109 protein-coding genes and 1 tRNA gene (1 of these 110 only partly in view) are annotated in these 112,834 nt (G+C 66.6%); 53 read left to right on the forward strand and 57 right to left on the reverse strand.

The window, feature by feature from the left end; genetic code table 11:
• The first annotated feature begins 54 nt into the window (after positions 1–54).
• Together ACZY0X_RS06685 and ACZY0X_RS06690 are read left to right on the forward strand one after the other, a co-directional pair.
• Positions 55–921 carry a DKNYY domain-containing protein gene (locus tag ACZY0X_RS06685; RefSeq protein ID WP_463768871.1) on the forward strand — a complete coding sequence of 289 codons (867 nt, stop codon included), beginning with the start codon at positions 55–57 and terminating at the stop codon, positions 919–921.
• Between the two features lie 32 nt (positions 922–953).
• Positions 954–1,922 carry a DUF1254 domain-containing protein gene (locus ACZY0X_RS06690; RefSeq protein ID WP_463770531.1) on the forward strand — a complete coding sequence of 323 codons (969 nt, stop codon included), beginning with the start codon at positions 954–956 and terminating at the stop codon, positions 1,920–1,922.
• On the opposite strand, the gene ACZY0X_RS06695 is transcribed toward ACZY0X_RS06690, so the two are convergent.
• On the reverse strand, positions 1,878–2,927 hold the full coding sequence (locus tag ACZY0X_RS06695; RefSeq protein ID WP_463768872.1) for a cytochrome P450: 1,050 nt from the start codon (positions 2,925–2,927) through the stop codon (positions 1,878–1,880). The genes ACZY0X_RS06690 and ACZY0X_RS06695 overlap by 45 nt on opposite strands.
• 108 nt (positions 2,928–3,035) lie before the next feature.
• Between ACZY0X_RS06695 and ACZY0X_RS06700 the strand changes: the two genes are divergently transcribed.
• The gene (locus tag ACZY0X_RS06700; RefSeq protein WP_463768873.1) at positions 3,036–3,953 is read left to right on the forward strand and encodes an NAD(P)H-dependent flavin oxidoreductase; all 918 of its coding nucleotides are present in this window, start codon (positions 3,036–3,038) and stop codon (positions 3,951–3,953) included.
• Positions 3,954–3,956: 3 nt separating this feature from the next.
• Here ACZY0X_RS06700 and ACZY0X_RS06705 read toward each other — a convergent pair whose 3' ends face one another.
• The 3 genes from ACZY0X_RS06705 to ACZY0X_RS06715 form a co-directional block, all read right to left on the reverse strand.
• A complete protein-coding gene (locus ACZY0X_RS06705) occupies positions 3,957–4,421 on the reverse strand; it encodes a hypothetical protein (RefSeq protein ID WP_463768874.1) in 465 nt (154 codons plus the stop codon).
• 40 nt (positions 4,422–4,461) lie between these two features.
• A complete protein-coding gene (locus ACZY0X_RS06710) occupies positions 4,462–6,675 on the reverse strand; it encodes a DUF4185 domain-containing protein (RefSeq protein ID WP_463768875.1) in 2,214 nt (737 codons plus the stop codon).
• A 136-nt stretch (positions 6,676–6,811) separates the two neighbouring features.
• On the reverse strand, positions 6,812–7,174 hold the full coding sequence (locus ACZY0X_RS06715; RefSeq protein WP_463768876.1) for a hypothetical protein: 363 nt from the start codon (positions 7,172–7,174) through the stop codon (positions 6,812–6,814).
• Between the two features lie 348 nt (positions 7,175–7,522).
• On the opposite strand from ACZY0X_RS06715, the gene ACZY0X_RS06720 reads away from it, so the two are divergent.
• On the forward strand, positions 7,523–8,263 hold the full coding sequence (locus ACZY0X_RS06720; protein WP_463768877.1) for a GAF and ANTAR domain-containing protein: 741 nt from the start codon (positions 7,523–7,525) through the stop codon (positions 8,261–8,263).
• Here ACZY0X_RS06720 and ACZY0X_RS06725 read toward each other — a convergent pair.
• The 8 genes from ACZY0X_RS06725 to ACZY0X_RS06760 all read right to left on the reverse strand — a co-directional run bounded on the left by ACZY0X_RS06725 (position 8,236) and on the right by ACZY0X_RS06760 (position 17,624).
• Positions 8,236–9,480, reverse strand: coding sequence for a sulfotransferase family protein (locus ACZY0X_RS06725; RefSeq protein WP_463768878.1), 1,245 nt, complete (start codon positions 9,478–9,480; stop codon positions 8,236–8,238). The genes ACZY0X_RS06720 and ACZY0X_RS06725 overlap by 28 nt on opposite strands.
• Positions 9,477–10,562, reverse strand: a complete 1,086-nt coding sequence (locus ACZY0X_RS06730; protein ID WP_463768879.1) for a DUF1214 domain-containing protein — start codon at positions 10,560–10,562, stop codon at positions 9,477–9,479. The genes ACZY0X_RS06725 and ACZY0X_RS06730 overlap by 4 nt, the downstream gene beginning before the upstream one ends.
• Entirely contained in the window at positions 10,559–11,161 is a 603-nt protein-coding gene (locus tag ACZY0X_RS06735; RefSeq protein ID WP_463768880.1) for a TetR/AcrR family transcriptional regulator, read from the reverse strand. Before ACZY0X_RS06735 ends, ACZY0X_RS06730 begins: the two co-directional genes overlap by 4 nt.
• Positions 11,162–11,203: 42 nt before the next feature.
• Complete coding sequence (locus ACZY0X_RS06740) at positions 11,204–12,448, reverse strand: NAD(P)/FAD-dependent oxidoreductase (protein ID WP_463768881.1); 1,245 nt, start codon at positions 12,446–12,448, stop codon at positions 11,204–11,206.
• Positions 12,445–13,839: an FAD-dependent oxidoreductase gene (locus tag ACZY0X_RS06745; RefSeq protein WP_463768882.1), complete on the reverse strand. Its 1,395-nt coding sequence runs from the start codon at positions 13,837–13,839 to the stop codon at positions 12,445–12,447. Before ACZY0X_RS06745 ends, ACZY0X_RS06740 begins: the two co-directional genes overlap by 4 nt.
• Positions 13,836–15,284, reverse strand: coding sequence for an FGGY family carbohydrate kinase (locus ACZY0X_RS06750; protein WP_463768883.1), 1,449 nt, complete (start codon positions 15,282–15,284; stop codon positions 13,836–13,838). The genes ACZY0X_RS06745 and ACZY0X_RS06750 overlap by 4 nt, the downstream gene beginning before the upstream one ends.
• Positions 15,281–16,795 carry an amino acid permease gene (locus ACZY0X_RS06755; protein ID WP_463768884.1) on the reverse strand — a complete coding sequence of 505 codons (1,515 nt, stop codon included), beginning with the start codon at positions 16,793–16,795 and terminating at the stop codon, positions 15,281–15,283. The genes ACZY0X_RS06750 and ACZY0X_RS06755 overlap by 4 nt, the downstream gene beginning before the upstream one ends.
• Positions 16,796–16,856: 61 nt before the next feature.
• Positions 16,857–17,624 (reverse strand): DeoR/GlpR family DNA-binding transcription regulator, encoded by a 768-nt coding sequence (locus ACZY0X_RS06760; RefSeq protein WP_463768885.1) that lies wholly within the window; start codon positions 17,622–17,624, stop codon positions 16,857–16,859.
• 99 nt (positions 17,625–17,723) lie between these two features.
• Here ACZY0X_RS06760 and ACZY0X_RS06765 point away from each other — a divergent pair, with 99 nt between their 5' ends.
• Genes ACZY0X_RS06765 through ACZY0X_RS06775 form a run of 3 tightly spaced genes read left to right on the forward strand, consistent with a single transcriptional unit; the run spans position 17,724 to position 19,299 of the window.
• On the forward strand, positions 17,724–18,491 hold the full coding sequence (locus ACZY0X_RS06765; protein ID WP_463768886.1) for an acyl-[acyl-carrier-protein] thioesterase: 768 nt from the start codon (positions 17,724–17,726) through the stop codon (positions 18,489–18,491).
• Positions 18,492–18,505: 14 nt separating this feature from the next.
• A complete protein-coding gene (locus ACZY0X_RS06770) occupies positions 18,506–19,102 on the forward strand; it encodes a carboxymuconolactone decarboxylase family protein (protein ID WP_463768887.1) in 597 nt (198 codons plus the stop codon).
• 41 nt (positions 19,103–19,143) lie between these two features.
• Entirely contained in the window at positions 19,144–19,299 is a 156-nt protein-coding gene (locus ACZY0X_RS06775; RefSeq protein WP_463768888.1) for a hypothetical protein, read from the forward strand.
• Between the two features lie 12 nt (positions 19,300–19,311).
• On the opposite strand, the gene ACZY0X_RS06780 is transcribed toward ACZY0X_RS06775, so the two are convergent.
• The 5 genes from ACZY0X_RS06780 to gabT form a co-directional block, all read right to left on the reverse strand.
• A complete protein-coding gene (locus ACZY0X_RS06780; protein ID WP_463770533.1) occupies positions 19,312–20,859 on the reverse strand; it encodes a PucR family transcriptional regulator in 1,548 nt (515 codons plus the stop codon).
• Between the two features lie 95 nt (positions 20,860–20,954).
• Positions 20,955–22,070 carry a CaiB/BaiF CoA transferase family protein gene (locus tag ACZY0X_RS06785; protein ID WP_463768889.1) on the reverse strand — a complete coding sequence of 372 codons (1,116 nt, stop codon included), beginning with the start codon at positions 22,068–22,070 and terminating at the stop codon, positions 20,955–20,957.
• On the reverse strand, positions 22,067–23,539 hold the full coding sequence (locus tag ACZY0X_RS06790) for an aldehyde dehydrogenase family protein (protein WP_463768890.1): 1,473 nt from the start codon (positions 23,537–23,539) through the stop codon (positions 22,067–22,069). The genes ACZY0X_RS06785 and ACZY0X_RS06790 overlap by 4 nt, the downstream gene beginning before the upstream one ends.
• A 33-nt stretch (positions 23,540–23,572) precedes the next feature.
• The gene (locus ACZY0X_RS06795; protein ID WP_463768891.1) at positions 23,573–24,766 is read right to left on the reverse strand and encodes an acyl-CoA dehydrogenase family protein; all 1,194 of its coding nucleotides are present in this window, start codon (positions 24,764–24,766) and stop codon (positions 23,573–23,575) included.
• 47 nt (positions 24,767–24,813) lie between these two features.
• On the reverse strand, positions 24,814–26,166 hold the full coding sequence (gene gabT / locus ACZY0X_RS06800) for a 4-aminobutyrate--2-oxoglutarate transaminase (RefSeq protein ID WP_463770535.1): 1,353 nt from the start codon (positions 26,164–26,166) through the stop codon (positions 24,814–24,816).
• Between the two features lie 252 nt (positions 26,167–26,418).
• Here gabT and ACZY0X_RS06805 point away from each other — a divergent pair.
• A tRNA-Thr gene (locus ACZY0X_RS06805) sits at positions 26,419–26,493 on the forward strand.
• A gap of 22 nt (positions 26,494–26,515) precedes the next feature.
• Here the strand turns inward: ACZY0X_RS06805 and ACZY0X_RS06810 are convergent.
• Entirely contained in the window at positions 26,516–27,247 is a 732-nt protein-coding gene (locus ACZY0X_RS06810; protein WP_463768892.1) for a hypothetical protein, read from the reverse strand.
• A 129-nt stretch (positions 27,248–27,376) separates the two neighbouring features.
• Here ACZY0X_RS06810 and ACZY0X_RS06815 point away from each other — a divergent pair, with 129 nt between their 5' ends.
• Complete coding sequence (locus ACZY0X_RS06815) at positions 27,377–28,096, forward strand: response regulator transcription factor (protein ID WP_241403048.1); 720 nt, start codon at positions 27,377–27,379, stop codon at positions 28,094–28,096.
• Positions 28,097–28,114: 18 nt separating this feature from the next.
• Positions 28,115–29,548, forward strand: coding sequence for a sensor histidine kinase (locus ACZY0X_RS06820; protein WP_463768893.1), 1,434 nt, complete (start codon positions 28,115–28,117; stop codon positions 29,546–29,548).
• Between the two features lie 3 nt (positions 29,549–29,551).
• Here ACZY0X_RS06820 and ACZY0X_RS06825 read toward each other — a convergent pair whose 3' ends face one another.
• The gene (locus ACZY0X_RS06825; protein ID WP_463768894.1) at positions 29,552–29,956 is read right to left on the reverse strand and encodes an HIT family protein; all 405 of its coding nucleotides are present in this window, start codon (positions 29,954–29,956) and stop codon (positions 29,552–29,554) included.
• A 266-nt stretch (positions 29,957–30,222) separates the two neighbouring features.
• Here ACZY0X_RS06825 and ACZY0X_RS06830 point away from each other — a divergent pair, with 266 nt between their 5' ends.
• Complete coding sequence (locus ACZY0X_RS06830; RefSeq protein ID WP_463768895.1) at positions 30,223–31,110, forward strand: polyprenyl synthetase family protein; 888 nt, start codon at positions 30,223–30,225, stop codon at positions 31,108–31,110.
• Positions 31,107–32,123, forward strand: a complete 1,017-nt coding sequence (locus ACZY0X_RS06835; RefSeq protein WP_463768896.1) for a LacI family DNA-binding transcriptional regulator — start codon at positions 31,107–31,109, stop codon at positions 32,121–32,123. Before ACZY0X_RS06830 ends, ACZY0X_RS06835 begins: the two co-directional genes overlap by 4 nt.
• A gap of 14 nt (positions 32,124–32,137) precedes the next feature.
• Here the strand turns inward: ACZY0X_RS06835 and ACZY0X_RS06840 are convergent, their stop codons facing one another.
• Entirely contained in the window at positions 32,138–33,655 is a 1,518-nt protein-coding gene (locus ACZY0X_RS06840; RefSeq protein WP_463768897.1) for an APC family permease, read from the reverse strand.
• 167 nt (positions 33,656–33,822) lie between these two features.
• On the opposite strand from ACZY0X_RS06840, the gene ACZY0X_RS06845 reads away from it, so the two are divergent.
• Entirely contained in the window at positions 33,823–34,605 is a 783-nt protein-coding gene (locus tag ACZY0X_RS06845) for a carbon-nitrogen hydrolase family protein (RefSeq protein WP_463768898.1), read from the forward strand.
• Between the two features lie 98 nt (positions 34,606–34,703).
• On the opposite strand, the gene speB is transcribed toward ACZY0X_RS06845, so the two are convergent.
• On the reverse strand, positions 34,704–35,693 hold the full coding sequence (gene speB / locus ACZY0X_RS06850; protein ID WP_463768899.1) for an agmatinase: 990 nt from the start codon (positions 35,691–35,693) through the stop codon (positions 34,704–34,706).
• Between the two features lie 187 nt (positions 35,694–35,880).
• On the opposite strand from speB, the gene ACZY0X_RS06855 reads away from it, so the two are divergent.
• Both ACZY0X_RS06855 and ACZY0X_RS06860 read left to right on the forward strand, forming a co-directional pair.
• Positions 35,881–36,294, forward strand: a complete 414-nt coding sequence (locus ACZY0X_RS06855; RefSeq protein ID WP_463768900.1) for an ester cyclase — start codon at positions 35,881–35,883, stop codon at positions 36,292–36,294.
• A 56-nt stretch (positions 36,295–36,350) separates the two neighbouring features.
• Complete coding sequence (locus ACZY0X_RS06860) at positions 36,351–36,614, forward strand: thioredoxin domain-containing protein (protein WP_463770537.1); 264 nt, start codon at positions 36,351–36,353, stop codon at positions 36,612–36,614.
• Here the strand turns inward: ACZY0X_RS06860 and ACZY0X_RS06865 are convergent.
• From ACZY0X_RS06865 to ACZY0X_RS06905, 9 genes are all read right to left on the reverse strand, one after another.
• Entirely contained in the window at positions 36,601–37,449 is an 849-nt protein-coding gene (locus tag ACZY0X_RS06865) for an SDR family NAD(P)-dependent oxidoreductase (protein WP_463770539.1), read from the reverse strand. The genes ACZY0X_RS06860 and ACZY0X_RS06865 overlap by 14 nt on opposite strands.
• A complete protein-coding gene (locus tag ACZY0X_RS06870; protein WP_463768901.1) occupies positions 37,446–37,877 on the reverse strand; it encodes a nuclear transport factor 2 family protein in 432 nt (143 codons plus the stop codon). The genes ACZY0X_RS06865 and ACZY0X_RS06870 overlap by 4 nt, the downstream gene beginning before the upstream one ends.
• 8 nt (positions 37,878–37,885) lie before the next feature.
• Positions 37,886–39,013, reverse strand: coding sequence for an NDMA-dependent alcohol dehydrogenase (locus ACZY0X_RS06875; protein ID WP_354523661.1), 1,128 nt, complete (start codon positions 39,011–39,013; stop codon positions 37,886–37,888).
• 94 nt (positions 39,014–39,107) lie between these two features.
• Positions 39,108–39,656, reverse strand: a complete 549-nt coding sequence (locus ACZY0X_RS06880; protein WP_463768902.1) for a nuclear transport factor 2 family protein — start codon at positions 39,654–39,656, stop codon at positions 39,108–39,110.
• A gap of 2 nt (positions 39,657–39,658) precedes the next feature.
• On the reverse strand, positions 39,659–39,868 hold the full coding sequence (locus ACZY0X_RS06885; RefSeq protein WP_463768903.1) for a ferredoxin: 210 nt from the start codon (positions 39,866–39,868) through the stop codon (positions 39,659–39,661).
• 4 nt (positions 39,869–39,872) lie between these two features.
• A complete protein-coding gene (locus ACZY0X_RS06890; RefSeq protein ID WP_463768904.1) occupies positions 39,873–41,267 on the reverse strand; it encodes a cytochrome P450 in 1,395 nt (464 codons plus the stop codon).
• The gene (locus ACZY0X_RS06895) at positions 41,264–42,088 is read right to left on the reverse strand and encodes an SDR family oxidoreductase (protein WP_241403062.1); all 825 of its coding nucleotides are present in this window, start codon (positions 42,086–42,088) and stop codon (positions 41,264–41,266) included. The genes ACZY0X_RS06890 and ACZY0X_RS06895 overlap by 4 nt, the downstream gene beginning before the upstream one ends.
• Positions 42,089–43,294, reverse strand: coding sequence for a cytochrome P450 (locus ACZY0X_RS06900; RefSeq protein ID WP_463768905.1), 1,206 nt, complete (start codon positions 43,292–43,294; stop codon positions 42,089–42,091).
• Positions 43,295–43,903, reverse strand: a complete 609-nt coding sequence (locus tag ACZY0X_RS06905) for a TetR/AcrR family transcriptional regulator (RefSeq protein WP_463768906.1) — start codon at positions 43,901–43,903, stop codon at positions 43,295–43,297.
• A gap of 202 nt (positions 43,904–44,105) precedes the next feature.
• Here ACZY0X_RS06905 and ACZY0X_RS06910 point away from each other — a divergent pair, with 202 nt between their 5' ends.
• From ACZY0X_RS06910 to ACZY0X_RS06930, 5 genes are read left to right on the forward strand one after another with little or no spacing between them, the layout of a single operon-like run.
• The gene (locus tag ACZY0X_RS06910; protein WP_463768907.1) at positions 44,106–45,575 is read left to right on the forward strand and encodes an aldehyde dehydrogenase; all 1,470 of its coding nucleotides are present in this window, start codon (positions 44,106–44,108) and stop codon (positions 45,573–45,575) included.
• Between the two features lie 9 nt (positions 45,576–45,584).
• Complete coding sequence (locus ACZY0X_RS06915) at positions 45,585–46,349, forward strand: SDR family oxidoreductase (RefSeq protein WP_463768908.1); 765 nt, start codon at positions 45,585–45,587, stop codon at positions 46,347–46,349.
• 13 nt (positions 46,350–46,362) lie between these two features.
• A complete protein-coding gene (locus ACZY0X_RS06920) occupies positions 46,363–47,223 on the forward strand; it encodes an NAD(P)-dependent oxidoreductase (RefSeq protein WP_463768909.1) in 861 nt (286 codons plus the stop codon).
• Positions 47,224–47,228: 5 nt separating this feature from the next.
• Entirely contained in the window at positions 47,229–47,684 is a 456-nt protein-coding gene (locus ACZY0X_RS06925) for a carboxymuconolactone decarboxylase family protein (protein WP_463768910.1), read from the forward strand.
• Positions 47,674–48,900, forward strand: a complete 1,227-nt coding sequence (locus ACZY0X_RS06930; RefSeq protein ID WP_463768911.1) for a hypothetical protein — start codon at positions 47,674–47,676, stop codon at positions 48,898–48,900. Before ACZY0X_RS06925 ends, ACZY0X_RS06930 begins: the two co-directional genes overlap by 11 nt.
• On the opposite strand, the gene ACZY0X_RS06935 is transcribed toward ACZY0X_RS06930, so the two are convergent.
• Both ACZY0X_RS06935 and ACZY0X_RS06940 read right to left on the reverse strand, forming a co-directional pair.
• The gene (locus ACZY0X_RS06935) at positions 48,887–49,567 is read right to left on the reverse strand and encodes a TetR/AcrR family transcriptional regulator (RefSeq protein WP_463768912.1); all 681 of its coding nucleotides are present in this window, start codon (positions 49,565–49,567) and stop codon (positions 48,887–48,889) included. The genes ACZY0X_RS06930 and ACZY0X_RS06935 overlap by 14 nt on opposite strands.
• 24 nt (positions 49,568–49,591) lie before the next feature.
• Complete coding sequence (locus ACZY0X_RS06940; protein ID WP_463768913.1) at positions 49,592–50,830, reverse strand: cytochrome P450; 1,239 nt, start codon at positions 50,828–50,830, stop codon at positions 49,592–49,594.
• 99 nt (positions 50,831–50,929) lie between these two features.
• Here ACZY0X_RS06940 and purD point away from each other — a divergent pair, with 99 nt between their 5' ends.
• Positions 50,930–52,225, forward strand: coding sequence for a phosphoribosylamine--glycine ligase (gene purD / locus ACZY0X_RS06945; RefSeq protein ID WP_463768914.1), 1,296 nt, complete (start codon positions 50,930–50,932; stop codon positions 52,223–52,225).
• Here purD and ACZY0X_RS06950 read toward each other — a convergent pair.
• The gene (locus ACZY0X_RS06950; RefSeq protein ID WP_463768915.1) at positions 52,211–53,050 is read right to left on the reverse strand and encodes an alpha/beta hydrolase-fold protein; all 840 of its coding nucleotides are present in this window, start codon (positions 53,048–53,050) and stop codon (positions 52,211–52,213) included. The genes purD and ACZY0X_RS06950 overlap by 15 nt on opposite strands.
• Before the next feature lie 113 nt (positions 53,051–53,163).
• Here ACZY0X_RS06950 and ACZY0X_RS06955 point away from each other — a divergent pair, with 113 nt between their 5' ends.
• The 3 genes from ACZY0X_RS06955 to ACZY0X_RS06965 all read left to right on the forward strand — a co-directional run bounded on the left by ACZY0X_RS06955 (position 53,164) and on the right by ACZY0X_RS06965 (position 56,297).
• Positions 53,164–53,787 (forward strand): TetR/AcrR family transcriptional regulator, encoded by a 624-nt coding sequence (locus tag ACZY0X_RS06955; protein WP_463768916.1) that lies wholly within the window; start codon positions 53,164–53,166, stop codon positions 53,785–53,787.
• Between the two features lie 31 nt (positions 53,788–53,818).
• Positions 53,819–54,808: an SDR family NAD(P)-dependent oxidoreductase gene (locus ACZY0X_RS06960; protein ID WP_463768917.1), complete on the forward strand. Its 990-nt coding sequence runs from the start codon at positions 53,819–53,821 to the stop codon at positions 54,806–54,808.
• Positions 54,809–54,869: 61 nt separating this feature from the next.
• Positions 54,870–56,297, forward strand: a complete 1,428-nt coding sequence (locus tag ACZY0X_RS06965; RefSeq protein ID WP_463768918.1) for an APC family permease — start codon at positions 54,870–54,872, stop codon at positions 56,295–56,297.
• Here ACZY0X_RS06965 and relZ read toward each other — a convergent pair.
• The gene (gene relZ / locus ACZY0X_RS06970) at positions 56,260–58,017 is read right to left on the reverse strand and encodes a bifunctional ribonuclease/(p)ppGpp synthase (protein ID WP_463768919.1); all 1,758 of its coding nucleotides are present in this window, start codon (positions 58,015–58,017) and stop codon (positions 56,260–56,262) included. The two genes, ACZY0X_RS06965 and relZ, sit on opposite strands and share 38 nt — an antisense overlap.
• Positions 58,018–58,057: 40 nt before the next feature.
• Between relZ and purB the strand changes: the two genes are divergently transcribed.
• Together purB and ACZY0X_RS06980 are read left to right on the forward strand one after the other, a co-directional pair.
• Positions 58,058–59,476, forward strand: a complete 1,419-nt coding sequence (purB, locus tag ACZY0X_RS06975; protein WP_463768920.1) for an adenylosuccinate lyase — start codon at positions 58,058–58,060, stop codon at positions 59,474–59,476.
• Positions 59,477–59,478: 2 nt separating this feature from the next.
• On the forward strand, positions 59,479–60,705 hold the full coding sequence (locus ACZY0X_RS06980) for a cytochrome P450 (RefSeq protein ID WP_463768921.1): 1,227 nt from the start codon (positions 59,479–59,481) through the stop codon (positions 60,703–60,705).
• 40 nt (positions 60,706–60,745) lie between these two features.
• Here the strand turns inward: ACZY0X_RS06980 and ACZY0X_RS06985 are convergent, their stop codons facing one another.
• Positions 60,746–61,606, reverse strand: coding sequence for a type IV toxin-antitoxin system AbiEi family antitoxin domain-containing protein (locus tag ACZY0X_RS06985; RefSeq protein WP_463768922.1), 861 nt, complete (start codon positions 61,604–61,606; stop codon positions 60,746–60,748).
• A gap of 103 nt (positions 61,607–61,709) precedes the next feature.
• On the reverse strand, positions 61,710–62,330 hold the full coding sequence (locus ACZY0X_RS06990) for a hypothetical protein (protein ID WP_463768923.1): 621 nt from the start codon (positions 62,328–62,330) through the stop codon (positions 61,710–61,712).
• 39 nt (positions 62,331–62,369) lie between these two features.
• Between ACZY0X_RS06990 and ACZY0X_RS06995 the strand changes: the two genes are divergently transcribed.
• A complete protein-coding gene (locus ACZY0X_RS06995) occupies positions 62,370–63,260 on the forward strand; it encodes a phosphoribosylaminoimidazolesuccinocarboxamide synthase (protein ID WP_463768924.1) in 891 nt (296 codons plus the stop codon).
• Positions 63,257–65,413, forward strand: a complete 2,157-nt coding sequence (locus ACZY0X_RS07000) for a S9 family peptidase (RefSeq protein WP_463768925.1) — start codon at positions 63,257–63,259, stop codon at positions 65,411–65,413. Before ACZY0X_RS06995 ends, ACZY0X_RS07000 begins: the two co-directional genes overlap by 4 nt.
• Here the strand turns inward: ACZY0X_RS07000 and ACZY0X_RS07005 are convergent.
• Complete coding sequence (locus ACZY0X_RS07005; RefSeq protein ID WP_463768926.1) at positions 65,342–65,788, reverse strand: DoxX family protein; 447 nt, start codon at positions 65,786–65,788, stop codon at positions 65,342–65,344. The genes ACZY0X_RS07000 and ACZY0X_RS07005 overlap by 72 nt on opposite strands.
• Positions 65,789–65,872: 84 nt before the next feature.
• On the opposite strand from ACZY0X_RS07005, the gene ACZY0X_RS07010 reads away from it, so the two are divergent.
• A complete protein-coding gene (locus tag ACZY0X_RS07010; protein WP_463768927.1) occupies positions 65,873–66,427 on the forward strand; it encodes a TetR/AcrR family transcriptional regulator in 555 nt (184 codons plus the stop codon).
• On the opposite strand, the gene ACZY0X_RS07015 is transcribed toward ACZY0X_RS07010, so the two are convergent.
• From ACZY0X_RS07015 to ACZY0X_RS07040, 6 genes are read right to left on the reverse strand one after another with little or no spacing between them, the layout of a single operon-like run.
• Positions 66,424–67,890 (reverse strand): APC family permease, encoded by a 1,467-nt coding sequence (locus tag ACZY0X_RS07015; RefSeq protein ID WP_463768928.1) that lies wholly within the window; start codon positions 67,888–67,890, stop codon positions 66,424–66,426. The two genes, ACZY0X_RS07010 and ACZY0X_RS07015, sit on opposite strands and share 4 nt — an antisense overlap.
• 40 nt (positions 67,891–67,930) lie before the next feature.
• The gene (locus ACZY0X_RS07020; RefSeq protein ID WP_463768929.1) at positions 67,931–69,328 is read right to left on the reverse strand and encodes a glutamine synthetase family protein; all 1,398 of its coding nucleotides are present in this window, start codon (positions 69,326–69,328) and stop codon (positions 67,931–67,933) included.
• Complete coding sequence (locus tag ACZY0X_RS07025) at positions 69,325–70,983, reverse strand: flavin-containing monooxygenase (protein WP_463768930.1); 1,659 nt, start codon at positions 70,981–70,983, stop codon at positions 69,325–69,327. Before ACZY0X_RS07025 ends, ACZY0X_RS07020 begins: the two co-directional genes overlap by 4 nt.
• Before the next feature lie 7 nt (positions 70,984–70,990).
• Positions 70,991–72,187, reverse strand: coding sequence for an iron-containing alcohol dehydrogenase family protein (locus tag ACZY0X_RS07030; RefSeq protein WP_463768931.1), 1,197 nt, complete (start codon positions 72,185–72,187; stop codon positions 70,991–70,993).
• 13 nt (positions 72,188–72,200) lie between these two features.
• Positions 72,201–73,586: an aldehyde dehydrogenase family protein gene (locus ACZY0X_RS07035; protein WP_463768932.1), complete on the reverse strand. Its 1,386-nt coding sequence runs from the start codon at positions 73,584–73,586 to the stop codon at positions 72,201–72,203.
• Positions 73,583–74,329: a gamma-glutamyl-gamma-aminobutyrate hydrolase family protein gene (locus ACZY0X_RS07040; RefSeq protein WP_463768933.1), complete on the reverse strand. Its 747-nt coding sequence runs from the start codon at positions 74,327–74,329 to the stop codon at positions 73,583–73,585. Before ACZY0X_RS07040 ends, ACZY0X_RS07035 begins: the two co-directional genes overlap by 4 nt.
• A 59-nt stretch (positions 74,330–74,388) precedes the next feature.
• Between ACZY0X_RS07040 and ACZY0X_RS07045 the strand changes: the two genes are divergently transcribed.
• The 3 genes from ACZY0X_RS07045 to ACZY0X_RS07055 all read left to right on the forward strand — a co-directional run bounded on the left by ACZY0X_RS07045 (position 74,389) and on the right by ACZY0X_RS07055 (position 76,431).
• Positions 74,389–75,102 carry a FadR/GntR family transcriptional regulator gene (locus tag ACZY0X_RS07045; protein ID WP_463768934.1) on the forward strand — a complete coding sequence of 238 codons (714 nt, stop codon included), beginning with the start codon at positions 74,389–74,391 and terminating at the stop codon, positions 75,100–75,102.
• A 34-nt stretch (positions 75,103–75,136) separates the two neighbouring features.
• Positions 75,137–75,631: a glutathione peroxidase gene (locus ACZY0X_RS07050; protein WP_463768935.1), complete on the forward strand. Its 495-nt coding sequence runs from the start codon at positions 75,137–75,139 to the stop codon at positions 75,629–75,631.
• Between the two features lie 95 nt (positions 75,632–75,726).
• Positions 75,727–76,431, forward strand: a complete 705-nt coding sequence (locus ACZY0X_RS07055) for a DUF2334 domain-containing protein (RefSeq protein WP_463768936.1) — start codon at positions 75,727–75,729, stop codon at positions 76,429–76,431.
• A 13-nt stretch (positions 76,432–76,444) separates the two neighbouring features.
• Here the strand turns inward: ACZY0X_RS07055 and ACZY0X_RS07060 are convergent, their stop codons facing one another.
• From ACZY0X_RS07060 to ACZY0X_RS07070, 3 genes are read right to left on the reverse strand one after another with little or no spacing between them, the layout of a single operon-like run.
• Positions 76,445–77,659, reverse strand: a complete 1,215-nt coding sequence (locus ACZY0X_RS07060; RefSeq protein WP_463768937.1) for a four-carbon acid sugar kinase family protein — start codon at positions 77,657–77,659, stop codon at positions 76,445–76,447.
• Positions 77,656–78,657 (reverse strand): 4-hydroxythreonine-4-phosphate dehydrogenase PdxA, encoded by a 1,002-nt coding sequence (pdxA, locus tag ACZY0X_RS07065; RefSeq protein WP_463768938.1) that lies wholly within the window; start codon positions 78,655–78,657, stop codon positions 77,656–77,658. The genes ACZY0X_RS07060 and pdxA overlap by 4 nt, the downstream gene beginning before the upstream one ends.
• The gene (locus ACZY0X_RS07070) at positions 78,654–80,075 is read right to left on the reverse strand and encodes an FAD-binding oxidoreductase (RefSeq protein WP_463768939.1); all 1,422 of its coding nucleotides are present in this window, start codon (positions 80,073–80,075) and stop codon (positions 78,654–78,656) included. The genes pdxA and ACZY0X_RS07070 overlap by 4 nt, the downstream gene beginning before the upstream one ends.
• Positions 80,076–80,203: 128 nt before the next feature.
• Between ACZY0X_RS07070 and ACZY0X_RS07075 the strand changes: the two genes are divergently transcribed.
• The 3 genes from ACZY0X_RS07075 to ACZY0X_RS07085 are packed head-to-tail and all read left to right on the forward strand — an operon-like array spanning position 80,204 to position 84,236.
• Positions 80,204–81,562: an MFS transporter gene (locus ACZY0X_RS07075; RefSeq protein ID WP_463768940.1), complete on the forward strand. Its 1,359-nt coding sequence runs from the start codon at positions 80,204–80,206 to the stop codon at positions 81,560–81,562.
• 11 nt (positions 81,563–81,573) lie between these two features.
• Entirely contained in the window at positions 81,574–82,542 is a 969-nt protein-coding gene (locus ACZY0X_RS07080; protein WP_463768941.1) for a YhfZ family protein, read from the forward strand.
• Positions 82,543–82,565: 23 nt separating this feature from the next.
• Positions 82,566–84,236, forward strand: coding sequence for an FAD-binding dehydrogenase (locus ACZY0X_RS07085; RefSeq protein ID WP_463768942.1), 1,671 nt, complete (start codon positions 82,566–82,568; stop codon positions 84,234–84,236).
• A 5-nt stretch (positions 84,237–84,241) separates the two neighbouring features.
• Here ACZY0X_RS07085 and ACZY0X_RS07090 read toward each other — a convergent pair whose 3' ends face one another.
• The gene (locus ACZY0X_RS07090) at positions 84,242–84,895 is read right to left on the reverse strand and encodes an MBL fold metallo-hydrolase (RefSeq protein WP_463768943.1); all 654 of its coding nucleotides are present in this window, start codon (positions 84,893–84,895) and stop codon (positions 84,242–84,244) included.
• A gap of 60 nt (positions 84,896–84,955) precedes the next feature.
• On the opposite strand from ACZY0X_RS07090, the gene purS reads away from it, so the two are divergent.
• The gene (purS, locus tag ACZY0X_RS07095; protein ID WP_241403089.1) at positions 84,956–85,195 is read left to right on the forward strand and encodes a phosphoribosylformylglycinamidine synthase subunit PurS; all 240 of its coding nucleotides are present in this window, start codon (positions 84,956–84,958) and stop codon (positions 85,193–85,195) included.
• Entirely contained in the window at positions 85,192–85,866 is a 675-nt protein-coding gene (gene purQ, locus ACZY0X_RS07100; protein WP_463768944.1) for a phosphoribosylformylglycinamidine synthase subunit PurQ, read from the forward strand. Before purS ends, purQ begins: the two co-directional genes overlap by 4 nt.
• Before the next feature lie 16 nt (positions 85,867–85,882).
• On the opposite strand, the gene ACZY0X_RS07105 is transcribed toward purQ, so the two are convergent.
• On the reverse strand, positions 85,883–86,800 hold the full coding sequence (locus tag ACZY0X_RS07105; RefSeq protein ID WP_463768945.1) for a LysR family transcriptional regulator: 918 nt from the start codon (positions 86,798–86,800) through the stop codon (positions 85,883–85,885).
• A 98-nt stretch (positions 86,801–86,898) separates the two neighbouring features.
• Between ACZY0X_RS07105 and ACZY0X_RS07110 the strand changes: the two genes are divergently transcribed.
• Genes ACZY0X_RS07110 through ACZY0X_RS07140 form a run of 7 tightly spaced genes read left to right on the forward strand, consistent with a single transcriptional unit; the run spans position 86,899 to position 94,718 of the window.
• Positions 86,899–88,356 (forward strand): amino acid permease, encoded by a 1,458-nt coding sequence (locus tag ACZY0X_RS07110; RefSeq protein ID WP_463768946.1) that lies wholly within the window; start codon positions 86,899–86,901, stop codon positions 88,354–88,356.
• A 26-nt stretch (positions 88,357–88,382) separates the two neighbouring features.
• A complete protein-coding gene (locus ACZY0X_RS07115) occupies positions 88,383–89,837 on the forward strand; it encodes a 4-hydroxyphenylacetate 3-hydroxylase family protein (protein ID WP_463768947.1) in 1,455 nt (484 codons plus the stop codon).
• Positions 89,834–90,262, forward strand: coding sequence for a Rid family hydrolase (locus tag ACZY0X_RS07120; protein WP_463768948.1), 429 nt, complete (start codon positions 89,834–89,836; stop codon positions 90,260–90,262). Before ACZY0X_RS07115 ends, ACZY0X_RS07120 begins: the two co-directional genes overlap by 4 nt.
• Positions 90,259–90,936: a DUF1028 domain-containing protein gene (locus ACZY0X_RS07125; protein ID WP_463768949.1), complete on the forward strand. Its 678-nt coding sequence runs from the start codon at positions 90,259–90,261 to the stop codon at positions 90,934–90,936. The genes ACZY0X_RS07120 and ACZY0X_RS07125 overlap by 4 nt, the downstream gene beginning before the upstream one ends.
• Positions 90,929–92,116 (forward strand): M20 family metallopeptidase, encoded by a 1,188-nt coding sequence (locus tag ACZY0X_RS07130; RefSeq protein WP_463770541.1) that lies wholly within the window; start codon positions 90,929–90,931, stop codon positions 92,114–92,116. Before ACZY0X_RS07125 ends, ACZY0X_RS07130 begins: the two co-directional genes overlap by 8 nt.
• Positions 92,113–93,282 (forward strand): M20 family metallopeptidase, encoded by a 1,170-nt coding sequence (locus tag ACZY0X_RS07135; protein WP_463768950.1) that lies wholly within the window; start codon positions 92,113–92,115, stop codon positions 93,280–93,282. The genes ACZY0X_RS07130 and ACZY0X_RS07135 overlap by 4 nt, the downstream gene beginning before the upstream one ends.
• Complete coding sequence (locus ACZY0X_RS07140; RefSeq protein ID WP_463768951.1) at positions 93,279–94,718, forward strand: aspartate ammonia-lyase; 1,440 nt, start codon at positions 93,279–93,281, stop codon at positions 94,716–94,718. Before ACZY0X_RS07135 ends, ACZY0X_RS07140 begins: the two co-directional genes overlap by 4 nt.
• Here ACZY0X_RS07140 and ACZY0X_RS07145 read toward each other — a convergent pair.
• Both ACZY0X_RS07145 and ACZY0X_RS07150 read right to left on the reverse strand, forming a co-directional pair.
• A complete protein-coding gene (locus tag ACZY0X_RS07145) occupies positions 94,678–95,475 on the reverse strand; it encodes a family 1 encapsulin nanocompartment shell protein (RefSeq protein WP_463768952.1) in 798 nt (265 codons plus the stop codon). The two genes, ACZY0X_RS07140 and ACZY0X_RS07145, sit on opposite strands and share 41 nt — an antisense overlap.
• Complete coding sequence (locus ACZY0X_RS07150; protein ID WP_463768953.1) at positions 95,475–96,500, reverse strand: Dyp-type peroxidase; 1,026 nt, start codon at positions 96,498–96,500, stop codon at positions 95,475–95,477. Before ACZY0X_RS07150 ends, ACZY0X_RS07145 begins: the two co-directional genes overlap by 1 nt.
• A 50-nt stretch (positions 96,501–96,550) precedes the next feature.
• On the opposite strand from ACZY0X_RS07150, the gene ACZY0X_RS07155 reads away from it, so the two are divergent.
• From ACZY0X_RS07155 to ACZY0X_RS07180, 6 genes are read left to right on the forward strand one after another with little or no spacing between them, the layout of a single operon-like run.
• The gene (locus tag ACZY0X_RS07155) at positions 96,551–97,807 is read left to right on the forward strand and encodes a M18 family aminopeptidase (protein WP_463768954.1); all 1,257 of its coding nucleotides are present in this window, start codon (positions 96,551–96,553) and stop codon (positions 97,805–97,807) included.
• 15 nt (positions 97,808–97,822) lie between these two features.
• Positions 97,823–98,173 (forward strand): VOC family protein, encoded by a 351-nt coding sequence (locus tag ACZY0X_RS07160; RefSeq protein WP_463768955.1) that lies wholly within the window; start codon positions 97,823–97,825, stop codon positions 98,171–98,173.
• A 43-nt stretch (positions 98,174–98,216) separates the two neighbouring features.
• A complete protein-coding gene (locus tag ACZY0X_RS07165) occupies positions 98,217–99,422 on the forward strand; it encodes a cation:proton antiporter domain-containing protein (protein WP_463768956.1) in 1,206 nt (401 codons plus the stop codon).
• A 9-nt stretch (positions 99,423–99,431) separates the two neighbouring features.
• Positions 99,432–101,726: a phosphoribosylformylglycinamidine synthase subunit PurL gene (gene purL, locus ACZY0X_RS07170; RefSeq protein WP_463768957.1), complete on the forward strand. Its 2,295-nt coding sequence runs from the start codon at positions 99,432–99,434 to the stop codon at positions 101,724–101,726.
• Complete coding sequence (locus tag ACZY0X_RS07175; protein WP_463768958.1) at positions 101,723–103,447, forward strand: alpha/beta hydrolase; 1,725 nt, start codon at positions 101,723–101,725, stop codon at positions 103,445–103,447. Before purL ends, ACZY0X_RS07175 begins: the two co-directional genes overlap by 4 nt.
• Complete coding sequence (locus ACZY0X_RS07180; protein WP_463768959.1) at positions 103,447–104,055, forward strand: Rv0804 family intramembrane glutamic endopeptidase; 609 nt, start codon at positions 103,447–103,449, stop codon at positions 104,053–104,055. The genes ACZY0X_RS07175 and ACZY0X_RS07180 overlap by 1 nt, the downstream gene beginning before the upstream one ends.
• Positions 104,056–104,067: 12 nt before the next feature.
• On the opposite strand, the gene ACZY0X_RS07185 is transcribed toward ACZY0X_RS07180, so the two are convergent.
• Positions 104,068–104,502 carry a PPOX class F420-dependent oxidoreductase gene (locus ACZY0X_RS07185; RefSeq protein ID WP_463768960.1) on the reverse strand — a complete coding sequence of 145 codons (435 nt, stop codon included), beginning with the start codon at positions 104,500–104,502 and terminating at the stop codon, positions 104,068–104,070.
• Positions 104,503–104,536: 34 nt separating this feature from the next.
• Positions 104,537–105,742, reverse strand: a complete 1,206-nt coding sequence (locus ACZY0X_RS07190; RefSeq protein WP_463768961.1) for an MCE family protein — start codon at positions 105,740–105,742, stop codon at positions 104,537–104,539.
• 16 nt (positions 105,743–105,758) lie between these two features.
• Between ACZY0X_RS07190 and ACZY0X_RS07195 the strand changes: the two genes are divergently transcribed.
• A complete protein-coding gene (locus tag ACZY0X_RS07195; protein ID WP_463768962.1) occupies positions 105,759–106,151 on the forward strand; it encodes a sterol carrier family protein in 393 nt (130 codons plus the stop codon).
• 5 nt (positions 106,152–106,156) lie between these two features.
• Here ACZY0X_RS07195 and ACZY0X_RS07200 read toward each other — a convergent pair whose 3' ends face one another.
• Positions 106,157–107,413, reverse strand: coding sequence for a DoxX family protein (locus ACZY0X_RS07200; protein ID WP_463768963.1), 1,257 nt, complete (start codon positions 107,411–107,413; stop codon positions 106,157–106,159).
• A 154-nt stretch (positions 107,414–107,567) separates the two neighbouring features.
• Between ACZY0X_RS07200 and purF the strand changes: the two genes are divergently transcribed.
• Positions 107,568–109,109 (forward strand): amidophosphoribosyltransferase, encoded by a 1,542-nt coding sequence (gene purF, locus ACZY0X_RS07205; RefSeq protein ID WP_463768964.1) that lies wholly within the window; start codon positions 107,568–107,570, stop codon positions 109,107–109,109.
• Position 109,110: 1 nt separating this feature from the next.
• Here the strand turns inward: purF and ACZY0X_RS07210 are convergent, their stop codons facing one another.
• On the reverse strand, positions 109,111–110,088 hold the full coding sequence (locus ACZY0X_RS07210; RefSeq protein WP_463768965.1) for an NmrA family NAD(P)-binding protein: 978 nt from the start codon (positions 110,086–110,088) through the stop codon (positions 109,111–109,113).
• Positions 110,089–110,160: 72 nt separating this feature from the next.
• Positions 110,161–110,595, reverse strand: a complete 435-nt coding sequence (locus ACZY0X_RS07215; RefSeq protein ID WP_463768966.1) for a cupin domain-containing protein — start codon at positions 110,593–110,595, stop codon at positions 110,161–110,163.
• A gap of 136 nt (positions 110,596–110,731) precedes the next feature.
• Here ACZY0X_RS07215 and purM point away from each other — a divergent pair, with 136 nt between their 5' ends.
• Complete coding sequence (purM, locus tag ACZY0X_RS07220; protein ID WP_463768967.1) at positions 110,732–111,814, forward strand: phosphoribosylformylglycinamidine cyclo-ligase; 1,083 nt, start codon at positions 110,732–110,734, stop codon at positions 111,812–111,814.
• A 190-nt stretch (positions 111,815–112,004) separates the two neighbouring features.
• Here the strand turns inward: purM and ACZY0X_RS07225 are convergent, their stop codons facing one another.
• Positions 112,005–112,187, reverse strand: coding sequence for a DUF3073 domain-containing protein (locus tag ACZY0X_RS07225; RefSeq protein WP_463768968.1), 183 nt, complete (start codon positions 112,185–112,187; stop codon positions 112,005–112,007).
• A 144-nt stretch (positions 112,188–112,331) separates the two neighbouring features.
• Positions 112,332–112,834 carry the end of a CAF17-like 4Fe-4S cluster assembly/insertion protein YgfZ gene (gene ygfZ, locus ACZY0X_RS07230; protein ID WP_463768969.1) on the reverse strand. The gene runs 577 nt beyond the window's last position, so the window shows 503 of its 1,080 coding nt (coding positions 578–1,080); its start codon lies off the right edge, out of view — the gene reads right to left on this strand; it ends in the stop codon at positions 112,332–112,334.

Genomic DNA, 112,834 nt, shown 5'->3' on the forward strand with positions numbered 1-112,834 from the left:
CGTCAATATCGGCGCGCCAACAAACCGGCTGGGTTTCCCCAGTACGGTTGACGCATGCGCCGTGTGATCGCCGGGCTGTGCGTCGCCGCTCTGGCGTTAACGGCCGCCTGTAGCCGCGACGGGACCCCGAACTCGCTGTTCGACACGGCCGGCTACCACGTCGCGGGCGACACGGTGTACTACCTGAACGCGTTTCCGGGCAAGGCTTTTCAGATCGACGGTGCCGACGTGGCAACTTTTGAGGTGTTTGACCGCACCTACGCCCGCGACCAGTCGACCGTCTACGTCGACGGTGGCGTCCTGGCGGGCGCTGACGCGGCGACGTTCGAACTGATCGGCCCGCAGATGGCCAGCGACGCCGAGCACGTCTACGTTCGTGACCGCATTCTCAGCGATGATCCGGTGAACTTCGAACTCCTGCCAGACGGAATGTCGCGAGACGGCGGGTCGGTGTATTGGACCGATGGCAGCGTGCTGTCCGACGACCCGCAGAACTTCGAGGTCATCGCCGATGACGACGACTACCTTTTCAGCAGGGACACACGCAACGTGCACGTCAACGGCACCCCGATCGTGGGTGCTGATCCCGCCACCTTCCGGGTGCTGAGGGGCGCCCATTCAAGCGACGGTGAGCGGGTCTACTACTACACCGACGCCGTACCGGAGGCCGACGTCGGGACGTTCCGCGTCCTCGATGGGCCCTATGCGAGCGACGACCGATACGTCTACTGGATGGGTGAGCCCATCGACGGTGCCGCCCCGGCGAGCTTCCGGGTGCTCAACGTCGATTTCGAGTGTTCGGCCGACGCGACCCGGGCGTACTACCGGGGTGATCCCATCGCCGGCGCCGAGCCGGCGTCGTTCCCGGCCGGTCGCGAGGTCATTGGCTGCTCGGCGACGTCGATATCATTCGCGCCATGACCTCCTCGGCGCAGGGCAGCACGGCAGTGAATGTGAGTACCGACAATTTCATCCGTGCGGAGTCCGATCTCTACTTCGGCCACATCGTCGCCGATGGCAGCCTCGGACGGTTCACGCACAACCGGGAACTCACGCCCCTGGACAAACAGTTGGTGATTCGGCAGAACCGCGACACCCTCTACTCCGCGGCGGTTTTCGACCTCGACGCTGGACCCGTCGCCGTGACGATTCCCGATGGCGGGCGCAGGTTCATGTCCGCACAGGTCATCACCGAGGACCACTACGTGCCTGAGGTCACCTACGGGCGGGCGCGGCTCGTGCTGGACCGCGACACCATCGGCACCCGCTACGCGGCGGTCGCGGTACGCATCCTGGTGAACCCGAACGATCCCGCGGACGTGGATGCGGTCCACGCCCTGCAGGACCAGATCACCGTCGAACAGGAATCGGTCGGCAAGTTCGAGATTCCGGCTTGGGATCCGCAGAGCCAGAAGACGGTGCGTGACGCACTGGTCGCGCTGGCCGCGTTGCTGCCCGACACCAGGGGGATGTTCGGTACGAGGGAGTCTACGGATCCCGTGCGCCATCTGATCGGCTCGGCGAACGCGTGGGGCGGCAATCCCGAGTCCGATGCGCTGTACCTCAACGTCGTCCCCGAGCGCAACGATGGAACGACGGTGCACCGCCTCATGATTCGCGACGTACCCGTTGACGGCTTCTGGTCGGTGACCGTCTACGACGCAGACGGCTACTTCCAGTCCAACTCGCAGAACGCATACTCGCTCAACGATGTCACCGCCCTCGCCGCACCGGACGGTGCTGTCGTCGTGCAGTTCGGCGGATGCGATGGTCAGACACCGAACTGCCTGCCCATCACGCCCGGCTGGAACTACATGGTCCGGCTGTACCGCCCTCGCGCGGAGGTCCTCAACGGAGAGTGGACGTTTCCCGTCGCACTACCGGACGATGTCGAACTCGACGTGCAGCGCGGTGGGGCCTGAGATTCCGAAGAGCGGTTTCCACGGCGCAGTCGCGGTCCGCCGGATAGCGGGCATCCGCTGCGCCATCACTCGCAGTGCCTCGGCGAGTGCGGTACGGCCCGGGTCCGGTGTCGGCGGTGGGAGTGCGCGGGTGATGTCGAGCCGTTCGGGATCGGCATACGCATCGGGATCACGATGGGCAGCAGCGATATTCACCGTCACCACGGTATCGGCGGGGATGTGGGTACCGTCGACGTCGACGTCCTCGGTGGCCACCCGCAGCACACTGAACACGACCGGCGAGTGCCGCATCGTCTCCTCGACAGCCCGCGGAGCGAGGTCGGTGTTCTCGGCGAGCAGCGCCCACTGCTCCGGTTGGTCACACAGCGCCTCGACCGATGCGGCCAACTGACTGCGCATCCTGTTCGCCTCCGACGTCAACAGCGTTGCGACCAGACGGCGCAACTCATCGGTCGTCAGGCCGTCGTGGTCGATGTCGGCGACGATGAGGTCAGACAGCAGATCGTCACTGAGGTGGGCGCACCGTTGCGCGACCATCACATCGACGTAGTGGTGCAGCGCCTCCATATCGGTCACGTCATTGGCCCAGCGGGCGAGACGATCCCAGTCCGCGCGCTGCACTCCGAGCGCAGCGCAGACCGCGTGCACCGCGTAGGGGGCCGCCACGTCGGCGACGACGTCGCACCGGCCGGTGTCGGCGAGCGGATCGATGAGGCGGTCGACGATATCGGCCACGGCGGCGCGGAGGCGGTCCGCGGCGTGCGGTGTGTAGGTCTTGTCGAGGATGGCGCGCAGACGCGGGTAGGGCACGCCCAGACCAGCCGGCGCCCGGAAGCGTGGATCGGCAAGCGCGCTGTAGACGACCTCGTGGCCGATCAGTTCGAGACCGAACGGGCCTCTGGCGATCGGGGCCCGCCGGCGTGCGTCGGCGATGCGTCGGTGCGCGACTTCCGGGTCGGCGGCGCCGAGGTAGTCGAGCGTGGGTAGGTCGAGGGAAGTGGTCATCTCCATTTCTTCTTACCGCTGGTCGGGGCCGGTTGTCCGCTCCACGTGGTGTGACGTTGCGCAGCGGGGGCGTGGTGTTGACCACACCCGCAGGACACAATCGAGAGCGTGCCGAATCGAATTCAGTCGCTGCTGGGCGTGCAGTACCCCGTTGTCCAGGCGCCCATGACCTATATCGCCCGCGCGGACCTGGCTGTCGCCGTGTCCGAGGCGGGCGGACTCGGGATGCTCGAGACGCTCACCGCGGATGGCCGCGCCGACCTGGCCCGTGTACGCGGACTCACCGACAAGCCCGTTGCGGCCAACCTCATGGTCCAGGGCTGGAAGAAGGATCCGTCGATCGTCGACGTGCTGGCCGAGGCTGGTGTCCGGCATGTGTTCAGCTCGGCGGGCGATCCGGCGTTGTTCACCGGGCGCCTGCATGACGCGGGCATGACCGTCGTGCACGTGGTCGGGTCGTTGAAGGCGGCGCAGAAGGCGGCCGATGCCGGGGTCGACGCGTTGGTGGTCGAGGGTGTGGAGGGCGGCGGCTTCAAGTCGGCGCTGGGGGCGTCGACGATGGTCCTGCTGCCGCTGGTTGCCGAGAACGTGGACCTGCCGATAATCGCCGCGGGCGGTATGTGCGACGCCCGTTCGGCCGCGGCCGCGCTGGTCCTGGGAGCTGAGGGCGTGCAGATGGGCACGCGGATGCTGGCGAGCCTGGAATCCGCGGTGCACACCAACTTCAAGAGCGCGATCGTGGCGGCCGACGACGCGGGCACCATCCTCCTGGACCTGCCCGGGAACCCGACGATGCGGGTGCTGCACACGGGTCTGGCCGCGCGGGTGTTCGCCGACGGGCCTGGCGCCTCGCTGCTTGGCGCGGTCACCGATCTGTACTTCGAGGGTGACCTCGAGGCCAGCGTCGCCAACACCGGTCAGGTGTCGTCACGGATCGTGGATCTGCTGCCGGTCTCGGAGATCGTCAAGCGCACCTGGGCCGAGATCGAGGACGCCCTGGACGCGGCGCGGGCCCGGATGGGGTGAGGATCAGTCGCTCGACCGCTGCCACAGGCAGTCGCCGCTCATCTCGATCGTCAGTAGCCGCGGGATCACCTCGAGTGCCAGCGGGCGGCCGGGTTCGCCCTCGTCGACTCGCGCCTGCCCGTCGACCTTTCCGTAGGTGACCGACACCTGTTGGGCGCGGCAGCGGCTGTCGGGGTCCAGGGGAGTGGCGGTCCACCGGCCCGGTTCCAGCGCGGGGTTCTGCCTGGCGCCGCCGGACAGCGTCAGTGCCGGTCCGTAGCTCACCCAGCGGTCACTCGACGGGTAGGGCGTGGTGACGGTCTGCCACTGATCGTCCGCGCACACCAGTGGTGCCTTCTCGCCGGGCAGCCACGTCATCGCACCGCCGACCGCGGCGGCGCAGGGCGTGCCGGGTCGCGGATCGGTGGGGGCAGTGGGATCCGCTGGATCAGCGAGGGCGGCAGGCGCCGACGCGGTCAGTGTGACCACGATGAAACCGATTGCCGCCCAACGCCACATCATCGACCCGCTAGATCTTGCTGAGGTCGGTCTTCATCAACATGACGTTGTACTCCGACCACAGCGACATGTTCCAGTACAGCTCCGTCCCGGTGCCCAGCGTCGACGGCGACCACGGGTGCATCATCGGCGCGTAGATGCCGCCCGGTTGCTGCTTCATCACGACCTTCGCCGAGGACCAGGTGCCCTGCGGCGTGTCCGAGGTCCGAATCACGATGTTGTTGAACTGATCCGCGTGCATCACGACGTACTTGTTGAGTTGCTTGTTGTACTGGACCGACATCTCGCTGACCTGATTGCCGGGCTTGGCGACACCGCAGGCACCCTTGTCCTGGCCGAACACGGCAGTGGCGGCCGCCGGGTTGCGATACCAGCCGGCCTTCGTGGCGCCAAAGCCGAAGAAGCCGGCGGTGCCCTTGCTGTAGTACTCGTACTTGGACACGTCGAGGATGTCCTGCTCCAGGACTCGCGAGACATACGCGGCGCCCTGCCGCCCGTTCGGCGTGCCGTAGGCGTAGACGTAGCCGTCCCCCGGGCGGACCAGCGCGGCCTGCTGGAACTTCGCATTACCGCTGTACGGATCGTTCATGCGCACCGAAGTTGGTGCGATGTACCAGTTCTCGCCATTGTCGGTGGAGTACGCCATGGCCGAGTAGTTGGTGGTCCACTGGCCCGCGGAACCCCACTGCTTGACCGACATGAAGCTCAGGTACTGCGTGGCGCCGAACTCGGTGCCCGGTGTCGGTACCGATATGCCCGCCGTCGGGATCAGCGTCACACCGGCAGGCAGGCCCGCGGGCAGCCGCTCGGGCAGGATGATCTGACGTGCGTAGGTCGGCTCCCACAGTGGCGAGCCGCCGAACATGTTGCCGTTGAACCATTCACCGTTGGGGATGCTCAGGCCGTCGGCGAGGGTAAGGTCCGAGCTGCGGAACAGCGTGTTCAGCCGCCAGGTGCCCGTCATATTGGGCCCGCCGAACGTGTCACCGAAGGCGATGAGCACCTGGTGTTCGTTGATGGGCGTCGTCGGATCGTCGGGGATGCCGTTGTCCCACATCACTCCGACGTCGGTGCCCCAGATGCCGTAGCGCTGGAACGTGTTGTTGGGCTGGAAGTTTCCGGTCACCCAGTCGACGAAGCTCGTCGACGGGCTGAACTGCTGGCCGGGGACCGGGGTGCCAGGACGTGGTGGTACCGGCGTCACGGCGGCCGTGGCGAACGGGTCAGCCAGGGCGAGGCTGGTGGTCTGCGCCGACACCGCCGGGGTCCCTGGCGCCTGTCCCGTCGCCGCGGCGACGAAGTTGTCGATCTCGCGCCGGGCGAAGGCGAGCAACGCCCACCCGATGGGCGCCTGGGCCGGCGCGGTGGGTGTGGTACCTGCAACCGGCCCCAGCACCCAGTTCACGACGCTGGACACCAGGTTGTGGACGATGTCGAGCGGATTCTGCCCTGCGGCGGCAGCGGGCTGCTCAGCCGTCATGGTGCGCGCCACCGTTGCGACGGGTGTCGTCGGCTGCTCGGTGTCCGCCTGTTCCGTGGCGGCAGTCGCTGATGCGACGGTCTCGATCTTGGCGGCCGCCGTCTTGGCTGCGGCAGTCTTGGCAGCCGCGGTCTTGACGGCAGCGATCTTTACAACCGTGGCCTTGGCGGCGGCGAGGGGCTCGGTCTTCGGCGCGGCCTTGGGTGCGGTGGTCGCGGGCGAGTCGGTGGCCGAATCGTTCTTGGGTGCGGAGACGGTGGGCTTCTTGGGCTCCACCGGTGGCGTTTCCTGCGCCGGTTCCTCCACCACGGGTACCTCGACCTCGGGCTTTGGGTCGGGTTCGACCGTCGCGTCGGGGACCTTCGTGTCAGGCCCGGCCTCGGTGTTCTTGGTGCCGGTGTCCTTGGTGCTGGCGTCCTTGGTGCTCGACGACCCGGTGTTGGTCTGTGCGCTCACTTGTCCGGACACGGCGGGGCCGGCGGTCTTGCCGTCGGGAGCCGAGGCCTTCGGGTCCTTGGGATTCGAGTCCTTGGCGTCCGCGACCGCAGGCGTCGAGTCCCCGGGCGTGGCGTCCTTGGGCGTCGACTCGCTGGCTGAGGCCGCCGAGGAGTCCGACGCGGATGAGGCGGAGGTGGAGCTGCCGTCGTCGGCCAGCGCCGTGCCATGCCCCGCGATGAGGGCCGTGCCGACACCCAACGCGACGGCTAATCCGCCCACCCGGCCGATGTACGTTGCGGCACCCATGACAGTCCTATCGCTCGACCAGCAAACTTTTCCCCGTCATCAGCGATTGAAGCGCAGATGATGCGAGGGCAGGGGCAAACGCACCGATTGCCCCAACTTTCACTCGCGTTATCTGTCGTCGCAATAGCCGAGGGTGTTACTGGTCGAGCTTCCGGAGTGCGTCGTCGTAGAGGTCGATGGCCTCGCCCAGGCCGTCGTTGACCCAGGCGTCGACGATGCCCACCCGGTCAGCGACCAGCTGGACCTGGGTGACCCAGGTCTGGAAGTCGTGGTCGGCCCGCAATGCCTCGAGCTGCTCACGGCTGCCCTGGATCAGGAAGAAGCCGCCCAGTTCAGCGCTCTGTGGACGCAGGATCGCGGTGTCGAAGCGCTCGATACGCTCCGATGTTCGCAGACCCTCGAGATACCCCGTCGTGGTCTCCTTGAGGAGATCCAGTGCCTGGCGCTCGCGGCCGGTGCTCGGCAGGCCCCACACCACCCAGAATCCAGCCTCAGCCATTGCGACCTCCTCCCGACGAACATATCGGCGTCGGGCATGGGATGTCGTCAGGCGTGCCGTGCGGCGTTTCAAGATCCCGGCAGACTGGGTATTGAGAACTCAACTTGTTTCACCCGCCTGCGGGCCGGAAGAGGACTGCAGGCGTGAAGAGGAGTCGAAGGATGAGCGCTGTGGACACGGCCAAGAGGCGGCGGCGACTACCCAGGGGATCTCGGGATCAAGCGCGGTGTGGCCGCGCGGTCACCTGACTCAATCTGCCATCGCCCTATCAACCAACTCACGTAGATCTTCACCGACCGGACCCGTTGCGTGGACGGCTGCGGTGAAGCTGACCCATGGAGGCTTGTCGTGACAGTTCACGATGACGACCACGTGGCGCCCGCGGCACGTGGTCTTGCGCAGACCCTCGGCGATCTGGCCGTCGAGATGCAGTCGCTCACCGACTCGAGAGCTGTTCTGGAGACGATCGTGTCCGCGGCGATCGACATCGTTCCCGGCGCCAGTTGGGCCGGTATCTCCCTGGTGTCGCGCCGCAAGGTCGTGCCCGAGATTCAGACCGATGAGGTCGCAGCCCGGCTGGATCGTCTGCAGACCGATCTGGGCGAGGGCCCGGCGCTCAGCGCGATCCACGACCGGTACACCGTCCTCATCGACGATCTGGCGACCGAGACGCGCTGGCCGAGCTTCAGTGCCACCGCCGTGAAGATCGGAGTGCGAAGCATGCTCTCGTTCCGGTTGTTCGTGACGGGCGAGAGTCTGGGCGCACTCAACCTCTACGGCGCGGCGGCGTATGCCTTCCCTCCCGAGGCGATCATCACCGGTGAGATCTTCGCTCAGCATGCCGCCGTGGCGATGGCCGACGCGGCGTCGGAGGAGCAGTTGCAGTCCGCCGTCGCCAGTCGTGACGTCATCGGGCAGGCCAAGGGCATCCTGATGCAACGCGACGGCCTCACGGGTCTGCAGGCGTTCGCGACGCTCACACGTGCATCGCAGGAGACCAACATCAGGCTAGTCGACGTCACCCGGATGTTCGTCGCCGACCACGAGGCATCCGTTGACGGTCACGCGTCGACGAAGCGCTCCCGGTAGCCGCGCAGCCTGCTCGCCACCTCGTCGGGGTCGAGACCCAGGTCGGAGGGCGCGTAGATGACACCGCCGTGCCTGCCGCGCGGATGGTCGTCACGGAACTGGGTCATCGCCGAGCGGGCACGATCGTCGTACGGCTGGCCGGCCAGGTCATAGATCGCGGTGACGATGCCCTCCTCGTCGGCCATGAAGTCCTCGAACCGCACATCGATCGACTGTGCGGCGGGCAGCACGTCGCGATCGCGAAGGCAGCCGTTGAGCAGGTCGTCGGCGCGGTCGAGCCAGTACCGTGAGGTGCGCTCGGGCTGGGGGCGATCACTGGCCATCCGCTGCGCGTAGCTGATCATGGTCGACATCGACATCGTGACCTCGACGGGATCCCGGTGGGTCACCACGAACGTCGCGTCCGGGAAGGTCGCGAACAGGATGGGAAACTGCTCGAGGTGCTGCGGAGACTTCAGCACCCACCGCTGCCCACCCCGAAGCCACTGCATGGCCTGCAGCGACCGCTTCATGTAGGCATACGACGCGCTCTGATCGTGCGACTTGTAGTGCGCGGCATAGTCGGGCAGGTAGTGCATGGTCTCGAACAACATGCCTGAGATGTCGTTGCCCAGGAGCTGAATCTCCTCATGAGCGTGGTCGACGGTCATCTCGTGCATCCGTTTGAACTCGGGCATCGACTCCTCGATGATGTCGAGCCCGGCCGCGCACCGGTCCCGGCGCGGCTGCTCGTCGACATCGTCGGGGCCGGGGAACGGCTCGAGGCTCTCCCAGTAGGGCATGTACCGGATCGCGGGATCGGCGGCAATGAGGTTGTGCAGGTGGGTCGTTCCCGTGCGGGGGAGACCGCAGATGATGATGGGACGCTCGATCGCGACGTCCTCGATCTCGGGATGCGCCGCGACTAGTGCTTCCAGCCGAAGTCGGTTGACCAGGTGGCCCACCAGCTGCTCGAACGCCATCGCCGTACCCACACCCGAGAGCCCGGCGTGATCGCGCAGCGAACTGCACAGGATCTCGAGGCGTTCACGGAACGCTGGATCGCCCCACTGGTTCAGCCCAGTGCGCTCGGTTGCCGTCTGCAGCAACGACTCCGGTGTCAGGGTCAGCGCCGCCCCGTAGGCGGCGAGGCCGTCACGCATCGGCAGCGACGCCTCCGGGAAGACCGGCTCGGCCAGATCTGTCAGCCTGACAGCGGCAGGGCGTACGGCGGTCATGACGCGACGTCGGCGATGTTGACGACGCGGCAGACCGGGCGTGCCGGGGTCTGCTCGGGCAGGAACCAGCGCAGCCAGATCAGCCCCTTGGACCGGCCCGCCGTCGACACCCAGTTCGGGTGTCCGGGGTCGCGTTCGCTGATCACGACCCGCCAGGAACCGTCCGGCTCGTAGGTCACCTCCGTGCCGTTGATGGTGACGCGCTCACTGGTGAAGTCGTAGGTGTGCAAGAAGGGATTCCACAGGCACAGGTTCCAGAACACGCACTCCGGTGACGTGCCGTCGACGATCAGTGCCTCGTCGGGACCCAACTCGTAGGCGCCCATGGCGTACGCGGCGTCGCCGGCCGCCCAGCCGTACGTGACGGTGGGCACGGGGTACGGCTCGTGAATCTCGTTGGCCGGCTCCACCTTCGTGGGGATGAACGCGAGTTGCGCGGCAAGCCACGTCCGCGCGGCCTTCAAGCGCCGTGCCATATCGGCGCGGTCCTCGGTGCGGCGTTGCGGCGCGTCGACGGCCTCGATGGTCCATGTCGGGCGCCGATCGGTCTCGCGGGCGGCCACGTAGTCGCGGGTCAGGGCGAACACCGAGTCGGGTTCCAACGTGATCCCCGGCCCGTCCGCATGTGTCGGGCTCATGATGAACTCGAAGTTCCCGTCGGCGTCGAACTCCATGGCGCGGTCATTGAGGGTGCCGACGATCCGCTCGCTGTAGCGGCCGTCATCGGGCCCGCCGTAGACCGTCATCGACAGGTACGCGGCGTCGCCGCGGTTTCCTCGCACGCGATAGGTGCGGGCCGGGTCCAGTGGCGAGAGTTGGTAGAAGGCATCGGAGTTGTCACCGCCCCACTTGAGGAACGGCCCGATGACGTCGACAAGGCGCGGACGGTCCTTGTCGTTCCACACGAACGCGTCGGTTGCCACCCGGAGCAGGCTGAAAGCCAGGCGGTAGCCGTCGAGGAGGTCGGCCTCCGGCAACGGCGGGTCCGCCGCGAGGAGCTTCTTCTCGACCTCTCGAACCTCGTCCAGAAGGCCCGAGAAGGCCCCTGACAGTTCGGTTCCGGCCTGTTGGTCAGTGGTCACGGACTCTCCTCGCCTCTCATCTGTGCCCCCTGCATCACCAGGGCACAGAGTCTTTCGACGACGTCGTCGACGTCATCGCAGTGCTGAACTTGCGTGGTGTAGAACGACGTGCCGATCAGCAGGTCGTAGAGCATCTTGATGTCGACGTCGGGTCGTACCGTGCCCTGCTCGATACCGGCGCCGACCAACTCGGCGAACTTGTGCTGCGTCTGTTCATCGAGGAGCTTCTGGGTGCGGATGAATAGCGCCGGGTCGCTGTGGCGGTCGGCGAGGATGCCCATCGTGGCGCTGGCGACTATCGGCTCACGCCAGAAGTCGCACACGCCGTGCACGAAGTGCCGAAGGTCGGTGTCGAAGTCGCCCGAGCCCTCCAGCACGTCCGCGTTATCGGCCCAGCCGAACACCGCGTCGAACACGACGTGGGCCTTCGACGGCCAACGCCGGTAGACGGTGGGGCGGCTGACGTCGGCCTCGCGAGCGATCGATTCGATGGATATCTGGTCGTAGCCATTGGTGCTCAACAGCTTTCGGGTAGCCGTCAGGATCGCCCGTTGCGTGCGGGGATCGCGAGGCCTACCCCGCGCCGGTTCCGCCGTCATGGGCCATATCGTTACATGGCGTAACGTAACGTGTCAACGGAATCACCGCAATGACACGGTGACCTCGCCTCCGCGGGGATCGACGCCGTCGAGAATGCTTGAGGGCAGCCGGAACACCCGTCCTGGCGAGGCCGGCCAGGGCAGCGTCCGACGCCCGACGATCCGGCCGTCCTGACGCGCGACCACCCGTGGCACGCGCACCAGGGTGTCGGTCCAGGTCAGCAGCCGATGGCGCGGTGGGGGACCGTCCCCCGGACAGATGATGCCGGGCGAGATCCACCGCAGCGGCGTGTCGACCCGAAGCCGAACACCGTCCGCGGGCCCACGGGCACCGCGCAGGTAGTCGCGGACGGGCCCGGCGACGTGCCGTCCGTCGAGTGCCGCGATATCGGCGGTGTCGACGGGGTGCAGCAGGTTGCCGACCGCGAAGACGCCGGGCCGGCTGGTCCGCATCGCGGGATCGGTCAGGGGGCCAAGGGTTCCCGGATCCATATCCAGTCCGGCGCTACGGGCGAGTTCATGATCGGGAATCCAGTCCCCAGTCAGTACCAGGGTGTCGCACTCGACGATGCGGCGCTGCCCGGTGTCGATGTTCTCCACCTCGACGGCGGCCAACGTGGGCTTGCCGATGATGCGTGTCACCCGTGTGCGGGTGGCGACGTGGGCGCCGAGCAACGGCGTTCGGCCGGCGACGTTGAACACGGCGTAGGACTCCGGCGACGGATACGGCGTCGTCATCAGGACCGTCTCGCAGCCGACGTGCTTGAGCGTGAGAACCGCGGAGTAGCTGACCAGCTCGGCTCCGACCACCACGGCGCGTCTTCCGACCTTGCGGTGTTGCAGGTGGACGAGGTTCTGCAGGTGTCCGGTGGTGTACACACCCGCACACCGATCGCCCGGGATCATGCGTGCGGGTCGCGGCCGCTCGCGCGCGCCGGTGGCGAGGATGACGGCACGTGCGTCGATGCGTCGTCGACCCTCGGGTGCGGTGACCTCCAACGAGGTGTCGCCGTGCCAGCCCGTGACCATCGATCTGGTGTGTATGTCGACACCGGCGGCCTCGGCCCTCTCGACGAGGCGGCGGGCATAGGTCGGTCCGGAGATGAACGTCCTCATGTCACGCATGCCATAACCCGGGTGGTCGCTGTGGCGGGGGATGCCGCCTGCGGCTGACTCCCGTTCCAGGACGGTGACGTTCAGATCCCCGGCGGATGCGAGTTCCGCGGCGGCCGTCAGGCCCGCGGGACCGCCGCCGACGATGGCGACGTCCGTGGTGATGACGTTCATCGGTGCACCCCCTGGACGAGCTCGATCGCGTCGAGGTAGGTCTGGACCTCAGCGCCGCAGAAGAAGCCCTGGCATCGGCCGTTCATCACGCGGGTGCGTCGGCGCAGACCGTCGAGGCCCGCCGGCGGGATGGTCGAGCAGCACGCGTCGCGCAGTTCGCCTGCGGTGACGCGTTCGCAGAAGCACACGATGGTCCCGTACTCGGGATCCTCGGCGATGCGTTCGGTGTCCTCATACGGGCGGGTGAAGGCCTCGCCGAGGTTGGGCATCCGAGGCGGTGGTGGCAGGGATTTCCTCGCGACGAGGGTGACACCGGCGTCGCGGACCATGTCGCGAACGTGCTCGGCGATCGCCATACCGGCTGTCAGACCCGTCGAGCGGATACCGCCGACGAGTAGATAGCGTTGTGCGACATCGGTTTCGATCAGGTAGTCGCCGTGATCGATGGCCGCGCGCAGCCCCGCGTAGGTGGCGGTGACCTCCTCGTCGAGCAGACGCGGCATCAGCGCCCGGCCCTTCTCCAGCAGGAAGTCGAGCCCGGCCTCCGAGGTTCCCGTCGCCGAGCGATCCTGCAGATCCTCCGATGTGGGGCCGAGCATGACGTTGCCGTAGATGGTGGGGCTCACCAGCACACCCTTGCCGCGTGCGCTCGGCACCGGCAGCACGATCTTGTTCACCAGAGGTCGGGCGAGCTTGTCGTACACGATGAGTTCGCCGCGGCGCGGGGTCACCGTGAATCGGGAGTGGCCGAACAGGGCGTCGATGACATCGGCACCCAGGCCCGCGGCGTTGATCACCCACCGCGCGGTGACGTCGCCCGCATTGGTGTGCAGCGTGGTCGTGTCGGCATCGGTGTCGACGCGCTCCACCCGATGGTTCCTCAGCAGCGTCGTGCCGCGATTGACCGCGTCGGTGGCCAGGGCCAGGTTGACCGTCCAGGTGCAGATGATCGACTCATCGGGCACGGTGAGCCCGCCCAGGACACCCTCGCCAAGATCGGGCACCTGCGCGTAAACCGCGGCGGCGTCGATGATCTCGCATTCGGCGTAGCCGTTGTCCTGCGCCTTCTGCTGCAGTGACGGCAGCGCGTCGAGCTGTTCGGCGTCCCATGCGACGAGGACGGCACCCGTGCGTTCGACGGGGATCCCGGTGCGCTCCGCGTACTCGGACAGCAGTCGGTAGCCGCGGCTGACCATCGCCGACTCCAGCGTGCCGGGTTTGGCGTCGAAGCCGGTGTGCAGGATCGCGGTGTTGGCCTTGCTGGTGCCGTCACCGACGTCGTCACGCGCCTCGAGAAGTGCGACCGACAGGTCGTGGCCGCTCAGTTCGCGTGCGATCGCCGATCCGACGATGCCCGCGCCGATGACGACAACGTCATAGGGGGTTGTCACGATTTCCTTTCAAATGCGACGTCCGTCCCGGACGCGTATGTGGTGTCGGCCAGTTCGCGCCAGGCCGAACGGAATTCGGCTGCGCGGGCGGCGTCCCACCTGGGTTCGTAGCTGGACGCGGGCGTCCATTCCGGTACGACACCGCGGATACCCTTGGCCGGATTCAGGCTGAGGTCGGCCAGCGCGGCGGCACCGAGGGCTGTCGCGTGGGGTGACGGGTAGACGTCGACGGGCACCTGCAGGACGTCGGCGACGGCCTGCATCAGCACCCTGGACTGGGTCAGTCCGCCGTCGGCGCGGAGTCGGTTGAGCTGGGTGGTGGTGTCGGCCTGGATCGCCGAGACCAGCTCGCCGATCTGCGCCGCGATGCCCTGCAGCAGGGCCAGCGCCAGGTGCCCACGATCGGTGGACAGTGTCATCCCGGAGATCGTTGCCGTCGCACTGGATTCCCACCACGGCGCCGCCAGACCCGCTAGGGCCGGCACGCACAGCACACCCCTGGCGTCGGACGCGGCGACGACGTCGAGTTCCTCGGCGCCGCTGATGACGCCCAGGCTGGCCAGCCAGCGCACGGCCGAGGCGGCGGTGTACACCTGGCCGTCGACGCAGAACGTGTCCTGGCCTGCGACCCGCCAGGCCACCGACGTGGTCAGCCCGGATCGGGACCGCACGGCCGTCGATCCGGTGTTGGCCAGCAGGAACGCGCCGGTGCCGAAGGTGCACTTGGCCATTCCGGCCTCGAAGCAGGACTCGGCGAGCAGCGCGGCCTGCTGATCGACGACCAGACCACCGACGGGCACCTCGGCACCGAAGGCCGATGTCGTGCCGATGAGGACGTCGTTGGCGACGATATCGGGCATGACCTCGTCCTCGAGGTCGAAGAGCGCCAGTAGTTCCCGGCTCCACCCGGTCGAACCGAGATCGGTCACCAGCGATCGGCTGGCGGTGGTGGCGTCGGTGACGAACTCGCCCGTCAGCTGATGCAGTAGCCAGGTGTCGGACGTGGTGACCACGCCTCCGGTCTCGACGTTGCGGCGCAGCCACGCCATCTTGGGTGCCGAGAAGTACGGGTCGAGAACCAGTCCGGTGCGGGCCGCGAATTCGTCGGCGTGTTCGGCCATCTCGGTGCACAGCGCCTCGGCGCGGCGGTCCTGCCACACGATGGCCTGCGTCAGCGGTTGCCCGGTGGCGCGGTCCCACGCCAGGACGGTCTCGCCCTGGTTGGCCAGTGACACCGCATCGATCCGACGGCCCGCACGAGCCACGGCGTCGCGGCCAGCGGTCAGGACGGAGTCGAGCAGCTCGTTCGGGTCCTGTTCGACTCCACCGCCTTCGAGGTAGCGCGGGTGGACCGGCACCTCGGCCACGCCGCAGACCCCGTGTTCGGGGTCCACGACGATGGCCTTGGTGCCGGATGTGCCCTGATCGATGGCCAGCACTGTCATGGGGTGGGAGCTTTCCCGTCGGTCTCCGCCACGTGGTCGAGTTCGGCGTCGATGGACGTCATCGCGGGCATCCGCAGCCCGTCACGGCCGCGGGTCGCCAGCAGGTAGGCCAGATAGCACGCACCGATGGAGACCATGATCGCCACGTAGATCCACGCGTCCCGGAACGAGGCGTCGCGGAACAGCGAGAGTTCGAACACCAGCCACACCACCGCGACGACGATGATCGGCAGCTCCCAGCGGCCGAGGTTGAATCCCGCGCTGGCCGGCAGCTTGCGTCGCTTGGTGATGTAGAGCGCGACGGTGATGGTGTAGATGATCGCCGGAAGCAGGGTGGCCGCACCGAACAACTTGAACAGCGCATCGGTGCTGGTGGAGAACAGGCCGAGGATGACAAGGGCGATCAGCGCCATCACGATGGTCGCGTTGAGCGGCGTCTTGGTGCGCGGCGAGACCTTGTGCAGGGCTTGCCAACCGGGGAAGCGCTGGTCGCGCGACATGGCCCAGACCAGCCGGACGCCGGTCAGCAGGATCACCAGACCGCAGGCGAAGATCGCGATGGAGACCAGGACCAGCAGGGCGGTACCGACGAACGAACCGAGCACGTCCTGGATGACGTCGGCGACGGGCGTGCCCGACTGCGCGAGCGCGATGGGATCGTTCACGGCTGCGGTGACCGCCAGCAGGAACAGGAAGCCCAGCACGCCGGATGCCAGCACGGCCTGCCACATGGCGCGCGGCACCACGATCTCGGGACGCTTGGTCTCCTCGGCGAGGTTGGCCGCGGACTCGAAGCCCACGATGGTGAAGGCGCCCAACAGGAATGCGAGCATCCACGGTCCTGCCGCGGTCGCCTCGCCGATGCTCCAGTAGTTCTCGGCGGGGACTGCGCCGGTCGAGAAGAGGTTGTCGACACTGAGCTTGCGGGCGATCACGCCGACGATTAGCAGCAGCGCGACGAGTGCCACCATGCCGATGAGCTCGGCGGTGACCGCGAAGTTGTTGACCCGCTCGGTCCACTTGGTGGACAGCCCGATCAGCAGCGCCTGCAGCACGATGACGCCGGCGGTGATGAGGAACGCGGTGGCCGGTGTGCCCTCGAAGGAGAACAGTGCGGGCAGCACCGTGGAGGCGACGGTGTAGTCGACGGCGCTCACCACGATGGCCAGGAAGGTGAACGAGATCCAGCCGGTGATCCAGCCCAGGATCGGGTTGGCCAGCCGCGACACCCACTGGTAGGCGTAGCCGGTGACGGGGATACGTGCCGCGAGTGCGCCGAGCAGCAGTGCGACCGCCAGCTGGCCGACGACCACGATCGGCCAGGTCCAGATGCCCATCGGGCCCGACGTGTTCAGCACGCTGCCGTAGGTGGTGAAGATGCCCGTCGCGATCGACACGAACGCGAACGCGACGGCGAACGATGCGAACCGGCCGGTGGACCGCTCGAGGGTCTCGGTGTAGCCGAACTGAGAGACGGACGGCGCGGCGCCCGATGTGGAATCAGGTTTCATGGATCGTGCTTTCTGACTGGTGTTGACTGTGCGAGTTCGCTGGGCATATCGGCGCTTCCGGTCACGCTGACAGGACGACACCTCCCGCTTCCTGTACGGCCGCTGCAACGGCCGCCGAACTGCTGACTTCGGTGATGACGCCGCTGATCGAACCCAGATCGCACACGCGGTGCGGGGCGATGCGGTCGAGCTTTGACGAGTCGGCCAGAACGTAGGTGGTGGCGCTGTTGGCGATGATGGTGCGCCGCACGGCGACCTCGTCGAGGTGGTAGTCGGTGAGGCCGGCATCGGCGTCGACCCCACCGGATCCGATGAACGCGATATCGGCGTAGATATCGGAGAACAGCGCTGCCGCATGGGCGTTCGCACAGGCGAGATCCCCTGCCCGCACCCTTCCGCCGGCGACCAGCACATCGACGCCGGGCCGCCCGGCGAGTTCGATCGCGACCCGCAGTGACGGGGTTGCGACGGTGCCGCGGAATGAGGCCGGGATGGCGCGGGCCACCTCGACCGCCGTGGTTCCGATATCGATGATGACGGTCTGACCCGGTTCGATCAGCCCAGCTGCGACGCCGGCGAGATCGGTTTTGGCCTGATGGCGGGTCAGGGTGCGTTCGGAGAACGACGCCTCCTCGCCGCTGCGGCGCCTCAACACGGTCGCCGCGCCGCCGTGCACCCGCATGATCGCGCCGCGTTCCTCGAGTAGCGCGAGATCACGACGCACGGTCTCGGCGGACACCCCGAGCCGGTTGACCAGCTCATCGGTGCTGACTGTCTGAGCACCGTTGACCAGGTCGACGATGGCGTCGTGCCGGGCTGCTGGGAGCACTCGCGTGCCTCTCTGTGTGGATTAATGACCGTTTATGACTGTCATTGTGTGACAGCGACCACCCTTCGTCAACTGGGAGGGCTGGGTACCGTCATTCGCGTGTCACCGACGAAGCCCCCTGTGGACCTGCGGGCGCCGCTGCGCGATCTACCCGACAGCGGCTACGTCTACTCGACGGCGTGGAAGCTGCTGACCAGCGATATCGACAGCCACCTCAACGCCAGGCTCGACGGCGTCGCGCGCTACATCCAGGAGGTGGGCGCCGAACACCTCGCCGATGCGGGTGCCGCCGAGGCGCACCCGCACTGGATCGTGCAGCGCACGGTCATCGACGTCATCACACCGATCGGCCTGCCCAGCGACATCACCTTCCGACGCTGGTGCTCGGCGCTGTCCCCGCGCTGGTGCACGATGCGCGTGCGCCTCGACGGCTCCGACGGCGGCCGCATCGAGACCGAGGGGTTCTGGATCCTCATGAACAAGGACACCCTGACGCCATCGCGGGTCAGCGACGAGGTCTTCGACCTGTTCGCCAGCACCACCGACGTGCACCGGCTGCAGTGGCGACCCTGGTTGCCGGGGGCGGTACCCGACGACGCCCAGGTGACGCCGTTTCCGTTGCGCTACACCGATATCGACCTCTTCGAACACGTGACCAACGCCGCGTACTGGCATGGCGTGCACGAAGTGCTCGCCCGTGAGCCGGACCTGGCGACCACGCCCTACCGCGCCGTCGTGGAGTACCGCAAGCCGATCAAACTGGACGAGACGGTCGTCATCGCGCACGAGCGTCGCGGTGACGCGCTGCACATGTGGTTCCTCGCGAGCGGGGTCGTGAAGGCGGCTGCGCTGGTGTGCAGGCTGTAGACGACACTGTTCAGATGCCACGCATCTCGCCCCTGTCACCGAAGGAATGGCCCAAGGAGTTCCGCACGGCCCTGGCGGCACTGCGTCCGGCCAACGCGCGGTACGCCCCGATGTCCACCGAGAATCGCCCCAAGGGCCTCAATGTGCTGGGCACCTGGGCCCATCACCCCGAACTGGCGCAGGCGTACTTCACCCTCAACGGACACGTCTTGATGGCGACCACGCTGTCCGAGCGGCAGCGCGAACTCCTCGTCCTTCGGGTGGCCGCGGTGCGCAAGTCGGGCTACGAGTGGGCGCAGCACGTCTTCGTTGGCCGCGACGTCGGACTGACCGATGAGGAGATCGGGCGCATCGCCTACGGTCCGGACGCGCCATTCTGGAGTGAGTTGGACGCCGCGATGCTGCGTGCCGTCGACGAGCTCATTGCCGGTGGCGGCATCAGCGCATCGACGTGGGAGGCGCTGACCGCCGAACTCGACGTCAAGCAGGTGCTGGACCTGATCTGCACCGTCGGCACCTACGAGACGCTGGCCCGCGTCTTCGCCTCGTTGGAGGTCGAGATCGACGGCGATATCAACGAGCTGATGCAGCGCTACGACGAGCTGTTCTGAGCCGGGGTTTGGCCGGGCCCGTTTGCGGCCACTCTGCGACGGTGGAACAACAGCGCACCCCGCCGCCGACGCCCAGGGACGCCACCAAGGCGACCGAGGAGCAGCGCGAGCTTCAGGATCAGCTGGAACACCAGAATGACGACCCGGACGCGCCGGCTCGGCACCAGGATCGACACGATATCGCCGACGAGACCTAGCGTCAGTCAGATCTAGCGCTCGTTCGGCGCACCCATTGACAGCAGTTCTCGCGCCTTGATCGCCAACCACATCTCGGCGCGGGAGTCTGCGGACTCCAGGGAGCAGTTGGTGATCTCGCGGATCTTCGCGAGGCGATTGCGCATGGTGTGGCGATGAATACCTATTGCGGCGGCAGCGCTTTCGATGTGCCCGTTTGAGTGCAGGTATGCCTCGAGCGTGGCGATCAGACCGGTTTCGGGTGAGTTCTCGGCTCGGTCGTGCTCGTCGAGCGGTTCGAGTTGTTGCGCCATGAGTTCGAGTTCGGCACTGGTTCGGTTGCCGAGGATGACGCTGAAGACACCGAGTTCTGCGAAGCTTCTGACGCGATCCTCGGCGGGGCCGCTACGCATTGCCGCCTGTGCCTGGCGCAGGCACAGGCCCAGATTGCCGAACGTGCCCGGAAGGCTCACGCCGCCGCCGAGCCGCCTCTGCAGCCGGGTGCCCAAGGCCTGATGAATGTCGTTGGCGGCAGTGCTGCTGTCGGCGGGCAGGACGAGGTTGATCTCGTCGGCTCGCGAGGCCATCAGGTAGGGGGTGGCGAGGGTGCCAAGGACGTCCTGGGTGTGCCTCTCGGCGGCGAGTGCTGGCCCGGTGTTGCTGAGCGCGACGACAACGGCCGACCGCTCCGGGTCGAACCCGAAGTACCGCAGGAGCCCGGCGTCGATGATGGCATCCTGCGCGAGCACCGCTTGGGCCACGGCGGCTCGGAGCCGGTGCTCAGCGTCGAGAACCTTTGCGGGTTTGTCCATTTCGATCGAGATGAGGGACACGGCGTGCGCAACGAGCAGTCTGTCGAGCGGAGACAGCGGGGCGTCGCGTCTGACTGCGAGGTGACCGCGCAGCGTCTGTGTCGCTCGAAGGGCCTGCAGCGTGCAGTATCCGACGTCATCGGCGAACACGCGGCTGGCCTGGTCGCGGGTGGTGCGTGCCCGGGGGCGCTGCAGATGCTGGCTGCAGAGATGCGCCACACGGCTGCTGTCGGGCCCGGCGGCCGCGAGGGTACTGGCGTCAGTGGCCAGGACGATGACGGTCGCCGACAGGGATGTGCTGAGCGCGCTGACCACCCCCGGTATCCCGTTCTTGAGGGCCTCGCGTGCCATCACCTCCTGCTGATCAACGATGCGTTGGACCGATCGGAGTTGATCGGCGGTGACCTCGTCGATGACCGCCCGTGTGATGGCGATGAACGGAGTGCGCGCGGGGACTGCGATCACGGGCATGCCGAGCGCGTCACCCGCGACGATGATCCCGGCCGGCACCTGGGCGAAGCTCGTCCCGGTGTCGAAGGCCAGCGCCGCGACACCGGCCGCCGAGAGGCGGGCGAGGTAGTCGTGCTGCTCGCGATCTGTCGCGCCGACGTTCATGCCCGTTGTCATGACGAGTTCGCCACCCGAGAGATAGGGCGTGGGGTCGGCGAGTTCGATGGCATGTGCCCAGACGATGGTGCGGTCGGTGTTCTCTCGGCCGGCGACCAGTGTCAGCCCAAGATCGGGGTGTTGCACCAGGCGGCCCACGGTCATCGTCACGGCACGGCCTAGGGCCGATGCGAGGAGACGAGTCGCGTGAGATTCACCAACACGGATTTGATGCTAATCGCATGCGGTGCTCGGTGCTGTCATCGCTGGGCGCCACCTCCCAGTCGGGGTGGGGCGCTGCGGTAGGTGGGCGGTGTGCGGGACATCGAGATCGGGTTGGCGACCTGTGGTGTGTGACTGCCGGGCACGGCCACAGTGGGGACCAGCCCGAGCTTCTCGGCGAAGGCGAATGCCTCGGCGATGTCGTTGATGGGGCCCGCCGGCACGCCGACATCGGACAGCAGCGCGTACCAGTGGTCGGCGCCTTCGCTTTTCAGCGTGGCGGTGAGGATGTCGATGAGCGCGTCACGGTGGCGCACGCGCAACGCGTTGGAGCTGAACCGATCATCCTCGATAAGCCAGTCCAGCTCTAGGGCACGGGCCAGCAACGCGAACTGCTTGTCGTTGCCGACGGCCAACGCGATGGGCCTGTCCGCCGTTGAGAACGTCTGGTACGGCGCGATACTGGGGTGCCGATTGCCCATGATGGCGGGCGTGGCGGCCGCGCCGAGGTAGCCCGAGGCCTGATTGACCAAGGAGGACAGCAGTACTGACAGCAGGTCGGTGTCGATTCGCTGTCCTTCACCGGTGCGGTCGCGGTGTGCCAGGGCGAGCAGGATGCCGCTCAGTGCGTGCGCGCCGGCGAGCACGTCGACCAGCGCCACCCCCACCTTGGTGGGTTCGCCGGGGCCGGGGCCAGTCATGCTCATCAGCCCGCCGACCGCTTGAACGAGCAGGTCGTAGCCAGGTAGGTCGGCGCCGCCATCGCGGCCGAAACCAGTTATGGCGCAGTAGATCAGGTTTGGGCGCAGTGCGCTCAGGGTGTCGTAGCCCAGGCCGAGTCTCTCCATGGTGCCGGGACGGAAGTTCTCCACGACGATATCGGCGCCGGTCACCAGGTCGCGGGCGCGGGCGACGTCTGCGGGGTCGGTGAGGTCGAGCACCACTGAACGCTTGTTGCGGTTGACGGCATTGAAATAGGTGGCCACCCCATCGGAGTCATACGGTGGTCCCCACTCGCGGGTGTCGTCACCGACCCCAGGGCGTTCGATCTTGATGACATCGGCGCCGAAGTCGCCCAGCATCATGGTGGCGTACGGTCCGGCGAGCACGCGGCTGAAGTCGACGACGACAATCCCGTCGAGTGCGGCACTCATGGGCGTGCCATTCCGCCGCGCAGGTACACCGTGGTGGTGTGGGTGAAGAACTCGCGTGCGGCGCCGCCCTGCTCTTTGGGGCCCAGACCGCTCTTCTTGGCGCCCCCGAACGGCACATGGGGGTCGGCACCGGCGGATTCGGAGTTGACGTGCAGCACCCCGACGTCGATGGTGTCGATGGCCCGCAGGGCGCGAGTCAGGTCCTGGGTGAACACGGCTGCCGACAGCCCGAACTCGCTGTCGTTGGCCAACGCGAACGCCTCGTCGTCGTCGGCGGCGCGTCGCACTGCCAAGACGGGTCCGAACAGTTCGTCTGTCCATATGTCAGCCGGTTCTCCCGTGAGTTCCACGACAGTGGGGGAGATGAAGTAGCCACCGGCCAGCGGCCCGTCCAGATCCACTGACCCGCCGGTCAGCAGCGAGGCGCCCTGGCTGGTCGCGGTAGCGATGCCGGTGCTGATGGACTTGTGCGCCGAATCGTTGACCACCGGTCCCATCTGGGTGGAATCGTCGGTCGGGTCACCCACGATGAGTGCGCGGGTCTTGCTGGTCAGTGCGTCCAGGAAGCGATCGGCGATGCCGTCGGTGAGGATCAATCGCGATGTGGCGGTGCACTTTTGGCCAGTGGAACGGAACGCACCGAGCATCACCTGTTCGAGGGCGAGATCAGCGTCGGCGTCGTCGAGGACGATGGCGGCGTTCTTGCCGCCCATCTCGCACTGCGCCGGCACCCCGCGCGCTGCGGCCGCGGCGGCGATGCGCCGGCCGATCCCGGTGGAGCCGGTGAAGGTGATGGCGTCGACGCCAGAGTGATTGACGATGCCGTCGCCGAGATCCGAACCGCCGATCAGCAGGTTGAGCACACCCGCCGGCAGCCCGGCGGCGCTGAGCGCACGCGCGAGGTGCGTCGCCAGCAGTGGCACCGTGCTGGCCGGTTTCCACACCACGGTGTTGCCATAGATCAGGGCGGGTGCGATCTTCCAGGCCGGGATCGCGATCGGAAAGTTGAACGGGGTGATGACACCGACCACGCCGACGGGTTTGCGGGTCACCAGGATCTGCTCGCCGCGCCGCGGTGAGGAGTAGATCTCGCCGGACTGACGATCACCCTCGTTGCCGTAGTAGCGCAGGATCTGTGCGGCGCGGCGTACTTCGCCGACACCCTCGGCCTTGGTTTTGCCCTCCTCGGTGGCCAGGTCCAGCCCCCAGTCCTCGGCGTGGCGGTCGATGACGTCGGCGGCCGCCAGCAATACCGCCCCACGCTCGTGGATCGGTTTCGCACTCCACCCGGGCAGGGCATCGGTGGCGGCAGTGACCGCCGTGTCCAGGTCGGCCGCGGTGGCCGCACCCCCGTGGGCCACGATGATCTCAGGCCGGGCGGGGTTGAGGCTTCGCAGTTGTTGGCCGGTGCCCGAAATCCACTCACCGGCCACCAGGTGCTGCAGTTCCACGGGGGTGTAGACAGTCATGGTTGTTCCCATTCAGGTTGCGGCAGAGGGTGATCAGCGGAAGGCGGCTTGGCCGGTGAGGGCCTTCCCGATGGACAGCATGTGCATCTCGGAGGTGCCCTCGTAGGTCAGCACCGATTCGAGGTTGTTGGCGTGGCGCAACGGGGAGTACTCCAGGGTGATTCCGCTGCCGCCCAGCAGGGTTCGGCATTCCCGGGCGATGGCGATCGCTTCGCGGACGTTGTTGAGCTTGCCCAGTGAGACCTGCTCGGGGCGCACGCCCTCGGCGTCCTTGATGCGGCCCAGGTGCAGCGCCAGCAGCATGCCCTTGCCCAGTTCCAGTGTCATGTTGGCGAGCTTCTCCTGGGTCAGCTGAAAGCTCGACAGCGGCCGGTCGAACACGTCGCGGGTGCCGGTGTAGGCGATCGTGGTCTCCAGGCTGTCGCGGGCGGCGCCCAGCGCACCGAACACGATGCCGAAACGCGCCTCGTTGAGACACGACAGCGGTGCGCTCAGACCGGACGCGTGAGGCAGCTGGGCCGAGGCGGGCAGCCGGACGTTGTCGAGCACCAGCTCGGAGGTCACCGATGCGCGCAGCGACAGCTTCTTGTGGATCTCGTTGGCGGTGAAACCGGGTGTGTCCGTGGGTACCAGGAAGCCTCGGACACCGTCGTCGGTCTGAGCCCACACGGTGGCCACGTCGGCGAGGTTGCCGTTGGTGATCCACATCTTGGTGCCGTTGAGCACCCAGTCGCCGCCGTCGCGGCGGGCGCGGGTGCGCATACCGGCCGGGTTGGAGCCGAAGTCGGGCTCGGTGAGGCCGAAGCAGCCGATCGCGTCACCGGCGGCCAGCCTGGGCAGCCACTCGCTCTTCTGCTCCTCGGAGCCGTAGCGGTGGATGGAGAACATCGACAGCGAGCCCTGCACCGAGACGAAGCTGCGGAAGCCACTGTCGCCGGCTTCGAGTTCCAGACACGCCAGGCCGTAGCTGACGGCATTGGTTCCGGCGCAGCCGTAGCCGTCGAGGTGCATGCCCAGCACACCGAGGTCGCCGAACTCCTTGGCCAATTCCCTGGGCAGGGTTGCGGATTCGAACCAGTCCTCGACATTGGGCTTCAGTCGAGACTCCACGAACTTACGCACGGTGGCGGCGATGTCGCGTTCGTCGTCGTCGAGCAGACGATTGGTGTCGAAGAGCCCCAGCGGCGTGTAGGTCTTCTCGGTACGGGAGGCGGAGGTGATGGTCATGGGTGGCTCCAGATGGGTGCGAGGTACTGAGTACGGGTGGGCTGCGGTCAGAGTTGCGCGAAGGCGTCGCGTACGACGTCGAGGCCCTCGATGAGCAGCTCATCGGTGATCGACAGCGGGGGCAGGAATCGCAGCACGTTGCCGAACGTGCCTGCCGTCAAGGTCAATACGCCGTTGTTCTGGCAGTGCCGGGTGACCGCGGCGACGGCGTCGCGGTTGGGGGATCGTCCACCGGGCACGACGAGTTCGGCGGCGATCATCGCGCCGCGGCCGCGGATCTCGCCGATCACCTCGGTGGTGGCGGCGATAGCGCGCAGTTCGCGCACCAGGATCTCGCCCACGGCCTGGGCGCGGTCGAGCAGGTTGTGGGTGTCGATCTCGTCGAACACCCCGAGGGCGGCCGCGCACGCGACGGGGTTGCCGCTGTAGGTGCCGCCGATGCCGCCGGCGTGCGCGGCATCCATGATGTCCGCGCGGCCGGTGACCGCGGCCAACGGCATACCGCCGGCCAACCCCTTGGCGGTGGTGATCAGATCGGGCACGATCCCGTCGTGCTCGCTGGCGAACCACGTTCCGGTGCGCGCGATCCCGGTCTGCACCTCGTCGGCGACGAGCACGATGCCGCGGTCGCGGCAGAAGTCGGCGACCGAGCGCAGGAACCCGTCGGCGGGCACGATGAAACCGCCCTCGCCCTGGATGGGTTCGATCACCACGCACGCAACCGCATCGGCGCCGATCTGGGCGTCGATGAGTTGCGCGAACTGGCTGAACGCCTCGGCCGCGCAGTTGTCCGGGCCAGAGGGCCAGCGGTAGGGGTAGGCCATCGGCGCCCGGTACACCTCGGGAGCGAACGGGCCGAAGCTGTGCTTGTAGGGCTGGTTCTTGGCGGTCATCGTCATCGTGAGCAGCGAGCGGCCGTGGAAGGCGTGGTCGAAGACCACCACGGCGGGCCGCTTGGTGAACGCGCGGGCGTACTTCACGGCGTTCTCGAGCGCCTCACTGCCGGTGTTGAACAACGCCGTGCGCTTCTTGTGGTCGCCCGGGGTGATCCGGTTGAGGACCTCGGCCACCTCGATGTACGGCTCATACGGTGTCGCCAGGAAGCACGTGTGGGTGTAGCGGGCCAGTTGTGCGGCGGCGCGTGACACGACCGCGGGGGCGGCGTTGCCGACCGTCGTCACGGCGATACCGCTGCCGAGGTCGATGAACGAGTTCCCGTCGACATCGACGACGACGCCACCGCCGGCCGCCTCGGCGTACACGGCGGCGCCGCTGGACAGCCCGGCGGGCAGTGCCGCGGTGCGCCGTGCAGCCAGCTCGCGAGATCGCGGCCCGGGCACCTCGGTTATGAGCCTGCGTTCCTGGCGGAGGCCGGGGCCACCCACCACCGTGTCGATCATCGTCATCCCGATCGTCCCTTCACATCGATGTGTGGTCAGCGTAGGAACGTCGACCCCCCGGCCCTATGGCCGAAGTGGACAACTACGGAGCTATCGATGTCCATATCGGCGATGCCTCGATAGAGCGTGGTGTCTGAGACGGAGCGGCGGTGCCCGCGGGTCGACCGTCGCCATCGTCTGCCCAAGCAGCGGCCGGAATCAATGTCGTAGGGTCGCCCAGTAAGATCCCCGATGATCCATCGAGGTGGACCCGCCTCCGTAGCTCAGTGGTAGAGCAACGCTCTTGTAAAGCGTAGGTCGTCAGTTCAATCCTGACCGGGGGCTCCATCAATCGGCATAGCGCTCGGTGTCAGTCCTCGTGGTCGATGACCCGCTGAGAGGTGACGGTTTGAGGTGCGGGGCGGCGCCCCGGCCGACGGCCCGGGAATGGGATCCGATCAGCGATATTGCTCAGCGGGTTGACCACCTGACTCAGCGTGACGACGGCATCGTGCAGCGCATCAATGGTGGGCGCCAGGGCCTCAAGGCCCGGTGCCAGCCGGTTCAACGTGTCGGCGACATCGGCCAGCTGCTCCAGCGGTCCGTTGCGAGCCGTGAGCTTGTCGATCAGGCCACCCTCGGCCAGCAGGCGATCCGCCAGGCCGTCCTCGGCGAGCACCCGCTCGATCAGCCCCTCCTCGTCGAGCAGTTGATCGACCAGACCGCCCGGCTCGATGGCGCGCATCAGCCCACCGTCCTCCTGGGTGAGCCGGTCCAGCGCTCCTCCGGGTGCGGTCAGCTTGTCGACGACACCTCCGGGCCGCAGTAGCCGGTCAAGTGGGCCGTCCGGCGCCAGCGCACGGCCAAGGGGCTGGTCGTCGTCGATCAGGTGCGCGATGCGGTTGGCCCGCGCCACGGCGTCGTCAAGGCCCATCATCTTCGCGACCGAGCCCGGTCCGGCCGCGCCCGTACCGGGCTCGCCGAGCGTTGCCCTGGCCATTCCCAGTGCTCCGGTGGCCATGCCGATACCGACGTCGGCGACCGCGAGCCCGACGCGCGCCGGGGCCATGGCCAGGTCCACCAGCGTTTTGCCGAGGTTCATGACATCGAGTCTATGACCGGCGTCACAGTTCGCCAGGATGAGGGGTGTCGTGGCAAGCTGAGAGAATTCACAGGAAGCTCACAGCGCCTGCGCAGTTCCTATCGCAGCTAAAGGGTGGAGATTGATCGCATGGCCATGCCAGCAATTACCGAGAATGTTCCAGAGGCGCGGGTGCTCGTTGTCGACGACGAGACCAACATCGTCGAACTGCTCTCTGTGAGCCTGAAGTTCCAGGGCTTCGAGGTGCACACCGCGTGCAGCGGACCCGCAGCCCTCGACAAGGCGCGTGAAGTGCGACCGGATGCCGTGATCCTCGACGTGATGATGCCGGGGATGGACGGGTTCGGTGTGCTGCGCAGGCTGCGAGCCGATGGCATCGACTCCCCGGCGCTGTTCCTGACCGCGCGGGACACCCTGCAGGACAAGATCGCGGGTCTGACGCTCGGCGGCGACGACTACGTGACCAAGCCATTCAGCCTCGAGGAGGTGGTGGCGCGCCTTCGTGTGATCCTGCGGCGGACGGGACGCGGTGTCGAGGAGACCCGCAGCGCCCGGCTGTCGTTCGCCGACATCGAACTCGACGAGGACACCCACGAGGTGTGGAAGGCCGGTGAGCCGGTCTCGCTTTCGCCGACCGAGTTCACCCTGCTGCGCTACTTCATCATCAACGCAGGCACCGTGCTGTCGAAGCCGAAGATCCTCGACCACGTCTGGCGCTACGACTTCGGTGGCGACGTCAACGTCGTCGAGTCCTACGTGTCATACCTGCGACGCAAGGTCGACACCGGTGAGAAGCGGCTACTGCACACGCTGCGCGGCGTCGGCTACGTGCTGCGCGAGCCGCGGTAGCGCGCCCTGATCGAGGGAATGGCGACACTGCGCGGGCGAGGGATTCCACTCCGGGTCGGGCTGGTGGCCGCGACCCTGGTTCTGGTCGCCTGCGGACTGTTGGCCTCAGGTGTTGCCGTCACGTCGATCATGCGACACAGCCTGGTCAGTCGCGTCGATCAGTCCTTGCTCGACGCGTCCCGCGGCTGGGCGCAGGCGCCCCGGCGAGCCCCTGCCGCCCCCATCGAGGGCCCGAACCCGGCGCGACCCCCGTCGGACTTCTACGTGCGCGGCATCGATTCCGAGGGAGACAGCTGGATTGCGGTCAACGACCGCGATGCCGAACCCGCGTTGCCCGACGACAACGACGTCGGGCCAGTGCCCGTGACGGTGGGCTCGGTCAACCACTCGGGGGTTGAGTGGCGGGCGATGACCGTGCGCGGCATACGCGGCGAACTCACCACGGTGGCCATCGACCTGTCCGAGGTGCAGTCGACGATGCGCGCGCTGACGTGGTCGCAGGTCGGCATCGGTGTCGCGGTGCTGTTGGTGATCGGCATCGCCGGTTTCGCAGTGGTGCACCGCAGCCTGCGACCGCTGGTCGAGGTGGAGCAGACGGCGGCCGCGATAGCGAACGGTGAACTCGACCGACGCATCCCGCAGCGTGACCCCCGTACCGAGGTGGGCCGATTGTCATTGGCGCTCAATGGCATGCTCTCTCAGATCCAGCACGCGGTCGCGGCATCGGAGCTGTCGGCCGAACAGGCCCGCACCTCCGAGGACCGGATGCGTCGGTTCATCACCGATGCCAGCCATGAGCTCCGAACCCCGTTGACCACCATTCGCGGGTTCGCCGAGCTGTACCGCCAAGGCGCCGCCCGTGACATTGAACTGCTGATGAACCGCATCGAGAGTGAGGCTCAGCGGATGGGCCTACTCGTCGAGGATCTGCTGCTGTTGGCCCGGCTCGACGCGCAGCGACCGTTGGAGCGCCGCCGAGTGGACCTGCTGTCGCTGGCTAGCGACGCGGTGCACGATGCACGGTCGGTGGCGCCCAAACGGGATATCGCGATGGAGGTCTTCGACGGCCCTGGCACACCCGAGGTACTCGGCGACGAGGCCAGACTGCGCCAGGTCCTGGGCAACCTCGTGGCCAACGCGCTGCAGCACACCCCGGAGGCGGCGCGGGTCGCGATTCGGGTGGGCACCGACGGGGACGCCGCCGTGCTGGAGGTGTGCGACGAGGGCCCCGGCATGAGCCGCGAGGACGCGCATCGAGTGTTCGAGCGGTTCTACCGGACCGACTCATCGCGGGCGCGGACCAGCGGCGGCACCGGTCTTGGGCTCTCGATCGTCGACTCGCTCGTATACGCGCACGGCGGCCGGGTCAGCGTCATCACCGCGCCCGGCGAGGGCTGTCGGTTCAGGGTCAGCCTGCCGCGCATCGCCGAGGTGGCGGTGCCGGTCGGCTGAGCGTCAATCCAGTTCGGCCAGAGCGGCTTTGATCTTGGCCTGTGCCTCGTCGAGGGATTCCGGCGACGGATTGCGGTCGACGTTCGCGAAGCCGAAGTCGGACAGGTTGCGGGCGGGGAACACGTGCACGTGCAGGTGCGGCACCTCGAGGCCGGCGATGATCACACCGGACCGCTCCGTGTCGAAGGCCTTGCAGACGGCCTTTCCGATTCGTTGCGACACGCTCATCACGTGCTGGAACGCCGCAGGATCGACGTCCTGCCAGTTGTCGATCTCGGCCCGCGGCACGACCAGCGTGTGGCCCTGCGTCATCGGCTCGATGGTCAGGAACGCCACCACGTCGTCATCCTCGTAGACGAAGCGGCCGGGCAGATCCCCGTTGATGATCATGGTGAATACGGACGCCATGACCCGAGCATGCCAGACCGTCACGCCGTCGTTCAGAACAGTGGTCACCCTTACGGTGCTGAACCGATTTGGCACTGGTCGCGTCCGACCGTATCCTGGTTGGATTCCTCGCACTCGCCGGAGAAGGGAACCGTGTGACGACTCCCATCGCTCTCCCTCGAGACGCGGAACCGTTCCGTGCTGAGGCGATCGATGCCCAGGTGGCCTCCGTGGCCGCCAGTCTCAGGGCCCGGATATCCGAGCGCCTCGCGAATATCCCGCTCCCAGTGGATGATCCATCGACGATCATCGGTGCCCTCTCGGGCGGGAAACACCTGCGCGCGCGGACTGTGCTCCTGATTGCTCACGCGTTCGGTGCACCTGATCTGAGATTCGCCGCCGAGGCCGCCGTCGCTCTTGAGTTGCTGCACACCGCCTCGCTCGTTCACGACGACATCATCGACGGGTCCCGATTCCGCCGCGGGCAGCCATCGCTGCACTACGCCGCGGACGAGGCCACCGCGATCCTCATCGCAGATCTGCTCATCGCCATGTCGTTCGAAACCGCGGCAGTCCTCGGGGAGCGTGCCGTGACTCCGCTCGCCCGCGCCTTCGGGCAGCTATGCAGGGGACAGCTGCTGGAACCGGCGCTTGAGTGGAGCGACGAGGCCCGGCCCGCGATCGAGGACTACGCGACGCTCAAGACCGGCGCGCTCTTCGGAGCGGCCTTCGAACTCGGCGCCATGGCAGCCTCCTGCGACACGGGATTCCAGGACCGCTTCCGCAGAGCGGGCGAACGGCTCGGTCTCGCATTTCAGCTCTCCGACGACCTTCTCGATGTCAGAGACGACGCGCTGAACCTCGGTAAGGATCACGGAGCCGATCTCCGCAACGGAGTTCCCACGGTTCCGCTCTGGGGTGCCTATCGCCGACTCCTCGATCGGGGTGAGACCCGTTCGGCCGCAGACCCATCGCTGCGCGATGCTCTGGCCGAAGAAGCAGGTTCGGATCGCACACTTCACTCCACGAGGGAGCGGATCTCTGCTCTGGTCGAGGAGTCGCGGGTGCTGCTGCCCCCGGCGAGGCAGTCCCAGGCACTCGATCTCACCGTGCGCACAGTCCTGGGCGGTCTCGAACAATTCTCGAGCACGCATTCCGAGGCCGAGGTTCCGTGAGATCTCGCCGCATCACCATCAAGGACGTCGCGCACGAAGCCGGCGTCTCCATAGCCACGGCGTCGGAGTCGCTGAATGGCAAGGGACGCGTCGCTCCCGCTACCCGTCAGAACGTGATCGACGTCGCGAATCGACTGGGGTACACGGCGAACCGGATCGCCAAGAATTTGAACGCGGGCAGGACCGGCTCGCTCGTGCTGACCGTCTCTCCGATGGCCGTGCAGTCCTCGACCGCAGATCTGCAGCCCGAGTGGGACATCGAATACTATTTCCGGGTCCTGAACGGGGCGACCGCCGAAGCCTTCCAGCGCGGGTTCCTAGTTTCCATGCTCCCCTCCCACTCATCCTCACAGGCGTTCCTCTCCGCGGCCGACGGCCTCATCGTCGTTGACCCGAGCGATGACGATCCGCTGCTCGCCGAAGCCGCGCACGCCGGCTTGGCCTGCGTCACCATCGGCCGGAACTCTGGCGAGTTCAGCTGGGTGGACAACGACTTCTCCACGGGCACGACGACGGCTCTGGCTCATCTCAATGCGGTCCGCAGTTCACGAACGGCGCTGTTTCTGAGCGAGACCAGTTCCTCCTATGTGCGCGACGAGCTTTCGGCGTATCTCGATTGGTGCTCGACAGTCTCACTTGAGCCCATCATCATCCGCTCGCCCGGTCCGCGTGTGGATGAGGCCGAGCCCGTGATCCGGGCCGCGCTCGCATCGCCCGACCGCCGTTTCGATGCCGTGCTCGCCACTCTCGACACCCTGGCCTTCGCCGCTGAGCGAGGCGCGCACCTGCTGGGGATGGCCGTCCCCGAGGACCTTCAGGTGGTCAGTCTCACGGACAGCCGCTACCTCGACTACGGGCTGCAGAAGCCGATCACCGCGCTCGATCTGCACCCGGTCCGGCTGGGCCAGGTCGCGGTCGATCTACTGCTCTCCGCGCTGGACGGAGAGGCCGGTCGGCGACGCGAACTCGTGAACGCATCGCTGACCGTGCGGGAGTCGACGCTCGCGGACTGACGTGTCATCCGTCCTCACACGGTCTCCGAGGTGGTGAGGCGGTCTCCCGCGGTGTCGCGACGAGGCTCGTGCTCCGTATCGTCGTCAGCCGACTCGTCACGCTCGAAGATCACGATCGTGCGCCCCGTGGAAGCCGCGTGCAGTCTCCTTCGATGCACCCACGCCTCCACCACAACACCGAGCAGACCGACGGTGACGGCTCCGATGATCGTCGACCAGTCGCTGGCCCATCCACCGCCGGTCTCCCGCGGCCACGCGACGTTGACGATCTGGAATACGAGCCACATCAGCGCAATCCACCCCGTCGCGCGCCCTGCGCGTCCCAGGAAGAGGCCGGGCTCGTCTTTCCACTGCCCGCGAACGCGCGCGATGGCCAGGCCGAGGATCGGAAAGAGGAAGGAGATGAAGAAGCCCACTGAGGAGAAGGAGATCAGGGCCATCTGAATGCCCTCGCTCTGAAACGGGATGAAGAGCAGCATCGCGATGATCGCTGTGACGATGACCGCCCGCCGCGGCAGCCCCGTCTCTCCGGAGAGGCGCGTGAGGAGACGCGCGAACGGCAGCTCTCCGTTTCGTGCGGTGGCCCAGACGATTCGGGAAACCGTGATCTGAATGGTCATGAGACTCGCGGCGAAGGCGATGACGAAGAGGGCGAGGACGCCGCGGAACACCGGCTCGGGAAGCGCGGCAGCCATGATGGCAACGGCCGGATCGGCAGCGTTGTCGGGGTTTTGCAGGAAGGCCTCGTTCGGCACCGCGAGGGTGAACGCGAGCGTGCTGAGCAAGACGATGCTCATGATGGCGAAGAACGAGATCACCATCGCGCGGGGCACGGCCCGCTTCGGTCGCTTGACCTCCTCGGCGATCGAGCTCGCGCTCTCGAAGCCGATCGCGAAGTAGCTCGAGAACGCGATGGCCATCACGAGCGGGGCAGAGAAGAGCACCCCTTGGTAGTCGAAGAGTGCGGCCGGTGACAGGTAGTCGAGGTCCTGATGGCGCTCGAACACGAGCAGCCAGATGGCAACTCCGACCGACCCCACCGCCTCGGCGACGATCACTGCGACCATGAGGATCTTGATGAAGACCCGCCCGGCGAGATTCACCAGCGTGCTGAACGCGAGGAGGGCGACCGCCAACCACGTGACAAGGCCGTGATCGGCGCCCGAGACGTCGAAGATGGGCGGGAGCAGCACGGCCCCGGCGTACGCGACCGCGGGAAGTGTGATCAGGAGTGTCCAGATGTAGGTCCACGAGGCGAACCAGCCGTACCGAGATCCCAGGAGACGGCGAGACCACTGATAGATACCGCCCGAATCCGCCCACTTCGAAGCCAGCACGCCCAATGTGAGCACCACGACGAACTGCCCCGCGTAGAGGATGAGGCCGCCCCAGATGAACGCCGGCCCCGAGGTGGCCAGTCCGACACCGAGAACGCTGTACAGGGCAACGATCGGTGAGACGAACGCGAACGCGACGGATAGAGCGGAAAACGTGGTGAACTCTCGCTTCATCACCATCGGTGCCTTGGCCATTGGACTCCTTGATTCACTAGGTGAAGGCGTGTAACCGCGCTCACACTACGTAAGCCGAAACGTTTTAACAACCCTTGTTAAGCACCCGGTGGAGGTACTATTGGGGATCGAAACGATTTAACTCGGGCCTCACGCTCACCCCGTGACCCAGGGAAACCGGGAGTAACATGACACCGCCGACCACTCTGCGCCTCACAGTGGTTCAGGACGAGCCCCGGCCCCGGGACCTCGAGCGCAACATTTCCCACGTCGGAGACCGTCTGGCCGCGACAAGCGGAGTCGACCTGATCGTCTTCCCCGAACTCTTCCTCTCGGGGTACCAGACGACGGCCCTCGACGAGATCGCGCTGACGCCCGACGATCCCCGCATCGCGGGACTCGCGGACCGCTGTCGTTCCGCGCGCACAGCCCTACTGGTGGGATTCGTCGAACCCGGCCCCGGGGGCTACTTCGATTCCTACCTCGCCATCGACCGAGACGGCACCATCGGGAAGCCCATTCGCAAGACGCACCTGTTCGGGACCGAGCGCGAGGCATTCCTGCGCGGCGATGTGCTCGAACCGGTCACCCTCTGCGACACGAGGATTGGCGTTCTGAACTGCTTCGAGCTGGAGTTTCCCGAGGTGTCCCGCACGCTCGCGCTCCGCGGGGCGGCCCTTCTCGTCGCTGGGTCGGCCAACATGCATCCCTACGAGCGTGATCATGTCATCGCCAGCAGCGCTCGCGCGCTGGAGAATCGCGTCCCGGTGGCATACGCAAACCGGGTCGGTACCGAGTCGGGACACCACTTCTGCGGATCGAGCCGGATCGTCGACCGGGACGGCTCGGTGCTCGCCGCGCTTGACTCCGTTGAGACCGGCAGCGCGACTGCGGATGTGGAGATCGGCGTACGCAGTGAAGGGGCGATCGACATGCTCGCTCAGCGCCGCCCCGAACTCTACGAATCCTAGGAGCAGTCCGCGCAGGGGGAGTGCCGAGCGGCTCGCTACGCACAGACGGGTGCGGGCCCGGACCTGTTCGGCCCGAGCCCGCACACGTTGACTTCGAGTCAGCCGACCCTGACCGGTGTGTTGGGCGATCCCGCGTGGAATGCCAGCGCCTCCAGCGCGATACGAGCAGCGATCAGCTGAGTCCGCGTCGAGTGGTCATGCGCGGGAGCTGTCTCCGCGATATCGACACCGATCAATCCCGCGGGCGAGATGCCCCGAACGATCTGTAGCGCCTCACGCATGGTCATTCCACCCGGTGTCGGAGCGCAGGTTCCGGGCGCGTAAGCCGCGTCGAGTGCATCGACGTCGAACGTCAGGTAGAACCCCTCCTCGCCGACGCGCTCGAGAATCTGTTCGACGACCCACGCGGCGCCGTGCTCCCAGATCTCCTCCAGCCAGATCACCCGGATGCCATTGTCCCGGCAGTACTTCAGCTCCGTCTTCGGGTTCAGCCATCCGTTGATGCCGACGAGCACGATCTTCGACGGGTCGTAGCCGTTGTCGACCGCGCGCGTGATGGTGCAGCAGTGATTCAGCTCCTCGCCGCCGACATGTGGTGCGGCATCGAGGTGCGTGTCGAACTGCACCCAGCCCGGGCTCGTCCCTGCCTTCTTCGCGGCCTTGCCGACCGGAATGCTCACCGAGTGGTCACCACCGAAGACCACGGGAATCGCTCCGCCCGCGACGATCTCGGTGATATCGGCCTCCACTCGCTCGAAGGTCTTCACGGTATTTCCGAGAGCGACATTGCAGTCACCGCCGTCGGCCAGCGGAAACCGTTCGAAGAGGTCGAAGTCATAGGTCGCCTGGAAGTTCGTGAACTGCACCGAGGTCTCACGGATCGCGCGGGGACCGTAGTTGGCGCCGCTCCGGCTGATCGTTGTCGCGTCGAACGGGAAGCCGTACACGACCGCCTTCGTTCCAGACGCCTTGATCGCCTCGCGGTCGAGTTCAATGCTCGGCACACCCATAAAGTTTCCGCCGACGCCTCCGTGCAGGAGTCCGGTCCACATCGTCTCGTCGAATGAGCCGGCCGACACTTCAGTCATGGTTTCCTCACTTGTTTTCTGCGCGAGCAGAGGCTCGCAACTCCACTGGTAGATCGTCTTGGAGACCCATCGCCTTCACGGCGATGTCTGCCGAAACGATTCGGCACGACCGTAGCACTCGCCTCCTCCGGCGTCTAGGGAACGTTTTCGACGGGCATGGTCCGGACGGCACGGGCGTTACACAGGTATGACCACGCAGGACTCCGTAGCAATCGTGCACTCATTCTGGAACGACGTGTGGAACGCCCACGACCCGTCGGCGGTGGATCGGTTCGTCGTCGAGGACTTCGTCATCGTCACCGGCGGTGAGACCATCACCGGTCGCGACAACTTCAAGCGATGGATCGAGGGCTTTCTGGCCAAGGTCGACGCCCTACATCTCGAGGTCGTCGAGTCCTTCCAGAATGCCGACGGGAGCCGGGTGGCATCGCGCTGGCTGCTGACCGGGCGCAACAATGGCATCCTCGGAACGGCGCCCGACAAGCAGAACGTCGCGATGACAGGCACCGCCGTCTGGGCGGTGCGTGACGACGGCAAGCTGTTGACGAACTGGGTCGAGCGCGCGTCGTGGGAACTGCATCAGCGGCTTACCGCCGGATGAACCCAACGAGTTCGTCGGGAGTCCGCAACGACCTCTAGCGCCAGGGAGTGATCGCAGTGCTTATCGAACTGCTCACGTCGCCGGGTTGCCCCAACGCCAACGCCGCCAGAAACGTCGTTGCTGACTGCATGGCCGCGTTGGGCATTGACGTTCCGATCATCGACCGCGTCGGTCGTTACGCTTCGCCGACCGTCCTCGTTGACGGAGTTGACGTGATGCGCCCCGAGGACGGCGCACCGGCTGGAGATGCGTGCCGACTCGATCTACCAACACCGCAGCGCGTTCTTGACGCACTGCGGCAGCGGCTTACCGCCGGATGAACCCATCCAGCTCGTCGAGTGACCATGGCGGCGAGTCGTGGTGGTCGCGGTAGGCGACGATCGCGGGTGTCTGACGGTCGAAGCGGCCGACGAAACCGCCTGCGGCGATAAAGATCTGTCCCGTCACGTCATTGGCGAGGTCACTGGCGAGGTAGGCGTAGGTGGGCGCGACGTACTCCGGCGGCGCGGCGTCGAGTGCACCCTGCATGCTGATCTCGTCGAGCAACCCGCGCCGGTTCAGGTCGGCGATGTGGGCCTCGTAATCCGGGCCGGTCGACAGTCGGGTTCGCGCGCCGGGACACACCACATTCGCGCGGACGCCGTACGCGCGAAGTTCGGCGGCGATGGCGAGGGTGAGGCCGTTGACCGCACCCTTGCCCGCCGGGTATCCCGTGCCGCCGTAGTCGCCGAGAAATGCGAACGAACTGGTGTTGACGATGGCGCCGCCACCAGCGGCGACCATCCGTGGCGCTGCCGCGCGGCACGTCTCGAACACCGTGCCGAGATGAGCGTCCAGCAGATCCCGAAACTGGGCCGATGACACATTGAGGATCGATGACCCCGCCGGCTCGGCGGTTCCGGCGCAGTTGATCAGCGCATCGATGCGGCCGAATTCGTCGATGCACCGCTCGATCAACGCGTCGGCAACCACGGGATCTGCGGGGGAGCCCGCGTAACCCACGGTGCGACCGCCGATGCCGCCGACGGCGCTGGCGACGGCATCGGGGTCACGCCCATTGACGACGACGCCGAACCCCTGGCTGGCCAGGAGTTCGGCGACCGCGAGCCCGACGCCCCGGGAGCCGCCGACGACGACGGCGCCCCGACCGCTCAGCTTGCGTCCTCCTGGCCGAACTTCATCGCATCCATGTTCCAGTAGCCGCGCAGGTTGGTGATGAGGCCCTCGTCGTTCACCCGGTAGGTGAAGACACCACGCACCGTTGCGGTGAAGCCGTTCGGAAACACGGTGTGCAGCATCAGGATGTAGGCGATCTCCTCAGGCGAACTCGAGGGGAACGTCTCCTCCCGGGTGACGGTCAGGGTGTTGGGCCCGATGTTCGCGTCGTAGAACGCCGCGAGCGCTTCCTTGCCCTTCACTCCGGTGCCGTCGGGGTTGGTGACGGACTCGCCGATCGGATCCTCGACGACGATGTCGTCGGCCATCAGCGCCAGCCAGCCCTCGCGGTCACCCGACTGCACGCAGCGCCATGAGGCCTCCGACGCGGTGAGTACGGGGGACTTCTCAGCGGTTTCCTGTGACACCGCTGCTCCTACCGGTCTGCGTCGGTGTAGCGGATGACGCCGCGGATGTTGCGGCCCTCCAACATGTCCTTGTAGCCGTCGTTGATCTGCTCCAGCTTGTACTGCCGGGTGATCATGTCATCGAGGTTGAGCTTGCCCGCCTTGTACATCGACAGCAGCTGCGGGATGTCGAAGTGCGGGTTGCCGCCACCGAAGATGGTGCCCTGCAGGCGCTTCTGCATCAGGGTCAGCATCGCCAGGTTCAAGGACACATTGGTGTCCATCAGGCTGCCGATGGCGGTCAGCACCGTGGTGCCGCCCTTTGAGGTGAGGTTGACGTAGGTGTCGACGTCCGCGCCCTTCAGCTCACCCACCGTCACGATGACCTGCTTGGCCATCAGACCATAGGTGGCCTCGGCGATACCCGCGAAGGCAGCGTCAGTGTCGGGATAGGCGTGCGTGGCACCGAACTTCAGTGCGGCATCGCGCTTCCACTCCACCGGCTCGATGACGAAGATGTGGCGGGCACCGGCGTTGACCGCACCCTGGACCGCCGACATGCCGACGCCGCCGACACCGATCACCAGGACGTCATCGCCGGGGCGGATGTCGCCGGCCTTCACGGCCGAGCCGTAGCCCGTGGTCACACCACAACCGACCAGGCAGGCCACCTCGAAGGGGATCGACTTGTCGATCTTCACGACCGAGCTCTTGTGCACCACCATGTACGGGCTGAACGTGCCAAGCAGCGTCATCGGGAAGACCGGCTGGCCCTTGGCCGTGATGCGGTGTGTGCCGTCGGATACGGCCTGGCCGCCGAGCAGTCCTGCGCCCAGGTCGCAGAGGTTGCGCAGGCCGGCCTGACATGACGGACATGCGCCACACGACGGGATGAACGACAGCACGACGTGATCACCGGGTGCGATGTCCTCGACGCCGGGGCCGACCTCGGTGACGATGCCCGCGCCCTCGTGGCCGCCGAGCACCGGGAAACCGGCCATCGGGATGTCTCCGGTCACCAGATGGTGATCGGAATGGCACATGCCAGATGCCTCCATCTGGATCTTGACCTCGTCCTTGACGGGGTCGCCGATCTCGATCTCCTCGATCGACCACGGCTGGTTGAACTCCCAGATGAGAGCACCCTTTGTCTTCATCAGTACATGCCTTCCGCTAGACCCAGTGAGGCCAGACTAGAGCCATTAGTTAGATGCGTCACACCCACCCCCAAGCAACTGCTTGGCCGGGACCTCACCAGATCGGAACTGGGCTGGTCCCGATCGGGTAATACCCCGGCAGCTTCTCCCCGGCGAGGCTGCGTTCGATGCGCTCCTGCATCCCCTTGGACAACTTCCCGTTGGTCATGAGGTCGAGGTAGAGCTTCTGAACGTGGCCGAAGTCGAAGAAGTCCCGCTGCCACTCGATCTTGAGGTCGGCGTTGAGTCGGAACCAGCTGCCGCCGATGCCGTAGATCTCACGTGGCTGCGCCGAGGGGTCATCGGGATCGCTGGCGACCTGCTTCCAGAATCCGACGATCTCGTTCTGCTTGTCGTCGATGATCACCCGCTGGTAGGGGTAGTTCCAGCCCTCCAGGCCCGCCATCTCCAAACCCAGTGCAATGTCCCGGATCTCGTCGATGCCGATACACATCACGTCTTCCTTGGGGCCGATGTTCCAGCCGTAGGTCGCGTCGTCGGAGTAGAAGTCGGCCAACGGCTTCCAGTCGCCAGCCTTCTCCGCGTCCCGGTTGACCTGCAGCCAACGGTTGACCCAATCCTCCAGCTGCTCACGTGACGCCATTGTCATGCCTCTTTCTCTGTGATGGATAGTGCTTGGGTTGGACACATTTCGACGGCTCGTTCGACGTCCTCGCGGAGTTCGTCGGGCGGTTCTGCGTCGAGGATCTCGACGACGCCGCGTTTGGGCACCTTGAACACGTCGGGGGCCTCCAGTTCGCACATGGCGTGGCCCTGACACAGGTCGTCGTCGAGTTCGACGCGGTAGCACCCCACTGGACTATCCCTTGACGATTCCCGAGTCGCTGCGCTCCTGCCCGCCGGCGACTCGCTTGCGGTAGCGCACCTTGGCGGGCTGGGCCAGCTGCACGACCATCTTGGAGTGATCGTTCTGGTAGCTCTCCGACGGTTGTGACATCTCGAACTCGTACTCGCGCAGCAGAACCGAGAAGATCGCCTTGATCTGCATCTGAGCGAACGCCGCCCCGACGCAGCGGTGCTTGCCCGCGCCGAAGGGTATCCACGTCCAACGATTGGCCAGATCCTCCTGCCGCGGCTTCTCGTAGCGGTCGGGGTTGAAGACGTCCGGGTCGGGGAAGTCCTCGGGAATCCTGTTCGAGATCGCAGGCGATGCGGCCACCATCTGACCCTTGTGGATCGGGAAGCCCGCCACCTCGAACTCATCCTGCGCGACGCGCATCAGGATGATGAGCGGCGGATGCAGGCGCAGAGTTTCCTTCAGCGAGTTGTCGAGTTTCGGGATCTGGCGCAGCGCATGGAAACTCACCTCCTGGCCGTCGGCGTAGAGATCGTCGAGTTCGGCCTGAACCTGGGCGTAGACGTCGGGGTGACGTAGCAGCTCGATCAACGTCCACGACGAGGTGCCCGAACTGGTGTGGTGACCGGCGAACATCAGTGAGATGAACATGCCGGTGACCTCGTTGGCCGTGAAGCGGGGATTACCGTCGTCGTCCTTGATCGAGACCAGCACGTCGAGCAGGTCGCGATCCTCCTTGCCCTTGGGTGGGTTGGCGATCCGGCCGTCCATGATCTCCTGCACCAGTGCAACGAGTTTGACGCGTGACTCGTCACGGATGCGGAAGCTCTCGATGTCGAGGTAGGGGTCGACGTAGCAGAGCGGATCGGTCCCGCGCTCCAATTGGTGGTAGTAGTGCGCGAACCGACTGTCGAGCTGCTCGCGGAACTTCAGCCCGATGAGGCACGCCGTCGACGTGTAGATCGTCAGCTCGGAGAAGAAGTCGAGCAGCTCAATCTCGCCCTCGTCGCCCCAGTCGGCGATGATCTTCTTGACCTCGTTCTCGATGGTGGCGGCGTGGCCCTTCATCTGCTCGCCGCGCAAGGCGGTGTTGTGCAGCATCTCGGCGCGACGCTCGGGGTCGGCGTCGAACACCACGCCCTCACCGAAGATCGGCGTCATGAAGGGGTACGCCTCGGCCTGGTTGAGCTCGCTGTCGGAGGAGCGGAAGAAGAACTCGTTTGCCTCCGCCCCGGACAGCATGACGACCTGCTTGTCCGCCAGCTGGAACCAGCCGGCATCCCCGCACTCCTGCCGGGTCCGCCACATCAGGCCTATCGGGTCGGTGCGGAACTCCTCGAGGTGGCCGTGCTCGTCCTCGCCACCTGAAACCCGTTGCACCTCTTTGGTGACGGTCATGACGGCATCCCCTCATCCCCCAGGGCCAGCTTCTGACGGTCCTTGGTGTCGGTCAGTGGAGCCTCGGGCTGAAGTTCCATATTCGCGATGTACCCGCCGCGCGGGGTCTCGGCGACGAACGTGATGGCGCGTGCGAGATCTGCCGCGCGCAGGAAGTAGTCATGCCGGGCCTGGCCCCATTTGGCCCAGTCCTCCAGCGCGGGTCCGATCAGCTCGGCGGGCAGGCTCCAGCCCATCGAAGTCTTGGTCGGGCCGGGGTGCACTATCGAGGCGCGCACGCCGGTGCCCTCGAGTTCCATCTGGTAGTTGGTCACCATCGCCACGAGCGCGGCCTTGGCTGCGCCGTAGGCGCCCATGTGTGGACGCTGGCGCAGCGCGACATCGGACCCGACGAAGATCAGGTCGCCGCGCTGGCGCTCGATCATGCCGGGCAGCACCGCGCCGGCCAGACGGTTGGCCCCGACCAGGTGAATCTGCAGCTGTGAGTTGAAGTCGTCGGTGCTGATCTCGGCCAACTTGCCGAAGTACGTGTCACCGGCTCCCGCCACCAGCAGCTCGATCTCGCCGAGCGCCTCGACGGACTGAGTCACGAACGACTTCACCGAGTCGGTGTCGGTGACGTCGAGGTGGAACCCGACCGCCTCACCACCGTCGGCGCGGATCTTGGCGACCAGGGCATCGAGCTTCTCGACCCGGCGGGCACCCAGCGCCACGGGGAAGCCGTGGGCGGCGAGTTTCAGGGCGGTGGCCTCCCCGATACCGGCTGACGCGCCCGCCACGATGGCGGGTCGGCGGTCGGGAAGCGGTGCGAAACGTGGCATCTATCGGGCCTTTACGGTGATCGGAAGGTGGGCGAAACCGCGGACATTGCTGGAGTGGACGCGAACCGAGTTGGCCTCGTCGACCTCGTATCCGCGGATGCGTTTGAAGAGTTCGGCAAGCGCGACGCGGGCCTCCATGCGGGCCAGGTGCGCGCCGAGGCAGAAGTGCGCACCGCTGCCGAAGCTCTGGAGTTTGGCACCGATGTCGCGGCCGATGATGAAGTCGTCGGGGTTCTCGAACGCCCGCTCATCGCGGTGCGCCGATCCGGGCAGCAGCAACAGCACGTCGCCGTCGGGGATTTTGGTGTCGTACAGGGTGAGGTCACCGGTCACCAGGCGAGCCAGGATCTGGCTGGACGTGTCGTAGCGCAGCGTCTCCTCGACCCACAGCGGGATCCGAGACTCGTCGTCGTAGATCGGGGTGATCTGATCGGGGTTCCGGTGCCCCCAGAAGGCGGCATTGGCAAGGAGTTTCGTGGTGGTCTCATTACCCGCGATCACCATCAGGAACAGGAAGCCGAGCACCTCCTCGTCAGTGAGGCGATCACCGTCGATCTCGGCTTCCAACAGGGCAGTGGTCAGATCGTCGGCTGGCTTCTTGCGGCGCTCGGCGACCATGTCCTGGTAGTAGACGATCAGGTTGATCGACGCCTCGATCGCCTCGGCGGGCACGTCCTTGACACCGTCCTCGCGGTGCATGACGCCGTCTGCCCAGGCTCGAATGCGGTCCCGGTCCTCCTCCGGCACACCCATGAGTTCAGAGATGACGTCCATCGGCAGCTTGCCCGCGAACTCGGCGACGTAGTCAACGGTGCCGTCTTGTGCCCGCTCCATCATGGAGTCGAGGTGCTTGACCGCGAGTTCGGTTACCCGAGGCTCCAATTCGCGAATGCGACGCGGTGTGAAGCCCTTCGACACCAGCGTCCGCAGCCTGAGGTGATCGGGATCATCCATGGCGAGAAACGACATGGTCTTTGATGCGTGCGGCCCGCGGGAGATCGGGTCCAGCGACACGCCCTCGCGGTTGGACAGCGTGGTGCTGTTGCGGAAACCCGTCAGGACATCGGCGTGCCGTGACAACGCCCAGAAGCCGAGGTCGGGATTGTGATAGAGCGGAGCCTCGTCACGGAGTCGCTTGTAGTACGGGTACGGATCCTCGTGGAAGTCGTAGTCGTACGGGTCGAGCAATACGTCGGCTCGCGTCATCTATTGGTCCTCTCCAAGGATCAAGCCGACGACGTAGCTGAGTCGATCGGCGATCTGGTGGTAGGTGAAGGCGCCGCTGCCCGCATTGACCAGCGCGCCGAAGTACGTCATCTCCAGGGCAGAGACCACACGCGGATCGGCATCGGGGCCGACCGCCGAGCGGATCCTGCGGTGGATCTCGGCGCCGATGCGATCGCGGACGCGCCGCACTGTCGGGTCGGTGCCGGTCAGCAGTGCTGTGGTGCAGGCCGCGGCGACCTCGGGTTCATCGGCCACCATCAGCGCCATGCTGCGCAGCGCCTGCTCGACGCGCGCCGTCATCGGCTCGTTGACGTCGGTGAAGAAGGGGACCTGCTTCATGAGGTCGAGATACACCTCGGCGATCAGGTGGTTCTTCGAGGAGAAGTAGGTGTAGGCCGTGGCCGGCGCGACCTTCGCCCTGGCGGCCACAGCGCGCACGGTTAGGTCGGCGTAGCTGGATTCGCGCAGCATCTCCACACCGGCGGCGAGCACCTTGCGGAAGGTCTCCTCCTGCCTGCGGTTGCGCGTTGGCTCGCCAGGGTCCGTCTCGGACGTCCCTGTGATCGCGAACACCGAATCGCTGGACACATGTCCAGGTTATCGGACGGTGTGCCGCGAAGGCAAGCGGTCGCCGTGAAATGCCACTGCACCTGCTATATCTCGACGCCGACACCCCTGCGGCTTGTGTTGACCCTTGCTTCCGTCGCGCGTCTGGGGCTAAGGTTCGACGCAGTACGGCTGGACAGTTGTCCAGGCGTTTGAATCGGAAATTCTGCACATGGGAGTTCGGATGGCGCTACTGAGCGATCGCGAGAGTCGACTGCTCATCGGAGGCAAGCTGGTCACCGGCGGTTCGGGCACGTTCCCGACGCTGAACCCGGCGACCGAGGAGGTCATCGGCGTTGCGGCCGATGCGACCGCCGATGACATGAGTTCGGCGATCGGCGCGGCGCGCGACGCATTCGACGACACCGACTGGTCCACCAACCACGAACTCCGGGTGCGGTGCATTCGGCAACTGCAGCAAGCGATGCGTGATCACGTCGAGGACCTGCGCGATCTCACGATCGCCGAGGTGGGCGCACCGCGGATGCTGACGGCGGCGGCGCAGCTCGAGGGTCCCGTCGAGGATCTGAGCTTCTGCGCCGACACCGCGGAGTCCTATGAGTGGACAACCGACCTCGGTATCGCGTCGCCGATGGGCATCAAGTCCCACCGCACCATCGCCCGCGAGGCCGTTGGGGTCGTCGGCGCGATCACGCCGTGGAACTTCCCGCATCAGATCAACCTGGCGAAGATCGGACCGGCGCTCGCGGCCGGAAACACGTTGGTGCTCAAACCGGCACCCGACACCCCTTGGGCCGCAGCCGTACTCGGCGAGCTGATCACCGAGCACACCGACTTCCCCGCGGGTGTTATCAACATCGTCACCTCCAGTGACCACGGCGTGGGTGCGCTGTTGTCGAGGGACGCGCGCGTCGACATGGTGTCGTTCACCGGATCGACCAACACGGGCCGCGCGGTGATGGCCGACGGCGCGGCGACCCTGAAGCGGGTCTTCCTGGAACTCGGTGGAAAGTCGGCGTTCCTGGTGCTCGACGACGCCGATCTGGCCGGCGCATGCGCCATGGCCGCATTCACCGCGTCGATGCACGCCGGACAGGGCTGCGCCATCACGACACGTCTGGTGGTGCCACGCGCCCGTTACGACGAGGCCGTCGAGGCCGCGGCGGGAACGATGGCGGGCCTCAAACCTGGCGACCCGACGAAGCCGGGCACCATCTGCGGGCCCGTGATCTCCGCACTGCAACGCGACCGCATCCAGGGCTACCTGGACTCGGCGATCGCCGAGGGCGGCCGGTTTGCGTGCGGCGGCGGACGTCCCGCCGATCGCGACACCGGATTCTTCATCGAGCCGACTGTCATCGCGGGCCTGGACAACAACGCCAAGGTCGCCCGCGAGGAGATCTTCGGTCCCGTGCTCACGGTCATCGCTCACGACGGCGACGACGACGCGGTGCAGATCGCCAACGACTCGCCATACGGCCTTTCGGGGACGGTGTTCTCCGGCGATGACGAGCGCGCGCAGGGTGTCGCCGCGCGGATGCGGGTCGGCACGGTCAACGTCAACGGTGGTGTCTGGTATTCGGCCGACATGCCCTTCGGCGGCTACAAGCAGTCCGGCATCGGCCGGGAGATGGGGCTCGCGGGTTTCGAGGAGTACCTCGAGACCAAGGCGATTGCCACGGCAGCGAAGTAAGGAGAGACAGTGAGCCTGTACGGGGATCAGTTCAAGGAGAAGGTCGCGATCGTCACCGGAGCCGGTGGCGGTATTGGCCAGGCCTACGCCGAGGCGCTGGCGCGCGAGGGCGCGGCCGTCGTCGTCGCCGATATCAACACCGAGGGCGCGCAGAAGGTCGCCGACGGTATCAAGGGTGAGGGCGGCACGGCGTTGGCGCTGCGCGTCGACGTCTCCGACCCCGACTCCGCCAAGGAGATGGCCGCACAGACACTGGCCGAGTTCGGCGGTATCGACTACCTGGTCAACAATGCAGCGATCTTCGGCGGGATGAAGCTCGACTTCCTCGTCAGCGTGGACTGGGACTACTACAAGAAGTTCATGAGCGTGAACATGGACGGGGCGCTGCTGTGCACCCGCGCGGTGTACCGCAAGATGGCCAAGCGCGGTGGCGGGGCGATCATCAACCAGTCGTCCACGGCGGCATGGATGTACTCGAACTTCTACGGGCTGGCCAAGGTCGGCATCAACGGCCTGACACAGCAGCTCGCCACCGAGTTGGGCGGACAGAACATCCGCATCAACGCGATCGCGCCCGGCCCCATCAACACCGAGGCAAACCGCACGACCACGCCGCAGGAGATGGTGGCCGACATCGTCAAGGGCATTCCGTTGTCGCGCATGGGCGAACCGGAGGATCTAGTGGGCATGTGCCTGTTCCTGCTGTCGGATCAGGCAAAGTGGATCACAGGGCAGATCTTCAACGTCGACGGCGGACAGATCTTCCGTTCGTGAGAGGACGCAACACATGACTGAGGACCTGAAGCTGGGCTACATCGGCCTGGGCAACATGGGCGCGCCGATGGCCAAGCGGCTCGTCGAGTGGCCCGGTGGGGTCACGGTGTTCGACCTGCGCACCGAGGCGATGACGCCGCTGGCCGAAGTCGGTGCGACGCTGGCCGATAGCGTCGCCGATGTCGCGACCGCCGACATCATCAGCGTGACCGTGCTCAACGACGCTCAGGTGCGCGAGGTGGTGGCCGAGCTGGCCGAGCACGCCAAGCCGGGCACCGTCATCGCGATCCACTCGACGATCAGCCCGGAGACGGCGATCGAACTGGCCGACGAGCTGCGGCCGCGCGACATCCACGTCGTCGACGCGCCGGTGTCCGGTGGTGGGGGTGCCGCTGAGAAGGGTGAGCTGGCCGTCATGGTGGGCGCCGACCGTGAGGTGTACGAGCGCATCAAACCGGCGTTCAAGCAGTTCGCGTCGATGGTCGTCCACGCCGGGGAGCCCGGCGCGGGAACGCGAATGAAGTTGGCGCGCAACATGCTGACGTTCACCTCCTACGCCGCGGCGTGTGAGGCGATGAAGCTCGCCGAGGCCGCGGGTATCGATCTCGGTCAGCTCGGCCGGGTGGTCCGCCACACCGACGCGCTCACCGGCGGTCCCGGGGCGATCATGGTCCGCGAGGACATGACGACGCTGGCCCCCGACCACTGGCTACACGACGCGTTCACCCACACCCGCGGGCTGGGGGAGAAGGACCTCAGCCTGGCGCTGGCACTCGGCGAGGCGACGGACGTCGACCTGCCGCTGGCCACGGTGGCGCTGCAGAATCTGGCCGCCGGACTCGGTGTGCCGCACACGTCGAGCACGAGGGAGTAGCTCCTATGGACGAAGCACGCCGCAAGGGCCTCGAGAAGATGAACGAGGTCTACTCGTGGGAGATGCCGAACATGGAGGGGGACGCATACTTCGACCTGACCGTCGATCACCTCTTCGGCGCCATCTGGACCCGCCCTGGCCTCTCGATGCGCGATAAGCGCTTGATGACGCTGGCTGTCGTGACCGCGCTCGGCGAGCAGGGGTTGGCCGAGGTTCAGGTGAATGCCGCGTTGGCCAATGGCGAACTCACCGAGGAGGAGCTGAAGGAGATGGCGATCTTCCTCACCCACTACGTCGGGTTCCCCCGGGGTTCCGGGCTCAACGGTGTGGTGGGAAAGGTTGCCGCCAAGCGTAAGAAGGCAGCGGACAAGGGTAGGGGGCAGGATACGGCCGAAGACAGGCGAGCGAACGTCAACGCGGCCGTCAAGATGAGCACGGGCAAGACCCTCGATGATGAGTAGGTACGCGGCGCTGTCACGCGAGGAACTGGCCACGCTGGTTCCCGAGCTGCTGCTGATCGGTCAGCTCATCGATCGATCCGGAATGGCCTGGTGCATATCGTCATTCGGTCGCGAGGAGATGCTGCAGATCGCGATCGAGGAGTGGGCGGCGTCCAGCCCGCTCTACACCAAGCGGATGCAGAAGGCGCTCAAGTACGAGGGTGTCGACATCTTCACCCTCTTCAAGGGCCTGCAGTTCGATATCGGCGCGCCGCCGCAGTTCATGGACTTCCGCTACACCGTGCACGACCGCTGGCATGGTGAGTTCCACCTCGATCACTGCGGCGCGCTGCTCGACGTGGAGCCGATGGGCGAGGACTACGTCAAGGGGATGTGCCACGACATCGAGGACCCGACCTTCGATGCGACCGCGCTGGCCACCAACCGCAAGGCTCAGGTCCGGCCCATCCACCGGCCGCCCAGGACACCGTCCGACCAGCACCCCCACTGCAGGTGGACCGTGATCATCGACGAGTCCTACCCGGAGGTGCCGTTCATCCCCGCGATGGACATCGTTGGTGCCAGCCGGGCCTACCACACCGAACTCGGTGCCATCGATCCGAACGACGAGGGAATGGCGGACTACTCGGGCCCGTTGCTGTCCGACGTCGACTTCGGTGCGTTCTCACACTCGGCCCTGGTCCGAATTGCCGACGAGGTCTGCCTGCAGATGCACCTGTTGGTGTTGTCGTTCACGCTGGCGGTCCGCGCTCGCGCGAAAGGTGATGCGGCACTGGAGACGTCGATCCGCACCAAGCAACTGATCGGCATCGCCGGCGTCGCCGCCGAGCGGATCCACAAGGCGCTGAAGCTGCCGGGTGGTGTCAAGGGCGCGCTGAGGGTGCTCGAACTGCACCCGCTGCTGAACCCGGCGGCCTACGTGTCGGCCGACGTCGACCCGGACTTCGTCCACGTGCGCAAGTCACCCGCCTACGAGGACGGCTCCTGGATATCGCTGTGCTCGCCGGTGTCCGACAAGCCGCTGCAGGCGATAGTCGCGGCCGTGGACCCGCACCTGCGCGCCGAGGTCTCGGGGACGGAGTCCGATTGGACGGTCCGCGTCATCGAGACCGACACCGCGGCCAAGGAGCTGCCCGAGGTCGAGGTGTGCAAGTTCAGTGGTGGTGCCAGCTGGGTGTTCGAGGAACGGAAGTCGCTGCCGCTCACCGTTGTGTGATGGCCGCCTCCGGCGACGGTGGTCTGATTGTCGCCTCCGGCGACGGTGGTCTGATTGTCGCCTCCGGCGACGGTCGGCTGAAGACCGCCCCGCCCACCCAGCGTCGCAGGTAGTTGCGCAGGTCCTGGCCCGTGCGCGGCGGCCGGCCGGGATCGATGACGAAGGACTGGATGATGCGCAGCAGGTGCTCGGCGAGCTCGTCGAGGTCTGCGTCGGTGAAGCCCTGAGCGGTCCAGTCGACGTCGAACCGGCGCAGCATCGAGTTGGCGAAGCGCTGCGCCACGTCCGACGTCACCGACTCGGTGTGCGCATCGGCTCGGCCGGGCACGACGAGCAGGCCGATGTGCTTGTCCTTGGGAAGCCACTCCAGTGCCGTCGCGATGGCCTCGGTGACCGCGTCGACCGGATCGTGCAGACCGTGCAGATGGGCGGCCAGGCGCTCGAGGAAGTCGTCGGCCGCGTGCACCGCGGCGGCGATCAAGAGGGCGTCGGTGCTGGGGAAGTAGCGGTACACCGTCTGGCGCGTGACACCGAGCGTGCGGGCCACGTCGGCGATGGAGATCTCGGCACCGCGGGCGTCGATGGCCTGGCCTGCCGCGGCGAGAATGCGCGCCACCGCCTCGTCATCGCTCGCGGGAGCCGATCCCGACCAGCCGTGGGTACGCACGTCGGAATCGTAGCGCCGCGAGGATCAGCCCCGGTAGGAGACCGATAGTTCCTTGACGCCGTTGATCCAGCCCGACCGCAGTCGTTGAGGTTCAGCGAGTTTGGCGATGTCGGGAATCTGGTCGGCGATCTCGTCGAAGATCAGCTTGATCTCCATGCGCGCGAGGTTGGCGCCGATACAGAAGTGGGCGCCGTTGCCACCGAACGCCAGGTGCGGGTTGGGGTCGCGCAGGATGTCGAAGTTGAACGGCGATTCGAACACCGTCTCGTCGAAGTTCGCCGAGCTGTAGAAGAGGCCGACCCGCTGGCCCTCCTTGACGGTCACGCCGCCGAGTTCGACATCGCTGCGCGCCGTGCGTTGGAAGCAGTGCACGGGGGTCGCCCACCGGATGATCTCGTCGACCGCGGTGGAGGGGCGCTCCTTCTTGAACAACTCCCACTGGTCGGGGTTGTCGAAGAACGCGTTCATACCGTGCGTCATCGCGTTGCGGGTTGTCTCGTTGCCCGCGACGGCCAGCAGGATCACGAAGAATGCGAACTCGACGTCACCCAGCGATTCACCGTCCACGTCGGCCTGGATGAGGCGCGTGACGATGTCATCGGCCGGATGCCGCCTACGCTCCTCGGCCATCGTGTAGGCGTAACCCATCAACTCGGCGTTGGCCACCGTCGGATCGGAGTCGAAGTCGGGGTCGTCGGTGTTCATGATGGCGTTGGTCCATCCGAAGAGCTTCTGCCGGTCCTGCTCGGGCACGCCGATCAGGTCGGCGATCGCCTGTAGCGGCAGGTTCGTCGCGATGTCGTCGACGAAGTTGCCACTGTCCTTCTCGGCGGCCGTGCGGACGATCTCCCTGGCCGCGGTGGCGAGCGTCTGCTCCAGCGTCGCCACGGCGCGTGGGGTGAACAGCCGCGACACGATCTTGCGCAGGCGCGTGTGCTCGGGGGCGTCGTGGTTGATCAGCAGTGCCTTGGTCAGGTCGAGCTGCTCGCTGGTGACCCCGTCGGGCAGACGCATCACCGCGCCCTTGGCGTTGGTCGACCAGAGGTCGCCGTTACGGGAGATGGACTTGATGTCCTCGTGACGGCTGATCACCCAGTAGCCGCCGTCGTTGAAGATCGACTCGCTCTGCTCGTTCCACCACACCGGGGCGGTCTTGCGCAGTTCCGCGAACTCCGTCACCGGGATGCCCCTGAGCAGGACATCGGGGTCGGTGAAGTCGTACCCCGGGGGTAGGAGCGGGCTGGTGTTCTGCATGGTCGTCATATCCACCACCTCATCGTGTGACGTACGGCACCGTTGAGATAGACCATACACTGATTCGTCGTGTGTATGCCCGGAGTCCTCGGGATAAGGTTGACAACCGTGCGCGTCCTCGTAATTGGATCCGGTGCCCGTGAACATGCGCTGCTGCTGGCGCTGCGCCGGGACCCCGAGGTGACCGACCTGTCCGTCGCGCCCGGCAACGCCGGCACGGCGAACCTCGCCGGCCAGCATGACGTCGACATCACCTCCGGCGAGGCCGTGGTGAAACTCGCCCAGTCACTCGGCTCCGACCTGGTGATCATCGGACCCGAGGTCCCGCTGGTGCTCGGCGTCGCCGACGCCGTCCGCGCCGCGGGCATCGCCTGCTTCGGGCCGACCAAGGCGGCTTCTCGCATCGAGGGTTCCAAGGCCTTCGCCAAGGACGTCATGAACGCCGCAGGGGTGCGCACCGCAACCAGTGAGATCGTCGACAACCCAGCGCATCTCGATGCGGCACTGGACCGGTTCGGGCCATCGGCCGGCGATCAGGCGTGGGTGGTCAAGGACGACGGACTGGCCGCGGGCAAGGGCGTCGTCGTCACGCCCGACCGGGACCTCGCCCGCGCACACGCCGCCAGCCTGCTCGACTCCGGGCACCCCGTGCTGCTGGAGTCCTTCCTCGACGGCCCCGAGGTCAGCCTGTTCTGCGTCGTCGACGGCGAGACCGTCGTCCCGCTGCTGCCCGCCCAGGACTTCAAGCGCGTCGGCGACGGCGACACGGGGCCCAACACCGGCGGCATGGGCGCCTACTCGCCGTTGCCCTGGCTGCCCGAGGAGACTGTCACCGCCATCGTTGACGACATCGTCAGACCCGTTGCAGCAGAGTTGGTTACGCGAGGATGCTCGTTCTCCGGGCTGCTCTACGTCGGCCTGGCGATGACGTCACGGGGACCGGCGGTGGTGGAGTTCAACTGCCGTTTCGGCGACCCCGAGACGCAGGCCGTGCTTGCCCTGCTCGAGTCACCCCTGGGGCAGCTCCTGCGTGCCGCGGCCGTCGGTGAACTCGACGAGCACCCGCCGCTCACCTGGCGTGACGGCGCCGCGGTGGCCGTTGTGCTTGCCGCCGAGAACTACCCGGGCCGCCCGCGCGTCGGGGACACCATCGGCGGGTCCGAGGCCGAGGGTGTCCTGCACGCGGGTACGTCCCGGCGCGACGACGGTGCCGTCGTGTCATCGGGCGGCCGGGTGCTCTCGGTGGTCGGTACCGGTGCCGACCTCGACGCGGCACGTGCCGCCGCCTACGAGCTCATGGGCTCGATCCGGTTGCCGGGGGGACACTTTCGCAGTGATATCGGCCTGGCCGCGGCCGAGGGGCGAATCGGTGTGTCGCCCAGAAACGCCTCAAGCGACGAGTAGCGGTGCCATCCAGGTGATCTCGGCGGGAAGCTGCGCATTCCAGAACGCGCTGTCGTGACCGCCGGGGGAGAACCCGCCCGCGGGCGGAGTGGGCAACCCGGCGATGAACTGTCTGGTTGCCGATGCAAAGGGATCTCCGTTGCCGCAGTCAATGCGGATCGGGATCGAGTCCAGGGCGGGTAGGTCCCAGACGCTGTTCGCCGCGTAGTCCTCGGCGCCGTCGAAGGCGCCGGGCGCCGTCGCTCCCGACGACGTCCACAGGGCGGGGCTGACCGCGCATATCGCCGCGGTGCGCGCCGGTCCGAGTCGCCCACCGAGGAGTAGCGCACCGTAACCGCCCATCGACCAGCCCAGGAATCCGACGCGGGACGTATCGAGCCCCTGGTCCGCCAGTGCCGGGATCAACTCGTCGAGCACCATGGCCCCCGAGTCCTCGCCCGAGGCGCGTCGGTGCCAGTAGCTGCCACCCCCGTCGACCGCCACCACCGCGAACGGCGGAAGACCGGCGGCGACCGCCTGTGCGAGACCGTGTTCGACACCGCCCGCCATCACGGTGGCGGCATCACTACCCTTACCGTGCAGCGCGATGACGGGTCGCAGTGGTCCGGTCTGACCGGGTGGCCGCGCGATCGCCCAATTCGTCGAAACCCCACCGCGCGCCGCGGAGACGAACGATCCCGTGACGTAGGTGGGCACGGGTGTCGCGGTGGCCGGAGTTTGCCCGAGCGTCGTCGAGAGCGCGTAAGCGCCCGCCGCACCGAGCGCGGCGCCGGCACCGAGACGCAGGACTGCGCGACGGTTCAGGTCTGGCATGTGGGCCATCATGCCACCGGAGTCTGGGCGGATCTGACCGAGGCAGGAAGGCAAGGGAACTCAAATTATGAGCAACACCTGATGATTGACCGAAACCGCTATGCCGCGACCTCGCGACTGGCAGCATGCAATGCGTGACGGCAGCGGTCACCCCCAAGGGTGAGAGGCGACGGTACGCGCTTGTCAGCGCGGCCGCCGACCTGTTGTGCGAGGGCGGCTTCGATGCCGTCCGGCACCGCGCCGTCGCCCGCCGGGCCGGGCTGCCGTTGGCGTCCACCACGTACTACTTCTCCTCACTCGACGACCTGATCACCAAGGCGGTCGAACACGTCGGCTCGCGCGAGTCCGAGAAGCTGAACCTGCGCGTCGCCGGGCTCTCGCGCCGCAAGCGGGGTGCCGAGAGCACCGCCGACCTCCTCGTCGACCTCCTCGTCGGCGACGGGCCGGGGACACGCGAGTCCGAGGAACTGATCTCCCGGTATGAGCGCTACATCGCGTGCGCGCGCCAGCCCGGCTTGCGCGATGTGCAGCGCCGGATGATGCAACAACGCTCCGATGCGGTGCTCGAGGTGGTCGAACGTTCGGGCCGCGCCGTGCGCGAGGAACTGCTCACCGCACTGGTGTGTGCGGTCGACGGTGCCGTGGTCGCGTCGTTGGTGGGCGTCGGGGAGGGGCCGCGGGCGACTGCGCGCGCCACCCTGGTGGAGGTCATCGACGTCCTGGCTCCCTACGACACGACCGGGGTTTGACCAGCGCCGCTGCGGGCTACTGCCTAGGGCAATGAACACCACCAGTGTGCTGACCGGCGTCGTTGACGGCGTCCTCGACCGATCACTGATCGGCTACACCAAACTCGGCTCCGGAATCCGACGACTCTGGTGGCCCGCCGACCCGCCCGCACAGGCTCTGGCCGGCAAGCGTGTCGTGGTCACCGGCGCCACGGCGGGCATCGGCGAGGCGATGGCCAAGTCCTTCGCCCGACTCGGTGCCACCGTGCACCTGCTCGGCCGCAACCCCGACAAGGTCAGGCACTCGGCGGGCGTCGTGCGCCGCGAGGTTCCCGGCTCAGTCGTCATCGACGAGATCTGTGACATCGGCGATCTCGACGCCGTGCGGGCATGGACCGACGACCTGTCCGGGCGAATCGACGCCCTGGCCGGTCTGGTGCACAACGCCGGGGCGATGCCCAAGGAACGTACCGAGACCCCGCAGGGCCATGAGACGCAACTCGCCTGCCATGTCCTCGGGCCACACCTCATCACCGAGCGCCTGCTGCCACTGCTGAACGCGGCCAAGGGATCGTCGGTGGTCTTCATGTCCTCAGGCGGGATGTACAGTGCCCCACTGCGCGTCGACGATATCGAGTCGACCGGAGGTGAGTACGACGGCGTCCGGGTCTACGCGCGCACCAAACGGATGCAGGTCGTCCTCGCCGAGGCATGGGCTGATCGACTGGCGGGCACCGACGTCCGCGTCGAGAGCATGCACCCGGGCTGGGTCGAGACACCAGGTGTCGCCGACGCGCTGCCGATGTTCCGCACCATCACCCGCCCGCTGCTCCGAGACGCCGCGGACGGCGCCGACACCGCGGTGTGGCTGGTGGCCACCAGACCGGAGTCCACACCTCACCACTTCTGGCACGACAGGGCGCAGCGTCCCACCACATTCGGGTGGCAACGCGAGCAGGATCCAGCCGCGGTCAGCTTGTTCCTCGGCCAGATCACGGCGATGACCGGCACCGGCAACGTGTGGTCAGGATCGGTGAATTGACCAGCGAAGCACGCGACTCTGGCTGATGATGGACTAAACCGGTGATGTGCCAGGAGGTGTCATGACTCAACCAGACACGGTCGAGGAGCAGCCTCAGCTCAAGCGGGTGATGGGGCCTGGGCTGCTGCTGCTGTTCGTCGTCGGTGACATTCTCGGCACCGGCGTCTACGCGCTGGTCGGCGACGTCGCCGCCGAAGTCGGTGGCGCGGCCTGGGTTCCGTTCCTGGTGGCCTTCCTGGTTGCCACCGTCACGGCGTTCAGCTACCTCGAACTCGTCACCAAGTACCCGCAGGCCGCGGGCGCTGCGCTATACGCGCACAAGGCATTCGGGATCCAGTTCGTCACATTCCTGGTGGCGTTCATCGTGATGTGCTCGGGTATCACGTCGGCGTCCACCGCATCCCGCTTCTTCGCCGCGAACTTCTTCACTGCCTTCGACTTCGACTGGGGCAAGGCCGGAATCGTCGTCGTCGCACTGCTGTTCATGGCCCTCATCGCGGCGGTGAACCTGCGCGGCGTCGGCGAGAGCGTCAAGCTCAACGTCGTCCTCACGATCATCGAGATCACCGGTCTGCTACTCGTGGTCGGTGTCGGATTCTGGGCCTTCGGCGGCGGTGGCGCCGACGTCGACTTCGCCCGCGTGGTGGCCTTCGAGACCGCTCAGGACAAAAACGTCTTCTTGGCCGTCACCACGGCGACGTCGCTCGCGTTCTTCGCGATGGTGGGCTTCGAGGACTCGGTGAACATGGCCGAGGAGACCAAGGATCCCGTGCGGATCTTTCCCAAGGTTCTGCTGACCGGTCTCGGCATCGCGGGCGTCGTCTACGTGGTGGTGGCCATCGTCGCGGTGGCACTGGTGCCCGTCGGGGTACTCGAGGCCAGCGACACCCCGCTGGTCGAGGTCGTCAAGGCCGGCGCACCGGGGCTTCCGATCGAGACCATCCTGCCGTTCATCTCCATGTTCGCGGTGTCCAACACGGCGCTGATCAACATGCTGATGGCCAGCAGGCTCATCTACGGCATGTCCCGCCAGCACGTCCTTCCGCCGGTGCTCGGCGTGGTGCACCCCAGGAGTCGTGCGCCGTGGGTCGCCATCGTGTTCACCACGCTGATCGCGTTCGGCCTCATCTTCTATGTGACCGCGTTCGCGAACAGCAATGCGATAGCCGTACTCGGTGGCACCACGTCACTGCTCCTGCTGGCTGTCTTCGCGATGGTCAACGTCGCCGTGCTGGTGCTGCGCCGCGACGTGCGTGCGGTCGGCGGGCACTTCAGGACGCCCACAGCGCTACCCGTCGTCGGCTTCCTCGCTTCGGCGTACCTGGTGCTGCCGTTCTCGGGCAGGCCGGTTCAGCAGTACGTGCTCGCCGGGATCCTCGTGGTGATCGGCATCGTCCTGTTCTTCATCACGATGGGAATCAACCGGCAGCTCGGCATCCGTGGCTCGGGCATCATCGACCCGGTTCATCTCGGCGAGGCACCTGACTAGCCAGGCCGGCACGTAGGCGTTCTAACCTGTTCTGCAACAGCTCTTTTCGGTGTGCGTTCCCGTGAAGTGCGAGATAGTCGTCGCCGAACACGGCCAGCAGCGCGTCGTCGAGGCGTCGCACCGCACCCGCCGGGTATCGGTATCCCATCGCCTTGTTGATCGCCTCCTCGTCGACCCGATCGAGGACTGCCGTCAGCTCGTCGAGTGAGGTGATGCCGAGTTCCAGCAGCAGACCCGAGATCCAGCCGTAGTGGTCGGTGCGCGACCAGCCCGCGTCGGCGTAGCGGTTGCCCAGGTAGGTGGCCAACACCGGGGTGGCGACGCGCGGATCGGTCGACGCCTCGTCCGTCGTCTCCTCGTCGACCACGGTGGAGCGCAGGCGTTCGCGGATGGCGGTGAACTCGCCGTCGGCCAATTCGAGAAGACCCGCGGCGAGTGCGAACCGGCGATCCAGATCGGGAGCGTGCTCGGCGGGGATCGAACCCTTGTAGCGGACGTCGTGCTCGAACTCCGCCCACGCATGCTGCAAAACCGTGCGGAGCTGGATCGAGGCCGGCTGCTGTTCGCCCTCCACCCCGACCAGAAGGTGCCTGCTGGCGTAGCCCCAACGGCCCTCGCGTGCGGTCTCGACACCCCAGTCCCGATCCTCGAGCAGCCGCAGTTCCTGGGCGAGCAGGGTGGCGACCGTGGCGACGTCGTCGCGCAGGTAGGTGATGACGCGCAACCCGATCTGGTCGGTGATCTCCACCAGCGGGTCGCTGAACACGGGCTGGTCGTCAACCATCCGGGCGGCCTTGGCCGCGAACGACTCGACGCTCTTGGTGCGCGCGGTGATGCTGAGGTAGTTGATGCCTGCGTCGTCGAGCAGCGCCGTCACCAGCTGAAGGTAGTGATCGGTGGAGATGACGAGGGCGGGGCGGCGCGCCACGTATTCGGCGACCGCGGCGCGCGCAGCAGCAGCGGCCGGCTCCGACTTCTGCGGCAGCAGTCCCACCGGCAGCGTCGGCGTGAGGATGTAACCGGTGTCGGCGTCGCCGTAGATGGTGACGTCATCGGGCCGGCGCACGGAGTGCAGCGCGATGTACGCACACAGCACCGCGTCCACGGGATCCTCGACGCGACGGAGTTCGCTCTTGGTGGTGGCACCCTCGGCCGCGCGACGCAGCCGCTGCCAGTCCTCATTGGGCTCGACGCGCAGCGTGAGGTCGGCGTCGGCCAGGCCCTCGATGAGGTCCATCAACTTCAGCAGCTCCGAACGCAGCTGGTCGACGTCGCGGCCGGGTTTGGCCTTGTACTTAAGCGTCCGGCCGAGCCGGAACAACGCCACCGAGGCGGCGTGCGGGTAGACCTCGAGCGCGCGGCGCGGATGTGCCGACCGCGGGTCGAGGTCAAGGTCCAGAGCGGCCGCGAGGCGCCCACCGCGCGTACCGTCGGCGAACTCGGGCTTCCCGGTGTTGGACGGGTGCGCGCCGGACTGGAAGGCACGGAAGTCGCGGTTCAGCGCCGCCTCGCACGGCCTGTTGCCGGTCGGGTTCGTCACGATGAGCGGCGCGTCGATCCCGACGACGACATCGCCGCCGACGTAGGGCTTGATCGCCTTGGTGATGCTCTTGTCATCAGTCTGTGCGGAGACGTGCAGGAGCGCGCCGTCGGCGTCGATCACGGCGACACCGGTCGGCTTGCGTTCCCCCCACGCAAGGTCGAGACCCACGAAGTACATGGGATCAGCTTGCCCCACTCGGAACGTAAGCTGTGCTTTCGTGACGATTCCGAATGTCTTGGCCAACAGGTACGCCAGCGATCAGATGACGGCAATCTGGTCGCCCGAGGCCAAGATTGTGGCCGAGCGGCGCCTCTGGTTGGCGGTGCTGCGCGCGCAGGCTGAGCTGGGCGTATCGGTGCCCGACGGTGTGGTCGAGGACTACGAACGGGTGATCGACGACGTCGACCTCGGCTCGATCGCCGCCCGTGAGCGCGTGACCAGGCACGACGTGAAGGCGCGTATCGAGGAGTTCAACGCGCTGGCCGGTCACGAGCACGTGCACAAGGGCATGACGAGCCGCGATCTGACCGAGAACGTCGAGCAGCTGCAGATCCGGCGCTCGCTGGAACTCGTGCACGCCCACGGCGTCGCGGTGGTCGCCCGGCTCGCCGAACGGGCGGTGCTCTACCGCGACGTCGTCATGGCCGGCCGCAGCCACAACGTCGCCGCACAGGCCACCACGTTGGGCAAGCGGTTCGCCTCGGCGGCCGAGGAGACGATGCTGGCGCTGATCCGGCTCTCTGAACTGATCAACCGCTACCCGCTGCGCGGTATCAAGGGCCCGATGGGCACCGCGCAGGACATGCTCGACCTGTTCGACGGCGACACCGAGCGGCTTGCCGAGCTGGAGCGTCGCATCGCCGAATTCCTGGGCTTCAACGTGGTTTTCACCAGCGTCGGCCAGATCTACCCGCGTTCACTCGACCACGACGTGGTGTCCGCGCTGGTGCAGTTCGGTGCGGGGCTGTCATCGATGGCGCACACGATCCGGCTGATGGCCGGCCACGAACTGGTCACCGAGGGATTCGCGGCCGGGCAGGTCGGTTCCTCGGCGATGCCGCACAAGATGAACACCCGCTCGTGCGAGCGCGTGAACGGTCTGCAGGTGATACTGCGCGGCTACGGCTCGATGGCGGCCGAACTCGCTGGCGCGCAGTGGAACGAGGGCGACGTCTTCTGCTCGGTGGTGCGTCGCGTGGCGCTACCCGATGCGTTCTTCGCCGTCGACGGGCAGATCGAGACCTTCCTGACGGTGCTCGACGAGTTCGGCGCCTATCCGGCGGTGATCCAGCGCGAACTCGACCGGTACCTGCCGTTCCTGGCCACCACCCGGATCCTCATCGCCGCGGTGCGTGCCGGGGTCGGGCGTGAGACCGCCCATGAGGTGATCAAGGAACACGCGGTCGCCGTCGCGTTGGCGATGCGCGAGAAGGGGTCTGAGCCGGATCTGCTCGACCGCCTGGCAGCCGACCCGCGGCTTCCGCTGGACCGCGCGGCGCTCGACGCCGCGCTGGCCGACCGGGCGGCGTTCAGCGGTGCCGCCGGCGCGCAGGTCGACGCCGTGGTCGCCGCCGTCGACGATCTGGTCCGCCGGTATCCGGAGGCGGCCAGCTACACCTCGGGCGACATCTTGTGACGATGGGCGCCGCGCTGGCTGAGGTCGACTTCACCGACCTGGACAACTTCGCGTCGGGATTCCCGCACGATCTGTTCGCACGGCATCGCAGCGAGGCGCCCGTGTACTGGCACGAGCCCACCGAGCACACCCCCGACGGCGAGGGCTTCTGGTCGGTGGCCACCCACGCCGAAACCCTTGCGGTGTTGCGGGACCCGGAGACGTACTCGTCGGTGACGGGCGGGGACCGGCCGTTCGGCGGGACGCTTCTGCAGGACCTGTCCATAGCGGGCCAGGTGCTCAACATGATGGACGACCCGCGGCACTCGCAGATCCGTCGGCTGGTCAGCTCCGGTCTGACCCCGCGGATGATTCGGCGGGTGTCCGATGACCTGCGCTCGCGCGCCCGGCGGCTGCTGGATTCTGTTGTGCCGTGCCAGCCCTTTGATTTCCTCGTCGACGTGGCCGCCGAACTGCCGATGCAGATGATCTGCATCCTGTTGGGAGTGCCGGAGTCCGAACGACATTGGCTGTTCGAGGCCATCGAGCCGCAGTTCGACTTTGGCGGTTCGCGCACCGCGGAGGTGTCCCGGCTGTCGGTCGAGGAGGCCGGTTCGCGGATGTACTCCTACGGTCAGGAGCTGATTGCGGCCAAGCGTGCGGCACCGACCGACGACATGCTGTCCATCGTGGCCAACGCGGCCGTGGACGACGGCGGCGGACTGTCGGATCTGGAGCTGTACCTGTTCTTCAGCCTGCTGTTCAGCGCAGGCGCGGAGACCACTCGCAACTCGGTGGCCGGCGGGCTGCTGGCGTTGATCGAGAACCCCGCCCAGATGGCGCTTCTGCGTGACGACGTGGAGCTGCTGCCCGGGGCCATCGAGGAGATGGTGCGGTGGACGTCACCGTCACCGTCCAAGCGCCGCACAGCCACGCGGGATGTGCAGCTGGGTGGCTGTGCAATCAAGGCCGGGCAGAAGGTGCAGATCTGGGAGGGTTCGGCGAACCGCGACTCCGCGGTGTTCGTCGACGCCGACGTGTTCGATGTGACGCGAAAGCCCAACCCGCATCTGGGATTCGGTCAGGGCGTGCACTACTGCCTGGGCGCCAACCTTGCTCGCCTGGAGCTGCGGGTGCTGTTCGAGGAGCTGTTGAGCCGGTTCTCGTCGGCGGAGTTGGTGGCGCCCGTCGAGTGGACGCGCAGCAACCGGCACACCGGAATCCGGCACATGGTGGTCGAACTGCGGTAACCCATGCGATTTCGGCGCGTTTCCGTTCGCCTGCCGACGGTTAGCGCGCCGAAGTCGCGCGTAGGACAGTCGCGATGACGCGGTCCGGGTACTCGACGAGGTCCAACCACGTGAATCGAAGTACCTGATAGCCGGCCAGCGCTATGGCGTTCTGCTTGATGCGGTCGCGCTGAAATACCACCGAGTCGATGTGGAAGGCGAATCCGTCGGCCTCGATGGCGACCTTCTCGGACTCGAAGACGACATCGACCTCGTAGCCGGCGATCCATTGGTTCGCCTTCCAGCCGGTGATGCCGGCGTCCTTCAAGAGTCGGGTCAACACACGCTCCGCGTGTGACCGGGCGCCGCCATCCGCGGCTTGAAGGAGTCGCCGTGCGGCTGGCGAGCCGTGCCGTCCCTTGTTCCGGAGGTGTGCCGTCCACAGCGTGGGCAGATCGGTGTGCCGCTGTAGCGCTGTATCCATCAATTTCACGCCACCGCCTCGCCGCACTGATGCCTCGAGCGCCGTGAGTGGTAGGGCCGTCATTCGTACACCGCGGCACTCCACCACGTCGGTCGGTGCCAGATCGCGGCGCCGAACCCGAGTCCCGTCGTGGCAACGACCATGACTGCGCTTGGGCACGGTGACTTCGATGACGTCTGGGGCGAACTTGGTGATGTCGAACCACCACGCCGCCGCCAGGCCGCTCGCCGCTGCCTGCCCGCCGTAGCTCCAGACGGCGGCACGTAGGCGCGCGGCGTCCGTGAAGGGTCGATCGGCGGCGAAGTAGACACCTCGCGAGCATCGTCGCCAATGACCGGACCGAACGCGGCGATCGATTGCATCCTGACTCAGGCCGGCCGTCTCGGCTTGTGAGGACGTGATCACGCCGTCGTGGCGGCGCAGCAGGTCGTCGAGCACATGTAGATCGACGCGAGCCGGGCTTCAACGGTTCCATCGTGGGCGGATTGTGTGCGCTTGGCCGCGCTCACCGCGGCTGCGCGCGCACAAATCGCTGTTGGGGTTAGGGGCGGCGGCGGGCGATGCCTGCCGAGCGCAGCTCCAGGTTGGCCAGGCCACGGACGGCGACGGCGTCATCGCGCCGCCAGGCGCCCACCGGGTCGATGCTGACCTCGGCGAGCCTGGCCAACGGCCGATTCGCCAGTGCCCGCAGCGCCAACAACTGCTCACCGGCCGGGGTCGAGGCCAGTGTGATCGCCGTCCACTTGCGACGGAAGAACCTGATCCGCAGGAACAGCCAGGGCATCGCGATGAACAGGATCGGTGGCGCCGCGACGGCGAGGGCCAGCACCACGGCCAGCCAGGTCGCCGTGGTGTCGAGGTTCTGCCCGGCCCCGGCGATGTCGAGGGCGGCCTCACTGGCGGCGCGCAGGGGTTTGGCCAGGGAGTCGCCCACCAGCGGGAAGTTGTCCGCGTTGTCGCCCGCCGAGTTGAGGTTGCCCGCCACGCCGGTGGCGCCGTCCTCGACCTGCCTGCCGACCTCGGCGATCGTCGACACCGCGGTGTGCACCGCCAGGCCGACGGTGATCCATATGACGGTCCAGACGAGTACAACCAGATCGCTGACCAGTTGGCGCAGCAGCCGGGCGGGTGTGGTCGCGTAGGGGACGTACTTGGAACTCATGGATCGATCCCAACACAGCCGGGCCGATAGGCTTGCCCAATGCGCCCAGCTCTGTCGGACTACCAGCATTTGGCCAGCGGCAAGGTTCGCGAGTTGTATCGCATCGACGACCAGCATCTGCTGTTCGTCGCGTCGGACCGCATCTCGGCATTCGACTACGTCCTGGACAGCGCGATTCCCGACAAGGGCCGCGTCCTAACCGCGATGAGCGTCTTCTTCTTCGACCTCCTCGACGTGCCCAACCACCTGGCAGGCCCGCCCGATGACGCGCGGATCCCCGCCGAGGTCCTCGGCCGCGCGCTGGTGGTGCGCCAGCTCGACATGATCCAGGTGGAGTGCGTGGCTCGCGGCTACCTGACCGGATCGGGACTCATCGACTACCGCAAGACCGGCTCGGTGTGCGGTATCCAGCTGCCCGAGGGGCTCACCGAGGCCAGCAAGTTCGCCCAGCCCCTGTTCACCCCGGCGTCCAAGGCCGAGCTGGGACTGCACGACGAGAACATCACGTTCGACGACGTCATCGCGCTGGTCGGTGCCGAACGTGCCGGCCAACTGCGCGACGCCACCCTGGCGATCTACAACAAGGCGGCCGAGCACGCGCTGAGCCGGGGGATCATCCTCGCCGACACCAAGTTCGAGTTCGGCGTCGATGCCGACGGAAATCTGGTGCTGGCCGACGAGGTCTTCACCCCCGACTCGTCCCGCTACTGGCCGGCTGACACCTATCAGGCGGGTGTCGTGCAGCCCAGCTTCGACAAGCAGTTCGTCCGGAACTGGCTCACCAGCGGAGACTCCGGGTGGGATCGCGGCGCAGAGGTGCCGCCACCACCACTGCCGTCAGACGTCGTGGCCGCCACCAGAAATCGTTACATCGAAGCCTACGAACGTATTTCGGGGCTCAAGTTCGCGGATTGGATCGGAAACGAATGACGAGTACACCGCCGGCAGCCAAGCGTGTCGACCACCGACGCGAGCATCACGGCGACGTCTTCATCGACCCCTACGAGTGGCTGCGCGACAAGTCGAACCCCGATGTCATCGCCTACCTCGAGGCGGAGAACGCCTACACCGAGACGCAGACCGATCATCTCGAGCCGTTGCGGCAACAGATCTTCGACGAGATCAAGGCCCGCACCAAGGAGACCGACCTCTCCGTGCCAACCCGTCGCGGTGACTGGTGGTACTACGGGCGCTCCTTCGAGGGCAAGCAGTACAGCGTGCACTGCCGTTGCCCGCTAACCGATCCCGACGACTGGACGCCGCCGCAGTTCGACGAGCACACCGAGGTTCCGGGTGAGGTGATACTGCTCGACGAGAACGTCGAAGCCGAGGGACACTCCTTCTTCTCCATGGGTGCGGCGACGGTGAGCGTCGACGGTCACACCCTGGCGTACTCGGTCGACGTGGTCGGCGACGAGCGCTACACGTTGAAGTTCAAGGACTTACGGACCGGTGAGCTCTACGAGGACTCCATCGTGGGCATCGGAGCCGGTGCCACCTGGGCCGCGGACCATCGCACGATCTACTACGTCACGGTCGACGATGCATGGCGGCCCGACACCATCTGGCGTCACCGCATCGGCGCGGGCCTGCCCGCCGAGAAGGTCTACCACGAACCCGACGAGCGGTTCTGGGTGGCCGTCGGCCGCACGCGCAGTGACAAGTACCTCTTCATCGCCGCGGGTAGCTCGGTCACCACCGAGGTGCTCTACGGTGATGCCGCCGACCCGGAGGCCACGTTCACCTCGGTGCTGCCGCGGCGCGAACTGGTCGAGTACTCCGTCGAGCACGCCGTGGTCGGTGGCGAGGACCGCTTCCTGATCCTGCACAACGACGGCGCCGAGAACTTCACCCTCGTCGAGGCGCCGGTCAACGATCCCACCGCGTTCCGCACGCTCATCGAGCACCGGGAGGACGTCAGGCTCGACGGGGTCGACGCCTTCGACGGCCTGCTCGTGGTGAGCTACCGCAGCGAGGCGCTGCCGCGGACTCAGTTGTGGCCCATCTATGCCGACGGCAACTACGGTCACCCCGCGGAGATCGAGTTCGATACGGAGTTGACCTCGTCGGGGTTGGCGGGCAACCCGAACTGGTCGGCACCGCGCTTGCGAGTGGCCACCACCTCGTTCGTGGTGCCCCTGCGCGTGTACGACATCGATCTGGCGTCGGGCGAGCGAATCCTGCTGCGCGAGCAGCCCGTGCTTGGCGACTACCGCCCCGACGAGTACGTCGAGCGGCGGGACTGGGCGATCGCCCCCGACGGGGCGCGCATCCCGGTCTCGATCATTCACCGTGCCGGGCTGCAGTTCCCGGCGCCGACGCTGATCTACGGCTACGGCGCCTACGAGTCCTGCGAGGATCCCCGGTTCTCCATCGCGCGGCTGTCGCTGTTGGATCGCGGTATGGCCTTCGTCATCGCGCACGTGCGCGGGGGTGGCGAACTGGGCAGGCCGTGGTACGAGCACGGCAAGTTGTTGGAGAAGAAGAACACCTTCACCGACTTCATCGCGGTGGCAAGGCATCTCGTCGACACCGGGGTGACACGCCAGGAGAACCTGGTCGCGCTCGGTGGCAGCGCGGGCGGTCTGTTGATGGGTGCGGTGGCGAACATGGCACCCGAGATGTTCGCCGGAATCCTGGCGCAGGTGCCGTTCGTGGACGCCTTGACCACGATCCTGGATCCCTCGCTGCCGCTGACCGTGACCGAGTGGGACGAGTGGGGTAACCCGCTCGCGAACGAGGACGTCTACCGGTACATGAAGTCCTACACGCCGTATGAGAACGTCGAGGCCAAGCAGTACCCGGCCATTCTGGCGATGACGTCGCTCAACGACACCCGGGTCTACTACACCGAGCCGGCGAAATGGGTTGCGGCACTGCGGCACGCGCAGCTGGACCCGGCCAAGGACGCACCCCGTGTCCTGCTGAAGACCGAGATGACCGCCGGGCACGGTGGGATCAGTGGACGCTACGAACGGTGGCGGGAGGCGGCGTTCCAGTACGCGTGGTTGCTAGCCACTGCCGACGGCGACCACCACGGCGGCGGCGAGATAGACCACCTCTTCCGCGGTTCTCAGGTCTAGTCGCGACTTCATCGACTTGGGTGGGTTGGGTATCCGGGCCGCATAGACGTTGGCGGGGAACATGATGAGCATCAGGACGAACAGGCACGCTGCCGCGGCCACTCGTGTGGGCGGGTAGAGCAACCCTGCGGCGCCGAGCAGTTCGAGCACGCCGGTGATGCTCACCAGCAAGGCGGGCGCTGGCATTCGTGGCGGGACGATGGCGATCATGTCGCGTCGCATCCCCGGCGCGAAGTGCGCGCCGCCCGTCATCGCGAACATCACGGCGAGGCCGACGGCGATGGCCTGTGGCCATCCGTCGACGTAGTCGACCCCCAGCCATCCGACGACACGAGCCGCGAGGCTTCCGAGCACCAGTGCGAGGAACACGGCCATGGTGGCACTCCTAATCTAGACAGTGGCAAGATAACCGTATCAGCGATCTATCCGCTGTCAAGATTCCCGGCTACGATCACGAACGTGAGCAAGGAGACCTACCACCACGGCGATCTGCGGGCCGCCATCCTGGCCGAGGCGGCCGTACTGGTGGCCCAACGCGGAGCGGACGGCATCTCGCTGCGCGAACTCGCCCGCGCGGCCGGCGTCTCGCACGCGGCACCGGCGCACCACTTCGGCGACCGCCGCGGCCTGTTCACCGCGCTGGCGGCCGAGGGCTACCGACTGCTGGCCGCCGCGCTAGCTGCGGCCGCGCCGGATTTCATCGACGCCGCCAAGGCCTACGTCCGGTTCGCGCTCGACCACCCCGGCCACTACGCGGTGATGTTCGACAGGTCGCTGTACGACGACACCGATCCCGGACTCGTCGAGGCGGAGGCCGCCGCGGCGGATGAACTCAATCGCGGTGTCGGCACGCTGGGCGACGCCAAGGCCAAGGCCGACCCCGAGGGTGCCGCGCTCGCCGCGTGGTCGATGGTGCACGGGTTCGCACTGCTGTGGCTCAACGGCGCAATCGACACCGCGGGCGACCCCATCGACACCGTCGAGCGCATCGCCAGAATGCTCTTCGACGACTAGCGCGTTTCGGGAATGGAGTCGTCGCCATCGGCCAGCGACGTACCGACGCGCTCCATCACCTCCGGACGCTTGCGCAGGGTGTACAGGAGAAGCGCAATGCCGATCACGACCCATCCGAGGTACACGAACGGCAGTGCGCCGTAGATGCCGTCCTGCAACGGCCACACTGTCTTGTACAGCGGGTATAGGAAGACGAGCGAGCCCAGGACGCCGAGCACGCCGTGGCGGAAGAGCTTGAACTCCCCGATGCGCCGCATGTAGCGGACCATGCCGAGATTCGTGAATATGTAGGACACCAGGAACGCGATGGAGATGAGGAACCCGAAGTACCCCCACACATTGAACGGGCCCACTAAGAAGGCCAGCGGTACGCCGAGCAGCATCGACAGCACGCCCATCACCGCGACCGCGACGCCCGGAGTCTGGCGTGCGGACACCTTCGCCAGGTGGTGCGGCAGTACCCGTTCCCGCCCGAGCGTGTAAAGCACCCGCGCACCGGCAATGAATGCCGTCTGGCTGAACGCCAGGATGCTGCTGACGGTGGCCAATACGACGACAGCGAGTCCGGCTTTGCCCCAATATGATTGGGCGATCGTCTGCAGTGGCGCGGGGTCTTCGCCGAATTCGGCCATCTTGTCGATGCCGTATCCATAGACCATGGCGTACGCGATGACGATGTAGAAGATCGGAACGACCACCGCGGCGGCCCACAACCCGCGAGGAATCTGGCTCTTGGGGTTCTTGACCTCCAGTCCCAGTGTGGCGCCCTCCTCGATGCCCACATGGGAGAGCACCGCGTAGGTCATCGCCAGCCCCACCCCGCCCCAGCCCAGTCCCGCCGCCGAGGAAATGTCGAACGGGACGGTACCGAAAGTGTCACCCGACTGTGGCCCGGAGACGAAGATCCACAGCGCCAGCCCAATCAGAACCACCATCTCGAAGCCCAGCAAGCCGAGCGCCGCGTGCAGTGACTGTGCGATGCCCAGGTACGCCAGCACGCAGACGTAACTCAGTGCGGCGAAGGTGAATACCCACCACGGCACCTGCACATCGAACTGGCTGCTGAGCCATTCCTCGACCCACCCGCCGAACACCGCGAAACCGGCTGCGGAGAAGACGAGGTAGGCGCCGACGAAGACCCAGCCGTAGACGAATCCCGCGTTGACTCCCCATGCCTTCGAGTTCCATGTGTAGAGCCCACCGGATGTCGGCAGCCTTTTGGAGAACTCAGCGAAGGTGTTGACCAAGAGCAGGATTCCCGGCCAGACCAGAACGAAGGCGAGCACCAGGGCAGCGCCGGCGAACTGACCCATGAACTGAAGGTTCAGCGCGATCACCGATGCGGGTCCGCACCCGGCCACCGAGAGCACCGCAACCTGTTTCCAGTTGATGTTGGCACGCCGCAGCGTGGCCTCTTCGGTGTCCGGTGCCGGTGTTGCCTCGCGCTCTGCGGGTTTGGACATGGCTGGCTGGTTCCCTTCCACTATCGATGGTCCGGTGTTCTCACATTGGTTCCAGATAACGGGCGACTTCCCAATCGGTCACCGCGGTCGCCTGGGCATTGAGCTCGGCCCTCTTCATTTCGACGTAGTGAGCCACGAAGTCGTCACCGAGCCAGTGCCGGGCGACGTCGCTTGTCTCCAGCAGATCAATGGCATCGGCGAGTGTGGTCGGAAGGCCGACAACCTCGTCCTCGCTGAGGCCGTAGACATCGGCGTCACTGAGATCGCCGGGTTCGATCGCGTTGGCTAACCCGTGCAACCCGGCCGCTAGAACGGCGGCGGTCGCGATGTAGGGATTGGCGTCGCCGCCGGGCTGGCGATGCTCCAGTCGGGTGCCGTACTCGCCCTCACGGATCACTCGCAGGCCCACCGAGCGATTGTCGATGCCCCACGTTGCGGTCGTGCCGGCCCATGAGTAGGGCACGAAACGCCGGTATGAGTTGGGTGTCGGCGCCATCAGCGCGGTGAACTCGCGCATGGTGCTCAGAACGCCACCGGCGAAGTGCCGCATGGTCTCCGACAACTGCTGTGGTTGGGTCGCATCGAAGAACACGCCGTGCCCGTCGTGGTCGCGGAGGCTGATGTGCACATGGCAGCTGTTGCCCGCCCAGTCCGAATGTGGCTTCGCCATGAAGGTGGCCAGCAGATCGTTCTGCGCTGCCACCTCCTTGACCGCTGACTTGAACAGGAAGGCGTCGTCGGCCGCCTTCAGACTGGGTCCGTACTTCAGCGTGATCTCGAACTGGCCGGGCCCGGTCTCCGGATTACATGCCTCGACCGGTAGTCCGTAGTCGAGCATCTGACTGCGGATGAGCGCGCCGATGTCCTCTTGAAGTGACCCGAGTACGACGCCGTACGTGCTCGGCGCCTCCTGTAGCGGCACCAGGTCTGCGCACCGCTTGTGGTGGAATGTGCCTGCCTGTTCCCGCAGGAGATAGAACTCGAGTTCCACCGCACTCAGTGACTCGTAGCCGATGTCCCGAGCGCGATCGACGACGCGGCGCAACACGCTTCGCGGCGAGATGGGAACCGCGCCTGCGTCATCGGGAAGGTGCCAGTCGCAGAGCAGCAGCGCGGTGTCTGCGTGCCACGGCACGATCCGCAGGGTCGCCAGGTCGGGAACGGCGTGGATATCCGGGTAGCCGTTCCGCTCGGAAGGGAAGTATCCGCGGTGACCCGCAGGCCTTGCCACCAAATCGGATTCGTCGACGTGCAGGACCCAGAAGACATCGCAGACCGGAAGCCCTTGTGTCAGAACCGTCTGCAGGTGTCCGATCGGAACGCGCTTCCCACGCATCACCCCGTGGGTATCGCAGCCACCCAGTACGATGGTGGTAACGCCCTGGGTCTCCAGTCGCGAAACAACCTCTGCGGCATCTGAATTGGTCGTACTGGTCATGCCCGGGCTCCCTCTGCAGCGACGTCGCTGGCGTGACCCAGCTCGAATCCCTCATAGCCATTCGAAGCGACCTGTTCGCATTCCTCACGGTATTGACCGCAGCCGGCTACATAGGGCATGAAGACGCGCGGCTTTCCGGCAATGTTGGCGCCGAGGTACCACGAGTTGGCCTTGGGGTACAGCGTGTCGGCCGCGATTCCGGCAACGTGGTCCATCCACGCGGCCTCGGCCGCGGGCGTGGCTTCGATGCGATCGCATCCGTGCCCACGAAGGTGGACCAGACAATCCGCGATCCAGTCGACATGTTGTTCGATGGATACCAGCATGTTGCTCAGCACCGATGGGCTGCCTGGCCCGGTGATCATGAACAGGTTCGGGAAGCCGGCGGACTGTAGCCCCAGGAGGGTCCGAGGCCCGTCGGCCCACGCCTCGCTGAGGAGCCGTCCGTCGGTTCCCCTGATCTCGATGTCGGCCAAAGCGCCGGTGATCGCGTCGAATCCGATCGCGAAGACAATGGCGTCGACGTCGATCTGGCGATCAGTCAGGCGGACACCGGTGCGGGTGATCTCGTCGACGGGGCTTGACCGGACATCGATGAGTTCGACGTTGTCGCGGTTGTAGGTCTCGAAGTATCCGATGTCGGTGCAGGTGCGTTTGGTCCCGATGTGATGCTGCGGGGAGAGCAGTTCCGCGGTGCGCGAGTCATCGACGAGGTGCCGGATCTTTCCGCGGGCGAACTCCTGCGCGCTGTGGTTGGCGTCCTCGTCGACGAAGAAGTCGGTGAACGCCGCCGACAGCGCGTTGATCCCCCCTCGTTGCCAGCCTTCCTCGTAGCGCTGCTGCCGCTGTTCCACACTGGCCTCGGACGTCGCCTGCGTCGGCGGTGGATGCGGGATTCCGGCGTCGGAGGTCTGGCAGATCCGGCGTCGCTGTGCGAAGCCTGCGATCGCCTCCTCGAATTCCGCGTCGCCGAGCGGTCGATTGTGGGCAGGCATGCTGTAGTTCGGCGTGCGCTGCAGCACGTAGAGCTGCGCCGCTTGCTCGGCAATGCGTGGGATCGCCTGGATGCCCGATGAGCCGGTGCCGATCACCGCCACGGTCTTTCCGGTGAAGTCCACCGGCTCGTGCGGCCAGCGGCCCGTGTGGTACCACTCTCCGGAAAACTGCTGCAGACCAGGGAAATCGGGTTGCTTGGCGACCGACAGGCATCCGGTCGCCATGATGCAGTGGGTGGCGCGGACCGTTTGGCCGTTGTCGAAGCCGAGGGTCCAGTCGTGGCTGCTCTCGCTCCACTGCGCGGTTTCGATCGTCGTGCTGAAGGTGATGTCCCGGCGGAGATCGAATCGATCTGCCACATACCGGATGTAGGCGAGGATCTCAGGTTGGGCCGCATACCGCTCGGTCCACCGCCAGGTGCGGGTCAACTCCGTGTCGAATGAGTATGAGTAGTCGATACTTTCGATGTCGCACCGCGCACCGGGATAGCGATTCCAGTACCAGGTGCCGCCCACGTCGTCGGCTCGCTCCACGATTCGTGCCGTGAAGCCCAGTTGCCTCAGACGATAGAGCATGTAAAGCCCGGAGAAGCCCGCCCCCACGATCACAGCGTCGAGGTGACCGCCGTGGTCCGGCTTCGAATGTGTAGGTGTGTCCATCTGATTCCTAACCCTCCGTCGGGGCCAGTTCGCGCGCGGACAGGGCAAGCGCGGCGGTGAACAATTGCTTGACTTCCTCGGATCGCCAGGGCTCAGGAGACATCGATATGAAGTAGTCCGCGAGGCTCATTTCACTCAGCCTGTCGATGTCGTTCGCTGTGACCCCGAGGTCGGCGAGCACTGGGAACGTCAGGTCGGTGAGGAGCTGCCGGACTGCGGTCACCAAGCGGGAACCATCGCGAATACCGCTGTCGGGCAGGCCCCACGCGTCTGCGACCCGCTCCAGTTGATCGGGGATGAACTGGCGTTCGCGCTCCAACGTCTCGGCCAGGACAAGCCCGATGGTCAAACCGTGTGGTGCACCGGTCAATCCGCCGATCGCCTGACCTAGTGAATGCTCAGCCGTGCAATCGGAGATGTTCATCGCAAGGCCCGCCATCATGCTTCCGCACGACATGGCAGATCGGGCGCCAGCGTCGTTGCCGTCGCGGTAGGCGGTCAGCAGTGAGTTGCCGATCAGGCGCACCGCTTCCAGGGCGATCGCATCGCCGATCGGTGTGCGGACGGTGGCCACCATCGCTGCGATCGCCTGAGCCAGTGCATCGATACCGGTGTTGGCCGTCATCGCCGGAGGCATGCTCCAAGTCAGCACAGGATCGACCACCGCATACTGGGCGCGCAGATTCGGGTGCGCGATCCCGGCTTTGCGGCCGGTTTCCGGGTCCGAGACCACCGAGCCGCCGGATACCTCCGAACCCGTTCCGGCGCTGGTCGGTACCGCGACCAGCGGTAGGGACGGCTCGGGGTAGCCGGGCGCGGAGTCGAGGAACTCCGAGAACGACATATCGAGTTGGTGGCATAGCCGCGCGGCCTTGGCGGTGTCGATGACCGAGCCGCCGCCGATCGCGACGAGCACATCGGCCGCGTGCTCTCCCAACCGCGCAGCCAGGGCGTCGACCATGGCGAGCGTCGGTTCACCGGCGGGTTTGTCGGCGCGCACGATCGTCAGCCCCGAGCCGGCGAGATGGTCCAGAACGGCGGCGACCGCCGGGTTGTAGATGTCGATCTTCTCGTCGGTGATCACCAGGACGGTTCTCGCACCGATCCTGGACAACAGGTCGGGTAGTTCGAGCGCGCGGTTGTCACCGAAACTGACGCGGACCGGCAGGTGATTGGCGAACGAACTGATGGCGGGTGTCTGCATGGCTCTCCAGATTTCAGTTGGGGGAGGGGGTTGCCGAGGTGTCCGGCTTGGTCGATACGAAGATGTTCTTCAACTCGGTGTAGGCCAACGGCGCGTCGGCGCCGAGCTCTCGCCCCAGGCCGGACTGTTTGAAGCCGCCGAACGGTGTGTTGATCCGCACCGACGTATACGAATTGACAGCAAGCGCACCGGCTTCGATGGCCCGGGCCATGCGGAGACCACGGGCTCCGTCCCGGGTCCAGACGGAACCGGCGAGACCGTACTGCGAATGGTTGATTCGGCGCACGACCTCGTCTTCGCTGTCGAACGGGAGGACGCAGGTGACCGGCCCGAATATCTCTTCGCGGGCAGCCGGATGGTCGTCGTCGATCGGGTGCAAGACGGTGGGCGGATACCAGAATCCGGGTCCGTCTGGTACCGAGCCCTGAAACGCCACAGGCGCGGAATCAACATAGGATGCAACACGATTGCGTTGAACACCTGAGATCAGCGGGCCCATCTGCGTGGCCTCGTCGAGGGGGTCGCCAACGCGGATCGCCAGGGTGGCCGCCTTCAACTCCTCGAGGAATTGATCGAGCACCGGCCGTTGCACGAAGACCCGGGACCGCGCGCAGCAGTCCTGGCCCGCGTTGCCGAACACGGCATCGACGAGGCCATGCGCGGCGGCCCGGATGTCGGCGTCGGCGAACACCGCGGACGCCGATTTCCCGCCGAGCTCGAGGGTCACGCGCTTGAACTGTGCGCCGGCGCGCTGACTGATGTCGCGGCCGACCACGGTCGATCCGGTGAAGGCGATCTTGCCTACGCCTGGATGCTCGACGAGCGCTTTCCCGGCGACGGGTCCTGTGCCTACGACGACGTTGACGAGTCCATCGGGCACACCGGATTCGGCGCAGATTCGGGCCAGCTCCATTGCGGTCAGTGGCGTGAGTTCCGAGGGCTTCAGCACGATTCCGTTGCCCGCGGCCAGCGCCGGGGCGACCTTCCACGTCGCAATCGATAGCGGAAAGTTCCACGGAGTGATCAGCCCAACCACCCCGATCGGCTCATGGAAGGTCATGTCGATACCGTCGGCGACCGGGATGGTGGCGCCCAGAAGTCGCTCTGGCGCAGCCGCGTAGTACCGGAACGCTGATGCCGCGCCGGCCACAAGCCCGCGCGCGTCGTTGATTGGCATTCCGACATTGCGGGCCTCCAGCCGCGCCAGGTGCTCCGCTTCGCTCTTGATGGCCATCGAGATGGCCAGGAGAATCTCGGCCTTGTGCGTGGGACTCGTAGCGCGCCAGACCAATTGAGCCGCGGCTGCTCGTTCGACAGCGCGATCGACGGCGGCACCGTCCGAAAGTGGAACCTCGGCCAGAACTTGGCCAGTGGCCGGTTCCAGGACAGACGTGATCATGACACCCTCTCTTCGACTGATCGACTGCATCGGGCCGCCGACGCAGCGCTGACAAACGCACGGAACAGGTCGTCCATCGCGGGATCCTCCGGGTGCCACTGCACACCCAACGAGAACCGCCGGTCTGGCCACTCGATGGCTTCGACCCCGTGATCGGGAAGTGATACCGCCGCGATATGCCCGCCCCTGCCGATGCTGGCGACGCCTTGGTGGTGGTGCGAGTTGACGTCCCGAAGGTCGGCGAGACCGCAGCGGGCCAACAGGCTGCCCGGTGTCACTCGAACTGCGTGGTGGGTGGCCTCGTCCAGTCGGCCGGGTGCGGGACGGTGCTGCCCGTAACCGGAATCGACGAGATGCTGGTGGAGGGTTCCGCCGGCCGCGACGTTGAGGATCTGCAAGCCGCGGCATATCCCGAGCACCGGAATATCGCGTTCCTGTGCAGCACGGGCAAGCCGCAACTCGAAAACGTCGCGGGCATGGTGGGTCTCCTCCATGCGCGCAGTGGCCGTTTCGCCATAGTGCTCGGGTCCCACGTCGGTGCCGCCAGCCAACACGATCCCGGCTGCCAGCCCCGCGAGCTCATCGATGTCGGCGTCGAGAGAGGGGACGAGGATCAGCGGCTGGCCGCCGGCCCGGGTCACGGCGTCGAGGTAGGTCTGCGCGGTTAATACGGCAGGCTGTGACCAGAACCCCCAGCTGGCCTGGGCCGGCACACCCGATATCGCGATGAGGGGGCGTCTCAACGCCTTGGTCCTATTTGCATACCACGGGACCTTAGAGCCAAGTGCGGTAGAGTGCAACGGTGTACGAGGACTTTCTCCTGCAGCCGCTTGAGACGCCACCCGCGTACTCGGCAGTCGTCGACCGAGTGCGGCGCGCCATTGCGCTCGGCGCAGTACTTCCCGGAGACCGCCTGCCGACTGAGCGCGCGCTGGCTGCCGGAATGCAGGTGTCGCGAGTGACCATTCGAGAAGCAATGCGCGTCCTGCAAGGTGAAGGGCTGGTCGTCACGAAACGGGGCAGCAGCGGCTCGATGGTGGCGCCGTCGGTGGCGCGGCTGCAAATCGGTGACGACAAGGAAAGCCTGCGTGAGGTTTTCGAGTTGCGGCTGGCGGTCGAGACGATGACCGCACGGCTCGCCGCTGACCGGGGCGCGCCCGCCGATATCGAGCGACTCGACGCCTGCCAGAATGCGCTGAAGTCCAGCACCGACGTGCATGCCTTTCGGCAAGCCGACTCCGAGTTCCACCTCCTGGTCGCGCACATGAGCGGCAACAACATGCTGCAGCAGGCGGTCGAGGACGCGCGGGCATCGGTCTTCTCGGAACTGGATCGCCACGAGTTCGCCCTCATCTACGAGTCGTCGATCCGGGGGCACTCGGCAGTGATCGAGGCCATCAGGAAACGCGAACCGGCTGCGGCAGCTGCCGCCATGGCCGCGCATATCGAAGAGGGCTGCGACGAGGTGATCTCGGTGCTGTCCGAGGACTGCTCAGTGCAGGACCATGCCTCTTGACCGGTGCGCCAACCCGTTGGGTAGCGTCAGCGCCATGACGCAGTCCGTGACCGACATCGCCCTGACCACCCTCGACGGCAAGCCCACCACGTTGGCCGAATTGTCGGACGGCGCAACGCTGGTCGTCAACGTCGCCTCCAAGTGTGGCCTGACCCCGCAGTACACCGCGCTGGAGAAGCTGGCCAAGGAGTACGGCGATCGCGGGCTGACGGTCGTCGGTGTGCCGTGCAACCAGTTCATGGGCCAGGAGCCCGGGACGCCCGAGGAGATCGCCACGTTCTGCTCGTCGAGCTACGGCGTGACGTTCCCGCTGCTGGCCAAGGTCGACGTCAACGGTGACGGCCGGCACCCGCTGTACGCCGAACTCACGAAGGCCGCCGACGCCGAGGGCGCATCCGGCGACGTGCAGTGGAACTTCGAGAAGTTCCTGCTGGCACCCGGTGGTGAGGTCGTCAACAGGTTCCGGCCGCGCACCGAGCCCGACGCCCCCGAGGTGATCGGCGCCATCGAGGCCGTCCTGCCGAAGTAACGCAGCTGGGTTGATTGCCCACCCACCACCCAAACGTCAACTCCCGCCCACGTGTCCGTCACCGTCGGGACACCTTGCGTTGCCATACTGCGGGCGTGGCTGGACAGCTGATCGTCTCGGTCTCCGGGATCAGGGACCGCACACTGGCCGACGCCGTGGCGTTCCGCGCCGAGCTCGAACGGCGCCGGGTTCCGGCGTCGCTGCTCGTGGCGCCGCGGCTCAAGGGTGGCTACCGGCTCGAGGCCGATCCGGGCACCGTCGACTGGCTGACACAGCGCCGGGCCGACGGTGACGCCGTCGTGCTGCACGGTTACGACGAAGCGGCGACCAAGAAGCGCCGCGGCGAGTTCGCGACGCTACCCGCGCACGAGGCGAACCTGCGATTGATGGGCGCCGACCGGGTGCTCGAACATCTCGGGCTGCGCACCAGGCTGTTCGCCGCACCGGGCTGGACTGTCTCACAAGGCACGGTTACCGTGCTGCCCCGCAACGGCTTCCGGCTGCTGGTCGGGATCAGCGGGATCACCGACCTGGTCCGTCAGACGACGCTTCGAGCGCGGGTCCTCGGGATCGGTGGGGGATTCCGCGCCGAGACGTGGTGGTGCCGGACGCTGGTCCTGTCCGCCGAACGAACGGCGCGGCGATCCGGGACCGTCCGGATCGCGGTCGCGGCCGGTCAGCTGGCGCAGTCCGGTCCACGGCAGGCCGCGCTCGACGCCATCGACCTGGCGCTCATGCACGGGTGCACCCCTGCGGTGTACCGGTGGGCGCCCATGCCGGCAATGACGGACGCCGCCTGAGCGTTCGAGGTTCCTAGAACTGCGCGGTCGCCTTCTCCAGCAGCCGGCGGGCGGCATTGAGGATGTCGTCACGGGCGCCGAACGCGCCCGGTTTGGTCAGGATGAAGGGCCGCTCACCGGATTCCTCGACGGCCAGCGGGACACCTGCGCTGACTTCGTTGGTGACGGTGAATCGGTGCCAGCCGATCCGGTCGCAGATGGCACCCGTGGTCTCGCCGCCGATGAAGTAGACGCCGGCGCCTGGTATCGCCCCGAGGGCATCAGCGAACGGGGCCGCGAGACGCTCGGCGAGGTCGCGCTCTGTCCAGCCCGCCGCATGCCGATGCGTGGTGACGCTTCGTTCGGTGACGCCCGGATCAGTGTGTACGACGACGACCGGGCTGCGACTCGCGGACGCCAACCCGCACACCCGTGCGCGTTCGTCGTCGTCGTCATCGCCGCCGGCGACGAGCCGGCCGATGTCGATGACGATCTCATCCGCGCCCTCGTCGACGAGCCGACGGAGCTGCGCGGTGGTCGCCGGGTTGGCCGAGCCGGCGAGCACCAGCAGCCGTTCCGTGGTGGGCAGGGCGGCTGACTGCGTCGATTCCCCGCTCCTGAAAGCCGTACCGAGACCATAGGTTCCGGCGAAATCGGTGATGCCCACGGCACGCGATCCGCTGACCACCGCGTCGAGATCGTCCTGCGTCATTGCATCGGCCAGCACTGACCGGGCGGCGTGGCCGGCGAGCCAGGCCGCCACCGCTTCGCCACCGCAGCGGACGGTGTCGAGGGGAAGCAGGGCGGGCGGCTCCTCGAGCACCCCCGACAGGAGGGCGGCGACATCGCGCAAGGGATCGGCGGCGCGGTACTGACGTCCGCCCCGCACTCCGAGCGATACAGCCGGACAGGCCGGAGCGATTACGACCGTGCCGTCACTATCGGCGACGAAGGCTGCGAGTTCGGTGCCAACATTTCCCTTCAGGGTGCTGTCGATCTTCTTCATGGTGATGCCGACGCCGAGCTCGCGCGCGATACGGCGAGCCCGCAGGACGGCGACCGCCGCATCCTCCGGCGCGATGTATCGGCTGCCGGTCTCGACCACCACGGAGCGACCGCGCACGGGGTCGCTCTGGCCGAGGCGCACGATGTCGACCTCCGGGCCCCCGTCCCTGGCGATCTCACCCGCGACGGCGGCGCCGCCGGTGAGATCGTCGGCGACGATGCCGAGCAGGGGCCGGGAGGTCACGCGCGCCGACCGGCCGCTGCGGCGGGCGATCCGAGCTGAGTGGCCAGCGCGACGGCACGCGCCAGCAGGCTCGGCGAAGCCAGACCCTGCCACGCGATGTCGAACGCGGTGCCGTGGCCTGCTGTCGTCCGGATGATCGGCAGGCCGGCGGCATAGGTGACGTAGCCGTAGCGCTTGAGCGGGATGGTGCCCTGGTCGTGGTACATCGCGAGGACCGCGTCGACCTTGCCTGCCTCGTGCGCGGCGAACAGGCTGTCCGCGGCCATTGGGTCGCCCAGGTCCATGCCCTTGGCACGGCAGCGCTCAACCGCGGGGGCGATCTCGTCGATCTCCTCGCGGCCAAGGACGCCGTTCTCCCCGGCGTGTGGATTGAGACCGGCGATGCCGATGCGCGGGTTGTCGATGTGGAAGTGCTGCCGCATCGCCTGATGCAGCTCGCCGAGGATCCGCTCGATTCGGTCGGATTTGACTCGGGCCACCGCCTCGAGCATCGAACAGTGCGCGCTGACAAGGCTCACCCGCAGGGGTCCGCCGACCAGGATGGTGTGGAATGCGGTGGTGTCGGTGAGGTGGGCGTAGATCTCGGTCTGCCCCTCGAAGTGGTGGCCGGCGAGATTGAAGGCCTCTTTGTTGGCCGGCGCCGAACAGGTGGCGATGATGTCGCCGTCGAGGGCAAGCTTCGCGCTGAGCTCGATGGCGTCCACCGCCGCCTGACCGCACGCTGCGGACACGGCACCGGGCACGACGGCGTCGGCATCCAGCGGTACGTCCAGGACGTATGCCACGCCGGGTGCTCGCTCTGCCTGCGCGACGTCATCGATCGCCCGAACTTCGGCCGGCATGCCAACTGCGGCCGCGACGCGGCGCAGCAGTGCGGCGGAGCCGATCAACACGACGGGCGCATCCGGCATCAGGTCTGGATCGGTGGCGACCCGCAGGCTGATCTCGGGACCGATGCCGGCCGGGTCACCGATGGTGATGGCAACTGGGCGGCTCATCGGACGGCCTCCCGCTGCTGCGCGGGGATCCCCAGCTTGCCTGGGGCGAGCAGTCCCTGTGGGTCGAGCGCGTGCTTGACCGCCGCGAGGACTCGGAGGCTGTCACCGTGTTCCATGGTCATCCATTCCTTTCTGGCTTCCCCCACACCGTGGTGGTGGCTGATCGACCCGCCATGCTCGAGGACCGTCCGCAGGGTCGCATCCCACGCGGACCGGTAGCGGGCTCGGGCACCGGCGGCATCGGGTCCTGAGACGAAGAAGATGAAGTAGATCGCGCCGCCGTTCGGATAGAAGTGGCTGTAGTGGGCGTAAGCCTTGTCGGCATGCGGCGCAAGTGCTTCGAGTACCCGCGTGTGCAGCACTTCGAGCTGCGACCACCCGGCGGAAACCTCGATCGCATCGGCATAGTCGTGTGTTCCGGCGTTTCCGCGGTCGAGCCAGCTCGCGTCGAAGCGGGTGCGCTCCCACACCTCTCCCGGGGTGGCACCGAGATCCTTGCCACCAAGGGTGCTTGTGACGTGCAGTGCGGCGGCCTGCTCGGTCTCAATCACCAGAGGGTGCCCGTCGAAGCCGAGGATGAGTAGCGCGCCACCGGGTTCGAGGCCACTCTTGACGAAGATGTGCTCCGCTTCGGCCGGGTCGTACAGGCGAATCACTGCGGGAGTGATGCCACCGTCCAGCATTGTGCGGACCGCGGCGATACCCGACCCGAGCGAGGTGAAGGCGATTCCACGGAACATGCTGGCGGCCGCGAGTGGCAGGGTTCGCAACGTGACCGCAGTGATCACGCCGAGTGTGCCCTCGCTTCCGACGAACAGCTGCGCGATACTCGGCCCGGTTGACGAGCGCGGTGAGGCTTTCGTGGTGATCACCGATCCGTCGGCCAATACGACTTCCAGGCTTACCAGCAGGTCCTCGATGTTGCCGTACTTGCTGCTGAAGGTGCCCGACGAGCGAGTCGCGACGAGACCGCCGACGGTTGCCAGCGGTAGGGACTGTGGGTAGTGCGGCAGTCGGCGGCCCCGGTCGTTGAGCATTCGCTCGAGATCGGCGCCGATCATGCCGGCCGACACGGTGACTTCCCCGAGTTCGTCGTCGAACAGCGGCGAGGAGGTCAGCCCGGACACGTCGAGGCTGACGAAGTCGCCCCTGGAGACGACCCCGCCGACGACACCCGAGCCGCCGCCGTAGGGGATGACAGTGACGTCGTGAAGGGAGGCCGCCTTGAGGGTGGCCGCCACGTCGGCCGTCGACGTGGCCAGGACAACCGCTGCCGGCGAATGGTGCTGGGCCTCCTCGGCGGTCCATTTCGCGGCCTCGGGCCACCGGTCTCGGGAGTGACGCGATATCTCGCCGGGTTCGGTGGTCACCGCGAGCGTCGGACGCGTCGCGGCCAGGTGGGAGAGGAACGATTGCATATCCGGGTGGCCTTCTCTCAATGGGTTGGGTCAAGTGGGCGAAAGTTGTTCCCAATTCTCAATATACAACGTACTGTTTAATGAGTCTAAGTGGAACGCAGATCTTCCAACCTTCAGAGAGGTGCGTCGTGTCACAGTCCGTCCGCCACCCCGGGGCGTCCCCCGCCCGCACCGACAAACCGCCGCGGGGCGGCCGGTTTCGCCTCCGGTGGGTGATCCTGGCGGCGACCGCCGTGGTGCTCGTGCTCAACTACGCGGACCGGGCCGCATTCAGCGTGGCCGGACCGCACATCATCGAGGAACTGGATCTCACCGAGACGCAATTCGGCCTGCTGGCCAGCGCCTTCTTCTTCGGCTACGTGCCGTTCGCGTTCATCGGCGGGTGGCTGTCCGACCGCTACGGACCCCGGTCGATCATGGGCATCGCCATCGCGTGGTGGTCGGTGTTCACCGCGCTCACCGGCGCCGGCGTCAACTTCGCCGTGATGTTCGTAGTCCGTGTGTTGTTCGGTTTCGGTGAGGGCCCCCAGGGGTCGGTCGGCACCAAGACGATGAACAACTGGTTCCCGCAGCGTCAGATCTCCACGGCGATGGGGCTCACCCAGGCGGCCACGCCGCTCGGTGGCGCCATCGGCACCCCGGTCGTCGTCCTTCTGATCACGGTGTTCGACTGGCGGGTCGCGTTCGTGGCTCTCGGCGTGCTGGGTCTGTTCTGCACCATCGGCTGGTTCGCGATCGTCCGTGACACCCCCGAAGAGCATCCGTGGGCCCGACTGGAGGACGTCGTGGATCGCCACCAGCGCCTGGCCGCTCCGATCGACACGGCACGCAACACCGATGAGGACAGCGATGACGTGCCGCCGATGCGGCACTACTTCAGGAACCCGCTCATCCTGGCCACCGCTGTCGCGTTCTTCGGCTACGCCTGGGTGCTCTACACGTTCCTGACATGGTTTCCCGTCTACCTCTCCGACGCCCGCGGGGTCGCATTCAAAGACCTGGCGATCAGCGGTTCCATCCCCTGGGTATTCGGCGTGATCGGCCTCATCGCCGGGGGACTGGTCACCGACGCGATCGTCCGGCGCAACGCAAAGCCCATCGCCACCCGCGCGTGGGTGATCGTGGTGGGCCTACTCATCACCGCCGGCGGTTTCGTCCTGACCGGCGTCGTCGCCAGTACCACCAGCGCAGTCATGCTGATGGCGCTGGTCGTGTTCGCGCTCTACTTCACCTGCGCGCAGTACTTCGCCATCGTCACCGACATCGTCCCCGGTCGCCGGGTCGGCGGCGTCATGGGATTCGTCCATTCCATCGCCAACCTCGCCGGAATTCTGTCGCCCATCGTCGTCGGCACGATCGTCGAGCGCACCGACAACTGGGCGCTGACATTTGGGATCAGCGCCGGGATCTGCGCCGTCGGGGCCCTGGTGCTGGCTGTGTTCAGCCGCGCCAGGTTCATCGCCGGCGCGGCCGCCAGGCGCGACTAATCTAGTGAGCCATGCAGACCTCGGCTCGCGCGGCAGCCCCAAATGCGCCGACGCGCGAGCCGGAGTCGCCGCAGCAGCGCGCCACCGTCGCCATCGCCCGCATGCTGTTGACACGTAGCCCAGGCGAGCGGATACCCAACGTCAACGACCTGCGTGCGGAGATCGGCGTCGGCGCGGGCACCGTGCAGAAGGCGCTGGTGGAGTTGCAGGCGCACGGGCTCGTCACACTCAACTCCAAGCCGCGATACGGGACCTACATCGTCGACTGGCAGCTCGGCGGACTGTGGGAGGCAGCGGCGCTGCCGGGCTTCACCATCCTGCTTCCGCTGCCGAACAGTTGGGAGTTTCACGGCCTGGCCAGTGGCCTGCGGGTAGTGCTCGACGCACTGTCGATGCGGTCCACCTTCCTGTTCGGCCACGGGTCAGAACAGCGGGCCGCGGCGCTCGAGTCCGGTAAGGCGCAGGTGGCAGTGATGTCGGAACATGCCGCTGAGGTGGTGTCGGCGCCGGGTTCGGGTCTACGGGTGCAGCATTCGCTGGGACCCGGTACCTACTACGCGCCCGATTCGGTTGTCGTGCTGGCTCGTACGCCGCGCAGCGATACCGGGCAGAACCCCCGCATCGGCATCGATCGCTCGTCCGACGACCATGTGGCGTTGACGCAACGGGAGTTCCCCGGGGCGACCTACGTCGACGTCAGCTACTCCCACATCCCGACAGCCCTCACCAGGGGTCACATTGACGCCGCAGTCTGGCATCGCACCGCACTCGGTCTCTCGCTGGCAGATCAGGAACTCGTGACCTGGACCCCGATCTCGGCGAGTATCACCGACTCTGGTGGCGCCGACCTGAGCGCCGCTGCACTGGTCGTGAACGACAGCGACCCGTTCACGCAGAGCGTCCTGCGGGCCGCTGCACTCGATGACATTGTCGCGGTGCAACAAGCCGTCGTTCGCGGCGACGCTTTACCCACCTACTGAGCGTTCGAAGCTAGGTTGGCGTCATGGCTGACATGGGAGCTGCCCCGGCGGCGACGTCGAGCGCTGACGTGATCGTGGTGGGTGCCGGGCTCGCGGGGCTGGTGGCCGCATGTGAGGTGGTCGACCGGGGACGGTCGGTGCTGATCGTCGACCAGGAGAACGCCGCCAACCTCGGTGGTCAGGCCTTCTGGTCGTTCGGTGGGCTGTTCTTCGTCGACAGCCCCGAGCAGCGCAGGCTCGGCATCCGCGACAGCTACGAGCTGGCACTGCAGGACTGGATGGGCACCGCCGGATTCGACCGCGCCGAGGACCACTGGCCGCGGCAGTGGGCCAACGCCTACGTCGACTTCGCGGCGGGCGAGAAGCGCAGCTGGCTCCGCGAGCGCGGTCTGCAGACATTCGCACTCGTCGGGTGGGCCGAGCGCGGCGGGTACGACGCCCGAGGGCACGGCAACTCCGTGCCGCGTTTCCACATCACGTGGGGCACCGGGCCGGCGATCGTCGACGTGTTCGCGCGCCGGCTGACCAACCATCCGCAAGTGCGATTCGCCCACCGCCACCGCGTCGACGAACTCATCGTCGAGGCCGGTGCGGTGACAGGTGTTCGTGGCGCGGTGCTCGAGCCGTCATCGGCCGCGCGCGGTGTGGCGTCATCTCGGAACGTCCAGGGCGAGTTCGAGTTCCGGTCGTCCGCGGTGATCGTGGCCAGTGGTGGCATCGGCGGCAACCACGACCTGGTGCGCGCCAACTGGCCCGCCCGCATGGGCCGGGTGCCCGAGCAGTTGCTGTCCGGGGTGCCCGCGCACGTCGACGGCAGGATGCTCGGCATCAGCGAGGCCGCGGGCGCGCACCTGATCAATGGCGACCGGATGTGGCACTACACCGAGGGCATCACCAACTACGACCCGATCTGGCCCGATCACGGTATTCGCATCCTGCCGGGCCCGTCATCGCTGTGGCTCGACGCGACCGGTCGACGCCTGCCCGCGCCGCTGTATCCAGGGTTCGACACGCTGGGCACGCTGGAGTACATCGCCAAGACCGGCCACGACTACACCTGGTTCGTGCTGAACGCCCGCATCATCGCCAAGGAGTTCGGGCTGTCCGGTCAGGAGCAGAATCCTGACCTGACGGGCGCCAGCGTGCGCCAGGTGCTGGCCCGCGTGAAGCCCGGGGCGCCTGCGCCCGTTCAGCGATTCGTCGACCGTGGCGTCGACTTCGTCACGGCGAATTCGTTGCAGGAGTTGGTGTCCAAGATGAACGCCGTCCCCGACGTTGAACCGCTGGACTACGCCGTGGTGGCCGATGAGGTCACCGCGCGCGACCGTGAGGTGGTCAACAAGTACACCAAGGACAGTCAGATCACCGCGATCCGCGGGGCGCGCAACTACCTGGCCGACCGGATCAGTCGCGTCGTCGCACCGCACCGGCTCACCGACCCGAAGGCGGGCCCGTTGATCGCGGTGAAGCTGCACATCCTGACCCGGAAGTCGTTGGGCGGCATGGAGACCGATCTGGACGCGCGAGTCCTTAAGGCCGACGGTGAGGTGCTCGACGGGTTGTACGCCGCCGGTGAGGCCGCCGGTTTCGGTGGAGGCGGTGTGCACGGCTACCGGTCACTTGAGGGCACGTTCCTGGGGGGCTGTGTGTTCTCCGGTCGTGCCGCGGGTCGTGCCGCCGCGCGCGACGCCTAGAGGCTCTAGAACGAGGTGCCGTTCTCCTCGGTGAGGACCTGGAAGTCGGTGTCGGTCATCTCCGAGAGCCGGCCGTAGTAGATGCCCCGCGCGCTCGGTTCGACGATGCCCTGGTGGATCGGAACGGCGCGCGTCGGAGCGACGGCGCGGAGATAGTCGACGGCCTCGGAGATCTTCATCCACGGTGCGGCCGCCGGTGTCGCCAGCACGTCGACGGGTTCGCCGGGCGTGAACAGCGCATCGCCCGGGTGCATCAGGCGTGCCGGGTGATCACCGTCACCGACGAGGTAGGAGATGTTGTCGATAACCGGGATCTCGGGGTGGATCACCGCGTGGGTGCCGCCGACGCCGCGGACGGCGAGGTGGCCCACGGAGAACGCGTCACCGGCGTGCACAGCCGTCCACGCCGCCCCGAGCTGGGCGGCGGTCATCGGGTCGGCGTACAGCGCGGCCTGCGGGTTCGCGTCCAGCAGTGCCGGCAGACGCGAGACGTCGGCGTGGTCGGGGTGCTGGTGGGTGATGAGGATCGCGGACAGGCCGGTGAGGCCCTCGAAGCCGTGCGAGAAGGTGCCCGGGTCGAATAGGACCGTGGTGTCGGGGCCCTCGCCGTCGGGGAACGTCGCCAGCAGGCAGGAGTGGCCGAAATGCGTCAGCTGCATGACTCCATTGTGCCGCCGGTAGAGTGATCGCCGACCGTTCTCCACCAGAAGGAGCCGCCCGTGGCCCGGGTCGTAGTGCACGTCATGCCGAAGGCTGAGATCCTCGATCCGCAAGGTCAGGCGATCGTCGGTGCCCTTGGCCGCCTCGGCCACGCCGGAGTGTCGGATGTTCGGCAAGGCAAGCGGTTCGAACTCGAGGTCGACGACAGCGTCAGCGATGACGCGCTCGCCGAGATCGCCGAGTCGCTGCTGGCCAACACCGTCATCGAGGACTGGGTCATCACCAGGGACGATCAGTGACCACGCGCGTCGGGGTGATCACGTTCCCCGGGACGCTCGATGACGTCGACGCGGCCCGCGCCGCGCGTGCCGTGGGCGCCGAGTCGGTGAACCTCTGGCACGCCGACGCCGATCTCAAGGGTGTCGACGCCGTCATCGTCCCGGGTGGGTTCTCCTACGGCGACTACCTGCGCTGCGGTGCCATCGCGAAGTTCGCGCCCGTGATGGGCGAGGTCGTGGAGGCTGCGCGCGGCGGCCTCCCGGTGCTGGGTATCTGCAACGGTTTCCAGGTGCTGTGCGAGGCGGGCCTGCTGCCTGGCGCCCTGACCCGCAACGCCGGACTGCACTTCATCTGCCGCGACGTCTGGCTGCAGGTCGCGTCGACCTCGACGGCGTGGACCACACGCTACGAGCAGGACGCCGACCTGCTGATCCCGCTGAAGTCCGGGGAGGGCCGTTACGTCGCCTCCGAGTCGGTGCTCGACGAACTCGAGGGCGAGGGCCGTGTGGTCTTCCGTTACCGCGAGAACCTCAACGGCTCGATGCGCGGTATCGCCGGCATCAGCTCCGCCAACGGCCGCGTCGTCGGCCTGATGCCCCATCCCGAGCACGCCACCGAGGCGCTGACCGGCCCGTCCGATGACGGGCTGGGCATGTTCTTCTCGGCGCTCGACGCCGTTCTCGCTGCCTAGCGGGCACTGCTCGGCTCTAATCGTCGTGTTGAAAAGACGTGCGGCACGTGTCGATGAACGCTGCAGCCGGTCGGGTCAGCTTGGCCGCGGCGAGTGTCACCGCGCTGATCGCGAGACCGAGATGATCGCCGCTGAGGGTTCGGGTCGTGAAACCGCGACCTTCGTAACTCGTTGATACGTAGGTGCGCTGGCTGAGAATCGAGTAGCCGAAGCCGCGGGCAACCAATGACCGAACGAGTTCGAAGCTCGTGGCGCGGTATCGCACCGTTGGTTCGAGTGCTTCGGCATGAAAGAGCGACAGGAAGTAGTCGCCACCGGGTGCCAAGCTAAACAGGATCATCGGCTCGTCGGCCAGCTGGCTCAGTGACACCGATTCCTGTCGCGTCAATGGGTGATCCTCCGCAAGAAGCACGTACGGCGGGGCCGTGAAGATCAGCTCGGACCTGAGGTCGTCGCGATGCGCGGCGACATCGGCGCCGTAGTCATACAGCAGCGCGAGATCCAAAGTCCCGTTGCGGAGCTTGTCCAATAGGTAGTCGTGTGAACCCTCCGAGAAGGAGATATCCACGCCTGGAAAGCGATCGACGTAGTCACCCAAGGCGCGGGGCAGGACGATAGGCGACAGCGTGCTGTAGCAACCGACCACCAGTCGGCCGGTGAGGCCGTTCTGACGTTCGCTCGCAGACGTCTGCAAATCGTGCAGATCAGCGAGAAGGCGGCGAGCGTCGGTGAGAACCTGCTCGCCGATGGCGGTGGGGCGCACGCCGCGGCTGTGCCGAACCAACACCTGTGCTCCGAGCGCGCGCTCCAGCTCGCTCAGCGCCATCGACAAGGCCGATTGCGACAGGTGAAGGCGTCGAGATGCCGCAGTCACCGACCCTTCCTCGACCGCCGCGATGAAGTACTCGAGTTGACGCAGTGTGGCGTCAGACATCAATTTTTCCGATCGTTCACTTCAAATAGTTCGACTGTACAGGGTAGGTGACCGGCGTCATAGTCGTAGACATCAACGTTCGCGACAAGAAAGTCACTATGAACGAGAGTCACGGAGCAGCACCACGGACGGCTGAGGCCTATCCGTCATCAGGCCCGGACGTCGAACCCGAGCAGGGGCTCAAACGGTCCCTGGATAATCGGCACATCGTGATGATCGCCCTCGGCGGCATCATCGGCGCCGGGCTCTTCGTGGGCAGCGGTGCAGTGATCAATCGCACGGGTCCTGCCGCTGTCCTGAGCTACGCCGTATCTGGTGTCCTGATGATCCTGGTCATCCGTGCCATCGGCGAAATGGCCGTGGCAAGGCCATCTTCCGGGTCGGTCGCGAACTTCTCCCGCGAGGGTCTGGGCAATTGGGCCGGATTCAGCGTCGGCTGGCTCTACTGGTACTTCTGGGTCGTCGTAGCCGCGATCGAAGCGGTGGCCGGCGCCGGCATCCTGGCCGCGTACATACCGGGAGTTCCAGCCTGGCTGTTGTGTCTGGGTCTGGTGCTGATTCTGACTGGCTTGAACCTGCTCTCGGTCAAGGCATTCGGCGAAGCCGAGTTCTGGTTCGCCTCCATCAAAGTCATCGCAATCATCTTTTTCATCTGCGTCACGGGCCTGTACCTGCTCGGCGCAGTGGGCAAGACCGAGAGCCCCGGTCTCACCAATCTCTTCGCTCACGGTGGCCTGTTCCCGTACGGGCTTGTCGCTGCGCTCATCGGCAGTGTGACGGTGCTGTTCTCGATGGGAGGTGCGGAGATCGCGACAATCGCCGCGGCCGAATCCAAGAAACCCGTCGAGTTCGCCGCCAAGGCCACCAAGCAGGTCATGACGCGGGTGTTCATCTTCTACGTCCTGTCCATCATGTTGATCGTTGCCGCCGTGCCGTGGGACACGCCCTACACCGGCGACACCATTCGCAGTCCATTCGCAGTCGTGCTGGAACGCATTGGCCTGCCGGGCACCTCGGTGCTGATGGAAGCCATCGTCCTCACCGCCGTACTCAGCTCGCTGAACTCGTGCATCTACATCACGTCGCGGATGCTGTTCGCTCTCGCCGACAAGGGTGATGCACCCAAATCGCTGGTGAAGATCAACAAGCGGGGCGTGCCAGTGCGGGCGATTCTGGCGGGCACCTCGATGGGCTACGCCGCGGTGGTCGCGAACTACTTCTTCCCCAAAGAGGTATTCATATTCCTGATCAACTCTTCCGGCGCCATTCAGCTCATCTACTACATCATCTTGGTGGGCGCGGAGATCCGTCTGCGGCGCAGACTCGAGCGTACGGACCCAGACGCCCTCCGGTTGAAGATGTGGTGCTTTCCGTACCTGTCCTGGTTCTCGATCGCGTGGATGATCGTCGTCCTGACGATGATGGCGTGGATTGAAGAGACCCGATCCCAACTTCTGCTGAGCCTCATCGCCTTTGGCCTCATCCTGCTCGCCTACCGGGCTCGCGCCTCCCGCGGCTCGAAACAGACCTCGATCATCCCCACAACACGCGCCTGAACTGCGCACCGAGAAGAAGGAACACCATGATCAGAACCGGCGAACAGTACCGGGACTCCATCCGTGACGGACGCAACGTGTGGATCGATGGTGAACGTGTAGACGACGTCACCACACATCCGGCATTCAAGCCGATCGTAGACATCCGCGCCCGCATCTACGATCTCGGCCACGACGAGGTGACCAAGTCGACCATGACCTACGTTGACGAGGAGACGGGTCAGACGTGCGCGATCGGGTCCAAACCGCCTCGAGAGAAGGAGGATTGGCGAGCCAAGCGTCGCGTGGTCGACACCATCCTGGATCACGCCGGGGGTGTCGTGACCCGCGTCGGCGACGAGACGGTCGGTGAGATGTGGTCGCTGGCCGACGGACAGGACGTCCTCAACCGGATCAACCCGGCCTTCTCCGAGAACATTATTCGCCACGTTCGGGACGCCAGCTTGAGCGATCCGTTCCACGTGTCAGCCAACACCGATCCCAAGGGTGACCGATCCAAGTGGCCCCAGGACCAGGATCCCGACGTTCTGCTACGTGTCGTCTCGGAGAACGATCGTGGAATTGTGGTGCGCGGAGCGAAGTTCGAGACGGCGGCTGCCTATTCGAACCAGGCCTTCGTCAAGCCGACGATCGGTGAGTGGAACCAGCAGACGCACTCGGAGTATGCGGTCGGATTCATCGCCGACATGAGCGACCAGCGCATCAAGCACATCTGCCGCTCGGGATTCCGAGGGGGGCGCGCGCCGGAGGACTACCCACTGACCAACCGGGTCGATGAGATCGACACCATGATCGTGTTCGACGACGTCGAGGTTCCGTGGGAGAACGTCCTCTTCTATCGTCACACCGAGGCGGCGAGTTTCATCCGCGCCACCCTGCACCGCTACAGCATCTTCCCCTTTATTCAGCGTCACCTGCGCTGGGCAGATCTACTCCTCGGATTCGCGCATGCCAGTGCACGCCAAACCGGGGTCAAGATGCACCAGGGCGTGCGGGAGAAGATCGCGGAGGTGGCCGCGTACCGGGAGGGGATCAACGCCCATCTCGTCGCCGCTATCGAACTCGCTGAGCCAAGCCCAGGCGGCTACCTGATGCCGCACCAGGCCACCATGTACTCGGGACGTGTCTTCGCGTGCAGCAACCTGCCCCGCATCATGCACTTGGTTCGCGATCTGGCCGGCTGCCAGATCAGCCTGACCCCGAGTGCCTCGACCTTCGCGAACGAGGAGACATCAGGGTGGCTGGCGAAGTACTTCGCCGTCGGCGAGGTCGACGCCGAGGAACGCCGCAAGCTGCTCGCCTACGGCCGTGATCTGCTCAACTCCGACTACGCCACCCACCGGTTGACGTTCCAATTGTTCGCTCAGTCACCGCCGTTCTCGCACCTACTTGCGGTCTACAACAACTACGACTTTGAAGCGGCAACCGAACTGATGTGCCAGTCGGCCGGGATCAAGGCCATCGATGGGAAGGGACGATGACGAATTCGATCGTGGTTGGCGGGCATCGCCGCCTACGGCCGTTCAACACGGCCGACGCCTACCCGGAGCAGAGCCTGTCCAACGACCTCTCGCAGGGTGTCGTCGCGGGCAACACCGTGTACCTGCGCGGTCAGGTCTCCCAGGACCTGAACACCCGAGAGAACGTGGCGCCAGGCGATCCGGTCGGTCAGACGCACAAGGTCGTCGACAACATCGAGCTGCTGTTGGGCGAGGCCGGCGCGGCGCTCGAGCACATCGTCGCCGCGCACGTCTACCTCACCGACGTACGCCACCGTGAGGACGTGTACCGGGTTCTCGGCGAGCGGCTGAAGGGCGTGTTCTACGCCTCGACCGGGCTGGTCGTCAGTGCGCTCGCGCGACCGGAGTGGGTCGTCGAGGTCACGGTAACGGCGGTGATCCCGTGACGTTCTCAGTGATTGGTCGGTGCGCCCGTTCCGGCAGGTTCGGCGCGGTCGTCACCTCATCGAGCCCAGCGGTCGCGGCCCGGTGTGTGTGGGCCCGCCAGGGGATCGGTGTTGCGGCGACCCAGAACGTCACCGACCCGACGTTGGGCAACAAGTTGCTGGAGCAGTTGGCTGGCGGCGCGACCGCGCAGCAGGCGATGGACACCGTGGTGGCCACGGCGAGCTACGTTGAGTACCGGCAACTCACGGTTCTCGACGCCGCGGGGAACGGCGCCACACATTCCGGCCTGAATACGTTGGGCACGAACGTCGTCGCCCTGGGCGTCGACGTGGTGGCGGCAGGCAACCTGCTCTCCTCGGAGCGGGTACCGCGGTCAATGGTCGAATCGTTCGAAGTCGATCCCGATCGAGATCTCGGCGACCGCCTGCTCGCAGCGTTGCGGGCAGGCGAGGAGGCCGGCGGCGAGGAGGGTCCAGTCCATTCGTGCGGCCTGCTGATTGTGTCTGACGCTGAGTGGCCGCTGACCGATCTGCGGGTGGATTGGGCCGATGAGGACCCCATCGGTCGGCTGGAGGAGGCGTGGGCAGTGTGGAAGCCGCAAGCCGAGGATTACACATTGCGGGCACGGCGACCCGATCTCGCGCCGTCGTATGGAGTGCCAGGTGATCAATGAGCTGAAGACGCGAGCCCAGAAGGCGGTGGAGGACGCGCTTCCCTCACTGATCGCGCTGTCGGAGAAGCTGCACGCCCATCCCGAGACAGCGTGGAGGGAACACCGGGCGGTCGGCTGGGTCAGCGGCTGCCTGGGTGACAGTGGGTTTGCCGTCACCCACCCATACCTGGGCCTGGACACTGCCTTTCACGCAGTGTCCGGAAGCGGCAAGACGCGGGTTGGGCTGTGTGCTGAATACGACGCTCTCCCGGGATTGGGTCACGCGTGCGGGCACAATCTCATCGCGGCCATGTCGGTCGGAGCCGCGCTTGGCCTGGCCGCGGTTGCCGACGAATCCGGGTTGACCGTCGAGGTGTTCGGAACCCCTGCCGAGGAAGGCGGTGGCGGAAAGATCGAGATGCTCGAGCGGGGTGCGTTCATCGGGTTGGACCTGGCGATGATGGCCCACCCAGCCCCGGTCGACGTCGCGGAGGCACGCCCATTCGCGGTGTCCCACTCCGAAATTCAATTCACCGGTAAGGCAGCACATGCGGCGGCGTATCCCGAGCAAGGGCGCAACGCCGCTGATGCCTTCGTCATCGCCCAAGTGGCACTGGGTCTTCTGCGTCAGCAGCTACCCGGCACCGTGCGTGTACACGGTGTCGTGACGGACGGTGGAGAGGCACCCAACGCCATCCCCGAGCGCACACGGGGTCGCTGGTATGTGCGCGCGGAATCACTCGACGAACTCGATGCGCTGGAGCGAAGGGTGTTTCGCTGCTTCGAGGCTGGCGCGCTGGCGAGCGACTGTGAGCTGACCATCTCGCCGGAGAGCAAGCCGTACGCCGAGTTTCGCACCGACGAAGAGGCGCTGCGCGCCTACCGTGTGAACGCCGAAGCGCTGGGTCGACGCTTCACTGGTGGCGAACAGGCGTCCAGGATGAACCGCGCCTCGACGGACATGGGCAATGTCTCACAGGTCGTGCCCGCCATCCATCCCTACATCGGGATCGACTCGTTGCCGGCACTCAACCACCAGCGTGAGTTCGCCGATCACTGCGTTGGCGAGGCTGCCAACAAGGCCATCCGCGATGGTTCGATCGCATTGGCATGGACTGCGGTAGACCGGTTGACCGCTGCCCGCGGAGGCGCGCATGGACACGTCGACTCACCACTGATTGGAAGTGAAACCAGCATATGACCGCAACATCGCAGACAAAGTCCACCGAACTGGAACTGCTGCAAGAGATCCTGTCGATCGACTCGACGTGGGGAAACGAGAAGCAGCTCGCCGAGTTCCTCGCCGATCAATTGCGCTGCGCAGGAGTTGAAGACGTGGCTCTGGTCGAATCGATGCCGGGACGGCCGAGTGTGGCGGGGCGCCTTCGGGGCACTGGTGGCGGCAGGTCGCTGATCCTCAACGGGCACCTTGACATCTACGAGGTGTCACCGGACTGGCAACGTGATCCATTTACGTCGGAGGTGGACGGTGGCCGCATCTACGGCGCTGGTATCGCAGATATGAAGGCAGCCACCTGTGCAAGCCTGGCCGCCATTGCACGCATCGCCGCCGGCGGGGAACGTCCGCGCGGCGACGTGATCTTCCAGGGGGTGTCGTGTCACTTCGAGGGCGGGGTCGGCACGCGCTCGCTACTTGATGCCGGCTACACCGCCGACGCCGCGATCTGTGGCGAGCCGACTGACAACACGTTGGGCATCGTTCACCGCGGCGCGGCCTATCTGAAGATCACCACGTTCGGCAAACAAGCTCACACCGCGGGAAAGCACATGGGGCTCAACGCCATCGAGACGATGGAGCCAATCCTGGCAGCACTTCGTCGGTTCGAGAGCGATATGCCCTTTGTCCCCCATCCGGATCTGCCGGGTGGCCCGATCCTGAACATTGGGACCATTCGCGGTGGCACCAAACACAATCAAGTGCCGGACCGCTGCGAGATCACCATCGACATTCGGCTCCTGCCGTCCCAGGACCCCCACGACGTCCGCCGGCAGGCCGAGGAACTCATCAGCCGGTTGCATGACGAGGTGGATGATCGAATCACGGCCAGTGTCGAGTTCAGCGAGCACTGGCTTTCCGGGCCGCGGTACCCGTACGAGATCGCCAGGGAGGCTGAGATCGTGCAGATTGCGGCCAACGCTGTCGCGGATGCCGGTTACGCCCAGCCAAAGTTCCAGGGGATCCAGTTCTGGACCGACATGGTGGTGATGCGGGACTTCGGGATTCCGGCGGTCAACGTCGGTCCCGGGACGCCCCCGTACAGCTGGGCCGACGAGTGGGTGGAGGAGAAGAAGTACGCCGAGATCGTCGATGTCTACGAGAACGCCGCCCGTCAGTGGTGCCAGTGACGCCCATCGAACACCGCACCGAGTCGGACTTCCTGGGCTGCATCGATATTCCCAAGGACAACTACTGGGGCATTCACACCGCGAGGGCATTGGAGAACTTTCCAATCAGCGGAATCTCGCTATCCGCCCACCCGGAACTCATTCACGCTCTCGGTGCCATCAAGCTGGCGGCGGTACGCACCAACCGCGAACAGGGTCATATTGATGAGTTGCGGGCGAGCGCCATCGAGAGGGCGTCTGTCGACGTGATGGACGGCAGACTCAACGAGCACTTCGTCGTCGATGTCGTTCAGGGCGGAGCGGGCACGTCGACGAACATGAACGCCAACGAGGTCATAGCCAACCGTGCACTTGAGCTACTCGGCATTCCTCGCGGTAGCTATGACCACGTGCATCCACTCGACCACGTCAACCGAAGTCAAAGCACGAACGACGTGTATCCCACAGCAGTCAAGATCGCACTGCTCAACGCTCTTAATCCACTGTCCGACGCACTGAGACACCTCATCGCGAGGTTGACGGCCAAGAGTGAGCAGTTCGCCGAGATCGTGAAAATCGGCCGAACTCAGCTGCAGGACGCCGTCCCAATGACCGTCGGACAGGAGTTCGCGGCATGGGCCGTGACACTCGCGGAGGAAATCGCTCGGGTCGAGGAGGCACGCCGCCTCCTGACCGAGATCAACCTCGGCGCCACCGCGATCGGCACGGGCATCACCACATCGCCCGGCTACGCGGCTGCCGTGTGCCGGCACCTACGGGACGTCACAGGACTGCCGTTGAGCACGGCGACCAACCTGATCGAAGCAACCTCCGACACAGGTGTCTTCGTGTACCTGTCGGGTGTCCTGAAGCGAATAGCGCTCAAGGTCTGCAAAATCTGCAATGACCTGCGGCTACTGTCCTCGGGTCCGCAGTCGGGATTCGGTGAACTACGGCTTCCGCCACGCCAGGCGGGATCCAGCATCATGCCGGGCAAGGTCAATCCCGTCATCCCGGAGTCCGTCAATCAGATCGCGTTTGCAGTGATCGGTAACGATGTCACCATCTCGATGGCGGCCGAAGCCGGCCAACTCCAGCTGAACGCCTTTGAACCGATCATGGCGCACCGTCTACTCGAGTCCATCGGTTGGATGCGACGCGGATTCACCACGCTCGCTGACCTTTGTATCGATGACATCGAGGTCAACACTGAGCATCTGAGGGTGTCGACCGCCCGAAGTGCCGCGATTGTCACGGCGTTGGTGCCCTACCTCGGGTATGCAGCCGCAGCTCAGATCGCGAGACAAGCGCTCTCCGAGAGCGGAACGGTGCGCGACTTGGCGTTGGCAACGGGATCGATCTCCAGTGGCGTGCTCGACGAGGTTCTGCGTCCGGAGGGACTTGCCAACTTTGCGACTAGCGAGTCAGGGCGACGGACGCCTCGGCCGTGTAGTTGAGGAACGTCAGGGTCTCCTCGAGGTAGAGCGAGATCGTGTCCGCGTCGTGAGCGAGGTAGCCGATCGAGACGTCGGTGCCGAGCTGCAGGTCGAAGTCTCCGCCCCGGGTGGACAGCACGAACGCGCCGTCGATCGCGGGTGCCCAGATAATGTCGCCGTCGACCAGCCGGCCGAGGTGCTCGCGGATCGGATAGCCGTGCGCGGTGGTCTCGCTGACCGCGGTGTACACATCGGCAGACAGCAGGACGCTGTACGGTCCGTCGACACCGGCGAGGCGCAGTTCGGACAGGGCCTGGGCGATGACGTCGGGGATCTCGCGGACATCCTCTGGCAGCGCCAGAGCCGGGTTGGAACTCGTCTTGCGTATGCCGCTGATCGACGCCGCCGGGTATCCCTCGAAGATGGCCCGGTCCTCGGCGAATGCCAGTTGCTTGGCGGCCTCCTTCACCGGATCCCAGTCGGAGTCCTGCGAGCCGCGCTCGACATCGTCAACATCCGTGCGGCCCACGGTGAACGGCACCCGCAGGCGCACCAGCGGACGGCTGTCACGCAGGTGCGCGACCACGCCGTCACCGGGTGACTCCACATCCAGTAGGTGACCGGTGCTGATCGCCGCCGTGGTCGACCCGCTGGGCCCGCTGACGTCGATCACACGACGACCTGCGATGTGCCGCTTGAAGGTTCGGGTCGCCTCAAGTTCGATCTCGGCCCACGCCTCGTTGGTGATCGGCGCGAGTTCGCGGTGCAGATTGTTCATCAGGGTTGTCCTTTCAGACTGCCGATCGAGAGCGAACCGGAATACGAGGGAGCGGGTGCGGTGGCCACGGGGCGCTCGACTTCCGCATCGGTGGGCAATGGCGGTGGATCATCGAGGAAATCGGCGGTGGGCGTGAAGAACAGGCAGCCGCTGACCGCGGTCGAGAAGTCCAGGATCCGATCGGTGTTACCGGGCGGATCCCCGATGAACATGTTGGTCAGCATCCGCTCGGTGACCGCGGCCGCACGGGAGTAGCCGATGAAGTACGTGCCGAACTCCGCCTTACCGACCTCGCCGAACGGCATGTTGTGCCGCACGATCTTCAGTTCGTTGCCGTCGTCGTCCTCGATGACGTTGAGCGCCACGTGCGAGTTGGCGGGCTTGACGGTGTCATCGAGTTCGATGTCATCGAGCTTCGTGCGGCCTATCGCCGCCTCCTGCTCCGCGACCGAGATCGAGTTCCACGCACTCATGTCGTGCAGATAGCGCTGGACGTGCACGTAGCAACCGCCGGCGAAGTCAGGATCCTCGTCGCCGATCTGCGTGGCGCTCGCAGCGATCTGACCGCTGGGGTTCTCCGTGCCGTCAACGAAACCCATCAGGTCCCGGTTATCGAAGAACTTGAAGCCGTGCACCTCGTCGATGACGGTCACGGCACCGGCCATCGCCTCCACGAGCTTGCCAGCCAACTCGAAGCAGACGTCCAGGGACTCCGCGCGGATGTGGAAGAGCAGATCGCCCGGAGTGGACGGCGCACGGTGGCGCGGGCCCTCCAAAGCGATGAAGGGATGCAACTCGACGGGTCGCGGCCCGGCGAACAACCGGTCCCACGCGTCGGAGCCGATCGAGGCGACGACCGACAGATTCTTCGTCGGATCGCGAAAGCCGATGGCGCGCACTAGGCCCGAGATATCGCCGAGCGCGTCGTGCACCACGGACTCGCCGCCGTCGTCGATCGTGGCGATCAGGAAGATCGCAGCAGGCGTCAGCGGCGCCAGCACTGGCTGCGGAACGACATCGGGCACATCTGGACCCTAGCGCCAACGCGGGGGAAATCACCCGTCAAGATACAAAGATGGCAGCCAGCCCCCAGAGCCTCTGCGAGTTCATCGACGCATCCCCGTCGCCCTATCACGTGTGCGAGACCGCAGCGCAGCGGTTGCGCGACGCGGGCCTGACCGAACTGTCCGAGAGCGAGCACTGGCCGAGCACGCCCGGTGGCTACTTCACGGTCCGCGCGGGCTCACTGGTGGCGTGGCGGACGAACGGCGCCGCAACGCCGTTCCGCATCGTCGGCGGTCACACCGACAGTCCCAATCTGCGGGTCAAACAGCACCCCGACCGGGTCGTCGCCGGGTGGCGCGTCGTGGCACTGCAGCCCTATGGCGGGGCGTGGCTGAACTCCTGGCTCGACCGCGACCTCGGGGTCAGCGGCCGGTTGTCGCTGCGCCGCTCCAACACCGTCGAACACGTGCTGGTCCGTGTCGACGACCCGGTGCTGCGTGTGCCGCAGCTGGCGATACACCTCTCCGAGGACCGCAAGGGTGTGACGCTGGATCCGCAGCGCCACGTCAACGCCGTGTGGGGCGTCGGCGATTCCGCACGCGACTTCGTCTCCTACGTCGCCGCGAGTGTGGACCTCGACCCCGGTGAGGTGCTCGCTGCGGACCTGATGACCCACGACCTGGCCCCGTCAACGGTTATCGGCGTCGACCGCGACATGGTCAGTGCGCCCCGGCTCGACAATCAGGGCACCTGCTACGCCGGGTTGGAGGCGTTCCTGGCCGCCGAACCGGGTGACCACCTGCCGGTGCTCGCGCTGTTCGACCACGAGGAGGTCGGCTCGACGTCCGACCACGGCGCGCAGTCCGATCTGCTGCTGACGGTGCTCGAACGCATCACGCTCGCCGCGGGCGGGGGACGCGAGGACTTCCTGCGCCGCATCCCCGGGTCCATGGTGGCGTCCGGCGACATGGCGCACGCGACGCATCCCAACTACCCGGATCGCCACGAACCGGGCCATCTGATCGCGGTGAACGGCGGGCCGGTGCTGAAGGTGCAGCCGAACCTGCGCTATGCCACCGACGGTCGCACGGCGGCTGCGTTCGCGCTGGCGTGTGAGCAGGCGGGTGTCCCGTTGCAGCGCTACGAGCACCGCGCCGATCTGCCCTGCGGGTCGACAATCGGTCCGATGACGGCGGCGCGCACGGGAATCCCGACCGTCGACGTCGGCGCGGCCCAGCTCGCGATGCACTCGGCGCGTGAGCTGATGGGGGCCCACGATGTCGCGTCCTACTCGTCGGCATTGCAGGCGTTTCTGTCACCGGCGTGATCTAGCGTGAGTCGCATGTCTCTCGATATTGCGATGCTGACCTTCGACTGCACAGATCCCGACGCGCTCGCGGCGTGGTGGAGTGAGGCTGTCGGCGGCACGGTGAATGCCGTGGCCCCGGGTGAGTTCGTCATGGTGGCCCTGGAGAAGGGGCCGACGCTGGGGTTCCAGAGGGTGCCCGATCCGACGCCGGGCAAGAACAAGGTCCACCTGGACCTCCACAGTGCCGACAAGGAGACCGAGGTGGCCCGACTGGTCGCCGCCGGGGCGACAGAACTCGGCCGGAACAGCTTCGGCCCGGAGTTCGACTGGGTGGTGCTCGCCGACCCCGAGGGCAACTCCTTCTGCGTGGCGGGCGAGGCCTGACACACCGCCTGAGAATGGCGGTGGACGTGGCAAGATCGCGCCGGTGTTGTTGTCGCTCATCGCGGTCTCGGTCGTCTTGGCGGGGTGGGCGCTCTCGGCCAGGCGGCTCAAACGGTGGCTCATCACATCACCGCTGTTCCTGGTCATCGCCGGCGCTGTAGTCGAATACACCACGCACGGCTCGCTGGCCGACACCCTCGATTCCGAGCTTGCCGAGCACATCGCCGGAATCATCCTGGCGGTACTGCTCTTCGTCGACGCGACCGCCGTCCGTGGGCGCCTGTTCGGTGGTGACCCGCGCTCGACCATGCGACTGCTCTTCATCGCCCTGCCGCTGAGCCTGGGACTGTCGGTGCTGCTTGGCTTTTGGCTGTTGCCCAGCACCTCGTGGGGGACCCTGCTCGTCATCGCGTGCATCGTGGCGCTGGTCGACTTCTCCCCGGTCCCATCGATTGTGCGTGACAGGCAGGTGCCCCGCCGGGTCCGCGATCTGCTCAACGCCGAGGCCGGCTACAACGACGGCATCATCTCGCCGATCTTCATCTTTGCGCTGGCCCTCGCCGGCGGCGATCGCGATCCCGCCGACACCCCGCTGGCGGCGCTTGCCGACGCGGTCCCGCACACTCTCAAGGCCCTTGTCCTCGGCCTGGCGGTTGGTACGGGCCTGGCACTGGCGGCCAACGCCGCCGAGCGACGCGGCCTGATGACGGCGCAGTCGAAACGCATCATCGTGGTGTGCGCGCCCGCCCTCGCGTACACGCTGAGTCTCGGGGTGGCGGGCAACGGTTTCGTCGCGGCCTTCGTGTGTGGTGTCGCGTATCACTATTTCCGGCGTTCCCAGGATGCCGTGCGCGAGCTGGAGCTGCTGGACGACCTCAGCTTTCTGCTGACGGCGGCGATGTGGTTCGTCTTCGGCGGCGTCGCGTTGATCGCCTACTGGCGAGCCGGCCTGACAGTCGGGGTGGTGGTGTTCTGTCTGCTGGCGTTGACGCTGGTGCGGATGCTGCCGGTGGCGGTGGCGATGCTCGGGTCGAAGTTCTCCTGGCCGGAACGGCTGATGCTGGGCTGGCTGGGTCCACGCGGCGCCGCATCGATCGTTTTCGGCCTGCTGGCCTTCAATGTGCTCGAGGGAGGCGACGAACACACAGTCCTGCTCGTCATGGTCGCGGTGGTGTTGGGCAGCGTCTTCCTGCACGGTTTTGGGGCGCCAGCGGCAGCGCGCGCGTTCGCCCGCACGCAAAGCGAATAAACTACCGGGGTGACATCCGGGTCCTCCCCATCTGTAGACACCGTCCAGCACGCCGCCACCACCCCCGATCAGCCTCAGCCCTTCCGTGAGCTGGGGCTGAAGGATGACGAGTACGAGCGGATCCGTGAGATCCTCGGCCGTCGCCCCACCGACGCCGAGCTCGCGATGTACTCGGTGATGTGGAGCGAGCACTGCTCGTACAAGTCCTCCAAGGTGCACCTGCGCTACTTCGGCGAGACGACCACCGAGGCCATGCGGTCCACCATGCTCGCGGGCATCGGTGAGAACGCCGGCGTGGTCGACATCGGCGACGGCTGGGCCGTGACGTTCAAGGTCGAGTCACACAACCACCCGTCCTACGTCGAGCCGTACCAGGGTGCGGCGACCGGAGTCGGTGGCATCGTGCGCGACATCATGGCGATGGGTGCCCGCCCGGTGGCCGTCATGGACCAACTGCGCTTCGGCGCGGCCGACGCCCCCGACACACGGCGAGTTCTCGACGGTGTCGTGCGCGGCGTCGGCGGATACGGCAACTCGCTGGGTCTGCCGAACATCGGCGGCGAGACCGTGTTCGATCCCTGTTACGCGGGCAACCCGTTGGTCAACGCCCTGTGCGTGGGCGTGCTGCGCAAGGAGGACCTGCACCTGGCCTTCGCGTCGGGCACGGGCAACAAGATCATCCTGTTCGGCGCCCGCACCGGCCTCGACGGTATCGGCGGTGTCTCGGTGCTGGCCTCGGAGACGTTCGGTGGCGACGAGGACGGCGCGGGCCGCAAGAAGCTGCCCAGCGTCCAGGTCGGCGACCCGTTCATGGAGAAGGTGCTCATCGAGTGCTGCCTCGACCTCTACGCGGCCGGCCTCGTGGTCGGCATCCAGGACCTCGGCGGTGCTGGATTATCGTGTGCCACATCTGAACTCGCCTCCGCCGGTGACGGCGGCATGTCCATCGAATTGGACAAGGTGCCGCTGCGGGCCAAGTTCATGACACCCGCCGAGGTGCTCTCCAGCGAGTCGCAGGAGCGCATGTGCGCGGTCGTGACGCCGGACAATGTCGAGAAGTTCATGGCGGTGTGCCGCAAGTGGGAGGTCCTCGCGACGGTCATCGGTGAGGTCACCGAGGGCGACCGGCTGCAGATCACCTGGAACGGCGAGACCGTCGTCGACGTGCCGCCGCGCACCGTCGCGCACGAGGGCCCCGTCTACGAGCGCCCCGTGGAGCGCCCCGACACCCAGGACGCGCTCAACGCCGACACCTCGGCGAAGCTGCCCCGCCCGGCCACCGGTGACGAACTGCGCGCGACTCTGCTCGCGCTGCTGGGCAGTCCGCATCTGTGCAGCCGTGCGTTCATCACCGAGCAGTACGACCGCTACGTGCGCGGTAACACCGTGCTGGCCGAGCACGCCGACGGCGGTGTGCTGCGCATCGACGAGGAGACCGGGCGCGGCGTGGCGCTGTCCACCGACGCGTCGGGCCGCTACACCGCCCTTGACCCCTACACCGGGGCGCAGCTCGCGCTGGCGGAGGCGTACCGCAACGTCGCTGTCACCGGAGCCACCCCCGCCGCCGTGACGAACTGCCTGAACTTCGGCTCGCCCGAGGACCCCGGCGTCATGTGGCAGTTCTCCGAGGCCGTTCGTGGTCTCGCGGATGGCTGTGTGACGCTTGGCATTCCGGTGTGTGGTGGCAACGTCAGCTTCTACAACCAGACCGGGACGACGGCGATTCACCCGACCCCGGTGGTGGGTGTGCTCGGTGTCATCGACGACGTCAAGCGGCGCATCCCCACCGGCTTCGGCACCGAACCCGGTGAGACGCTCATGCTGCTCGGCGACACCCGCGACGAGTTCGACGGCTCGATCTGGGCGCAGGTCACCGCCGACCACCTGGGCGGCATGCCGCCGACTGTCGACCTGGAGCGCGAGATGCTCATCGCCGACGTGCTGACCGCCGGGTCGCGCGACGGACTGATCTCGGCGGCGCACGACCTCAGTGAGGGTGGGCTGATCCAGGCGGTCGTGGAGGCCGCCATGGCCGGTGAAGCCGGTTGCCGCATCCTGCTTCCGGAGGATGCCGACCCCTTCGTCACCCTGTTCTCGGAGTCCACGGGTCGGGTGCTGGTCGCCGTTCCACGCACCGAGGAGAGCCGGTTCCGCGCGATGTGCGAGGCGCGCGGACTTCCGGCGGTCCGCATCGGCGTCGTCGACGAAGGCAGTGACTCCGTCGAGGTCCAAGGGCAGTTCACCATCAGTCTCGAGGAACTGCGGAGCACGTCGGAGGGCGTTCTGCCCGGACTGTTCGGGTGAGGGCGCCAGCCCACATACAACACCCGCTACTGGTTTGGGCCTGGAGCCTGATCCGGCTCGACTTCGTCGGCGTTCCGTTCGGTGCGCTGTTCTTCTGTCTGTCGCTGACACCCTCACTGTTGCCCCGCGACTGGCTGTTCCAGGGGCTCATCGGGGGTCTCAACGCGTCGATCGGCTACGCCATCGGCGTGCTGATCGGAAAAGCGGTGCGCCGCTTCATTCTCCGTGGCCGCAGCTGGTGGCCGCCCGCACCGCGAATCCTGTACTGGCTGAAGGCCGTCACCGTCGCGTCGTCGATCGCAGCGTCCCTGCTGATGCTCGTGCCCGCCTCGGCGTGGCAGCGTCAGGTGTCGACGCTGATGGGCATCGAGGGACCCGACACGCCGGCCTACCTACGCACGCTGGGAATCTCGGTGCTCGTCGGCGGACTGTGCGTGGGGATGTCGCGGGTGTTCCTGGACGCCGCCAAGCTCCTGGCTCTTCTGTTCATCCGGCGGTGGCATCTGCACCACGAGGTGGCGTTGTTCATCGGTGCGTCGATCATGGTCGTGGTGCTCATCATGCTCATCAACGGCGTGCTGTACCGGGGCTTTCTGGCCGGCGCGAGCATGGTGTTCCAACCGCAGAACTCCGCCACCCGCGACGGTGTCACCCAACCCACGGAGCCGCAGAGATCAGGCAGCCCAACATCATTCGCGCCGTGGGACACACTGGGCTATCAGGGCCGCAACTTCGTGGCGACCGGCCCCGACATCGACGACCTGGTGCGGGTCAACGGCAGACCGGCCAAGGAACCGATCAGGGTCTATGCCGGGCTGCAGACCGCCGACAGCGACGCCGCGCGCATGGACGTCGTGATCCGCGAACTCGAACGCACCGGCGCATTCGACCGCAAGCTTCTCGTCATCGTGCCAACCACGGGCACCGGGTGGGTCAATCCCGCCGCGGCCCGCGCACTGGAGACCATGTACAACGGCGACACTGCCATGGTCGCGGTGCAGTACTCCTATCTGCCCAGCTGGATCTCGTTCCTCGCTGATCGCGAGAAGTCCATCGAGTCGGGCCGCATGCTGATCGACGCGATCCACGAGCGCTGGACCGAGTTGCCGCCGCAGGGGCGGCCCAAACTGGTGCTCTACGGCGAGAGCCTGGGCTCGATGGCGGGCCAGGGGGCTTTCGGATGGCTGCCTGACATCGCGCGGATGGACTTCTCGGCCGTGCTCTGGGTCGGCCCACCGCACGAGAGTTCGCTCTGGAGCGCTCTCGTCGCCCGACGCGACCCGGGCAGCCCGGAGGTGCAACCGCGCTACGACAACGGGCGCACGGTCCGCTTCTCTCAGGCCGCCGACGCGGAGGACATCGCAAAGATCGCCAAGCCCCCATGGAACGGCACCCGCGTGCTGTTCCTGCAACATGCGTCCGATCCGATCATCTGGTGGTCACCGGATCTGGTGTTCTCCCGGCCACAGTGGCTGGTCGAGCCCCCCGGTGCTGATCGCACCGCGTCAATGCGGTGGTATCCGATTGTCACGTTCTGGCAGGTCAGCGCCGACATGACCAATGCGTCCGCGGTGCCGGGCGGGCATGGCCACAACTACGGCGACTCGGTGCTCGACGGCTGGGCCGCCGTGGTGCCACCGGACGGTTGGACCGCCGACGACACCGAACGCGTCCGGGCCTCGCTGCAGAAGTCGGCAGCCAAAGACGGACCCGCGTCCTGATGCGTGACGCCCTCGCGTTGGCCACGGGGTTGGTGACCTGGAGTGGCACGGTCGGCCCCAGAATGGCGCCCCGCGCGCAGATGGTGGTTCAGACCGCGTTGGCCGGTGTGCTGGTCCGTCGCTCCGGGGCCGCACTCGGGCTGACCCCACCGGCGATCTGGCGCGGCCTGCGGTGGGGGCTTCCGGTCGCCGCCCTGGTATCGGCTGCCGTCGGAACGTCGACCGCGCTGCCGCCGGTGCGAACCGAGATGGCCGATCGGGAACTGCCCGGATCGACGGGGGAGTGGCTGCTGGCCCGCATCCCGCTCGGCACGGTGTGGAGCGAGGAGGCCGCCTATCGTGGCGTGTTGGGCACCGCCGCCGAGGCTGCGTTCGGGCCGCGATGGGGTCGGCTGCTGCAGGCCACCGCATTCGGGCTATCGCATATCGCCGACGCGCGCCGCGTCGGTGAACCCGTGGTCGGCACGGTGCTCGTCACCGGTGCCGCCGGTTGGGCATTCGCGTGGCTCTACGCCCGGTCGGGAAGTCTGCTCGCGCCGATGCTGGCCCACCTGGCGGTCAACGAGGCGGGCGCGATCGCCGCGCTCACGGTGCAGCGCAGGGCTTAGACACCGCGAGCGTTAGACATCGCGGGCGTCCGCAGTGAGCAGGTGCGGCTCGGTGTCGGTGTCGTCGATCCCGAAGCTGATGATGCGTCGTGGTGTGATGCGGATGATGGATCGGTCCAGTCGGTCACCGTTGGGTTCGGTTGGCACAGTGTCGATCTCGGCCTGCACCGCGATGCCGCGGATCTCCAGGCAGCGCACCCGCCACGGATCGCGTGAGGCGATATCGTCCACGACGAACGCGACGGTCGGGTTGGTGGCGATGTTGCGGAACTTACGGCTCGAGGACATGCCGTACCCAACAATGTCGATGGTCCCGAGTTCGTCGTTGTAGCTGAACCCGACGGGACTGTTCTGCAGCGTGCCGTCCGGTGCCATGGTGGCGAGGCGACCCAGGTCGGTCGCCGACATGTACTCGATCTCGTGTTCCCGAAACGTCTTAGGAGCCATGGCAGCCACGGTAGAACCTCAAGCGAGGTTGACGTCAAGGGTTGATGGTCAGCTGACCGATCTGGCGGCCCCAGACGTAGTCGATGGCGACTGGCTGGCCGATCTCCATGTGGTTGTAGGGCGCGATGCTGTAACCGGTGTCCATCACGAGGTAGGGGTGGGGCCACAAGTCGCGGGTCACCTTCTGCCAGCAGCCCGGCCTGCCCTCGGGGCCGCCCCGGGCGTTGACGCGCGGCAGATTGTCGGGATAGATGAACGGGTTTCCCGCGCCCATCACCGTGCCGTACGCCGACAGCGAATACCCGTTGTCGCCGCCGAGTGAGCGCTGAATCCGCGGCGCGACGTCGTGGTAGTTGCGAATGGTGCAGAAGAGCATTCCCCGGTAGTCGTCGAGCAACTTGGCACTCGGCACGAGGTCGGCCGCACCGCGGACGAGGAACGGCGCCGCCTCCTCGAACGTCTCGGCGGCGGTGGTGCCGAATCCGATCGAGGCCATCAGTGCCGCGTCGATCTCCTTGCGTCGCTCGTTGAGCGACGCCGCCGTCGTCAGTGCCGCGTCCAGTCCGTCGACGAGGCCGGGAGCGGAGTCCGCATAGATCTCGGTGAGATCGGCGGCCGCGACGATGTCCTCGGTCAGGCGCGGCATCCGGGCGTTGACGTCGTCGAGGATCACGTTGGCGTTCTCAAGGGATGCGCCGAACCGGTCGCCGAGGCCGGTGAGCGCCTCGGCGGTCGCCGTCAGGGTGGCGTTCAGCTTGATCGGATCCACCTGCTCGGCGATCGCCGTGACCGTCTCGAACAGGGTGTTGAACTCCGTGGTCACCGACGATGCCCTGATCACGTCACCGGATGAGATGCGTTGGGCGGATGGGTCACCCGGAGAACTCAGCGCGATGTACTTGTTGCCGAACACCGTGCTGGCATTGATGTGAGCCTCGACGTTGGCGGGTATCCGGGACAGCTGGCGCGAGTCGACCTCAAGATTCAGGTGGGCTCCCTCGGCGCCGCCGACCATGGTCGTGGTGACCGACTTCAACTTGCCGATCTCGACCCCGTTGAGCGTGACCTTGGCGCCGGGTTCCACGACGAGGCCGGCACGCGGCGATACGACGACCAGCGGCGTGCGCGGATCGAAGTCGCCACGGAACTGCTTGTAGATCAGCGTCGCGACCAGGGCGATCACGATGAGGAAGACCGCACCGGCCGCTTTGTACGGCGGCGCGTGGCGGTCGAAGGCCATTTTGCGACACTAGGGTATGGCTGCCCGTCGCACCGCGGATCCGGCGAAGACTCGGCAAGCGGTGACCGCAATTGCCGACTGGCTGCGCGAGGACGATGTCGGGGCGCCGGACCGAACCGTGCTGGCCGATGCCGTCCGGCTCACGGCCCGAACACTGGCGGCGATGGCTCCCGGTGCGAGCGTCGAAGTCCGCGTCCCCCCATTCGTTGCGGTGCAGTGCATCTCGGGCCCTCGCCACACCCGGGGCACGCCGCCGAACGTGGTCGAGACCGATCCGAGGACGTGGCTCCTGCTGGCCACCGGACTGCTCTCGGTACCCGACGCTGCCGCCGGTGGGGCGTTGCAGATGTCGGGGTCGCGGGCGCAGGAGATCGCCGAATGGCTGCCGGTGGTCCCGCTTTCGAATTGAGCCGCTCAGCCGAAGTAGGGCGTCTCCTGCACCCAGTGGAAACCGCGACTGCGCAGGGTGAAGTCGTCCAGAGGCTGCCGCTGCAGTTCAATCGTGACGGGCTTTCCGTCCATCCTGCCGTCGAGGCGCAATCGGTCCGGGCTCTGCCGGTCGATGGTCAGGGTGGTGGTGCCCAACGTCAGGACATCGCCCGTCTGAGTCGCGGGCTCATCGACGAGTTCACCGTCCATGCGCTGGTGGGTCACCACGCCCGGGTGGTCGAAGACGACCCGCTGCCAACGCATCTCGTCGGTGGTCAGCGGGGGCCGCACGGCACCGTCGACGGTGAACTCGGTCACCGACCAGATGCCGTACAACTCGGGTTTGGTTCTGCCGTCGCCGTACGCGTACCAGCCCGCGACGTTGATCGCCACGCATCCCGCGGCAACCCACACGCCCAGCGCCAGCTGCACCGCCACCGCGATCCGGTTGCGCCTGGCGGCGGAGAACAGGTCGGCAGGGATGAAGGGGTCGGCCTGCCGCTGCAACACCAGCACGTCGGCCAGTCGCCGGACATGCGGCGCCACCAGAATCACGCTGATCACCAGCAGGTGGAACGACAGGATCTTCACCGGCACGTCGTAGGTCATGTTGAGCAGGAAGATCTGGCCGGTGCCCACGACGCTGAGCAGCGCGCCCAGTAGTGCCGTCCGCGGCCAGAACAGCAGTAGCCCGGCCACGACCTCGACGGCGCCCAGTGCGATCTCGTACGGGTGCGAGCTGCCGACCTGCAGCCACAGCACCGCCATGGGGCTCAGGTTCCCGAAGGGTTCGAGCAGGCTCGACAGCGGCGGCGTCGGCATCTGCGTCGGAATCACCTTCGCGAAGCCGTAGAACAGCATCTGACCGCCGAGGCAGAGGCGAAGGAACGTGGTGAACCACGCGGCCAGGCGCGGGTAGGCGGCGCGCCGCCGGTCGAGCACCGACCAGACCGCCGTGGCGATGACGGCGACGGCGAACAGCGAGAAGATCAGCACCCAGATGGCGGCCTGATCGCCGCTGCCGGAGTCCGTCAGCGGCGAGTCGACACCGAGCACCGTGCGACCGACCCATCCGGTGACGGGTTCGAGCGCGATCATCTGCCACAGCACGGCGCGGTCGGGGAGCCACTGAGACAGCACGCCGGTGAACACGAAGGTGATCTGGGCGAACGTCAGGCAGAACAAACCGAAGTAGACGACGCAGAAACGGAACGCGATGCGGGTCGGCAAACGCCAGTGCATGTATCTCCCTTGAGCGTGAATGTGCGGCCGGGAATCGCGCACGGTGTCTTCGTGGTTGAAATGAACTGCGACATCGTCGTGCGATTCCGTCTTTGACCGTCGTTCACCGTAGACTCAAAGACGTCACCCCCAGCCCCCAGGGAGCAGCCTGATTGTGACCGCCGAAGAGCCCGTACAGGTAGATAACGAGCCGAAGGAAGAGTGCGGCGTCTTCGGCGTCTGGGCCCCTGGCGAGGACGTGGCCAAGCTCACTTATTACGGCCTCTATGCACTGCAACACCGTGGCCAGGAGGCGGCGGGTATCGCCGTCGCCGACGGCTCGCAGGTGCTGGTGTTCAAGGATCTCGGCCTGGTCAGCCAGGTGTTCGATGAGCAGACGCTTGCCGCGATGGAAGGTCACGTCGCGGTCGGACACTGTCGCTACTCCACGACCGGCTCCACCACGTGGGAGAACGCGCAGCCGGTGTTCCGCAACACCGCGGCAGGTACCGGTGTCGCCTTGGGACACAACGGCAATCTGGTCAACACCGCCGAACTGGCGGCGCGCGCGCGAGATGCCGGCCTGATCAACACCCGTGCCCCGGCGTCCGCGACCACCGACTCCGACATCCTTGGCGCGCTCCTGGCGCACGGCGCGGCCGACTCGACGCTGGAACAGGCTGCTCTGGAACTGCTGCCGACGGTGCGCGGTGCGTTCTGCCTCACCTTCATGGACGAGAACACCCTCTATGCGGCGCGTGACCCGCATGGTGTGCGCCCGCTGTCGCTCGGCCGGTTGGACCGCGGTTGGGTAGTGGCCTCGGAGACCGCGGCGCTCGACATCGTCGGCGCGTCATTCGTCCGCGACATCGAGCCCGGCGAGCTGTTGGCCATCGACGCCGACGGCGTGCGCTCCACGCGCTTCGCCAACCCGACACCCAAGGCGTGCGTTTTCGAGTACGTGTACCTCGCGCGCCCGGACAGCATTCTTGCGGGTCGTTCGGTGCACGCCACCCGCGTGGAGATAGGCCGCAGGCTCGCCGCCGAGATGCCCGTCGATGCAGACCTGGTGATCGGTGTGCCGGAATCGGGCACCCCCGCCGCGGTCGGCTACGCCCAGGGTTCGGGTATCCCATACGGCCAGGGCCTCATGAAGAACGCCTACGTGGGCCGCACCTTCATCCAGCCGTCACAGACCATTCGCCAGCTCGGCATCCGGCTCAAGCTCAACCCCCTGAAGGAAGTCATCCGCGGTAAGCGGCTGATCGTCGTCGACGACTCGATCGTGCGCGGAAACACTCAGCGCGCGCTGATCCGAATGCTCCGCGAGGCGGGCGCCCTCGAGGTGCACGTCCGGATCGCCTCGCCCCCGGTGCGGTGGCCGTGCTTCTACGGCATCGACTTCGCCACCCCGGCCGAGCTGATCGCCAACGCGTCGAGCAACTCGGCCGACGAGGACGAGATGATCGACGGTGTCCGCCGCGCGATCGGTGCCGACACCCTGGGCTACATCAGTACCCACGGGATGATCGCCGCCACCGAGCAGCCTGCGACGCGACTGTGCTCGGCATGCTTCGACGGCAACTACCCGATCGAGCTGCCCGGTGAGACCGCGTTGGGCAAGAACGTGATCGAGCACATGCTCGAGACCGCGGCCCGAACCGGTATTCCGCTGCAAGCCGACAACGACAACGCAAGCGCCGTCCGTAGGCCCTAAATCACTGCGGCTGGGCAGAACTGAACCGGAACAGGTGACGACGCCCACCGCCTGACGCCGTTCCATCGTGGTCGAGCGCCGCCCTGACCGACTCCCGGTAGGGAGTCAGGCCGCCTGGCGGCGGGCCAATCACCGAGTCGACGTCGTGCTCTAGCGCGACGGCGTCGCAGTGCAAGGACTCGACCAGCGGGCGCGCCAGACCCGAGGGTATCGGCGTCACCAGGCCCACCCACCAGCTTGCGATCGACGGCGTCAGCAGCGGCAGCACCACGATCACGCGTTTGCGGAGCCCGGCGACGTCGGCATAGCCCTGCATCGCCTCGCCGTACTCCATCACGTCCGGCCCGCCGATATCCCACGTGCGCGACTCGGGCACCGACACCTCGGCGGCCGCGGCCAGGTAGTGCAGGACGTCGTCGACGGCGATCGGCTGGATCTGGTTGTGCACCCACTTTGGGGTGGTCATCACCGGCAGCCGGTCGGTGAGGTGGCGGATCATCTCGAACGACGCCGAACCCGACCCAATCACGATGCCCGCCTGCAGCACGACGGTCTCGATGCCCGACTCGATCAGGATGTCGCCGACGGCGGCGCGTGACCGCAGGTGCGGTGACAGGTCGCCGTCGGGGTGCAGGCCGCTCAGGTAGACGAAACGCTTCACCCCGGCGTGCCTCGCCGCGGCGACGACGTTGTTGGCTGAGCGCTCCTCCTCGCTGACGAAGTCGGACGACGAGCCCATCGAGTGGACGAGGTAGTAGACGACGTCGACACCCTCGAATGCCAGGGTCAGCGACTCGGGATCACCCAGATCACCGCGCGCCACCTCGACGTCATCACGCCAGACTTGATCGCGCAGCTTGTCGGGGCTGCGCGCCAACGCGCGCACGGGGTGTCCCCGACTCAACAGCACCGGCACCAGATGCCCGCCGATGTATCCCGTTGCGCCGGTCACCAGGCACCGCGTGTTCGCCTCCGACACCAGTTCTCCGATCGTCCAGCTGGCTCGGTAGGTATTCGGAGCCGGTGGATGTTCGGATGACCGCTGACGGCATCACTCAAACGAGCAGCCGGGGTTGGGCACCGCATTGGCCTGTGGCGCACCGGCCGGCTCGATGTAGCCCACCCACATCACCAGGGGGTCGGGACCGAGGTTGCGGCCGACGTGCACGTAGCCGGGCCCGCTCTCCTCGGTGATGGTGGCGCCCGTGGGGTAGACGCCGTCGATCGAGCAGTCCGAGGAGTAGTGCGTCAGCGTGCCCTCCCGGATCACGCCGTAGACCTGTCCGGGGTGCCAGTGCCAGCCCGTGCTCCCGCCCGGCGCGATGGTGATCTCCTTGGTCAGGTAGTCCACTCCGTCGACGGTCGCCTGTGACAGCGTCTCGGCTTGTATGTCGATGCCGGGCGTCGCCGACGCGGGGCTCGCAACCCCGATCGGGAGCAGTAGTGCAGCGGCCACAGTGGCCGTCAACCAGCGATGTCTGTTCATGATGGCCCAGCGTGACACACGTGTGAGGGCACCGAGGGGGACCGATTGGATCGGCCCGACCGGCGTGCGTGCACCGCGGGGTTCGGGTACCGGTAATCTTGGGCGCGATGAGCGAGGTTCAGCAAGCGAATCAGCGATGACGAACAAGGGCACGCCGGCCGAAGGGCGCGGCACCTCCTATGCGTCAGCTGGGGTGGACATCGAAGCGGGAGATCGTGCCGTTGAGTTGTTCAAGCCCCTGGCCAAGAAGGCGACCCGTCCCGAGGTGCGCGGTGGGCTCGGCGGTTTCGCCGGACTCTTCGCGCTTCGTGGGGACTACCGGGAGCCACTGCTCGCTTCGTCGACCGACGGCGTAGGCACCAAGCTCGCGATCGCGCAGGCCATGGACAAGCACGACACCGTCGGGCTCGACCTGGTCGCGATGGTTGTCGACGACCTCGTGGTGTGCGGTGCCGAACCGCTCTTCCTGCAGGACTACATCGCCGTCGGCCGCACCGTTCCCGAGCGTGTCGCCGAGATCGTGTCGGGCATAGCCGACGGTTGCGTCCTGGCGGGATGCGCACTGATGGGCGGCGAGACGGCCGAGCATCCAGGCCTGATGGCACCGGACCACTACGACATCTCCGCGACCGGCATCGGCGTGGTCGAGGCCGATAACGTGCTGGGCCCGGATCGGGTCAAGCCCGGCGACGTCATCATCGCGATGGCATCCACCGGCCTGCACTCCAACGGATACTCGTTGGCACGAAAGGTGCTGCTGGAGATCGACCGGATGAACCTGGCCGGCCACGTCGAGGAGTTCGGCCGCACGCTGGGCGAGGAACTGCTCGAGCCGACGCGCATCTATGCCAAGGACTGCCTGGCGCTGGCCGCCGAGTCGCAGGTCCGCACCTTCTGCCATATCACCGGTGGCGGGTTGGCAGGCAACCTCGAGCGCGTCATCCCCAACGGGTTGACCGCCGAGCTGGATCGTGGCACCTGGACGCCTGCACCGGTGTTCGGCATGATCGCGCAGCGCGGACGCATCGACCGCGCAGAGATGGACAAGACGTTCAACATGGGCATCGGCATGGTCGCCATCGTCGCGCCGGAGGACACCGACCGAGCGTTGGCGATTCTGACCGCCCGACACCTGGACTGCTGGACCCTGGGCACGGTCAAGAAGGGCGCCAAGGACGAGGCGCGCGCACAGCTGGTGGGACAGCACCCGCGGTTCTGATTAGTTCACCGGGGTTGTGATTGGTGCCCCGCGGTTCTGATTAGTTGATGACCCGGGGACGGCGCGGCCTTGGCGGCGCCAGTCCTGCTCTTCGGGTACGTCAGGACCGCCCCTGCCGTTGAAGGACATCAAGAGCGTGGGACAGCACCTGCGGTTTGACTAGTTGATTGACCCGGGGACGGGCGCGGCCTCAGCGGCGCCAGTCGTCCTCTTCGACCCACTCTTCGGGTACGTCGGGGACACCCCGACTGTTGAGATCGTCGGGAGCGTGCGACAGCTCACGCTGTAGCTGGCTGAGATCGGTCTGCGGAGAGCTGTACTTCAGCTCACGAGCGACCTTTGTCTGCTTTGCCTTTGCTCGGCCACGGCCCATGAGGGACCCCCTCGCGCAATAACGGAGCGGCCCGATGTACAGGCGGCTCCGATCTGAGTGTGTTTTCGTCCTGGCAACACCTTACCGTGCCCTTTGGCTCCGTGCTGTCAGGCCCGGCCCTGTGAGAGCGCCGGGCATGCGGTATCAACGCGAACGGCCACGCAGACGTTCCACGGCCAGCCGTCCCGCCCCCACACCGTCGGTCGTGGGCAGCGAATCGGCGTCGATGACAGCGGCCACCTCGACCTCGCCGCCGGTGGTCAACTCGGTGTCGGCGGGCAGCCCACGCTTCAGCAGAGCCAGTGCAATGGGACCCTCGTCGACGTGGTCGATGACGGTGCCCAACCGTCCGACCGGGCGTCCGCCGGCCAATACGGGATCGCCGGTGGCGGGCCGGTCTCCGGATCCGTCGAGGTGCAGCAGAGCCAGCATGCGGGGCGGTTTGCCCAGGTTGTGCACCCGTGCCACGGTCTCCTGGCCCCGGTAGCAGCCCTTGTCGAGATGCACCGCACCCTCACTCGGGCCGCCGATCCAGCCCACCTCGTGCGGGATGGTGCGTTCGTCGGTGTCCACACCGAGGCGCGGCCGCAGCGCCGTCACGCGGTGCGCCTCATAGGCCCAGATGCCCGCGGGCCGGGCTCCGGCGG

Source organism: Mycobacterium sp. IDUB_39 (assembly GCF_055419205.1).

Excerpts from the sequence above, each read along its gene's own strand:
- ACZY0X_RS06980 (WP_463768921.1), top strand. The coding sequence starts at position 59,479 with ATGGGCGCCGCGCTGGCTGAGGTCGACTTCACCGACCTGGACAACTTC.
- ACZY0X_RS07105 (WP_463768945.1), bottom strand. The coding sequence starts at position 86,800 with ATGTCTGACGCCACACTGCGTCAACTCGAGTACTTCATCGCGGCGGTC.
- ACZY0X_RS07070 (WP_463768939.1), bottom strand. The coding sequence starts at position 80,075 with ATGCAATCGTTCCTCTCCCACCTGGCCGCGACGCGTCCGACGCTCGCG.
- ACZY0X_RS06880 (WP_463768902.1), bottom strand. The coding sequence starts at position 39,656 with ATGGCGTCACGTGAGCAGCTGGAGGATTGGGTCAACCGTTGGCTGCAG.
- ACZY0X_RS06740 (WP_463768881.1), bottom strand. The coding sequence starts at position 12,448 with ATGAACGTCATCACCACGGACGTCGCCATCGTCGGCGGCGGTCCCGCG.
- ACZY0X_RS06790 (WP_463768890.1), bottom strand. The coding sequence starts at position 23,539 with ATGACTGTCTACACCCCCGTGGAACTGCAGCACCTGGTGGCCGGTGAG.
- ACZY0X_RS07035 (WP_463768932.1), bottom strand. The coding sequence starts at position 73,586 with ATGATCACGTCTGTCCTGGAACCGGCCACTGGCCAAGTTCTGGCCGAG.
- ACZY0X_RS06960 (WP_463768917.1), top strand. The coding sequence starts at position 53,819 with ATGAACACCACCAGTGTGCTGACCGGCGTCGTTGACGGCGTCCTCGAC.
- speB (WP_463768899.1), bottom strand. The coding sequence starts at position 35,693 with ATGACTGAAGTGTCGGCCGGCTCATTCGACGAGACGATGTGGACCGGA.
- ACZY0X_RS06920 (WP_463768909.1), top strand. The coding sequence starts at position 46,363 with ATGACTGAGGACCTGAAGCTGGGCTACATCGGCCTGGGCAACATGGGC.
- ACZY0X_RS06685 (WP_463768871.1), top strand. The coding sequence starts at position 55 with ATGCGCCGTGTGATCGCCGGGCTGTGCGTCGCCGCTCTGGCGTTAACG.
- ACZY0X_RS07160 (WP_463768955.1), top strand. The coding sequence starts at position 97,823 with ATGTCTCTCGATATTGCGATGCTGACCTTCGACTGCACAGATCCCGAC.
- ACZY0X_RS07195 (WP_463768962.1), top strand. The coding sequence starts at position 105,759 with ATGGCTGCCCGTCGCACCGCGGATCCGGCGAAGACTCGGCAAGCGGTG.
- ACZY0X_RS06930 (WP_463768911.1), top strand. The coding sequence starts at position 47,674 with ATGATGAGTAGGTACGCGGCGCTGTCACGCGAGGAACTGGCCACGCTG.
- ACZY0X_RS07110 (WP_463768946.1), top strand. The coding sequence starts at position 86,899 with ATGAACGAGAGTCACGGAGCAGCACCACGGACGGCTGAGGCCTATCCG.
- ACZY0X_RS06750 (WP_463768883.1), bottom strand. The coding sequence starts at position 15,284 with ATGACAGTGCTGGCCATCGATCAGGGCACATCCGGCACCAAGGCCATC.
- ACZY0X_RS06840 (WP_463768897.1), bottom strand. The coding sequence starts at position 33,655 with ATGGCCAAGGCACCGATGGTGATGAAGCGAGAGTTCACCACGTTTTCC.
- ACZY0X_RS06995 (WP_463768924.1), top strand. The coding sequence starts at position 62,370 with ATGCGCCCAGCTCTGTCGGACTACCAGCATTTGGCCAGCGGCAAGGTT.
- ACZY0X_RS06955 (WP_463768916.1), top strand. The coding sequence starts at position 53,164 with ATGCAATGCGTGACGGCAGCGGTCACCCCCAAGGGTGAGAGGCGACGG.
- ACZY0X_RS06950 (WP_463768915.1), bottom strand. The coding sequence starts at position 53,050 with ATGATGGCCCACATGCCAGACCTGAACCGTCGCGCAGTCCTGCGTCTC.
- ACZY0X_RS06770 (WP_463768887.1), top strand. The coding sequence starts at position 18,506 with ATGCCACGCATCTCGCCCCTGTCACCGAAGGAATGGCCCAAGGAGTTC.
- ACZY0X_RS06710 (WP_463768875.1), bottom strand. The coding sequence starts at position 6,675 with ATGGGTGCCGCAACGTACATCGGCCGGGTGGGCGGATTAGCCGTCGCG.
- relZ (WP_463768919.1), bottom strand. The coding sequence starts at position 58,017 with ATGTACTTCGTGGGTCTCGACCTTGCGTGGGGGGAACGCAAGCCGACC.
- ACZY0X_RS07180 (WP_463768959.1), top strand. The coding sequence starts at position 103,447 with ATGCGTGACGCCCTCGCGTTGGCCACGGGGTTGGTGACCTGGAGTGGC.
- ACZY0X_RS07135 (WP_463768950.1), top strand. The coding sequence starts at position 92,113 with ATGACCGCAACATCGCAGACAAAGTCCACCGAACTGGAACTGCTGCAA.
- ACZY0X_RS07215 (WP_463768966.1), bottom strand. The coding sequence starts at position 110,595 with ATGAACAGACATCGCTGGTTGACGGCCACTGTGGCCGCTGCACTACTG.
- ACZY0X_RS06715 (WP_463768876.1), bottom strand. The coding sequence starts at position 7,174 with ATGGCTGAGGCTGGATTCTGGGTGGTGTGGGGCCTGCCGAGCACCGGC.
- ACZY0X_RS06780 (WP_463770533.1), bottom strand. The coding sequence starts at position 20,859 with ATGACCGTGGGCCGCCTGGTGCAACACCCCGATCTTGGGCTGACACTG.
- ACZY0X_RS06815 (WP_241403048.1), top strand. The coding sequence starts at position 27,377 with ATGGCCATGCCAGCAATTACCGAGAATGTTCCAGAGGCGCGGGTGCTC.
- ACZY0X_RS07155 (WP_463768954.1), top strand. The coding sequence starts at position 96,551 with ATGGCAGCCAGCCCCCAGAGCCTCTGCGAGTTCATCGACGCATCCCCG.
- ACZY0X_RS07120 (WP_463768948.1), top strand. The coding sequence starts at position 89,834 with ATGACGAATTCGATCGTGGTTGGCGGGCATCGCCGCCTACGGCCGTTC.
- ACZY0X_RS06735 (WP_463768880.1), bottom strand. The coding sequence starts at position 11,161 with ATGACGGCGGAACCGGCGCGGGGTAGGCCTCGCGATCCCCGCACGCAA.
- ACZY0X_RS07015 (WP_463768928.1), bottom strand. The coding sequence starts at position 67,890 with ATGTCCAAACCCGCAGAGCGCGAGGCAACACCGGCACCGGACACCGAA.
- ACZY0X_RS07145 (WP_463768952.1), bottom strand. The coding sequence starts at position 95,475 with ATGAACAATCTGCACCGCGAACTCGCGCCGATCACCAACGAGGCGTGG.
- ACZY0X_RS07020 (WP_463768929.1), bottom strand. The coding sequence starts at position 69,328 with ATGACCAGTACGACCAATTCAGATGCCGCAGAGGTTGTTTCGCGACTG.
- ACZY0X_RS06810 (WP_463768892.1), bottom strand. The coding sequence starts at position 27,247 with ATGAACCTCGGCAAAACGCTGGTGGACCTGGCCATGGCCCCGGCGCGC.
- purM (WP_463768967.1), top strand. The coding sequence starts at position 110,732 with ATGACGAACAAGGGCACGCCGGCCGAAGGGCGCGGCACCTCCTATGCG.
- ACZY0X_RS07225 (WP_463768968.1), bottom strand. The coding sequence starts at position 112,187 with ATGGGCCGTGGCCGAGCAAAGGCAAAGCAGACAAAGGTCGCTCGTGAG.
- ACZY0X_RS07005 (WP_463768926.1), bottom strand. The coding sequence starts at position 65,788 with ATGGCCGTGTTCCTCGCACTGGTGCTCGGAAGCCTCGCGGCTCGTGTC.
- ACZY0X_RS06845 (WP_463768898.1), top strand. The coding sequence starts at position 33,823 with ATGACACCGCCGACCACTCTGCGCCTCACAGTGGTTCAGGACGAGCCC.
- ACZY0X_RS06820 (WP_463768893.1), top strand. The coding sequence starts at position 28,115 with ATGGCGACACTGCGCGGGCGAGGGATTCCACTCCGGGTCGGGCTGGTG.
- ACZY0X_RS07090 (WP_463768943.1), bottom strand. The coding sequence starts at position 84,895 with ATGCAGCTGACGCATTTCGGCCACTCCTGCCTGCTGGCGACGTTCCCC.
- ACZY0X_RS06990 (WP_463768923.1), bottom strand. The coding sequence starts at position 62,330 with ATGAGTTCCAAGTACGTCCCCTACGCGACCACACCCGCCCGGCTGCTG.
- ACZY0X_RS07085 (WP_463768942.1), top strand. The coding sequence starts at position 82,566 with ATGGCTGACATGGGAGCTGCCCCGGCGGCGACGTCGAGCGCTGACGTG.
- ACZY0X_RS06795 (WP_463768891.1), bottom strand. The coding sequence starts at position 24,766 with ATGACCATCACCTCCGCCTCCCGTACCGAGAAGACCTACACGCCGCTG.
- ACZY0X_RS07190 (WP_463768961.1), bottom strand. The coding sequence starts at position 105,742 with ATGGCCTTCGACCGCCACGCGCCGCCGTACAAAGCGGCCGGTGCGGTC.
- ACZY0X_RS06895 (WP_241403062.1), bottom strand. The coding sequence starts at position 42,088 with ATGCCACGTTTCGCACCGCTTCCCGACCGCCGACCCGCCATCGTGGCG.
- ACZY0X_RS07200 (WP_463768963.1), bottom strand. The coding sequence starts at position 107,413 with ATGCACTGGCGTTTGCCGACCCGCATCGCGTTCCGTTTCTGCGTCGTC.
- ACZY0X_RS06825 (WP_463768894.1), bottom strand. The coding sequence starts at position 29,956 with ATGGCGTCCGTATTCACCATGATCATCAACGGGGATCTGCCCGGCCGC.
- ACZY0X_RS07115 (WP_463768947.1), top strand. The coding sequence starts at position 88,383 with ATGATCAGAACCGGCGAACAGTACCGGGACTCCATCCGTGACGGACGC.
- ACZY0X_RS07185 (WP_463768960.1), bottom strand. The coding sequence starts at position 104,502 with ATGGCTCCTAAGACGTTTCGGGAACACGAGATCGAGTACATGTCGGCG.
- ACZY0X_RS07000 (WP_463768925.1), top strand. The coding sequence starts at position 63,257 with ATGACGAGTACACCGCCGGCAGCCAAGCGTGTCGACCACCGACGCGAG.
- ACZY0X_RS06965 (WP_463768918.1), top strand. The coding sequence starts at position 54,870 with ATGACTCAACCAGACACGGTCGAGGAGCAGCCTCAGCTCAAGCGGGTG.
- ACZY0X_RS06855 (WP_463768900.1), top strand. The coding sequence starts at position 35,881 with ATGACCACGCAGGACTCCGTAGCAATCGTGCACTCATTCTGGAACGAC.
- ACZY0X_RS06875 (WP_354523661.1), bottom strand. The coding sequence starts at position 39,013 with ATGAAGACAAAGGGTGCTCTCATCTGGGAGTTCAACCAGCCGTGGTCG.
- pdxA (WP_463768938.1), bottom strand. The coding sequence starts at position 78,657 with ATGAGCCGCCCAGTTGCCATCACCATCGGTGACCCGGCCGGCATCGGT.
- ACZY0X_RS06910 (WP_463768907.1), top strand. The coding sequence starts at position 44,106 with ATGGCGCTACTGAGCGATCGCGAGAGTCGACTGCTCATCGGAGGCAAG.
- ACZY0X_RS06755 (WP_463768884.1), bottom strand. The coding sequence starts at position 16,795 with ATGAAACCTGATTCCACATCGGGCGCCGCGCCGTCCGTCTCTCAGTTC.
- ACZY0X_RS07050 (WP_463768935.1), top strand. The coding sequence starts at position 75,137 with ATGACGCAGTCCGTGACCGACATCGCCCTGACCACCCTCGACGGCAAG.
- ACZY0X_RS06725 (WP_463768878.1), bottom strand. The coding sequence starts at position 9,480 with ATGACCGCCGTACGCCCTGCCGCTGTCAGGCTGACAGATCTGGCCGAG.
- gabT (WP_463770535.1), bottom strand. The coding sequence starts at position 26,166 with ATGATCGACACGGTGGTGGGTGGCCCCGGCCTCCGCCAGGAACGCAGG.
- ACZY0X_RS06890 (WP_463768904.1), bottom strand. The coding sequence starts at position 41,267 with ATGACCGTCACCAAAGAGGTGCAACGGGTTTCAGGTGGCGAGGACGAG.
- ACZY0X_RS07025 (WP_463768930.1), bottom strand. The coding sequence starts at position 70,983 with ATGGACACACCTACACATTCGAAGCCGGACCACGGCGGTCACCTCGAC.
- ACZY0X_RS06900 (WP_463768905.1), bottom strand. The coding sequence starts at position 43,294 with ATGACGCGAGCCGACGTATTGCTCGACCCGTACGACTACGACTTCCAC.
- ACZY0X_RS06940 (WP_463768913.1), bottom strand. The coding sequence starts at position 50,830 with ATGACGACCATGCAGAACACCAGCCCGCTCCTACCCCCGGGGTACGAC.
- ACZY0X_RS07080 (WP_463768941.1), top strand. The coding sequence starts at position 81,574 with ATGCAGACCTCGGCTCGCGCGGCAGCCCCAAATGCGCCGACGCGCGAG.
- ACZY0X_RS07030 (WP_463768931.1), bottom strand. The coding sequence starts at position 72,187 with ATGCAGACACCCGCCATCAGTTCGTTCGCCAATCACCTGCCGGTCCGC.
- ACZY0X_RS06785 (WP_463768889.1), bottom strand. The coding sequence starts at position 22,070 with ATGAGTGCCGCACTCGACGGGATTGTCGTCGTCGACTTCAGCCGCGTG.
- ACZY0X_RS06925 (WP_463768910.1), top strand. The coding sequence starts at position 47,229 with ATGGACGAAGCACGCCGCAAGGGCCTCGAGAAGATGAACGAGGTCTAC.
- ACZY0X_RS06695 (WP_463768872.1), bottom strand. The coding sequence starts at position 2,927 with ATGACCACTTCCCTCGACCTACCCACGCTCGACTACCTCGGCGCCGCC.